We start from the raw sequence: 115,343 nt of genomic DNA on the forward strand, positions 1-115,343 counted from the left end.
TGCGTAACTCTCACTTAAAACACCCAGCCACATAAGCAACCGAGCATCCGCAAGAACAACGCCGTCCACGCTTCCCTTTCTTCAATATCATATTGTCAATGAACACTCAGATCAAAAAACCCGAGTTGAGACAGAAATACCATCGCCCTGTAGAGCGCCGACATCCGATTGTCTGGTAGAACCGACAGTGTGTGGCACCGCTTGTTGGCACCGTCGCTATCGTTGGAGCGGTTTATACGCAGCACCTCGGCATGAGTCAACAAGCATTGTCAAAAAAGATTCACAATTGCGCACATAGATTTAGAACTCGCGGATTTCTAACAATTTTTAGCCTCAGGCTACGGATATAACCATTAAATCGGTCTCATTTGCAGCTTACAATAGGATCATCATCTCACTTTTCCCTAGGAAATAGGAGGGTTAGGCGGCTCATCGGTTTGACCACCCATCTCGTCTCATCACAGATAGCCTTTAAAGAAGAATGGTGACTGCAAGCAGTAACCATCACGACAATGATAACGGTCCCGGGATTCTCCATGCGCCTTAGGTCATATCACTTCGAGGCACTATTTCGCCCTTATTAGAACTCGACCTAGGATGAGATATTCCTGCCCTACTCCTGCCTGAATATAACGACATTTAAGAATGGGTTTATTTTTGCTGCTTTTGTTTGACCTTTTGGGCTCAAACCGGCATTTTCGCGCAGCATGCAATTACAAGCAGTCAGGTTATCGCTCATATGCAACTAAGGCCGTTTCAATCCGCGCATCATATGAACGTGGTCCTCGGGGATGAGGAGCCACTGGTCGTCGACGATGATCGAAACGGCCTGCCTGACAGGCGAAGAGTTTCCCTCAGATGGCTAACGGGCACCATTTTGACCGGCCTGACGTCCATGATGCTTATGGGAGGAGCCTTGATTGCAGCGCTTGACGGACAATACAGTGTTTCTGCTGCGACGGCTCCAACGGATTTCTCGCAGCCACAAGGCATCGAAAGCCTCCTGGCTGGAGGTGCAAAGGGTGACAAAATTTCTCGTCCTGCGGCCGAATTCGCCAACAAGCAAGTCATTCCCGTAAACGTCGTCACCAAAGATGGCGATAGGGAACATATCTCGGTTCGAGACTATACTCTTGTGATCTCAAGTCTGGCGACCCGCAAAAACCAGAAACTGACACCAGAAATTCCGACATTCAATCCCTTGAACATGTTCTCCGACGTTCAGACCATTCCAGAAAGCTCTGTCCCGGACACAGTATTTTCGAACTCGACTTATGGCGCCAAGCTTGAAGGGGAAATCAGCATTTCCCTGACGCAATTCCCCACCGATAGCCCATTGATTGAAGCCGATCAGGCGCTTCCGGAATCGGAGATTGAGGAGAAGGTGCGTCAGACAGCCAGGTTCCTCGCCGTTGACACCGTAGATACAGCCGCAAGAACGCTTGTGGATCCGGCACGGTTCGATTTCAATTTGGCCCGGCAATCCGAATTTACTCGCCTTGCGGTCCGCATCACTCCGGAGAACGTATCCTTCATCTCCAAACAGGATGATCAGGTTCGATACACCGGCATGGACGAAAAGATCGTTCCCATAGCAGATGAAACCGATTTGACCGATGTTCTCTTAGACAATGACGTCAGCCCCCAGGATGCAGAACTCATAGCAGCAGCCTTTGCGGATCAATACGACCTGACAATGCTGCAACCCGGCCACCGGCTTCGGATTGCCTATGCCCCGTCCATCGATGGATCATCTCAGATGCGCGCTGAACGGATTAGTCTCTATTCCGACAAAGTTCATCAAGCCACTGTGGCGCGATCCGATACCGGAGCCTATGTCGTCGCAAAGGCCCCAACGAATTTCCTTGCTGATGCATTTGCCGAAGCAGATCGGGTTTCCTATGGCGGCCAGACGCCTGTTCTTTATGACAGCCTGTATCAAACAGCGCTTGAGCAAAAAATGGCCCGGCCACTTATAGATGAGCTAATCCGGATCTTCTCGTTTGATGTCGATTTCAATGCCCGGGTTCAACCAGGCGATTCACTGGAAGTCTTCTACGGTGACAATGACGAAAACACCGCTCCAGAAGTTCTGTATGCGGGATTGAACACCGGCTCCAGCACCCGCCGCTACTATCGCTTCCGCACACCTGATGACGGGTTGGTCGACTTCTACGATGCAAACGGGCAAAGCGCGAAGAAATTCCTGATGCGGAAACCCGTTTCCGGCGGGCGTTTCCGGTCCGGCTTCGGCATGCGTCGCCATCCAATATACAAATACCGGAAAATGCATACCGGCGTCGATTGGTCTGCGCCGCGCGGAACACCAATCATGGTGGCCGGCAATGGAACAGTCACAAAGGCTGGCTGGAGCTCCGGATATGGCCGCCGTATCGAAGTCCGCCACGCCAACGGCTATGCCACCACCTATAATCACATGTCCGGGTTCGCAAAAGGCATAAAAGAAGGCGTAAAAGTGCGTCAGGGCCAGATCATCGGCTATGTCGGCTCCACTGGCCTATCGACCGGTCCGCACCTTCATTATGAAGTCCTGGTCAACAAACGCTACGTTGACCCGATGCGCATACGCCTGCCACGCGGCCGAGTTCTTGATGGCGACATGTTGACGGCCTTTGAGACCGAACGCATGAGGATTGACACATTACTTGACAGGACACGCCCTCCATCGCGGGTTGCCTCAAAACAATAAGCTCATCAAGACAGAATAATAGAAGACACAAAAAAGCCGGCACATCAGATACCGGCTTTTTACAGTTCAAATCAGGCAAATCAAGCGGCAGCAGCAGCCACTTGCTGACTTGTTGTGAAGATCAGACGGTCCCCACCAGTCGAGACTTCGATAAGCTGCCCTTCAGAAACTTCCCCCGCAAGAAGCTTTTCCGCCAGAGGGTCCTGAACCTCTTTCTGGATCACTCGCTTCAACGGACGCGCACCATAGGCAGGGTCGTATCCCTTCTGTGCAAGCCAATTAACCGCATCATTCTCCAATGACAGGGAGATCTTCCTGTCAATCAGCAGAGCCCTCAAACGTTCCAACTGAATGGCCACGATATCCGCCATCTGCGAACGCTGCAGGCGATGGAACAAGACGATTTCATCAAGCCGGTTCAGGAACTCAGGGCGAAAATGTCCGCGAACAGTTCCCATCACCTGATCACGCACCGCATCCGTGTCTTCGCCCTCCGGTTGATTGACCAGATACTCTGCCCCCAGATTGGAGGTCATGATGATCAAGGTATTGCGGAAATCTACGGTCCGCCCCTGGCCATCGGTCAGTCTACCATCATCGAGAACCTGCAGAAGCACATTGAACACATCAGGATGCGCCTTTTCGATCTCGTCGAACAGGACCACCTGATAGGGCCGCCGCCGGACACTCTCAGTCAAGGCACCACCTTCCTCATATCCGACATAGCCAGGAGGGGCTCCAATCAGCCGGGCAACGGAATGCTTCTCCATATATTCCGACATATCGATCCGAACCATCGAGGTATCATCGTCAAACAGGAAACGGGCCAGCGCTTTGGTCAACTCTGTTTTGCCCACACCTGTTGGGCCGAGAAACATGAACGAACCGATAGGCCGATTCGGGTCCTGAAGACCGGCACGCGCACGCCGAACCGCTGTGGAGACCGAATGGATCGCTTCGGATTGCCCGACAACCTGTTTGGCCAACACATCTTCCATGCGAAGAAGTTTTTCGCGCTCCCCTTCAAGCATGCGGTCTACAGGAATGCCCGACCACTTTGAAACGACCTGAGCCACATGCGCCACTGTCACGGCTTCATCCACCATGGGATCGCCTGCGTCACTGGCTTCGGCCTCGCTCAACTGGCGCTCAAGATCGGGAACAACGCCATAGGCAAGCTCTCCCGCTTTGGCCAAGTCGCCGCGCCGTTGGGCAATTTCCAAATCGATCCGCGCCTGCTCCAGCTGCTCCTTGACCTTTTGCTCGAGATTAAGCTTGTCTTTCTCACCCTGCCACCTGCGCGTCAGAACGTCGGACTCTTCTTCCAGATCAGACAGTTCTTTTTCAAGTGATAGAAGTCGATCCCGCGCAGCAGGGTCATCTTCCTTTTTCAAGGCTTCACGTTCGATCTTCAGTTGGATAATTCGCCTGTCCAGCTCATCAAGTTCTTCCGGCTTGGAGTCCACTTGCATTCGAAGGCGGCTGGCAGCCTCATCAATAAGGTCAATAGCCTTATCCGGCAGAAACCGATCCGTGATGTAGCGGTTCGACATGGTCGCAGCTGATACAATTGCAGAATCCGTGATCCGAACCCCATGATGCAATTCATACTTGTCCTTGATCCCGCGAAGAATAGAGATTGTATCCTCAACGGTTGGCTCGCTGACGAACACGGGCTGAAACCGACGAGCGAGCGCCGCATCTTTTTCAACATGCTTGCGATACTCATCAAGCGTGGTCGCGCCGACGCAATGCAACTCGCCTCGTGCAAGAGACGGCTTCAGAAGATTGGACGCATCCATGGCGCCATCCGCCTTACCAGCTCCGACAAGCGTATGCATCTCGTCAATAAACAGCACGATTCCGCCCGCTGCAGATTCAACTTCGGACAGGACTGCCTTCAAACGTTCCTCGAATTCACCGCGATATTTTGCGCCCGCAATCAAAGACCCCATATCCAGCGCCAGCAAGCGCTTATCTTTGAGGGATTCCGGGACATCGCCATTTACAATGCGCAGCGCCAAGCCTTCAGCAATGGCTGTCTTGCCAACACCAGGTTCGCCAATCAACACCGGATTATTCTTGGTCCGACGCGACAGAACCTGAATTGTCCGACGAATTTCCTCGTCCCTGCCAATCACCGGATCAAGCTTGCCGTCTCTTGCCGCCTGAGTCAGATCGCGCGAATATTTTTTCAGCGCGTCATATTGGTTTTCAGCCGTAGCACTGTCCGCAGTCCGTCCCTGACGAAGGGAATTAATCGCCTCATTCAGGCCATTCGGCGTCACACCCGCTGAGGCAAATAGCTTGCCCAGATCGCTTTCGGCTTCCATGACCAAAGACAGCAAAAGCCTCTCGACGGTGACAAAACTGTCCCCGGCCTTTTCAGCAATTCTCTCGGCCTGTTCGAAAACACGCGCAACCTCTGGAGACAAATACAGCTGTCCATTGCCACCGGAGACCTTTGGCATCTTGCCAAGGGCAGTTTCAACGTCACTCCTGAGAACCCTTGGATCACCTCCAGCCTTTTCAATCAGGCCGTTGGCCATGCCTTCCTGGTCATCAAGTAAAACCTTGGCAATATGCACCGGGGTGAATTTCTGATGCCCTTGGCCCATCGCAAAAGTCTGGGCGGATTGAATAAACCCACGCGCCCGTTCTGTGTACTTTTCTACGTTCATTTTATAACTCCAGACCACCTGATCACCCGAAGCATGATCGGTTTTAAGGATTCCGGACCTTCCTCAGAAGCGCCCGAGCGATCTCGATGAGCATCGCTCCCTTGATATAGTGTTGCATAATCACAACAAAAGAGGGCCATCCAAATTTCTGCAAAACTCAACACAGGAGGCAACGCAAAACGGCGCCCAATGGGCGCCGTTCATTCGATCTCTCAAAGCCCAACGTAGAGCTGAGATCATTCTCCCGCAGGCGTAACCTCTGGTGCATCCTCGACAGGCTTCACCTTACGAGCCCGCGGCGCGCGCTTTGGTTTAGGCTTCGGCTTCACAGCTTCTTCCCCAACTTCAACGACGGCGTCAGCCACTGGGGCCGCGACAGGAACGTCGACTGGAGTCACAGGAACCTCAGCAGCAACAGGCGCTGCCTCAACGGCTTCAGTCACTAGGACAGGTGTCTCAGTATCACCCTCGGCAACCGCAGGCTTCACACCCCGACCACGCGTACCACGAATACGCCGACGCGGCTTAGCGTCCTCATTTTCGGGCGTTTCTTCAACCGGCTGTTCCGAACGACCCTTCACCTGACCAGCTGCGTCAATCACAGGCATATGATCGATGAATGGCTGCGGGCTATCCTCAGCAACGTATTCTTCCTGCTTTTCTGCAGGCTCAACACGAGGTGAACGAACGACCCGTTCAGGACGATTAGGTCTATCGGGCCGATCTGGACGCTCAGTCCGGTTCGGTCGCTCGGCACGTTCATGCCGATCCGCACGATCTGGTCGCTCTGCGCGTTCAGGACGGTCCTGTCGCTCTGGCCGGTCTTGTCGATCTGACCGGTCTTGTCGATCTGACCGCCCTGCACGTTCTGGCCTATCTTGTCGCCCTGCACGTTCATGTCGATCTGGCCGCTGACGCCGTTCATTTTGAACCGGTGCTGCAACTTCTTCGTCGCCATCACCATCGTCATCGTCATCGTTCACATGCTGCGAAGCTGCAGGCTGTTGAGCCTGAGCTGCGGCAACAATGCGAAGATAATGCTCGGCATGCTGGAAATAGTTTTCCGACATGATCCGATCACCTGATACCTGAGCATCACGGGCAAGCTGTTGATACTTTTCCGCAACATGCAGAGCCGTACCGCGAATTTTCACGTCCGGTCCATTCGATTCGTAGGACCGACTGAGCGGGTTTGGGCCTTTACGGCTGCGTCCACGCATACGTTTGTTGTTCTGATTTCCTGGTCTCATCCTGCCGTTTTCTCTTAAAGAACGGCGACCAGCTGAAGCTGGCCCAACATCGGAATTGCCTAAATACCGATACGAAATAGCTACCGAAACCAATCATGAAGATTAGCGGCTGTCCTTTGCAAAAGACATCACGAGTTCCAAGCCACCGCAACGCGGTAAATGAAATCGCCATATTCTGCGACAGTCCGAAAGTCCGGTTGCTCCGTTACACAACGGGATCCAAAATGCGATTTTTTGCGTATGGCTCCACGCTGCCGGTTAGGCATGCCCCGCTAATCGCTGATCACAATACTCCGGTCTCGGCGAGGAGAAACTAACTGTTTCCGCTTGGTTTTCCAAGCGCTTTTTCAAGATAGTCTTAAAACTGGACCAATCATCCTTTCGCAGCGACCAGAACCCGGTCATTTCCGGACAAATCTTGAATGATTTCAACGTCTCGAAAACCACCGCTGCACAGCAATATCTGCACTTCTTCGGCTTGATCAAAGCCAATCTCAAGAGCGATTCGCCCCATTGGCGCAAGAACGGCGGCGGCTTGCGCGACAATAACGCGATAGGCATCCAGCCCATCTTCCCCACCATCAAGCGCAAGAGCCGGATCATTCTCACGTACCTCGCAAGAAAGCTGCTCCATAACCTCGGTACGGATATAAGGCGGGTTGCTAATTATCCAATCGAACCCGACCCCGAGTGCAGTTGCATGATCTGCACAGACACCAAAAAACCGCTCATCCACACCATGGCGCTTTGCGTTGGCACAAGCACAGTCCAAAGCACTCTCTGACAAATCGATAGCCACGCATCGCGCTTGCGCCAGCTCACTCAACAAAGCGATTGCGATTGCTCCGGTGCCGGTTCCAATGTCCGCCAGAACAACAGCGGCCTCAGGTTTCATCCTGCTCAAAACCGCGTCTACCAGCGTCTCCGTATCCGGCCGCGGTTCCAAGGTCGACGCATTGAGTGCAAACGACAGCCCCCAAAATTCGCGCTCACCCAATATCCGCCCGACTGGCATGCCCATAAGGCGCTGTGCCGCATAGTGTTCTATTTGCAAACGTGCAGCGTCTGGAGCCAACTCGTCTTCGCGCAAGAGCATCTGCGATGTCGATAGATCCAGAGCCGCTGAAACCAGAATGCGTGCATCCAGATCAGGCGTTTCCAGCTCTGCAGCCCGAAATTTGGCCCGAACGTTCCGGTAAAGGCCGCCAATCGTCATGTTTTATTCCTCTTCAGCCGCCAAAAGAGACGCCTGATGATCCACGATAAGAGCTTCAATGACTTCGCCCAGGGCTTCGCCTGCAATAATCTGATCGAGTTTGTAGAGGGTCAGGCCGATCCGATGGTCTGTCACACGACCTTGAGGGAAATTGTAAGTCCGAATGCGTTCAGACCGATCTCCAGACCCGACCTGCAAACGCCTCGCCTCAGTCCGTTCATCCGCTGCACGATCCCGCTCAACGTCATAAATGCGAGCCCGAAGCAATTGCATAGCCCGCGCCTTGTTCTTGTGCTGAGACCGCTCGTCCTGCACGGAAACGACGATATTGGTCGGAAGGTGAGTAATGCGAACAGCAGAATCCGTTGTGTTAACGTGCTGACCACCGGCACCAGATGCCCTGAAAGTGTCGATACGCAAGTCGCTCTCTTGAACATCAACATCCACTTCCTCGGCTTGCGGCAACACCGCAACCGTGGCCGCTGAAGTATGAATACGGCCGCCAGATTCCGTTGCGGGCACCCGCTGGACCCGGTGCACTCCAGACTCAAACTTCATCTTGGCAAAGACGTTATCGCCAGACACGGAGGCAATGACTTCCTTGAAGCCGCCGACTTCGCCTTCACTGGCAGACAGGATCTCGACCTTCCATCCGTTCAATTCAGCGAAGCGCTGATACATCCGGAAGAGATGCCCGGCAAACAAAGCAGCTTCATCACCGCCCGTACCAGCACGCACTTCCAAAATGGCGTCATTGGCATCCGCTTCATCTTTAGGCAGCAAGCCAAGCCGGACATCCTGAGCCAATGCCCCCAGACTTTCGATGATCTCATGCCGTTCAGCTTCGGCAAGTTCTTTCATCTCCGGATCAATATCCGGATCTGCCAACAATGTATCGACCTCAGTCATCTCGTCTTGCGCTTTGAGCAAGGCGCGCACCTTGGCAACCAAAGGCTCCAGACCGGCGTACTCTCTTGCAAGCTTCACATAAGCTGAAGGATCCGGATTGGCGGACATTCTGTGTTCCAGCTCAGCGAAACGATCGAGCAATGTATCAAGCTTGCTTCGCGCCAGCATGAGAGCAGGTCTCCTTAAAAATCCCGAAGGAAAGAGTGGTTCGTTGGCCAGCGCATAGACCCACTGAGTGAGCCCGTCGCCTAAATTACCACATCCATTTCAGATGCATATCGTCGAAGGAAATCCCGGATATCGGTTTCCCTGTGCCCAGGCTCAAGCCGTGGCAGAAGCCTGGCAGACAGGCGCCCAGCATCAAGAGTGCGCAGCATTGCCTTTACCGGCCCAAGTGAGGCAGGCGACATGGACAGATAGCGAAACCCGAGACCGATCAGCGCCATGGCCTCAAGCGGGCGACCAGCAAGCTCACCGCAAAGAGTCACTGGCACATGTGCTGAATCAGCCTTGTCGATGATGCTCTTCAATGCCCGCAAAAACCCGACACTCAACGTATCAAACCTGTTGGCGACACGCGTGTTTCCCCGATCAACGGCACAAAAGAACTGAAACAGATCGTTCGACCCAACCGAGACGAAGTCGACTTCCGCCAAAAGCTCGTCCAATTGGAACAACAAGGAGGGCACTTCGATCATCACACCAAGCTGGATCCTATCCGGCACGGAGTGACCATGCAGGCGCAGGTGCTTCAATTCTTTATCGACCAATTCACGGGCGCTCAAAAACTCTGAAACATCCGCCACCATCGGGAACATCAGTTTCAGGCCATAATCGGCGCTCGCCTTCAGCAATGCCCTGATCTGGGTCCGCAAAAGCCCTGGCCGATCCAGCCCCAGTCGCAAGGCCCTCCAGCCCATCGCCGGGTTTTCTTCCTGGATAGATCTAAGATAGGGAAGAACCTTGTCCCCGCCAACATCAAGAGACCGAAAGGTGACAGGCTTTCCGCCTGCTGCCATCAGGACCTGTTCATACTGCGCCTGTTGTTCCCGCATACGGGGGAAAGACGAGGCCACCATGAACTGCAATTCGGTACGAAACAGTCCAACACCGGCAGCACCAGATTCCGCCAAATGCGGTAGATCTACAAGCAGTCCGGCGTTCATTTGCAGCGATATGTCAACGCCATCCTTGGTAACGGATGGTTTGTTCCGCAAACGACGATATTGCGCTTGCCGGCGGGCACGGAATTTGACCTTTTCTGCGTAGGCATTCTCGACGTCCTGCGCCGGACGCAAATGAACTTCGCCAGCCTCACCATCGACGATAATCGCATCCCCGGCATCAGCCAGGCTAACGATATCCTCAACTTGCCCGACCATCGGGATTCCAAGCGCTCGGCCAACGATCGTCACATGACTTGTAGGTCCGCCTTCTTCCAGAACCAGGCCACGAATTCGGTCCCGTCCATAGTCCAGAAGCTCCGCAGCGCCCATATTGCGTGCCACAATGATCGCGTCCTGCGGCAAATCGGCCAAACTTGGCCCATGTCCACGCCCCATAAGTTCGCGGATCAGCCGATGCGCAAGATCATCAAGATCATGCAAGCGCTCACGCAAATAAGGGTCCGTCTGTCGCAACATACGCGCACGCATGTCACTTTGAACTTTTTCAACCGCAGCTTCAGCGGTCAAGCCATTGCGAATGGCCTCTTCGATTTTCCGAGTCCAGCCACGATCATAGGCAAACATCCGATAGGCTTCGAGAACATCGCGATGTTCACCCGTTCCAGCGATATCACCGCTGGCCAGCAAATCATCGATGGAAAGCCGCAACCGATTGATCGCGCCATCAAGGCGGGTCTTCTCTGCGTCGGTATCTTCCGCAATCAGGTTGGTTACGACGACACGAGGTTCATGAAGCACCACATGACCAAGGCCGACACCATCGGCCAGCGCCACACCATCCGCATGGATCGGACGTGACATATCAAGACCGGTGGCTTTTTGCGCAATAGCTTCCAGCTCACCGGCGGCAACCATTTCAGCAATCACCATTGCCGTGGTCTGCAAAGCCTCGACTTCATCTTCAAGATAAGTTCTATGAGACTGGTTCTGAACGACAAGAACACCCAGCGTCCGCCCTGCTCTCAGGATCGGCACCCCGAGGAAGGAATTATAGGCCTCTTCGCCAGTTTCTGGCAGGTAAGCAAAGCCCGGATGAGCCCGCGCATTGGGCAAGTTCAGAGGACGCGCTTCAGCTGCGATAAGACCGACAAGGCCCTGGCCGACGCGCAGAGAAGCCTGATGAACGGCGTCTCTATTGAGGCCCTCTGTCGCATAAAGCTCCAGAACGCCATCGGCTCTCAGGATATAAACAGAGCAGACCTCAGCGACCACATTTGATGCAATCAGGACCACTATCTTGTCGAGTCGTTCCTGCGCCTTGATCGGCTCCGCCATGACTTCACGGAGCCGGCGGAGCAACAGGCGCGGACCGGCCAGGTTGCTGCGCATCGCTTTACCTCGTCATGTCCGGGAGGCCGCGCGCAAATTTACGATTTTTCCACGCAGCGGCGAGTCGGAACGTTCTATCCATCCAATCCATATAACGAATGGAGAGTCCGGACTGCAAGTTCAGTATAGGCGGAATCGATCAAGACGGAGATTTTAATCTCTGAAGTCGTGATTGCGCGAATATTAATTCCCTTTTCGCCCAACCCGCGGAAACAATCTGCAGCGATACCCGCATGGGATCGCATCCCAATCCCGATTACCGAGACTTTGACAACATCCTTGGCACCTTCCAGATTCTGAAATCCAATGTCAGGACGGTTGTCTTCGAGAACCTGGATGGCTCTTTGATAGTCAGTTTCCGGCACAGTAAAGGTGATGTCCGTTGTCTTACCATCAGGCGAGATGTTCTGAACGATCATGTCCACATTGATATTGGCATCCGCAAGGGGGCCAAACACAGACTGCGCGACGCCCGGCTTATCAGCCACATCGCGAATTGAAATCTGGGCTTCATCCTTGGCAAATGCAATGCCTGTGACAACTTGCTGTTCCACGAGTTCATCCTCGTCGCAGATAAGGGTTCCGGGGGGAAGATCGCCAACGCCAACCTGTGGCGCATCCGGATCATCGAAGCTGGAGCGCACAAACGTTCTCACGCCGTGAACCATAGCCATTTCAACTGAGCGTACTTGAAGTACCTTTGCACCCAGCGAAGCCATTTCAAGCATTTCCTCGAAGGACACACGATCAAGTCGGCGGGCCTTGGGAACAATACGTGGATCGGTCGTATAGACCCCGTCCACATCGGTATAGATATCGCAACGATCGGCCTTGATGGCCGCCGCTATAGCCACCGCACTTGTGTCTGAACCACCACGACCAAGGGTCGCAATCCGGTTATCTGGAGAGATCCCCTGAAACCCGGCAAGAACACCGACCTGTCCTTGGGAGAGGCGCTCGACTAAAAAACTGCCGTCAATTTCCTTGATACGGGCAGCCCCGTGGTTCTCATCTGTTTTGAGTGGCACCTGCCAACCTTGCCAAGAGCGTGCATTAACACCCATGTCCTGAAGCACGATGGCAAGCAAACCAGATGTCACTTGCTCACCAGAGGCAACAACAGCGTCATATTCGCGTGCATCGTGCATAGGGGACGCTTCGCGGCAATATTCCACAAGCTTGTTTGTTTGCCCTGACATGGCGGAGACAACTACTGCCACCTCATGTCCGGCTTCCACTTCACGTTTAACGTGGCGGGCCGCATTTCGGATACGGTCCAGGTCGGCAACCGATGTACCGCCAAATTTTAAAACCAGTCGCGCCATTGCTGTCGTATTCTTTTCATCAAGGAACGAGGGCGCTATGAGCACCCAGCGGATCGGGCGCATCAATACAGGTCCATCGCGCTTGCCGCAACACCGCACCTTGACAAAAGAGACCGGACCTTGAAACACACTGGACCAATCAGGGGCTGCACCTATATTCCGTCCCTAAAGAAAAGGAACCGAGATGGCTGAGGCAAACAAGACGACTGAAGGCACGGTTGACGAAGCCGAAGTGGCCCGTTTTTCCGCCATGGCAGCCGAGTGGTGGGATCCAACCGGTAAATTCAAACCCTTGCATAAATTCAGCCCGGTCCGCCTGTCTTACATAAAAGAGGCAGTTTGCAAGCAATTTGATCGCGATCCCAAAGCACCTGATGCCTTCAAGGGTCTGCGATTCCTTGACATTGGCTGCGGCGGTGGACTTCTCAGCGAACCAATGGCGCGTCTTGGCGCGGAGGTTGTCGGAGCCGACCCTTCTAAGGTCAACATCGAAATCGCCAAGACACATATGAAAAGCTCTGGGTTGGAAATCGACTACCGCGCAGAAACATCCGAACAGCTCGCCGAAGCCGGTGAGACATTCGATATTGTCCTGAACATGGAAGTTGTCGAACACGTCGCAGACGTGCCGCTCTTTCTGTCAGAGACAGCCAGCATGGTTCGCCCGGGCGGACTGATGTTCGTCGCGACCATCAACAGGACCCTCAAGGCCTATGCATTGGCCATCGTTGGCGCGGAATATGTCCTGCGCTGGCTTCCCAGGGGCACACATTCTTTCGAAAAACTCGTGCGTCCTGGTGAAATTGAAGGTCCGCTTACAGCCTCAGGCATGCAGATCATCGATAGAACCGGCGTGACCTATAACCCTCTGCTCGACAGCTGGAACAAGTCACGAGACATGGATGTCAACTACATGCTGCTTGCTGAACGCGGACCGATTTCAGGAAAAGCATAATCATGGAACCGATTGTCTTCATTCCCGGTCTTCTGTGCACCGAAATCCTGTTTGCACCGCAGATTGTTGCCTTCAGCGATAGACCTATCCTGGTCGCAGACCATCGTCGGCATGAAACAATCGCCGAAATAGCGGACAGCATTCTGGACACTGCACCAGAAAGCTTTGCCCTCGCAGGCCTCTCCATGGGCGGTTACATCGCCATGGAGATCATGCGAAAAGCCCCAGAACGTATCACCCGGCTCGCCTTGCTCGATACCAATTCCCGCCCTGACACAGCCGATCAGATCAAGCGACGGAAATTTCTAATCAAGTTGACAGTCGAAAAGGGCTTTGGAAAAATCCCGCATCTTCTCTACCCTGGCTTTGTTCATGCAGATCTGGAAAACGATGAAGACATGAAGGCGACAGTTGTCGAGATGGCGACTGAAACCGGCGGTGAAGCCTTTATCCGTCAGATAAAGGCTGTGATTGGGCGGCAAGATTCACGTCCGCAGCTTAATGACATCAAATGCCCCACACTGGTTCTAGTGGGTGACGGTGACACACTGACACCGCCATCGCGTGCTCAGGAAATCCATGAATTGATCCCAGGAAGCAAACTCGCTGTCATCGAAGGCTGCGGACACCTTGCGACGCTGGAAGCGCCCAGCGCCGTTACAGCAGAACTGAAAAAATGGATGGATAACAGCTCCATGCATTCTCCGCGCTAAACGCGAAATTCACGTGATCAAACTGTCAGTTTTTTTCTTCCGGCAAAACTGGCAGCGGCAGCACAGAAATTCCCTCTTCGATCAGGGATTTAGCGTCGTCTTTGGTAGTCTCGCCGTAGATATTCCGTTCTTTCGTCTCACCGTAGTGAATTTTGCGTGCCTCCTCAGCAAAGTCCTTGCCGACATAGTCGGAAGTCTCTGTGATCTTCTTCCGCAAGCCCTTCAGGGCCTCCAGTATTTCCTTATGCTTCGAATCCATAGGAACAAGAGCTGATCTCTCAGCAGCTACAGGCTCAGCTGCGCCGCGCTCGACTGCAGACGGCGCGATAGCTGTCGCTGTTGCTGCAGCCCCAGGCTCTGCAGTAGGTGTCTCGATGGCATTTGACCCGGCACCACCCTCTGGGACAGGTCTGTTTTCCTTGGATCTGGATGTGGAAATTGCCGGAGCCATCAAACCCTTTTGCACGTTAACGGAACCACAGGCAGGGCAAGTCACAAGCCCAGCTGCAATCTGACGATCAAAATCTTCGGAATTACGAAACCAGCCCTCAAAACGATGAGATGCCTCGCACGCAAGCGTAAAACGGATCAAGTCCGCACCTCCGCAGACAAGTCACAGATGCCAAGCAACATTGCACTATCCCTCACCAGGGCGTCCCGCGCCATGAGATCATGATTGCTTCGCAACAAAACACCGGCGACAACAAATTCACTCATTGCGAAACTCCAGAAAAGACACGGATCAGCTTTAGGAAGCCACCAGCGCATCAAGTTTACCTGCGCGCTCGAGATCATGCAGCTCATCACAACCTCCAACGTGAGTACTGCCAACAAAGACTTGCGGGAAGGTTGACCGACCATTGGCCTTTTCAACCATTTCCTGCCTCAAAGCTGGATTGAAAGTCGCATCGAATTCCTCAAAGGCAATGCCCTTTTTCTCAAACAAACGCTTTGCCGCCGTACAAAATCCGCAAAGCTGGCGTGTGTAGATTACGACTTCGGCCATTTCATTTCCTAATTTTCAAGGGAAAGCATTCAGCGATTTGGATTTGTATATATGGGCTTGCATGGTATGAGCACAAGCCATGGGCTTAGCTCACCTGTCTTCATGGCCATCCTCGTTGACCGCCACCGCGAATGTCAGCACATCAACAGAGACAGCCCCCGCCTTGCGCAGTACCTTTGTGCAAGCCGCCACAGTTGATCCCGTTGTCAGCACATCATCAATGAGCAGCACAGGACGTCCGTGAACCTGGTTCTCCCAGCCGTTCCGCAATTTAAATGCCCCGCGAACATTTGTTTGCCTCGCGGAAGAATCCAGCCCGACCTGCTGCCGCGTTCGTCGCGCTCGCTGCAAAAGCATCGGATCCCAGTCAAGCCCAGCTTCCCGCGCCACCACCCGCGCCAAATCTGCAGATTGATTGAAGCGGCGTTGCCAGAGACGAAAGCGATGCAGTGGAACGGGAATTACTAACGTCTCTGGCATAATCAACTCTCTACCGGCCTGAGCCATCCAGCTCCCCATTGGTTCCGCGAGGTCCCGGCGTCTGTTAAACTTCAGAGAAAGCACCAAGGATCGCGCAATCCCCTGATAGGTCGCAACCGCACTCGCCTTGTCAAAAACCGGCGGGTCCATGATTGCCCGTGCACTCAGCCCGCCTTCTCCAAGGTCGTGAGAAAAAGGCGTGCCATATCGGGCACAGACCGGTGCCGCCAAATACGCCATGCCCTGCCAACATCGGCCACACAAATTGCCTGGAGTGGCGACACGTGCCTGACAAGCCAAACATCGAGGCGGCAAAACCAAGTCCAGCATAGCCCGACCAGCAACCTTCCCTGCCAAGCTCAGCATTCCTGCCCTAAACTGCACCTTTTCAAAGCCTGAAATCGACGTACGCGCCATCACTGCCTTCCCCATCATCCTGTGGAGATCCTATCATGTTTTGACGCAGCCGCGGCAAAGGCCCATATGTCAGTTCATATGAAACCGAACGGACGCGCAATGACACAGCCAGACCTTTTTGACCGCAGCTTGCTCAAGCGCCGCCGCCTACGTGCGCTCAAGGAAGCAAAACCAGGCAGCGACTTTCTGCTGGAGACGGTCGCCGAAGATCTCGCCGATCGTCTCGCCATCCAAAGCCGAAACTTTGACACCGCTGTCGAGCTGGGCGGCCACACGGGACGAATTACATCCGTGCTTCGAGAGAGCGGGAAAGTCGAAACTGTGTGGCGCGGCGATTTATTGTGTTCAGAAACCTGCGACGCAAACGGGCCAGACTTTGTCTTTGATGATGCGTTGCCGCCGCTTCGCGAGAAAAGCTTGGGCCTTGTCACCTCGGCGCTTTCCCTGCATTGGGTCAATGACCTTCCCGGCGCTCTGGTTCAGATCCGCCAGGCCTTGAAGCCGGATGGCTTGTTTCTCGGTGTGCTTCTTGGCGGTGATACCTTGCATGAACTCAGGGACGTGCTGATGCGTGCAGAGCTAGAAGTTACAGGCGGCGCCGCACCGCGTGTCTCTCCTTTTGCTGACACTCGTGACCTCGGCAGCCTACTTCAGCGTGCAGGGTTTGCGCTGCCTGTGACCGACATGGACAGATTGACGGTTCGCTATTCCAACATGTTTGGCTTGATGCAAGACCTCAGATCCATGGGAGCCACATCGGTCCTGGAGGAACGCAGTCGAAAACCGCTTCCAAAATCCGTTTTCCTAAGAGCCGCTGAACTCTACGCAGCAGACTATGCCGATCCGGACGGCAAAATTCGAGCAACGTTTGCCATGATATCCCTGTCAGGCTGGGCCCCGCATGAAAGCCAGCAGAAGCCGCTAAAACCGGGTTCTGCTAAGACACGTCTGGCCGATGCACTTGGAGTCAATGAGGTAGGAATCCAGAGAAACGATTAGCAGTCAGATAAATATCGAACTCAAGACCCATTGCAAGATCGTTTTAGACAAAGACAAATTAGCTATCTGCGCTGCCGTCGCCGCTTAAAGCGCCAGAAAGGACACCAAAAACATCATCTCTAATCGTTTCACCGATTGCTAATATAGTGCCCATGATTGCGAGAGTGATCATGCCGATCATAAGACCATACTCGACCGCGGTACTGCCGGATTCATCAGCCGCAAACCGTTGGACGACACCCCGGGCATCAAAAGCAATCGACCTGACTTGAGATAGGAGGTTTTGCATTCGGTGTCCCTTTGACAATCCAGGTTCGTGCTACATTGGCACCAGATCCATCAAGAATGGTATCAGGGGCTCGTCCGCCGCAGGCATCGGATAGTCGCGCAATCTGGCGGGCCTTACCCATTTAAGAGCTTGCCCTTCCCGACCACTCGGTGTTCCGTCCCAACGGCGACAAATGTACAATGGCATCAGAAGATGAAAATCTTCGTAAGCATGGCTGGCGAAGGTCAACGGCGCCAAACACGCTTCGTTAACACAAATCCCAAGTTCTTCGTCCAGTTCCCGGATCAAGGTTTCTTCAGGTCGTTCGCCAACTTCAACCTTGCCGCCAGGAAACTCCCACAATCCCGCCATTGATTTTCCTTCCGGCCTTTGTGCCAGAAGAATTCGTCCATCGACATCAACAAGCGCGCAGGCCGCCACGAGAACAATTTTGCTCATCAATTCTGTTCCAACATCACACAAGAGGATAACGATCGATTTACCGTGTTCAGGAAAGCTCTCATTAAAACCGCAGCCAATCGATGATAACGCGTCCTAGCTAGCTCCGATAATCACCATTAATCGCGATGTATTCCTTGGTCAGGTCACAGGTCCAGATACACGCCTGACCACTGCCAAGACCAAGGTCAACGCGGATCACAATGTCTTCTTCCTTCATCACTGCAGCCGCTAGTTCTTCCCCATATTCGGGGTCCCGTTCACCATCAACAGCCACTCGAATATCGCCGAACCAGATCGCAAGCTTGTCTCTGTCTGCAGGTTCACCAGCTTTGCCAACAGCCATCACGACACGTCCCCAATTGGCGTCCTCGCCGGCAACAGCTGTCTTGACCAAGGGTGAATTACCGATCGAAAGCGCGATTTTCTTTGCCGAAATATCACTCTCAGCACCTTCAACCTGCACTTCGACAAACTTCCGGGCACCTTCACCGTCACGCACAATCTGTTGTGCGAGGTTTTGCATCATGTCGCCCAAAGCTGCACGAACGGTCCCAAGACGCGGGTCATCCAGATCGTCCAATTTCGCAACGCCCCGTTTTTCAGCAGCGCCAGTCGCAAACAGCAGCACAGTATCAGAAGTCGAGGTATCACTATCAACAGTGACCGAGTTGAAGCTTTCGCCAGTTTCGCCCGACAAGAGGGATTGAAGAACCTTTGGGGAAATCGCCGCATCGGTAAAAATAAAAGACAGCATGGTCGCCATATCAGGTGCGATCATCCCCGCACCTTTTGCAATGCCATTAAAGGTGACAGCCTTGCCGTCAAACTCGACAGTCGCAGTTGCGATCTTCGGATATGTGTCCGTCGTCATGATCGCTTCAGCCGCTTCACGCCAGCTTGCTGGTTGAACCGCAGCAGCCAGATCATCAATCACGGCTTCAAATTTACCCGCATCCAGCGGTTCGCCAATCACACCGGTTGATGCCAAAAAGACTTCATTCACATTACAACCGAGAGACTTGGCCGCAATCTTTGCAGATAACTCAACCGCAGTAGAACCTTTTTTGCCAGTGAAGGCGTTGGCATTTCCGGAATTGACCAACAGTCCGCGAGCGGTGCCATTTTTCAAAATTGCCTTACACCAATCAACTGGCGCAGAAGGACATTTGGACTGGGTGAAAACACCCGCGACGGTCGTCCCTGCATCAAGAGATGCCAAAACGACATCCGTACGGCCGCGATATTTAACGCCCGCTTCTGCTGTCGAAAAGCGCACGCCTTCAATCTCGGGCATATCCGGATAGAACTTCGGGGCAAGCGGGGACACGATTGTGGCCATCGGCCATACTCCTGTTGTAGCGGAGCAGGCAAGAAACCGCTCCAGTTCCAGCACTTATGCCTTCGCCGGAGCGGTCGCGTAAAGAGTCTAATTCTGCTTTGCAGCGTTACTGGGCAGCAGGGGCTTCAGCAGACGCCTTGGCCAGGTTCTCATCCAGGATTTCAACCGGATGCTCAGCCTTCAACACTTCCATTGTTTCGGCGTAGCGGTCGCGAACCAGATTCTGACGCAAATTGGCCGATACGTCTTCAAACGTTGGCTTTTCCTGACGACGCTTGTCTTCCAACAAAATCACATGCCAACCAAATTGTGTTTCGACAGGCTCTTTCGTGAAAGTACCCTTTTCGAGCTTCAGAAGAGCTTCCTCAAATGGGGGAACCATTTGGCCCTTGGAGAAATACCCGAGATCCCCACCATTTGGGCCAGATGGACCCGTTGATTTTTCTTTCGCCAATTCAGCGAAATCCGCTCCGCCTTCGAGATCCTTAATAATGGCTTCGGCCTCCGCCTTTTCCTTCACCAGAATATGCCGCGCCTTCATTTCTTCCGGCCCTTCAAAATCGGCAAACTCCTTGTCATAGGCAGCTTTGACCTCTTCTTCGGTGATTGCACCATCAATTTTCTGCGCCAAATAAGCATTGCGCAAAGCACGGAGAGTCAGGAAATCAACCTGCTTCTTAAAATCCGGGTCTTTGTCGATGTCGGCATTTTTAGCCGCTTCCGCAAGCAGTTCCATATCGACAAGCACGTCCAGCAAAATTGCACGCCATTGCGCTGGCGGAAAACGTTTTAGTTCTGCGCCCAGGTCCTGAGCCGCAAATGCAAGGTCGGCTTCAGTGATTTCTGAGTTGCCAACCTTGGCCACAACATCACCGGGTTCAGCCGCCAAAACCGCAGAGCTCCCTAGCATTAGAGCCAGAGCTGGAACAGCAAGGAAACGTGCCTGCCGACGCACGGAAAAACGAAACATGAGAAGTCCTTTACACTTATGAAGTGATTTCTGGCAGCCCTGACCGTCAGGACGGGGCAACTTTGCTTAAACCAGCGCCGTTGACAAGCTTTGGACCCCCTCTTATCTGTCGGACGTCCGGTCTTTCGATGCGGACGTCATCTTTGCCTCGAGTTTCCGCTTGCACATCGTCGCTCGCGGAAGAACGTGGACAGCAATTGAGACGATTTCATGGGCAGGCGCCGAGCCGTTCAACTCGGAGCCGCCCGACAGGGGAAGGACCGCCCGATGGCTGGCCTTGGCGCAATAGCACGTAAGATTTTTGGTTCAGCTAACGACCGTAAGGTTAAGGCGTTCAAATCACAGGTAGAGGCGATTACCGCCCTAGAACCGGAAATTCAGGCACTCACGGACGATCAACTTCGTGCGCGGACCGATGAATTTCGCGAAAAACTGAAGAATGGCGCCACGCTCGACGACATTTTGGTTCCTGCTTTCGCAACTGTTCGCGAAGCTGCGAACAGGGCATTGGGCCAGCGACACTATGACGTTCAGCTGATTGGTGGAATGGTTCTGAATTCAGGTCACATCTCGGAAATGCGCACCGGTGAGGGTAAAACCCTTGTCGCGACGGCGCCAGTTTACCTCAATGCATTGTCTGGAAAAGGCGTGCATGTGGTGACCGTCAACGACTATCTCGCTCAGCGAGATAGTGATTGGATGGGCCAAGTTTACAAGTTCCTCGGCCTGACCGTCGGCTGCATAACCCATGGTTTATCCGATGAGGAACGCAGAGAAGCATATGCTTCTGACGTGACATATGGCACCAACAACGAGTTCGGCTTCGATTATCTTCGCGACAATATGAAGCATGAGCGCGAAGCCATGGTTCAGCGTGGCCACAATTATGCCATCGTCGATGAAGTCGATTCCATTCTGGTGGATGAAGCACGGACGCCGCTGATCATTTCCGGACCGTTGGAAGATCGCTCTGATTTTTACAACACCATCGATGCCTTCATTCCGCATCTGTCGGAAGAAGATTATGAACTCGATGAAAAAGCACGGTCGGTATCCTTTACCGAGGCGGGCAATGAAAAACTCGAAGGTATTTTGAGTGAAGCCGGCCTGCTAAAAGGCGAGCACCTCTACGACGTTGAAAACGTTGCCGCAGTTCATCACCTTCAGCAGGCTCTCAAGGCACATAAACTGTTCCAGCGTGACAAAGATTACATTGTCCGCAATGACGAAGTCGTCATCATTGATGAGTTTACCGGACGCATGATGCCAGGCCGTCGTTTTTCGGAAGGCCTACATCAGGCTCTGGAAGCGCGCGAACACGTACGGATCCAGCCAGAAAACCAGACACTCGCCTCGATCACGTTCCAGAACTATTTCCGCATGTACGGCAAGCTCGCCGGCATGACGGGAACCGCCCTGACCGAAGCAGACGAATTCGCTGACATCTATTCGCTTGAAGTCATCGAAATTCCGACCAACATGCCTGTCAGCCGCATCGACGATGACGATGAAGTTTACCGGACTGTTGAAGAAAAATTCCTCGCGATCGTCAAGCTGATTGATGACTGCAAGGAACGTGGGCAGCCAATTCTTGTCGGTACGACCTCAATCGAAAAATCCGAGTACTTGGCAGAAATGCTAAAGACGCACGGTTACAAACAGATCGACGTTACCGACCCGGCAAGCTTTATCAAAGCGCAGCAGCAAGATGATGGCAAGGCGAAAGTCTTTGCTGTTTTGAACGCTCGCTACCATGAGCAAGAAGCTCTGATCATCAGCCAGGCTGGTCTACCCGGCGCCGTCACCATCGCAACCAACATGGCTGGCCGTGGTACTGATATTCAGCTCGGCGGCAACACAGACATGCGGTTCGACATCGACCTTGGCGACATGCCTCAGGGTGAAGAGCGCTCCGCGCGAGAAGCTGTGATCAAGGCTGAAATCAACGAGCAAAAGACAAAAGCATTGGCTGCCGGTGGTCTTTATGTCATCGGAACCGAGCGCCATGAAAGCCGACGCATCGATAACCAGCTGCGCGGCCGTTCTGGCCGTCAGGGTGACCCTGGTCACTCCAAGTTTTTCCTGTCCTTGCAGGATGACCTGATGCGCATCTTTGGCTCCGAGCGCATGGATTCCATGCTTCAAAAACTCGGCCTCGAAGAAGGCGAAGCGATTATCCATCCATGGATCAACAAGGCGCTTGAGAAGGCCCAGCAGAAGGTCGAAGCACGTAACTTTGACGTTCGGAAAAACCTCCTCAAGTTCGATGATGTCATGAACGACCAGCGCAAGGTGGTGTTCGAGCAACGCATTGACTTGATGGATGGAGATACGATCCAGGAAACCGTCTCGGATATGCGGCATGACGTAATCGAGGATATGATCATACGTCATATTCCTGAGCGTGCATACCCGGAGCAGTGGGATACGGATGCCCTCCTTGAGGACGTGCGGACCAATTTGAACCTGGATGTGCCAGTCAAGCTATGGGCTGCTGAAGAAGGCATTGCCGATGAGGAGGTGAAAGACCGCCTGATCCGCGTGGCAGACGAAGCAATGGCCAGCAAGGCCGCCAAATACAGCCCGGACATCATGCGGCAGGTTGAAAAGGCCGTTCTGCTGCAAACCCTGGACAACCTGTGGCGAGAGCATCTGGGAAACCTGGATCACCTGCGCTCTGCTGTTGCCTTCCGTGGCTATGCCCAGCGAGATCCTCTTCAGGAATACAAGACCGAGTCTTTCTCCTTGTTCGAGGCCATGCTGGCTCAGCTACGCCAGATCACAACGGCCCAGCTGATGCGTGTGGAGCTCGTTACCGAGCAAGCCCCACCACAGCCAGAACTGCCGGAAATGCATGGTCATCATATTGATCCGCTTACCGGTGAAGATGAAATGGCCGAACCTCGCGACCCGCAGGACCCTTCGACTTGGGGCAAGGTTGGTCGCAACGAGGCATGCCCCTGTGGTTCTGGAAAGAAGTACAAGCATTGTCATGGCGCTCTGAACTAGGCCTGACATTCTATAAACTCGAAAAGGCCAGCCCCTTCTGGGGGCTGGCCTTTTTACATCAACTGCGGCAGGTTGCATGCCCAGGAGCAGACTGATCTATGCAGATTGAACAAGGCGAACATATCTATCGGAAACGACGCGCTGAGGGCCGCATTGCAACCCCTCTTATCAGCATCGTTGTGCCTGCCTACAATGAGGCAGAGGTCCTTGATCATTTTCTGAAAGACACAAGCGCAGCCGTGGGTCCACTGGGTCTGCCCTACGAGTATATTTTTATTGATGACGGCAGCTCGGATGAGACTGCCAACATCATTGCAGCTCATTTGAAAAACGGCTTGCAGGGACGCCTGATCGGCTTGGCACGAAATTTCGGCAAGGAAGCTGCCCTTACTGCAGGGTTGGCGCATGCTAAAGGCGATGTTCTGGTCGTGATTGATGCCGATCTTCAGGATCCACCACAGTTGATTCCGCAAATGATTGATGGCTGGCGCGCCGGATATGACGTCGTATACGGTCTTCGGGTCGACCGCTCATCCGACACAGTGATGAAGCGCAACTCGGCCGGTCTTTTCTACAAGCTGTTCAACCGTCTTTCGGACATCGACATGCCAGCCAACGCGGGAGACTTCCGGCTCATCGACCGCAAAGTTGTCGAAGCTCTTTTAAAGCTGCCTGAGCGCAATCGGTTCATGAAGGGCCTGTTTGCCTGGGTTGGCTTTTCATCGATGGCAATCCCTTATGAACGTCCACACCGCCGTGCTGGATACGGCAAGTGGAACTATTGGAAACTCTGGAATTTCGCAATCGACGGCCTCACTAGCTTTACCACCATGCCTTTAAGGATCTGGTTTTATGGCGGGGCTCTCGTTGCAGCCCTGTCCTTTGCCTATGCCGCTTTCCTCATCATTCGCGTTATGGCTTTTGGAATTGATGTTCCCGGATATGCATCGCTGATGGTCGGACTGCTGTTTTTCTCCGGCGTTCAACTCCTGTCCATCGGCATGATCGGCGAATATGTCGCCCGCCTATTCAACGAAGCCAAACAGCGCCCCATCTATCTGGTTCAGGATATCATCGAAGGCGCGCCTAATACTCATAAGACAAAGCCTGATGAACAGTGACCCTTCGTCCTTGCACCACCGGGTCAAGACAGAGGTCGGCACGGCCTTCCGGTTTGCCATTGTCGGCGCAACTGCAACTCTGACCCATGCAACTGCGGCACTGGCACTTTTGGAGACAGGCACGCTGTCGGCTTTTCCGGCCAACATTGCCGGGTTCCTTGTCGCGTTTGTAGTTTCCTTTGTTGGTCACCACCGCTGGAGTTTCGCCAGCACTCAGCAAGACGGCAAAGCCCATCAACGCATGCGGCGCTTCTTTGTCCTCGCCCTCATTGGCTTTGCTCTAAATTCCAGCGTTCTTGCAGGATGGCTTGGCCTGACGTCCTGGCCTCAAAGTCTCGGCATCCTCTTCTCTATCGCCGTTGTCCCTGCCCTGACGTTTTTTGGTGCACGCCTCTGGGCGTTTTCCGGTTCACCGCCAGCTTCCGACCCGAACGAGAGTTAATACCTTGACCGCACAGCGCGCAGTCCTTTTTTACGTTCTTGGTCTCGGCCTTCTCTGGGCGCTGATCCCGACCCTAACATTCCCAAATCCGCCGCTTGATGTCGTTGAAGGCTTCGCCTGGGGACAGGAACTTGCCCTCGGTTATACCAAACACCCCCCTATGCAGGCCTGGCTGCTGGAATTGAGCTACCAATTCACCGGAGGATCAGATTTTGGGGGTTACTGGCTAAGCCAAATCGCAATTGGCCTAGGTTATTGGTGCATCTGGGAGTTGGCAAAGCGACTCGGGCTGTCAGACTGGCAGGCCTTCTGGTCAGTGGTTCTGACCAGCGTAACCTTTTATTTCACACTGCCAGCGCCTGAGTTCAATCCCAACATCCTGCAGATCCCGGTTTGGGCCGGAATGGCTCTGTTCTTCCACCGTGCCCTGGAAAAAGGCTGGCTGATAGACTGGGTCTTGCTCGGGGCTATTGCCGCTTTTGGTCTGTATTCGAAATATTTCACAGCACTTTTGATCGGCAGCATCGGCCTTTATGTCCTCGTGATGCCATCTGCTCGGAAGTGCCTCGCAACTGCTGGCCCATGGCTCGCAGCATGTACCTGCATTGCACTTCTGACACCGCATATAATTTGGCTGCTCGACAATGATTTCCTGACATTCGCCTATGCCGCCAGCAGAAGTCGCGGAGCTGAGAACTGGCTGGCGCATCTCACCAATCCAGTTAGCTTTCTTGGCGCACAGATCGTCAATCATGCAGGCCTCTTCATTGTCGTTCTAGCAGGTCTGGGCATAGCAGGTGTAAGGGCTCTTCCCGATAAACTCAGGCAAAAACCGTATCGAGATAAGCAAGTTTTTCTTCTGTGGTTTGCGTTTGTACCACTAGCAGTCGTTCTCCTGACATCTGCCGTGACAGGCAATGAATTCAAACACATGTGGGGCACATCCCTTTTCGTCCTTTCCGGTATTGTCGCAATCCGTTTTTTGAATTTGCCAAACAACTGGCCCTCACCCAGACGCGCCCTCATTGCCGCTCTTGTTGTCCAAAGTATCTTTTTGAGCATCACACTCGGCCAGGCATTGCTTGAGCCACTATGGAAGACCAAACACACTCGCATTCACTACCCGGGGCTGAAGATCGCACAAACGCTTTCAAAAGCCTGGCGGGATAGTGTTGGAACTGAACTTGCCTATGTGGCGGGCGACATGTGGCCAACTGCGAATATAACCCTGCATGCGGCAACTCGGCCCTCCATGTTTTTGCAGCATGACCTGACACTCTCGCCATGGATCCGCATCACAGATGTTCAGCAAAAAGGCGTCATGCTGATCTGGCGCGGCAAAGACGAGAGGCTGCCAGAGAACCTGGCTCGGCTCTATCCGGACGCAAAGAAAGATGGATCACTCACGTTGCCCGCTCATTCCTATGGCACTATTCCGCCGATTAGTTTGAGCTGGGCTATTATTCCCCCGGGGAGCGTTGCTCAAAACGTCGTAAATGAATGATGGCACCCCATATAATCAGCTTGGAATTCAATAACCAGCAGGCGTAAAATTTCACCATGATCGATATGACTGACATCGACCACGTTGAAGATTGGTTGATCGGCGAAGCGCTACAATCGCCTGATATGCCGATAATGTTCGGCGAACTCTGCAATAAATTGAGAGACTGCGGCCTGACGATTGAGCGCGCACTGCTTGGCTGGTCAACCCTGCACCCTTTGATCGAGGCCGAAACGGTCTATTGGGAAAATACAGGCGATGTTCGCCATCGCCAGATTGAGCACTCTGACGAAGACACAGAAGAATGGCTAAGCAGCCCTGTTCGTAGCCTTATTCACAGTCCTAAAACCTTTTTACGCCGCCGCCTGGAAGGCGGAAATGCAGAGCTGGATTTCCCGCTTTGCGCAGACCTGGCATCTGTCGGCTATACTGATTACCTCCTCATCGCCACCGGCTTCCAAATGCCATCCATGCCTGAGATGAAGGGAAACACAGGCATCGTTGTCAGTTGGGCCACCCGTAAACCAGACGGCTTCACAGATGAAGAAGTCAAGGCGATCCACTACATCCAAAAACGTCTCGCCATAGCTGCACGCGCAAATCTCGAGGCAGAGATCTCCCGCACGATTACAGAAACCTATTTGGGGCGCTGGGCAGGATCTCGTGTGCTCAATGGCCAGATCCGCCATGGCGACGGCGAAGTCATCAAGGCTGTCATTTTCTATTGCGACATGCGCAATTCAACCGGCATCGCCGAAGATCTGGGGCCAAACTCATACCTGGAGTTCCTCAACACTTATTTTGAAGCGACCGCAGGCCCGGTTCTCAAGCATGGAGGAGAAATCCTCGATTTCATCGGTGATGCCGTGCTCGGCGTCTTCCCAATCAGCGATCTTGGATTTGATGAAGCGGTCAAACGCGCGCTCCAGGCAGCTGATGACGCACGTGAAAATCTCAATGCAATCAACAATGCAGGCAATAACCAACACGTTCTGAAGGTCGGATTCGCACTGTCAGTCGGCGAAGTGATGTTCGGCAACATTGGAGTTGCCAATCGCCTGACCTTTTCCGTCATCGGCCAGACTGTTCACGCAGCTGCACGCGTCGAGGCCCTGACCAAATCAGTCGGCCGTGAAACACTCATGACCGAGGAAGTCGCAGCTTTTGCCGGGTCGCGCAGTGAACCCATGGGCCTTTTTGAGCTTCACGGATTCGCCGTCAATCGGCCTCTCTTCGCCTTGAAACCAGCCGATGTTGTATAAATAAAGAGCCGGGAAATTTCCCGACCCTTCTATGTTCCACGCAGAAGAAAGCCGACTATAGAACCTTCACCTTGGTGCCGATTTTGACCTTGTCATAGAGGTATTCGACGTCTTCATTCAGCATCCGGATACAGCCAGAAGACATGGCACGACCAATGCTCCAGTCCTGATTGGTGCCGTGAATGCGATAGATGGTATTGCCGAGATAAAGAGCGCGAGCTCCAAGAGGGTTTTTCGGTCCACCAACCATATGAGCTGGTAATTTCCGGCCTTTCTTACGTTCACGTGCAATCATTTCAGGTGGCGGTGTCCAGCCTGGCCATTTCGCCTTGCGTGTGATTTTTTCCGTTCCATTCCAGGTAAAGCCATCTTTGCCAACACCGATCCCGTAGCGCATTGCTTTTCCGCCTGCCTGAACATGGTAAAGCCAGCGCTCATCAGTGTCGATCACGATGGTTCCAGGCTCTTCCGAGCCGCGATAATTGACGAGCTTACGCTTGTACTTTTTACGGGCAATTTTCCCGGCGGCTTCCGGCGTAACCGAATAAGTCATCCATGTTTTTGAATTGGGATCAAAAAAGCGCGATTGCGCTTGAGCCGGCAACACAAACAAGAGGGCAAACACCCCCAACAACGAGAAGGCAAGACGGTGCATATCTGGGTCTCTTAAAACAGGGTGTGACGATGCTACTGCAAGTGGCAGATAGCTCACCACAACATGTGCATCACTATGATTAACAAATCCTGCCCTGTCTCCCGTACGTCAGCGTTTTCACGACAACATAAGCCACCTCAAATCTAGACATCGCTGGTCCAGAGACAATTTCCCGATGACATCAACCAGCATTTCGTGCGACCCATGTTACCAAATCAAAACAGTTCAGGGACCCGCATGACCGACCTCAGCCTTTCCGCCAAAGTGCACCTCCCATTCAACGAACAATCCGCTCAAAATGGCAGCACAGCAGTGCCTGTCGTACTGTTGCATGGCTTCGGTGGCGACAGGCAGACATGGCTCAACATTCAGACAGCCATTTCGCCCACACGCCGTTCCCTTGCCTTTGATCTTCCAGGTCATGGAAAAGCGCTTGATTGGCCGCGAATTGGGCATGCTGGCATTGCTGCGAAGGCCGTTGCAGTATCCTTGGATGCTCTAGAATTGGAGAAAGTCCACCTCGTCGGTCATTCAATGGGCGGGGCTGTTGCCTCCCTGATCGCATTGAAAGACCCTGAACGCATTGCAAGCCTTACACTCTTGGCACCTGGCGGTTTCGGACCAGAGATCAACCACAAGCTCCTGCGCCGTTATGCAGCTGCCACCGATCCCGCTGAAATGGAAATGCTCCTGGAACAGTTTTTCGGTTGGGAATTCAAACTACCGAAACTTCTGGCCCGCAGTGCTGCCGAGGCCCGTGCCCGTCCCGGAGCGGTTGAAACCTTAAAAGCCATCGCAGAAGAAATCATCGACGGATCCGTGCAAAAGACCCTGCCTCGCAAGGAGATGGGCGAACTCCCCATGCCCATCAAGGTGATATGGGGCACACAGGATCGCGTCTTGCCGACACGTCAATCTCACAATTTACACGGTATTGTAGCAACGCATATTTTCGAGCGTGTCGGACACATGCCCCATCTTGAGATTCCGGAAGATGTAGCAAGATTGATTATACAAAATGCTCAAATGGCATGATGACGAATCAATTCTGAACTGAGAAAGCCAAGCCAAGGTGCCGCCTTCTCCAGCGGCAACCTTGAAGGCAAATGCACAAACCATGGTCAATTCGACCATTTGGACAAACTTTTTACAACCACAACCCGGCTAAACATTGTGCTTGCCCAAAAAAGCCGCCCTAATGCAGAGGTAAACAAAAACCAAATGGATCCGGGGCCCAGAGGGGCACGATTTGGGGGCCACATGGGGGGGCGTCGCAAAAACCCGGGCAAAGGAGTCAAAATGGCAGGCGAACAGTCCTCACTCGGGACGGCAGCACAATTGCGCGACCCGAATTACACACCGCCACTGGCACAAGCAATCCCGCTCGGCATCCAGCATGTCCTTGCAATGTTTGTGAGCAACGTAACACCCGCTATTATTGTTGCCGGTGCAGCAGGATTTGGATTCGGCTCCAATTCTCCCGATTTCCCGAACCTGATTTACATGATCCAGATGTCGATGCTGTTCGCCGGTATCGCAACCCTGTTCCAGACAATAGGCTTTGGACCGGTCGGTGCACGGCTTCCCATTGTTCAGGGAACAAGCTTCGCCTTTATCCCGATCATGATCCCGCTGGTTGCTGGCAAAGGCGTCGACGCCATGGCTGTCCTCATGGGCGGCGTTATGATTGGAGGTCTGTTCCACGCCTGCCTGGCACCTTTCATTGGTAAATTGCGCTTTGCATTGCCTCCGTTGGTGACAGGCCTGGTCGTCACCATGATCGGCCTCGCTCTGGTCAAAGTCGGCATTCAGTATGCAGCTGGCGGCGTTCCAGCCATCGGAACACCTGAATACGGCAGCCTGCAGAACTGGTCTATCGCACTCGTGGTCATTGTCGTGACGCTCGGCTTCAAATTCTTTGCCCACGGGATGCTATCGGTATCCGCTGTGCTTATCGGCCTCTTTGTCGGCTACATCGTGGCCTTCGCGACGGGCATGGTCAACTTTTCCAATGTTGGACGCGCAGCACCATTCGCTCTTCCAAACCCATTCCATTTCGGCTTCGAATTCTCGATTGCCGCAGTGGTTGGCTTCTGCCTGATGGGCATCATTTCCGCCATTGAAACCGTGGGCGATGTCTCCGGAATCACCAAGGGCGGAGCTGGCCGCGAAGCCACGGACAAGGAAATCACCGGGGCAACCTTTGCTGATGGTCTTGGAACAGCAATCGCAGGTGTCTTCGGCGGTCTGCCAAACACGTCCTTCAGTCAGAACGTCGGCCTGATCGCAATGACCGGCGTCATGAGCCGGGGCGTGGTGACCATCGGCGCGCTGTTCCTGATACTTGCTGGTTTCGTCCCCAAGGTTGGCGCAATCGTATCCACGGTGCCAATTGAAGTTCTAGGCGGCGGTGTGATTGTCATGTTCGGCATGGTCGTTGCCGCCGGTGTCTCCATGTTGTCTGATGTGAACTGGTCTCGCCGCAACATGGTAATCTTCGCGGTCTCCCTGTCCATTGGACTAGGTCTGCAGCTGGAACCAGGCGCATTGCAGCATGTTCCAGCGACTATCAAGGTTCTACTGTCTTCAGGTCTCTTGCCTGCTGCGTTTATCGCCATTGCGCTGAACCTGATCCTGCCAGAAGAACTTGCAGACGATCAGACGGAAGAGATCTCAGGCGGCCACTCAGGCCACCAGAAGAAGTAAACCCATCCACAGATCAAGCAAGAACGCCCGTGCCCAGCGCGGGCGCTCTTCATTTCAAACACCCTTTCAGTTGACAATCATGCACCGATGACTGAAGTGCATGGCTCAATAACCTGCACCTGACCGGAGCCATCATGACAGTTGACACCGCGCCCAAACCAATCGACGCGATAGTGACCGCAGTCTCTGGGTACGACCCCCAACATATGGCGGTTTGGTTCAACTCTCTGAAGGCAACATCTTTCAACGGCAGAATTTTTGTCATTGCCTATGATGTCAGCCAGCAGCTGGTCGATTACATGGAATCTGAGGGCGCAACAGTCTTCACCTTTCAGCACAACGCCAAGAAAAAACGCTACTCCTATTCCCAGCTGATCGAGGAAACTAAGGACCACACGGACGAAGGCAAACTGCGTGTGGACAGCCGTTGGACATGGACACGCCGCATCCTGAGATTCAAGGACAAGGTGCACGACCGCCGTTTCTTTCACGCTAGCCAGCTCCTAAAGGAGCATTGCGAAAAGACCGGCGAGTGTTTTCGGTTTCTGGCTTTCTCTGACGCACGCGACGTCGCCTTTCAGTCAAATCCGTTTGACTGGCTGGAAAAAAACTTGCCTGAAAATCAGGATTTGATTGTATCGGTCGAAGGCATCACCCACCGCGACCCTTGGAACAGTCGAATGATGATCAAGGTGTTTGGCAAACACGCTCTGAAGCGGGTTCAGGATGCTCCGGTCATCTGTTGCGGCTATTTCGCTGGCAGGTTTGACGCCATGCTCGATTTCATGTTGGCCAATTACTATTTTGACCAGAGCAAGAGAATCGGGGATCAGGTCGCCATGAACCAGCTCTTGAGCTTCAAGGCATGGCGCCAATTGACGACGGTCACCGACTGGTCAACGCCATGGACGCTTCATGCCTGTACACTAATGGAGCCGTCAAAGAGCCCGGGTAATTTCGCAGATCCTGCAACACTGCCAGTATTCGAAAACGGTGAAGTCAGAACCCGATCAGGAGAACTATTTGCCATCGTCCATCATTACGATAGGCATCAGGGACTGCAAAGTCACTTGAACAAGCAATACGGCACCCTAAAGTAATCTAGCGTTAAGCCACATCTTAAGCTGCGCGAACGCCAACTAGGAATGTTGAAATTTCCGCTCGAATTAGCGCCGCTTGTTCGGAAAGAGACGTAGCGGCAGACTCAACCTCGGCTCCGGTTGAGCGAGAATGCTCAGTGGCAGAACCAACATCGACCATTAGCTGGGTGCCTTCATCTGCACGAAGCGAAGCATCATTGACGTTTTGAGCTATCGATTGAACAGCAGAATCTTGCTGCACCACGGCGGAGGCAACGGCCGATGCAAGGCCCTCCATCTCGGAAATGACACAAGTCACGTCCTCAATGGCCGTCATGGCGTCAGCCGAAGATCCTTGAATGGCATCAACCTGTACAGCGATGTCTTCGGTCGCCTTTGACGTTTGTTCGGCCAGTTGCTTCACTTCAGACGCCACAACTGCGAACCCTTTTCCAGCCTCCCCGGCGCGGGCAGCTTCAATGGTTGCATTCAAGGCAAGGAGGTTGGTTTGGGCAGCAATATCACGGATAAGAGCCATAACCTCACCAATCCGATTGGCAGCCTGAGACAATTTTTCCATCGTACTGTGTGTCCCCTGCGCGCTCTTCACAGCCTGCTTGGCAACCTCGGTAGACTTATTTGCCTGACTGGCAATTTCATTAATCGAACTTGCTAGTTCCTCGCTGGCGGACGCAGCGGTGTTCACGTTCTCCGCAGCAATTTGAACGGCAGAAGCTGCTCTGTTGGCCTGACCGGAAACATCATCTGCCGCAGCTTCCACAGCAACAGATGTTTGAAGCAGTTCGCCATTGGAACGATCAAGGCTATTCAAAGCAGCACCAACCTTGTCATCGAAGTTCGTAATCATCTCTTCCAACCGAAGCACCCGTGCATCCCTCAGCTCATTCTCCTGATGCTGCACTTCGCCAAGGCGAACGCGCTCAATAGCATTGTCACGAAATACGCTGACCGTGCGTGTCATCACCGCAATTTCATTTTTCCCACGAGCATCAGGCAATTGTATATCTGACTTTCCGCTTGCCAGAGCCTCCATGGCTTCCTGCAGACGCAGAAGAGGCCCCGATATTGATCGACCAATGAGAATTGCCATAAGAGATAGGCCAATCAACATTGCGACAATCACGGACCAGACAATAATGTCAGACATTTTCCGGATCGATTGCAGATCATCATGAGCTTTTTTTTGAGCCAACCGGGCCGCTTCATTCAAAGACGCAATATGCGGCGGGACAAGATCAAATAAGTTTCCAAGCAACTCGACCGATTTGGACTTGTCGGCTGTGGCCGCAGTGAAGGAATCAAAGGCCGTTCGGTAGGCAGCCATCTGAGAGCCAATATCATCCTTGATCTCATTTGGCAGATACGCCTTCTTCAAAAGCTTCTCAAACTGCGTGAATGTCTCTTCAAAGGTCGCTAGTGAGGCTTCATTCTGATCCAGAATGAACTCCTTTTCCGCCAACTGAACAGCCAATACGGCCCGAACCAACTTCTCAAAATCCGGCCCGCCACCAAAACTCATTTCCTTCTTCAAACGTGCTTGTGCGTCGCCTGCAGTTTGCGCCAAAACACCGCGAAGACCATCATTAGAGCCGTATCCAATCTTGCTCTGAATACCATCAAGCATCTCAAAGGCACCAGACGTTCCATCAAAGGTATCAAGGACATCCGCAATCTCTGCATCCAGTCCCATTGCTTCGCGATTGACAGATATCTCATCCACAATAGTGCGCGCATTCGAAAGCACTATCAAAAACTCGGGCAATGCCTCTTCGCTCGGGGACGCGAGGTAACCATTTTCAATCGAGCGCATGACACCGCCCTGCTCAATCAATCCGGACATCTTTTGGGAAAGATTGGCGCTGGCTTCAAATCTGGCAAAAGCTGCGGCAACCTGCTCCTGACTCCAGAAGAAAATCGCGCCGATGGCCAATAAGCCAACGACGGTAAGTCCGCTCAGGGACAGGATCCGGGCTTTTACCGATAAACTCGAAAAACCGAGGAAAGCAGATTGCGCTTTGGGCATCGTAGGTTTAACCGTCGCTGTTATCGAATAGATCAATTTCTTAAAATGATCGTCCACCACAAGGATTAACGAATAATAGACAATGAGAAATTAATCCAAATATCAGCAATTATTACATTACATCCCTCATCACTCATCAATTAAAGAAAAAACAGGGCGAGATCAAAGTATTGCGCAATTTTTTTACAATCGTGGCGCCAAGCTTATTTGTTCTCCTTTGGTCGACCGGCTTTATCGGTTCCAAATTGGGGGCTCCCTACGCAGAGCCAATGGTGTTTCTGAGCATCAGATTTGTGCTGGTACTGCCCTTACTCGCGCTCATTGCCTATTTAACCAAGTCACAATGGCCCAAGTCTACAGGCCTGATTGCGCACTGCATTGCCACCGGAATTCTGGTGCATGGCATTTACCTGGGAGGCGTATTCTGGGCGATAGATCAGGGAATGCCAGCCGGTGCCAGCTCGATCATTGTCGGACTACAACCGGTACTCACCACACTGGCTGCCGCATTGGTTTTGGGCGAACGTATTCTCATCAAACACTATGCAGGACTTGCCATCGGTGGCTTGGGACTGGCCCTTGTTCTGGAACCTCGATTGGGCCAGACAGGGTCCGGAATTGACCCTGCCACAATCACAGCCGTGCTTTTGGCGGTCGTTTCGATAAGCCTTGGGACCGTCTATCAAAAGAGGTATGTTCAGAAGACAAATTTGCTCGCGGCAACATTCTGGCAGTACATCGGCGCACTGCTGGTAACACTGCCTCTGGCTATGTTCGAAGATCTAACAGTAACCTGGTCTGGTGAGTTCATTTTCGCACTTTTCTGGCTGGCTTTTGTCCTGTCCATCGGAGCCATCATGCTGCTGATGCTGTTGATACGGCAAGGAGCCGTATCGGAAGTTGCTTCCCTGTTCTATTTGGTGCCTGTCGCCACAGCGATTGAAGGTTATTTTCTCTTCGGAGAAATATTGAATGCACAACAGATCATCGGCATGTCTTTGGTCGTTTGTGCCGTGTTGTTGATCCGGCTTCGTGTAAAGAAAGTCATGCCAACCTAACGGTCGCGATGCGTCAGGTTTCTTTGCCGAATGAGAGACGCGTTCAATTCGCCACCGAAGATAAAGACGAGCGAACATATATAAAGAAAAACCAATGCGGTCATGATGCCAGCAAGACCGCCGTATGTGGAAACGTAATTGGCGAAGCTTGCCAGATACTTTCCAAAAGAAACCCCAGCGATCATCCACAGCACGAGTGTTGCAAGGACCCCTGGCAACATCGCGAAGAAGTTTCGTCGGCCCGCAGGCAAAAGCCAATGCACCATCATGAGGCCGACCACCAGCAAAGATCCCGCCACTGCATAGCGTGCAATATCCAATGAAACCAAAACCTCTTCTGCTGCGGGCACCCACCTAATAACAGCAGCGATCACCAATGGGGCCAGCACAACCAGAAACGTATAGCTGATGAGGATCGCAGCTCCGAGAATCACAAGTCCCAGTGACTGAAGCCTTAGCAAAATGAACGAGCGAGTCTCACGCTGGCGATAGGCCCTGTTCAGCGCTGTTCGCATGGCCTCGATCCCGCTTGATGCAAACCAGAGCGCAGCCACGACACCAAAGGTCAGCACATCGCCGCGCGGAACAGTCAGAATCTGATGAACTTCCCGGACAACCGGCGCGGCAACTTGATCCGGCCAGGACGCGAACACCAAATCAGAGACCTGATCGGCGGCCCCCTCAAGCCCCAAAAAACCTGCTAGCGCAGCAATAAATATCAATAAAGGAAATATGGCCAATAGCCCGGAGAGCGCAACGTGACTGGCCATGGCAAAGCCATCATCCCGGTTCAGATGACCTAACGCATCCCGCAAGACCTGATAAAATGATCTGATAATGAGCTTGATTTCCATGTGGCAAATTCATTAACGCGAAGCCTCAAAAGGTCAAGCTGCAGTCAGCACAAAAGCCCTCTATGCGTCGAAAGGTTGAGAAATAACCCCTCGACAAACACCCTACCGCAACGCAACATAGCTGCAAGAATGTCGAGCTTTCGGCAACAAATGAAAAACGAGGTGCAAGAATGTCGACCGCAGCCATGCCGTCAAGCGAGCCAGAAGCCACACTCGCAGCACTGACAGCCAATGCCGTGACGACGCTGGACACACTTCTCGACAGCGCGTCCGCAAAGGTTCGCGCACGGGTTCTGGATGGTGAGCGGATCTCGTCCGCCCGGATGGAAGCTGAACAACGTGCCACCCATGGGTTGGCCTGGATGGCAACCTATGTGGAATCTCTTCGACAGCTTGATGCCTATGCAACGCGGCTGTCCGAACAAGGACGGTATGGCAAGCTTGAAGATCTGATTGTCCGTCTCGGATTCGGCGAGTATCTCGCTCAGATTTTCGGTGGCATTCCAATGAACCAGGGGGAGTTCGTCCGCCTGTCTGACCTCGGCTTTTCCAATGAAGAGGCTTCGAACTTCCGCACCAGCCAGATCGAGACCTTGATCGCTGAGGGCAATACCACAGACTCTCGATTGGCATTGTCAGAACTCATTCGCCACCAAGTCGGCCAGTCCACATTTGGTGACTGCGGCCTGGAGGACACATATGAGCAAATCCGTAACGAAATGCGTCGCTTTGCAGAAGGCAACGTAACCCCACACGCGCATCAATGGCATTTGAACAATGATTACATTCCTATGGAAGTCGTTTTGCAAATGGCAGAGCTCGGCGTTTTTGGCCTGACCATTCCCGAAGAATTCGGCGGTCTGGGGCTTGGCAAAGAATCCATGTGTGTGGTCTCGGAAGAATTGTCCCGCGCCTACATCGGCGTCGGTTCTCTGGGTACCCGCTCTGAAATTGCCGCTGAGCTTATCCTGTGCGGTGGTACGGACGAACAAAAGCAAAAATGGCTGCCACTGATAGCGTCTGGTGAAATCCTGCCGACCGCTGTCTTTACGGAACCCAACACCGGCTCAGACCTTGCCTCGCTAAAAACACGAGCCGTCAAAGATGGCGACACCTGGATGGTTCATGGCAACAAGACATGGATCACCCATCCTGTCCGCGCCGACGTCATGACCTTGCTGGTCCGCACCAATCCAGATGAGACTGGCTACAAGGGCCTGTCGATGTTTCTGGCGGAAAAGCCGCGCGGAACAGACGAAGAGCCGTTTCCAGCAGACGGCATGACCGGCGGCGAGATCGAGGTGCTCGGCTACCGTGGCATGAAAGAATACGAAATTGGCTTCGACGGTTTTGAGGTCAAGGCAGAAAACCTGCTTGGCGGGGAGGAGGGCCAAGGCTTCAAACAGTTGATGCAGACCTTCGAAGGCGCGCGGATCCAGACAGCGGCCCGCGCTTTGGGCGTCGCTCAATGCGCACTGGACCTGGGCCTGCGATATGCGGAAGATCGCATTCAGTTCGGCAAGCCCCTGATTGCCTTCCCCCGCGTATCAGACAAGCTCGCCATAATGGCTGCAGAATTGATGATTGCGCGTCAGCTGACATATTTCTCGGCTTGGGAAAAAGACTCCGGTCGTCGCTGCGATCTACAGGCAGGCATGGCCAAACTGCTTGGGGCCCGCGTTGCCTGGGCAGCTGCAGATAACGCCCTGCAAATTCACGGCGGCAACGGCTTCGCTCTGGAATACCCGATTTCACGGGTTCTGTGCGACGCGAGAATTCTAAATATCTTCGAGGGAGCAGGAGAAATTCAAGCCCAAGTCATTGCCCGTCGGATCCTGGAAACACGCGGGCTTGACTGAGCAACACAGCCCCCCAAAAGCGGACGGGATTGATTTCATAAGCATGCGGTCCCATCTTGAAGTTCATGAAACAACAGTTTGACGACATTGATTTTGACCCGGAAGAGCTTGGCTCCGAAGCTGAGCAGAAGGAATCTGTACGCCAGAAACTCATTCAGGCCAGCAGAAAAGCCGCCCGTCAGATCCCCTTCATGGAAGATGTCATCGCCGGATATTACTGTGCTTTAGATCCCAAAACGCCTGCGAAGGTGAGAGCTGCCGCTTTTGCGGCACTGGCCTATTTCGTCCTGCCGTTCGATGTCATTCCGGATTTCCTTTTAGGAATAGGCTTCGGTGATGATGCCGCGATCCTCATGTCGACCCTTGCCATGATGAAGGCCTATATTCGCCCGGAACATATAGAAGCCGCCAAAAAAGCATTGAACAACGGCGAATTGGGCGCTTAATCAACGACCACTATGCCAGCGGCCAGATGTCCTGCCGGCAATCAGCCAATAAACGCCTCCAGCCAGAAATCCGGCAGCGAGTGCGATCGTAGTGCCTGGCCGCACGGCTGCATCTGAAACATTCATATCAAACGTCCACATGCCAAGAGCAATCAAGCCACCAATTCCAACGTGATACACGACACTGCGCCAGCCAAACATTTCTGCCACCGTTATGGCAATGAACGCTGGCACCATGGCAAAACCACCCAAAACACTGGCAGTCACAAGCCCTGTCCCAACCATGACTGCCAACACCACCGGGTCACCGCCCTGCTGAGCGCCTTGAAAAAGCCCCCAGGCCAGAAAAAGCGCGGCACATATCAGCGCGGCCACGAACCCGACAGCATTCTTGAACAGCTGTAGTGCGAACTTGCCGCCGTTGACCATTGTATTTCGCCTTGGAACTGCCTGCCAGAGCAAGCGTTTGAAAACAACAGGACCTGTATAGTCAGGTTTCCTGGATCCGCATATGACACAATTTGCCTTGGCAACAGAGCCAATCCCAGCGAAAAACAGTCTTTCTGAAGGTAAGATAGCCGTCTCCAGCGTGATTCAGGTTGACTTTTGACCGTTTTCGGCGGATTTTTAGCCCCGTTCTTTCGCTGCGATGATGCAGCGCGTCCTTGGCGCTTGCGTACAGGACCGTTTGTGCATTATGCACAATATGAACAACGACTATATGTTCAACAACACAGGAGATTGCGACCATTCGCCGTCCGTTTCGCGCCCCGCCTCCAAGCAAGGATGGCCCGCGCACCAACCTAGAAATTCGCGTCCGCGAAATCCAGTTGATCGATCATGAAGGCTCCAACCACGGGGTTATCCTTACTGAGGATGCCATGGGGATCGCCATGGAAGCAGGACTGGATCTCGTTGAAATCCAACCGAACGCCCAGCCGCCGGTCTGTAAGATCATGGATTATGGTCGGCATAAATATCAGTCGCAGAAAAAAGCGGCCGAGGCTCGGAAGCGACAGAAAACCGTCGAGATCAAAGAGATCAAGATGCGCCCGAACATCGACACTCATGATTATGAAGTGAAGATGCGGAACATGATGCGCTTTTTCAATGACGGCGATAAAGTCAAGGTCACGCTCCGCTTCCGTGGTCGTGAAATGGCTCACCAAGACCTTGGCATGAAGTTGCTGCACAAGGTTCGGGACGAAACGGCCGAATTTACGAAGGTCGAATCGACGCCTCGCCTTGAAGGCCGCCAGATGGTGATGGTCCTCGCGCCGATTAAATAATCGCGCTGCGAACCACCTAATGGGACTCAAAACAAAACCCCGCCTTTTTGGCGGGGTTTTTTTATTGGGCTAAGACTTCAACGCAAGTCCAACCAGCTTAATTGTCTATAGAAGCCCAGCCGTCAGCTTTTTCCGAAGCAAAAAGGGCATCCAGGATCGCCATGTTTTGTACGGCATCTGCCGGACCATAAGGCAAATCGATCTCGCCCCGTGTGGCCCTGCCGAAAACGTCAATCAACTTTGCATATTGATCACTCGAGCCGATGGTTTCGGACTTTGCAGTCAAATCGGCAAACCCTGTTCCATCGTCTAGTCGGATCAGAACCTCTTCACTCTGCGGCGCATTGTAGGGGATCATGATTTCAAGCCGGGCTTTGGTGCCCACCAGATTGATCCGCTGATACGGAACCAACTGCGTCGAGACCGTGAAGTCCAACCTCCGACCTTGACCAAAATCCAGAAGGGCGCTGGACAAGCGGTCCGTGCCAAAATCAGGGTCGCGGTCGATCAACGACAAAACGCGTGTGGGCTCAGCTTCAAAGAAGTAACGCCCCGCTACCATCGGATAACAACCGATATCAAGCAGCGCACCGCCCCCAATATCCGCCTTATTGCGAATATTACCGGGGTCCGCGTTGAAGTAGCTAAAAAAGGACTGAATTGCGCGCAGCTCTCCAAGAGCGCCAGACCGAACTATCTCCCGAGCCCGGATCCACTGTGGATGCGCCCGGACCATAAAGCCTTCGGCGACAAGCTTGTCTTTCGGCAAATCCAAAAGCTGCCGCGCTTCGTCTGCAGAGAGCGCGATAGGTTTTTCGCACAGCACATGCTTGCCCGCCTCCACGGCCTGCACCGTCAATGGCACATGCATGTGGTTGGGAAGCGGATTATATATCGCATCAATATCAGGATCAGCCAGAAGTTCCTCGTAGGAGCCATAGGCTTTTTCAATCCCAAGCTCGGAGGCTGTCGATTTGGCGCGCCCCAAATCGCGAGAAGCGATTGCAGCAGCAATGCCGGTCTGTGATCGGGAAATACCCGGAATCACTTTCTCAAGGCCGATTTTCGCCGTTGAGAGAATGCCCCACCTGACGGAGCTTCGATCGTTTGCCATATCAGTGTCTCCCGTGACCATCCACCCTGAGGTTCGCTCCTCAGAAGACATCTGTCATCGCAACCCAGACGGAAGAAAGCAAGGTCACGGCACTTCAGCAGCGCAAGGGGATCCGGACCATCGAAGACAGCCCGGATATATCAAGTTCCTCAGAATTTAGTCGGCACATAGAGTTCGTCCGGCAGCACCTTGCGTTCATAATCGGGGTTTGAGCGTCGATCAGGCAACTTGATCGGCTCGTGCGGCACTTCTTCGTAAGGCAGCATGCTGAGCAGATGGCTGATGCAATTCAGTCGCGCCTGCTTCTTGTCATTGCCTTCAACGATAAACCAGGGCGCTTCGGGAATGTTGGTTCGCTCCAAGGTCTCTTCCTTGGCCTTGGTGTAATCCTCCCAACGCACACGCGATTCCAGATCCATAGGGCTCAGTTTCCACTGCTTCAGCGGATCGTGAATACGCATCAGAAAACGAAGCTGCTGCTCTTGGTCAGTGATCGAAAACCAGTATTTGACCAGAACGATGCCGGAGCGCACTAACATGCGTTCGAACTCAGGAACATCCCGGAAGAACTGCTCAACCTGATCAGCGGAGGCAAATTCCATGACCTGCTCCACGCCAGACCTGTTGTACCAGGAGCGGTCGAACAGAACCATTTCACCGGCTGCAGGAAGATGTGGCACGTAACGTTGGAAATACCACTGGCTCTTTTCCCGCTCCGTTGGGGCCGGCAAGGCGACAACGCGGGCAACACGTGGATTGAGCCGCTGGGTGATACGCTTGATAACGCCCCCTTTGCCTGCGGCATCGCGGCCTTCAAAAATCACGACGAGCTTTTGTCCAGTGTGCTGAACCCAATCCTGCAGCTTGACCAGTTCTGACTGCAAACGCAGCAATTCTTGGAAGTAGGTTTTACGGTCAATCTCAGACTTGTGTTTCAGATCGGAAATAAAGGCCAGGTCTTTGGCGATCAGATGATCGTCGAGTTCCATTTCCAACTCTTCATCCAGGCTATCTTGCCACTCTGCCTCGACCCAGGTCCGTGCACTGTCATCACTCATCTGATTGTCCTCTTCACTTCAAGTCGTCAGGCCTGAGCATAACGATGCTTTTCTGCTCTCTTGTGAAACTCTACTTGTTACAGTTTTTTGACACCCGGCTGCCAATCACTCCTTTCGCCTGGTCATTTGCCCTTTTGGGTCCTTTTCCAGTTGAAAATGAATGATCGTTCATTTATTTTCATTTTTGGAGGAACTTCTGTGTCACATCAAATCGCGACCCTTGCAGAGCGAAAGCCTGCAAAAAAGGGAACACAAACGGCCCATCGCGTTCGCAGAGCGGCATTGAAGCTGTTTGCCCGGCAAGGCTATGCCGCAGTGTCCATGCGTCAGATTGCAACAGAGGTCGGCGTCCAACCGGGTGCCCTCTACAACCATTTCTCTACCAAACAAGAAATCCTGAAAGATCTGATGCTGTCGCATATGCGCGACCTGCTGGAAGCATGGCAGGAACACGCCGCAAACACAGACAGGCCATCAGACCCTCTCGAGGCCTTCGTCACCTTCCATATCCGCCATCATTTGCAGCGTACCGAAGAGGTGTTCATCTCCTACATGGAGTTGCGCAATCTTGAGTCTCAGAATTTCTCTGAAGTAGAAGTCGAACGCCGCCGCTATGAGGCCATTCTAACCGCAATTTTAGAAGACGGTGTGAAACGCGGTGTGTACCGGATTAAGGAAACACGGGTCGCGACACGTGCGATCATTGCCATGTTGACCGGCATTCCGACCTGGTACCGCGAAAGCGGCATGCTCTCTGCAGAGCAAATCGAAGCAATTTATCTGGATATGGTGCACGGCAGTGTGTCTGCCATGCCTTTGTCCCCTGCAAGAAAGAACCGATGACATGACCATATTGAAATCGAACCTGTCATCACGCAGTGCGGAGTTTCAGGCCAACACAAAAGCCCATGAAGCCGCCTTGGATGACATTCGCGGCGCTGCAGAGGCAGCAGCTGGCGGCGGCGGTGAGGCTGCACGTGAGCGCCACATATCTCGCGGCAAGATCTTGCCAAGAGAGCGCGTCTCCCGCTTGCTCGATCCGGGTTCACCGTTTCTGGAAGTCGGCATGTTAACGGCGCACGACATGTATGAGGGGGCAGCTCCTGCTGCCGGTATCATCGCAGGCATTGGCCGCGTCGAAGGCCAGGAAGTCATGGTTCTGGCCAATGATGCGACGGTCAAAGGCGGCACCTATTATCCGCTGTCGGTCAAGAAGCATCTGCGCGCGCAGGAAATCGCAGAAGAAAACAACCTGCCGTGCGTCTACCTGGTCGATTCCGGTGGGGCCAATCTGCCGAACCAGGACGAGGTCTTCCCTGACAGGGATCATTTCGGTCGAATTTTCTACAATCAGGCCAATATGTCCGCCAAAGGCATTCCCCAGATAGCCGTTGTCATGGGATCCTGCACGGCTGGCGGGGCCTATGTCCCCGCCATGTCGGATGAGACAATTATCGTCAAAAACCAGGGCACGATTTTCCTGGCTGGCCCACCGCTGGTGAAGGCTGCCACTGGCGAAGAAGTCTCAGCAGAAGATCTCGGCGGCGGCGATGTTCATACCCGCCTGTCCGGTGTTGCCGATCATCTGGCCCGCGACGACGCCCACGCTCTGGCGTTGGCACGGCGCTCAATTTCAAACCTGAACAGAACCAAACAAACCGGGCTTGCCATTCAGGCTTCCGAAGAACCGCTGTATGATCCGGATGAGATCCTTGGCGTCGTCCCGGCGGATCTGAAAACACCCTACGATATCCGGGAAGTCATCGCCCGGACAGTTGATGGCTCCCGTTTCGACGAATTCAAAGCCCGCTATGGCACGACACTGGTGTGCGGCTTTGCCCATATCCACGGCATGCCCGTCGGCATCATCGCCAACAACGGTGTTCTGTTTTCTGAAAGTGCCGTCAAAGGCGCACACTTTGTCGAGCTTTGCTCACAGCGCAAGATCCCACTGGTGTTTCTGCAGAACATCACCGGCTTCATGGTCGGCCAGAAATACGAGGCAGGCGGCATCGCCAAGGATGGCGCTAAGCTTGTGACCGCTGTGGCAACGTCCAAAGTTCCCAAAATCACCATGCTGGTCGGCGGCTCCTTTGGTGCTGGCAACTACGGCATGTGTGGCCGCGCTTTCAGCCCGCGGTTCTTGTGGACCTGGCCAAACTCGCGCATCTCCGTTATGGGCGGGGAACAAGCCGCAGGCGTTTTGGCAACCGTCCGCCGTGATGGCATCGAACGAAAAGGCGGATCTTGGTCCGGCGATGAAGAGCAGGCCTTCAAGCGTCCAATCGTCAATCAGTTCGAAGAGCAGGGCCACCCGCTCTATGCCTCTGCAAGACTTTGGGATGATGGCATAGTTGATCCACGCAAGACACGTGACATCCTCGGCCTGTCGCTCTCCGCCTCCCTAAACGCTCCAATCGAAGACACGCGCTTCGGCCTGTTCCGGATGTGAGGAAAAGATAATGTTCAAGAAAATCCTCATTGCCAATCGCGGCGAAATCGCCTGCAGGGTCATGCAAACCGCCAAACGCCTCGGCATCAAAACCGTCGCGATCTACTCTGATGCGGACGCAAATTCCAAACATGTTGCGTTGGCAGACGAGGCCTATCGCATCGGCCCCGCGCCCGTTGCAGAAAGCTATCTCAAGATCGATGCGATCATCGAGATCTGCAAGCTCAGCGGCGCTGAGGCCGTTCATCCAGGCTATGGCTTCCTGTCCGAGAATCCGAATTTTGTCGATGCTCTGGACGCAGCAGGCATTACCTTCATTGGCCCGAGCGCATCAGCGATCCGCGCCATGGGTCTCAAGGACGCGGCCAAGACATTGATGGAAAAGGCTGGAGTGCCCGTCGTGCCCGGCTATCACCGCGACACGCAGGATCCGGGCTTCCTGCAAATCCAGGCTGGCAAGATCGGCTATCCGGTTCTGATCAAGGCACGCGCAGGTGGCGGCGGAAAAGGCATGCGCCGGGTTGATCGCCCGGAAGAGTTCATCACGGCGCTGCAGGCCGCCCAGCGCGAGGGCGAGGCCAGCTTCGACGATGGCCGGGTTCTCATCGAGAAATACGTCTCAAAGCCACGCCACATCGAAATTCAGGTATTTGGCGACAACCACGGCAACGCGGTTCACCTGTTTGAACGTGATTGCTCGCTTCAGCGCCGCCACCAGAAGGTCATAGAAGAAGCCCCGGCCCCCGATATGCCGGAGGACATGCGCCAAGCCATGGGCGAAGCTGCTGTCACAGCCGCCAAGGCAATTGGCTATTCCGGTGCTGGTACCATCGAATTCATTGTCGATGTTTCTGAAGGCCTGCGCGCAGACCGTTTCTTCTTCATGGAAATGAACACTCGGCTGCAAGTCGAACATCCTGTCACGGAAATGATCACTGGCGAAGACCTTGTGGCGTGGCAGCTGCAAGTCGCATTCGGTAAGCACTTGCCCAAAACACAAGAGCAGCTGACTTTCTCCGGCTGGTCATTTGAGGCGCGGCTCTATGCCGAGGATGCCCCAAAAGGCTTTCTTCCCGCCATCGGCACACTGTGTCATGTGTACTTTCCCGATGACATGGCCCGGATCGACAGCGGTGTGCGTACCGGTGATGAAATTTCGCCATTTTACGACCCGATGATCGCCAAGCTGATTGTGCATGGGCCAACACGCAAGATAGCACTCGCAAAGCTTCTGGCAGCGCTTGAGGCGACGCAAGTCGCAGGCTGCGTGACCAATGCCGCGTTTCTCGCCAGCCTCTGCCGCCACAAGGACTTCGCCAGCGGCGATGTCGACACTGGCTTGATCGAGCGTGATCTGGATAATCTGGTCAGGGAGCCCATCGCGCCCAATGAAGCAATCGCTCTGGCGGCATTGTCAGCCCTTGGCCTCATGGAGAAGCCCACCACCCAAGACCCTTGGAGCCAACTTGCGGGCTGGACCATGGGACCAGCCTCTCAGCAATATGCGCGGCTTGAAATCGCAGGCGATCTTCACGACATCGAAGTTCAATGCCTGGATCAAAAACACTTCAATGTCCGCATAAATGATGCTTCGGTCCAGCTCCACGTCGTGAAAGCGGAAGATGGGCATGTCACCTTTGACAGCGAAGGCCATCGCCAAAGTGCATCAGTGGCAAAGGATGGCGGATCAATAACCGTTTTCCTTGGCGGGCTCGCTCATAAATTCGGCCTGACCGACCACCTCGCCAATGATGACGAGCAATCCGGCAGCAGTGACCGTCTGATTGCGCCCATGCCTGGTCTGGTCAAACTCCTGAATGCCACAGCCGGTCAGGTCGTCGAAAAAGATCAACCGCTCATCATTTTGGAAGCCATGAAGATGGAGCACACGCTCAAGGCTCCCCGAGACGGCAAGATTGGCGAGGTCTTTGCAGCTGAAGGCGAACAGGTTCAAGACGGCACGACCCTCCTCATCATGGCGGAGGAAGAGGATGCTGCCTGAGGCAAAAACCTATGAAGCGATTCAACAGCGCTTCAAATGGCAGATCCCTGAGGTGTTCAACATCGGCGTTGCCATTTGCGACAACTGGGCCGCCAAAGACCCGGACCGGGAAGCCTTGATCTTCGCAGAGGAAGGCGGCGACACAAAAACTTTCAGCTACGCCGACTTGAAGAAGCTCTCAAATCAGCTGGCAAATCTGTTGCAAGCTGAGAGTGTAGAAGCTGGCGACCGGGTCGGCGTTCTCTTGCCACAAATGCCGGAAACCGCCTATGCTCATATCGCAGCGCTGAAACTCGGTGCGATCACCATTCCCCTTTTCACGCTCTTTGGTGACGAAGCACTCGCCTTTAGGCTAGGCAACTCCGGCGCGAAAGTCGTCGTGACCGATGCAAGCGGCGCTGAGAAGATTGCCCGCATTCGCCAAGAATTACCTGATCTTAAACTGGTTTTATGCACGGACGGCGAACAGTTCGGCGCCAAGGATTTGTCAACTGCGATCAGCAGCCAATCGGGTGATTTCACCCCGGTCGAAACCAAGGCAGACGATCCAGCTATCATTATATACACCTCCGGCACCACTGGTCAGCCGAAGGGAGCATTGCACGCGCATCGGGTCTTGCTCGGCCATCTGCCCGGCGTTGAAATGAGCCACGACTTTCTGGGCCAGCCGGGGGACCGTATCTGGACACCTGCCGACTGGGCCTGGATTGGTGGATTACTGGATGTTTTGATGCCCGCACTTCACCTCGGCGTCCCCGTCGTTGCCTGCAGATTCAAGAAATTTACGCCAGAAGCCGCCTTTGCCCTGCTGGAAGCGCAAAAAATCCGCAATGCCTTCCTGCCACCAACCGCTCTGAAGTTGATGCGTCAGGTGGACAGCCCGGAAGATCGCTGGACACTCGACATGCGCTCAATAGCCTCTGGCGGCGAGACCCTCGGGACAGAGTTGATATCCTGGGGCCGCAAGACATTTGGTCTGACGATCAATGAGTTCTATGGCCAGACCGAGTGCAACATGATCGTCTCCAGTTGCTCAGCCATCATGGAAGCACGGCCGGGTATCATGGGAAAGCCCGCTATTGGCCACACCGTCAATGTGGTCGATTTCGACGGCAATATTCTGCCAGATCACACCCTCGGCAATATCGCCGTGAAACGGCCAGACCCTGTCATGTTCCTCGGATATTGGAACAATCCATCGGCCACAAAAGAAAAGTTTGCCGGCGACTGGCTTTTGACCGGTGACACCGGAGAACGCGATGCAGAAGGCTGGATTCGCTTTGTCGGCAGAGACGATGATGTCATCACCTCGTCAGGCTACCGTATTGGCCCCGGCGAAATCGAAGATTGCCTGCTGAAACACCCGGCAGTCACGCTGGCTGGCGTTGTCGGCAAACCCGACCCGCAACGAACAGAAATCGTCAAAGCCTACATCGTGCTGGCAGCAGGCGTTCAGGCGACAGACGAGCTCTCGACTGAAATAGCCGCCTTCGTCAAGACACAGCTAGCTGCCCATGAATATCCGCGCGAAATCGCCTTCGTTGACAGCCTGCCCATGACAACAACAGGCAAAGTGATCCGCCGTGAGTTGCGCGCCATGGCAAATGACAATCCGGTCACCGGACAATGAGAGAAATACGATGAGCGACTTTGTCACCATCTTTGAAATGGGTCCGCGAGACGGACTGCAGAACGAGACTATCTTTGTCGAAACCACCGACAAGATCCGGCTGGTCGACATGTTATCAGACTGCGGCTTCCGGAAAATCGAGGCGGCCAGCTTTGTCAGCCCCAAATGGGTGCCACAAATGGCAGATGCGACCGAGGTCATGGAAGGCATTTATCGCCATCCGGCGGTGATCTACACTGCCCTGACGCCGAACGTAAAAGGCTATACGGCAGCCAAGAGAGCATCGACTGATGAAGTCGCTGTTTTCGGATCGGCATCGGAAGGCTTTTGCCAGAAAAACATCAACTGCTCCATCGACGATAGCATTGAACGGTTCAAGCCCCTCTTTGACAAGGCTCATAACGACGGCATTCCGGTACGCGGCTACATCTCCTGCATCACAGACTGCCCTTATGATGGTCCAACGTCGCCCGAAACAGTCGCCCGTGTCGCCAAAATGCTGTTCGATCTGGGATGCTATGAGATTTCCCTCGGCGACACGATTGGCGCAGCGACACCCGAAACTCTCACTTTGATGCTGGATGCGGTTCTTGCCGAGCTTCCTGCCAAATACCTTGCAGGTCACTATCACGACACCAAGGGCCGAGCCTTGGAAAACATAGAGATCAGCCTCGACAAAGGCCTCCGCGTCTTTGACGCCTCCATCGGAGGTTTGGGCGGTTGTCCTTACGCACCAGGCGCCAAGGGCAATGTTGCGACAGAAGCTGTTGCCAGCCTAATGGCGCGAAAAGGCTATGAGACCGGCCTCGACATGGACAAGTTGTTGGCCGTTGCCGAATTCGCACGGTCCTTGCGGAGTGCACAGACATGAGTTTCGAGACAATTTCCATCACGACCGATGAACGAGGCGTCTCGACCCTGACGCTTGATCGCGCAGACAAACATAACGCGCTCTCAGCGGTGATGATCGATGAGTTGACCGCAGCAGCAGCACAGCTTGCCAACGATCCAGCCGTACGGGTTGTCATTCTCACGGGATCCGGCGCCAGCTTCTGCGCAGGCGGGGACCTTGGCTGGATGCGAGAACAGTTTCATGCTGACCGGGCGACACGCATGGCAGAGGCCCGTAAACTCGCCAGAATGCTGAAGGCCTTGAACGAATTGCCCAAACCTCTCATTGCCCGTGTGCAGGGCCAGGCCTTTGGCGGCGGCATCGGAATGATGAGTGTCTGTGACACAGTCGTCGCAGTCGATAGCGCCAAATTCGGATTGACCGAAGTTCGCCTCGGGCTCATTCCCGCAACTATCAGTCCCTATGTGCTCGCCAGAATGGGGGAAGGAAATGCGCGGCGCGTTTTCATGTCCGCACGGCTTTTCGGAGCAGAAGAAGCCAAAGACCTTGGTCTGGTTGCACGGGTCACCGACATGAATGACCTTGATCAAGCGATTGAAGCCGAGATCAAACCCTACTTGTCCGCTGCACCTGCTGCCGTTGCAGCCAGCAAGGCCCTCGCCCGGTCTCTTGGTCCGGTGATTTCAGAAGATGTGATTGAAGATACCGTCAACAGACTGGCAGATACATGGGAAACGCCAGAAGCACAGGAAGGCATCTCCGCGTTTTTTAACAAGCGCAAGCCGAGCTGGGTGATCAAGAATTAAGACTTAAACCTGCTGCTCGCGATATTTGCGTACAGTCTCTGCAATTCGGGCTACATCAAGCGGCACGGTATCACTTCCTGTTCCAGTCTCTTTCCCGACCCCAGAACCTGTGCCACACCCGGTGACCGTTTCATCATCCTCAGGCTTGCGATACATCCGCTCTCGAACACGGCGGATTTTCTTGCGTTCTCGTTCGCTAATGCCTTCCGGCAACTCAACACCAGCACGATCCATCCCGATCAACACACGTTGAAGATCTGGAATACCTTCTGAGGGAACCAAAAACTCCGTGCCACTGTTGGCAATAAACACGAAAGTCTTGCTGTCCTCAGAACTACCAAGCATGGAAACCCGTTTACGACCATTCCCATCGAAAAGACCGGACAGCCAACCAAGTCCCCGGGCAAGATGCACTTGCCGAATACGCATGGCATTCAAGTCCGTATAGCGAACCCTGGCAGTCAAACCAAGTTGTGTGACTTCAAAGCCGTTGCCAAAAAACCGGACCCAGGATGTTTCACTTCGAACCGCAACCATGAAGAATACAATAGACAAGCTCGCCGGAAGCATCAGGATAAAAAACAGCCAAAATCCGGCCACGCCAGTGCTCATTCCGGCTCCCAACAGGGATGCAGAGAACAGCGGCACACCAACGCCAAATCCGATAGCATCTGTGACAAGGACACTCGGTTGTATAACAGGCCGAACCGCCCCATTGGGCATCTTGCTTTGCGGCAAGGCACAATACATTCCTATACCCGCAGCAATGCAAAGCGCACCACTCAACAATGTCATGAAAGTGGTCGCGCCAACGATCCCCAAGACAGCCAGAAACAGCGGTACGATGCGTCGTAACAATTCCAGTTTAGCCGAACGCCCCAAAACCTTCTCCACAGCCTGATTGCCAAGCGCTGAAAGTATGCGATCCGATCATAGGATGATGACTGAGGGCAAAGGTCAAGTCCAGCCTGGGGACGACGCTCCCCGCTTACATATATGAGACACCAAAGACCACATCTATTTGGCGATCAACACAACCATTTCTTAAAAAAGTAGAGAGAAAGCAAAGCCATCCGAATTTTGCCCGCTATCGCTTAACCAGATCTAGAAGCGGTTCGATGATTTCAGATCAGGAAGCTTTTTTATCTCTCTCCAGAAAGCTGAACAAATCACGGACTTTACCAAATTTTGGATCTTCCAATCCGAGCAACTTGTGCATTAAAGAATCGATATCAGACGAGTTGAAAGGTTTCTTCAAAAATCCATTGATACCAATGAAAGCCGCAGATCTTTCGAGATAGGTCGTGTCATTTGTTGACATCATGTAGATAGCCACTTTGCTGGACAACTCCCGGATCATACCGGCAAGTTCCAGCCCATCAATGTCCGGCATGTGAAAATCCGTAATCACGATCCTGAAGTCGCCTCTCCGAAGCTTCCGACGCGCTTCCTCAGCACTTCCAGCTTCGTCTACATCAAACTGGAAGCGACTTCCGTCCAAGGTCTTACGTGTCAGTTTTCGCATGGTTGCCGAATCATCCACGATCATAACTGGATAGACTTCGGTCATCGTCATGTATGCTGATACGATGTCGGCCACATCTTGTTTCGAGAACGGCTTTTGAAGGAAGTGATACGCACCGAAATCCTTCAATACTTTTTCATGGCCTCCGTCCATTTGACTCGATATCGCGATGGACAGGCATCCTTTTGACTGCGTCTCAGACATCGCAGCGACAACTTGGGAACCTGTTAGCCCTGGCATATTGATGTCGATAAATGCAAGATCGAACGGTTTCTTCCTCAAGGCATCAATAGCCTTTTGGCCGTCTTCCGAATTTTCAATTTCGAAATAGCGTTTTTCCTGATGAATGCGAATCCCCTGGTTCACCAATGCACGCACAGGACTGCTGTCGTCAGCAACCAGTGCCCGGATCATTTTGTGAGCCATCGGGGGATCTCCCTAAACCAAGTATATAAAAGCCGTTTAGATTAGGAAAATCACGAACCACTAAATATTTAGTAAAATCACCTAGCCATCTAAGTGATCAATTCTGAAAGTGATGCGCTTGACATCAAGTAAAATCTTGGCACAGCTGCCAATAAAACAAAGCCTTGCACCTCCAAGGAGGCGGAATTCGAACTGACAATCTAAATAGGAATATGGTGCCGCATAGGTGACTCGAACACCTGACCCCGTCATTACGAATGACGTGCTCTACCAACTGAGCTAATGCGGCATATCAGAGAACATAGTATGTACTCAAAACTGACGATCTCGACCATCAGGATGGGGCGCTAAATACCGGAGCCGAGAGCCAGATGCAAGAGCCTCTCGCAACTTGTTTAAAGGCAGATTCAAGTTGCTTTTCACAAAGACCACACGCCCTCACAACTCAATTGAAGAACCGAGGCCGTGTTGCCTTGCTGGTGTCTTTCTCTTCATCAAGCCCCGGATCATCTGGCAAGCGTGAGAACGGCACCTCGATAGGTTTCTTCAAAGCGCCCTCGGGCAAGGCCTCCTTTGAAGTGTCCGACGGTTCATTTTCCTTGCCAGCCTCTGATTTTTCCTCCGATGCAGACGCTTTTTCTTCAGTCTGCTTCACCCCGGAAACGGTAGTTCCTTGAGGTGTCGAATTGGCTGAAGTATCGTCCAGATCATGTGGGCGTATCGTATGCTGAACATCATCCGTCGTGCCTTCATAGCCGCTCGGCTGCGCAGGCTCAGAGCCGATTGCCGTGGAAGAAGATACGTGTTTGGAAACCGCAGCCTTGGACGGATCAATTTCAGTTTTCGAATCGACAGCAGCATCTTCGGACGTTTCATCAACGGTGGCAGACGCAGCCGGATCGCTTGTTGCAGTCTGAAAGGATGCCGAAGACACCGGCAGAGCAGGCGCATCAAACATGGCATCTTCAATCACAGGGCCTGGTTCTTCATCTCCAAAGCCTGACGGTGTTTTCCATTCGAATGCATCAAGTTTACCGCTTACGGGAGAGACTGCCTGCCATTCACGCGACACGACGCTGCCCGTCACCCAGGCCTTGTCGAGCGGAGCATGAACTGCACGGGACAGCCAATCACGCATGCGCCCCCGGTCCCCATGTTCAGCTTCTTCCAATTCGGCCATCAACAGGAAGGCTCCACGCACCGGTTCAGAACGAAGCACCTTCTTCAATTGCTCCCGCGCTTCGTCAAATTCGCGAGCTTCAATGGCCGAACGTGCCACTGCCATGGCTCCAATGGTCGTGTTGGACCGCAGGTTTGCAAGAGATTTTACCCTCTTCAGGCGATCAACAGCAGAATCTCCGCTACGCACGTGAGCGTAGGCATCAGCAAGATCCGGGTGCGGCATCACACGCCAAGTAGCCTCGATCACTTTAGAAGCCTTGCGGATCTCTCCTCTGCGGGTCGCCAAACGGGCAGTCACAACAGCAGCAGGAACAAGGTCAAGTGCCAACCCATGGGCTTCTTTGGCCAAAGAGAATGCCCGATCCGGCTCGCCATCTTCCAGGCTCTGCGCCAGAGCTGTCAGCACCACAGCCCTCTGGCGGCGATAAGCCTTCTTGTCCAGCATTTTGGCAGTGTAATTGCGCTCCAGCGTATTCAGCGCGTCTTCCCAATGGTTGGCCACGGCCTGATACCCAAGAACCGCCTTGCCAGCCCATTCCAGTCCAGGAGCTTCCTTGGCCGCTTCCTCAGCATAATGCCGTGCAGCAACAGGTTCCTGATGGCGCTCGGCTTCAATAAACAAGCCGTGCAATCCAAGCGCACGTGTCTGCTTTTTCTCAAGCATCTCTTCAAAGCGCTCGCGCGCTTCTTCGTCTTTTCCTGCAAGTTGTGCCGTTTGAGCAAGTAAGAGCTTGGCCGCAGGTTCACCTTTCAGGAGTTTATCAGCATCCAGACCATGCCTGCGCGCCATTTTTGCATTGCCGGTTCCAAGGGCTATCAACCCATCAGACAAGGCCTGATAGCCCTTATCCTTGCGCCGACGCTTAAAGAAACGGGCTGCAATTTTCGGGGATCGCAAAATGCTCAAGATGAGCCAGACCGCCAGCAAAAACAGAATGAGAACCAGGCCAGCCACCAAGCCAACAATGACCGGAGGCTTCTCCCAGACGTAGCCTTGCCAGCTTATGGACACGACCCCAGGCAGGTCTGCCATCCAGGCAAAGCCTAATGCAACAGCGAAGAGGATGGCAAAAAAGAACAGTACACGGATCATTCCGTTCGCTCCTTGGCTCAACCGGCTTAGCCCGGTCAATCACGGTCAGCCCACACACTTGCGGGCGGAAAATATCGAATCAGCTGTCTTTGCGCGACAAGGCTGCCAAAACTTCAGATGACGCAGCATCGGTCAGCTGATCAATCGCAACACGGGCCTTTGCCCGTCCGGCCCAATCAGCACCAACGCTCTTCGCTTCTGATGGCAGAAGCTCATAAGCCGTCAGGGCAGCACTCAGATCACCTTTTCCAACAGCAATCTCCATGCGTCTCAAAATCGCTTCGGGACCAGTTCCAGCCTCGTCACCAGGGCCGCGCACAGCGACAATCGATTTGGCACCTGCAAGCAGGCTGTCCAGCATGTCACCGGATCGTGCTGGCTCTGAGAACTTGGCAAACATCGCGCGCGCGACCTTTGGAAATTCTGCAATCAATACAGACACAGGTGCAACGCCGGTTTTGGCATGCGCTTCCAGAGCCGCAAGGTTTGTGTCCTTAGGCAGGCCTGCTTTCAGAGCCACCAATTCGGTTTCATATGGCCGCCCGGAGTCTACAGCTGATTTCAGCGCAGACACGGAAAGAGCACGGGCCGCCACTTCGCGGGCAGTGGCATCCCCCATGGTTGCCTCAACCGCAGCAAGGCGCTTGGACAATGAGTTCAATTCAGATTGAATTTTACCCAAGTCAGTCGTTTGCTTTTCACCATTGGTGCGAATGTCTGCAGAAAGTGTCGCCAGTGTCTCGCTTGCCCGAGCTTGGCTGTCAGCAAGGGTCTTCAGCGATACATCAGAGGACGAAACCGCCGTCTGGGCCGCCTTGGCCGTCGCCTCCACATTTGCAATACGCTTGGTCATGTCTGACATGCTGGAAGTCAGTGCTCCAAGATCACCACTTGGCTCACCACTAGCAGCCTTCATCTGTGCTGAAAGAGTCTCATAAGAAGATTTCAGCGTTGCAATCTCAGCCTGAACCGCGATGACAGACGTATCGGGTGCTGCACTCGCGAGCGCCTCAACCCGCTTTTGAAGGCTGTCCAACCGCTTGGAAGCGGCGGCACCTGCGCTCGCTTCACTCGCCAGATCACCCACGGTCTTCTCAAGGCCGGAAATTCGATTCAGTGCGGTCTTCACCTCGACGCCAACCCCTGCGGATTGTTCAGGCTGCAACTTCAACACACCGGCAACATGAAGGCCATAGGCGCCCGCAAGGACAACAAGGCCGCCAAAAACAGCGGAAGCCACTACACCGGCAACACCCACTCCGCCCTTGTCTGCAGCTGCTGGGGGCGATGAAAAAGTTTTAGATGCCCCCGGCGCAGCACTCTTTTCTGAGGAGCGCTTTGCTGCACTTGCCACCGACGGCTTTGGGTCCGAGCCCGCACTTGCACCTTTCCCGGAGGAAGCAGAAGTCGAAGGCCGCGCAGCCGAAGCTGTTGCAGCAGACCCAGATGGCGCCTGAGGTGGCCGGGATGTCGCAGCGCTTGGCGAAGACTTAGATGCCGCGCTCTCAGGCTTGGTATCAACCGGACCGGAAGCTGAAGATTTCGATTCGCTTTTCTGAGGCTTCAGATCAATTGTAACCGGGCGCTTTGAAGCAGCTCCTGCAGCAGATGTTGGCGTTGGCTTGGTCGCACCGGATGTCGCGCCCCCAGTTCCGGTCGTTCCAGCACCAGGTTTTTCCGCTGAAGGCTTGCTGCCAGGGGTGTCATTATCCGATGCCATATGCTGTCTCCTAACCGTCTGAATAGCGTTAGCCGCTCAGCCCATCACACTTACTATACACACCCGCTCGGGAAGCGGTAGCAAAACGGCAGAACGATTGCCGCACTGCAAGACTAACGACTCGCCCGCTTCGGTTAACACCGTCTTAAAGCGAGCTCGAACAGCGCCATTTCAGTTGGGTGCGATGCAATCTCAACGCAAGCCTCATCCGGCATCGGGCCCGCAGAACCCTCTGAAATGGCAACAACCCGCATACCGTGGAGAAGGTCAATGCGGCTAACCGCTTCCAACCTTGCAACCAAAGTTTCGGCAGTGCGTCGTGAATAAATCAACACCGCATCAACGCAATGAACCTCTAGAATTTGCAGCAGATCCATGTCGATATCAACGACCGGCTCCATCTGGTAAAGCTCGTTTAGAACACATGAAATTTGGGCCGTTTTGAGAAGTTCTTCAAGATCGCCGGCTCGGTCTTGCGCGGCCAAATAAAGCACCTGGCCGCCCGAATGACCTGAGACAATCTGGCGCGCCAGGTCAGCGACGTTCCCTTGGGCGGAAATGACGTCTTGAAAACCGGCGCCTTGCAAAACTTCGGCGCTTCTGTCGCCCACAGCATAGACAGGCAGGCTCGCCAGCAGATCTATCTGCTGATGACCGACCAGAATGTCTGCAACGCGCGCACTGGTAACCGCAAGAGCTGAGACACCCTCCAGATCAAACAATGGCGATGGTTTCTCCACCATACGCAACATCGGGGCTTGAAAGACCTCGTGCCCAAGCTCGCGCAACTTTTCAGCGCTGCGCGTGCATTCAGGTTCCGGTCGAGTGAGAAGAAACCGCACAATCTTCACTCAGTCAAAAAATTCGGCCCGGCCAGGGCCTTCAAAGCTTCACCAGCGTCACGGCCCAGAGCTTCCGCGTCGACGGCAAGACCTTCACGTTCAATGTCATGCACAATAGATCCGTCCGGTTTCAGGATTGTACCTTTGAGATGGAGCCGGTCTCCATCTAAGATAGCCAGCCCTCCAATCGGAGTACGGCAAGATCCGTCAAGAACAGCAAGGAACGAACGTTCGGCAACAATCCGCCGCTCTGTCCCCGGGTGGTGGATAGCGGCCAACATGCCGAGTGTGACCTCATCATCAATCCGGCTTTCAATGCAGTTTGCTCCCTGACCAACCGCTGGCAAAAACTGATCAGGCTCCAGGACACAGGTCACGACATCTTCCATGCCAAGCCGTTTCAATCCGGAATAAGCCAGCAAGGTCGCATCGACTTCACCTTCTCTCACGCGGCGCAAGCGTGTTCCAACATTACCGCGATACATCACAACGTCGATATCCGGCCTCAAATGTTTGATCATCGCCTGACGACGAAGAGAGCTGGACCCGATCACTGCGCCATGTGGCAAATCCTCCAGACGCTTCGCCTTGGGCGAGATAAAGGCATCACGCGGATCTTCACTTTCAATGATAGCGGTCAACGCAAGACCATCGGGCAAAACCGTAGGCATATCCTTGACGCAATGAACGGCCAGGTCGATCCGCCCATCCAACATTGCCTCTTCGATTTCCTTGGTGAAAAGCCCTTTGCCTCCCACTTCAGACAAGGGACGATCACGAATAATATCGCCAGAGGTCTTGATGACCTGAATTTCAAACGCCTCTTCGGGCATCCCATGGGCCGCCATCAGACGGGCGCGCACATCACGAGCTTGAACCAAAGCGAGCTCGCTGCCGCGTGTTCCAATGCGCAAAGGTTTCGTATGCAAGGATCTGCTTCCCAATGTTAGGCCCGTGTTTGGGCAATAAACGTGGCGACTTTTTCAACGCCAGATGATAGGCCGTTGTCTAACATTGGCCAATGCAGCACCAGCAATGATTTCTGATAATACCAAATGCGACACGCAGTCGCTGACAGTCCTGGGCATCGAAACCAGTTGCGACGAGACCGCAGCGTCGGTCGTTCGCGGTCCGGCGAACCGGAAAATCTTGTCAAATGTGATCCGATCTCAAATCGACGAGCATGTTGAATTTGGCGGAGTTGTGCCAGAAATCGCCGCACGCGCGCACATCGACGTTCTCGACCGGATCGTCAAAGACGCCATGAAAGATGCGAGCTGCGACTGGAATGACATAGACGCGGTAGCCGCAACGGCTGGTCCAGGCCTCATCGGCGGCGTGATCGTGGGCTTGATGACCGCAAAAGCTATCGCCATGGCCGCGGGCAAGCCGCTGATCGCCGTGAACCATCTGGAAGGCCATGCACTAACAGCCCGCCTGACGGATGATCTGGCGTTTCCTTTTCTGCTACTGTTGGTTTCCGGTGGGCACAGCCAATTCCTGCTGGTCAAAAATGTCGGCGATTATCAGCGCCTCGGCACCACCATAGATGATGCCATTGGCGAAGCTTTTGACAAGACTGCAAAGCTCCTCGGCCTACCATATCCTGGCGGTCCCGCTGTGGAACGCATGGCAAAGCAGGGCGACGTTACCCGCTTCAAGCTGCCGCGCCCCCTTCTGAACCGCCCTGGCCTTGACATGTCCTTTGCCGGTTTAAAGACAGCTCTACGCACTCAGGCAAAGAACCTCGAACCCATTGACGAGCAGACCGTCGCTGACTTATGCGCGGCCTTCCAGCGCGCCGTTGCAGATGTTCTTGCAAGTCGCACCAAAACGGCACTGGCTCTATTTGCAGAAAGTTATCCAGGTATCGCACCAACGATTGTGGTTGCCGGTGGTGTCGCAGCCAATCAGGAAATTCGCAGTGCACTGACCACTGCAGCAGATGAGGCAGGCGCGCGCTTCATTGCTCCTCCAATGCAATTGTGCACCGACAATGCCGCGATGATTGCATGGGCGGGAATCGAGCGCCTGCGCCTTGGACCGGTCGATGATATGAAAATAGCCCCCCGGCCCCGTTGGCCGCTGGATCAGACAGCTGGTAGTGTCCTGGGATCTGGCAAAAAGGGCGCTAAGGTTTAGGAACCTTCCATCCTGTACCAATGCGCGAAGTTGCGGTCTCCCACAAGCTTACGGTTTCACAGGCCTCGCGAACTTGCTAGGTAAGAGTGCTCCTGCCAACATCGGATTCGTACATGATCACCTACCACAAGGCCTATGTCTATCTCACCTGTGGCAGCAAATTGTTGGTATTCAATGAACCCGATTCGCCAGAACTCGGCCTTCAGGTTCCTGGTGGAACAATTGACCCCGGTGAAAGCTATTTGATTGGCGCGCAGCGGGAATTCATCGAAGAAACAGGCCTGACACTCGACACAGCCTTTGAGAATTTCACGGATCAAGACCTACCGTTCGAAGCCCTTGTGGCAGACCGAAAAGTGATCCCTCCAACGGATAGGCCCCTCAAGGGCCGGCACTTGCGGAAAATGTTCCACGCCTCAATAGCGCAGGCTCCGAAGGAAGAGTGGGAGCATTTTGAAATGACGCCAAGCAACGGTGGACCACCAATTCGCTTCCGGTTGTTCTGGATTGATCTATTTGGTCCCACAGCAAAAGATCCAGCGAGTTTCTTCGCCTGCTTCGGTGAACCACTGGATGCCTTGCGCGCTCGTATCGCTGGAGCCAAAACATGAGCCAAAAAATAAATAACATACAGAAAGTCGCAGTGCTTGGCGGCGGCGGATGGGGCACAGCGCTGGCTCTGACCGCTGCCCGGGCCGGTCGAGACGTGATCTTGTGGGCCCGCGACCCTGGGACCATATCGGACATTCGTTCACGGCAACAAAACCAACGTTATCTGCCCGGCATCACCTTTGATGAGGAATTGCTAGCCACAAACAACCTGGCCGAAACGGCGAACGCCGATGCCATCTTGCTCGTCACCCCAGCGCAATCAACCCGGGAAATGCTCAAGGCACTGGCCACAGTTGGCACATTCAAAGTCCCTGTGATTCTCTGTGCAAAGGGTATCGAGCGGAGCACCGGGAAGCTTTTGTCAGACGTGCTCATCGAAGAACTACCGCAAGCCATCCCTGCCGTACTCTCCGGACCAAGTTTCGCCGATGACGTTGCCAAAGGCCTGCCCACCGCCGTTACCGTCGCTTGCGAGAATAAGACTCTTGCCGAAGCGCTGACAACAGCCCTGGCAGCGCCAGCATTCCGGCCATACGCCTCTACAGATGTCATCGGTGCCCAGGTTGGTGGCGCGCTGAAAAACGTTCTGGCGATTGCCTGTGGTGCTGTAGTTGGCAGAAAACTTGGAGCCAGCGCACAAGCTGCATTAACCGCCAGAGGCTTTGCCGAGTTGACCCGATTGGGCGCAGCCATGGGCGCGCAACAGGAAACCCTTACAGGTCTGTCTGGCCTCGGGGATCTTGTACTTACCTGCTCTTCAGCACAATCGCGCAATTTCCGCTTCGGGGTGGAACTGGGCGAGGGTCAGAATGCCGCAGATCTGATCGCCGCAGGCGGAAAACTCGCAGAAGGCGCTCATTCGGCTAAAATTGCGGTGGAGCTTGGCAAGCAGCATGGAATCGAATTGCCAATTTGCGAAGCAGTAGCCGAAGTTGTTCAGGGCAGCTCGTCCATCGACAAAGCTCTGTCATCCCTAATGTCCCGCCCTCTGAAACACGAAGACGGTAAGCAGTAAACTGCCGTCACAGGTGCCACAACAATAAATTTATTGAGTTTTCCCAGTCCCAACCTTACTTTCCGCCTGAAATAGGAGCCATTCAATGCTTTACGCAATCATAACCAGTGACAAGCCTGGCGCACTTCAAATTCGCCTCGACAACCGCCCTGCCCACGTCGCATTTCTGAAAGGCTTGGGAGACACTCTTAAGGCAGCTGGCCCTTTCCTTGATGACGACGGGAATATGGCAGGATCTTTGGTGATTATCGAAGCTGCAAACCGCGACGAAGCTTTCGCAATTTCACAACAAGACCCTTACGTAGCCGCTGAGTTGTTCGAAACCGCCGAGATTCGCCCATGGAATTGGGTCATCAAGAACCCTGAGGCAAACTAAGTGCAGTACTGGCTGATCAAATCAGAACCCGACAAATGGTCTTGGGAACAACAAAAGGCCAAGGGTGAAGAGGGCGAACCTTGGGACGGGATCCGCAATTATCAGGCGCGCAACAACATGCGCGCCATGGGAATTGGCGACAAGGCTTTCTTCTACCACTCCAACATTGGCAAGGAAGTTGTCGGTGTTGTGGAGGTCTGCAGCGGCATTCATCCTGATCCCAAGACCGACGATCCGCGCTGGGAGTGCGTTGATTTCAAGGCTGTCTGCAGCATTCCCAAGCCCGTCACCTTGGCTGCTGTCAAGGCAGAGCCGAGCCTCGCGGACATGTCTCTCGTCACCTCCATGCGTTTGTCGGTTCAGCCTGTGAAGGAAGAAGAATGGGCAATTGTATGCCGCATGGGTGGATTGAAGGAACCGGCATGACTGCGCCGGTTCCAAATTGACGCTCATCACGGACCCAAAGGCTTTTATTCGGAAGGAAACCCGGATTAAACCGGTGCCTCACGCTGAAGAAATACGACTTCATCTGGCCGACGAAGCAATGGACCTTTGGCAAAAGACCGAAGATGAACTGGGAGCCTTGGGCCTACCGCCACCGTTCTGGGCTTTTGCTTGGGCCGGCGGCCAAGCCTTGGCGCGATACATACTAGACACCCCGGATATCGTTCGTGGCAAATCAGTTCTGGATTTTGCCAGCGGCTCTGGGCTCGTTGGCATCGCTGCCATGATGGCTGGCGCCAAATCCTGCCATGCTGTCGACATCGATCCTTTCGCGCTTGAAGCTGGACGATTGAATGCCCCCCTGAACAACGTCTCTGTCACATTTGAGCAGGCTGACATCACCGATAGACCGCTTCCGGATGTCAATGTCGTCTTTTGCGGCGACGTCTTCTACGACAAGACCATGGCGGACAAGGTTCTGAGCTTCATTGATAAGTTTTTGACGAACGGAACGCCGGTTTTCGTGGGCGACCCAGGCCGTTCTTATCTGCCGAACGAGCGCTTGCAACACATCGAAACCTACTTCGTGCCGGTTGTTGGAGCTCTTGAAGACGCCGAAATCAAGAAAACCAGCGTCTACAGCCTCATGCTCACGCCTGAACAGAAAATGCTCTAGATCCTGCACACACTCGAATTATTTCCGCTTTTTTCAACCTGTCGTGACTTTCCCTTTTAAACTATTGGAGTAGGTTGTGTGCAATGGGCTGATAGCCCGCTCCATCCCTATAAGTTCCTGTTCCCAAGGAGTTTTAAATGCCTATCGTCAATCGTCTCGCCGAGTTTCATGATGAGATCACAGCCTGGCGCAGAGATATCCACGAGAACCCGGAAATACTCTATGAGACTGTCCGCACGGCCGGAAAGGTTACAGAACTTCTGGAGAGTTTTGGCCTGGATGAAGTCATCACAGGCATTGGCCGAACCGGCGTTGTCGGCGTCATCAAGGGTAAAAACGGTGGCGCTGGCAAGACCATAGGCCTGCGTGCCGACATGGACGCGCTGCCGATTCATGAAATCACTGGCAAAGAATACGCCTCCAAGACAGAAGGCAAAATGCACGCCTGTGGTCACGATGGGCATACAGCAATGCTTCTCGGAGCAGCCAAGTATCTAGCCGAAACGCGGAATTTCGATGGCACGGTCGTTGTTATCTTCCAGCCTGCGGAAGAAGGCGGCGCGGGTGCCAAGGCCATGATCGACGATGGCTTGATGACTCGCTGGCACATCGATGAAGTCTACGGCATGCACAATCAGCCGGGCATGCCTGTAGGCGAATTTGGAATTGCCAAAGGCGCGATAATGGCAGCAACCGACGAATTTGCCGTCAAAATTAAAGGCCGTGGTGGCCATGCGGCAAAGCCCCATGAAACAATCGACCCAATCCTCGTCGGCTCTCAAATTGTGACGGCCCTGCAATCGATCGCGAGTCGAAACGCAGACCCGCTCAAGTCTGTCGTTGTCTCCGTGACAGTCTTCGAAGCTGGAAATGCATTTAACGTGATCCCGCAGGACGCAATCCTTCGCGGAACCGTTCGCACACTGGATGCAGAAGTCCGTTCGTTGGCCCAGGAGCGTTTCACCGCACTCACCACCTCTGTCGCAGAAGCCTTCGGTGCCACCGCGGAAATCGATTACATTCTCGGGTACCCTGTTGTCGTAAACCACGATGAGCAGACGGATTTCGCAGCTTCCATTGCCGAAGGCGTAGCCGAAAAAGGCAAGGTTGATACAGGCGTGCTGCCAATGATGGGCGGAGAAGATTTCGCTTACATGCTGGAAGAGCGCCCTGGCGCCTTCATTTTCGCCGGTAATGGCGACAGCGCGGGCCTCCATCACCCGCTATACGACTTCAATGACGATCTAATTCCGATTGGCTGCTCATATTGGGTCAAGCTTATCGAAACAGCATTGCCTGCTGCGGCCTGATGCGGCTATTCAGGAGCAAGGTGCAGGATACTCCTCACCTTGCTCCTGAAGGTAGGCCTTTCTCGACATGGTCCGTTTTGCAAGTAGCCGAATCTCCCTGATGACAGCCTATCTTCTGCTGGGAGCTGTCGTCGGCGTTTTCATCATTCATCCGCTCAATCTGATGGTGGTTTGGTGGGAACTGTCCCGCTTTTCCGAAACTGCACCCACCTTTGTGGAATTCATGCGCGCCCGTCTTTGGTTGCTCATAATCCCGCGGCATTTCGACATTGTCATTGCCTATTCAATGGTTGGCGCAATCGTTGGCCTCGCTTTCGGGCTCTTCACTCGAAACTACATGACCACCGCCAAGGCCTACCGATCCCTGCGCGAAGAACAAATCGCCTTCATTCCTGATTTTATCAGACAAGGGGAAACTGATCGGGTCGAGTTCAAATCTTCCATCCGCTGGGACATGAATGAAAACCGGATCAACCGCAGCCTTGAAAAAGTCATCGCCAAAACAATTGCGGGCTTCTTCAATGCAGAGGGTGGTTATCTGATCATCGGCATTAATGACGCTGGCGAACCACTGGGCCTTGATAAAGATCTCTCAACGCTCCGGCATCCTGATCTTGATAGTTTTGAGCGCACACTCAATGACATTGTCACAAAATCGCTAGGCGGCGACCTGTGCCCGTATATTCACACGGTATTCGCGAAAATCGAGGACAAGGACGTCGCGATGGTGATCATTAGGCCCGCTCCGCGAGCGGTTCACCTGGAAGAAGGCAAGTCGTCAATCTTCTATGTCCGAAGTGGCAACTCTACCCGTCAACTGGATGTCCGTGAAGCGCTTGATTATGCCCGCAGCCGCTGGACATGATGCTGCTCATAACGACCATTTCAACGATGCAGTACCGCCCTCTTTATTGAATACGAATGTATACAAAAATAATTTTATCAGATAGGCTGCGGGATAAAAGCTAACACGCTCAAACAGGTCCGACCTTAGGCCATGTCCTTTCTATCCGATCTTTTTCTGAGTGCGTTTCAATTGCCAGACGCCCTTTCGAGTGCAAGCGCCTTTCTTTTAATCACAATCAGCTTTGCAACATCGGCCCTGACTGCTGCATTAGGTCTGGGCGGAGGCATCGCTCTCCTCGCCATCATGGCATCCGTTATGCCAATCGGCGCCTTGATACCAGTGCATGGCGTGGTTCAGCTGGGCTCGAACACCGGTAGAGCTCTTGTACAAATCCGGCATCTCGACCGCACAATTCTGCTCTGGTTCACACTCGGGAGCATCCTGGGCGCCTGGATCGGTGGTAACATCGTCGTCGCCCTCCCCGATGCCCCGCTTAAAATGGGTCTCGCCTTTTTCATTCTCTGGTCGGTTTGGGCTCGAAAGCCAAAATTTGACAAATTGCCACGCTGGCTCTTGGCAAGCGGTGGCCTCGTTGCAACCTTTTTGACCATGTTCTTTGGCGCGACCGGTCCAGTGGTCGGTGCCCTGATTTCGTCAATTGTGCCTGATCGCCTAACTTTCGTGGCCACTCATGCAGCCTGCATGACCTTTCAACATTGCCTTAAGGTCATCGTCTTCGGGCTTCTTGGATTTGCATTTGCGCCATGGTTCGGCCTTCTTGCAGCAATGATTTTTACCGGCTTCCTCGGCACGCTGGCAGGAACACACGTGCTGGGACGGATGCCGGAGGCAATCTTCAAAAGGGGTTTCAAGCTCATCATGTCCCTGCTTGCTCTCAACCTTATCTGGCAGGCAGCCCGCGTATTTATGGCTTGATTGATCTTTTGCCTCACCATGATTGAACTCTTTGCAAGCGCCTCCGCCTTGTCAGAGAGCAGGAGAGGCGCTAACCCAAGATCCACACGCATTCTTCATCAAAAAGAACACACGGGACGGACACCCATGGCGACACATAATTTGCTTCTCTTGCCGGGCGACGGCATCGGTCCGGAAATCATGACCGAAGTGAAAAAGGTCATTTCCTGGTTCAATGCCCGTGGCGGCGATACATTTGAGACCGACGAAGGCCTCGCCGGCGGCTCTGCCTATGATGCTCATGGTCAGGCCATCTCAGATGGTGACATGGCCAAAGCCATGGCTTCTGACGCTGTTATTTTTGGTGCCGTTGGCGGCCCCAAGTGGGACAGCGTTCCTTATGATGTACGCCCGGAAGCTGGCCTTCTACGTCTGCGCAAGGACATGGAACTCTTCGCCAATCTCCGTCCTGCGATTTGTTACCCGGCACTCGCCGATGCCTCTTCACTCAAGAAAGAAATCATCGAAGGTCTCGACATTCTGATCCTTCGTGAGTTGACCGGCGGCGTCTACTTCGGTGAGCCCAAGGAAATCACGGACCTCGGCAACGGTCAGAAGCGCGGCGTTGATACGCAGGTCTATGACACCTACGAAATAGAACGCATCGCGAAAGCAGCATTTGAGCTGGCCCGCACACGTGATGGCAAAGTCACGTCAATGGAAAAGCGCAACGTCATGAAATCCGGCGTGCTCTGGAACGAAGTCGTGACCGCCACGCACAAGAATGGCTACGAAGACATTGAGCTTGAACATATGCTGGCAGATGCTGGTGGCATGCAGCTGGTGCGTTGGCCGAAGCAGTTCGACGTCATCGTGACCGACAATCTGTTCGGCGACATGCTGTCTGATGTGGCTGCCATGCTGACAGGTTCGCTGGGCATGTTGCCATCTGCCTCCCTCGGCGCGCAGGATGCCAAGACCGGCAAACGTAAAGCCTTGTACGAGCCAGTTCACGGTTCGGCACCGGACATCGCCGGCACTGGCGCTGCAAACCCGATTGCAATGATCGCATCGTTCGGAATGGCCCTGCGCTATTCGTTCGAACTTGCCGCCGAAGCAGACATGCTAGACAAGGCGATTGCGAATGCTCTGGACAAGGGATTGCGCACCAAAGACATCGCATTGGATGGCGACAAGACGATCACTACGGTCGAAATGGGCAACGCCATCATTGCCGAACTGGACGCACTGAGCGCCTGAACTTGAAAACATGAAGACGGTCGCCAGAGGTCTTGCACACTGGCGACCGTTTTCGTTTATAAGCTCTCCGCAGCAACCCAATTTAAAAGACGCGAAACAGGACAGCAGGACACTGGATCATGAGCGATAAAATCGAACCCTTTCTCGGGACATGGATCCTTGATGCCAGTGAGAACGACTTCGAACAAGGCGAAGCTCCCAAGAGCGCCACGCTGAAAATTGAAGACAATTTCGGAATGGCAATCTTTTCCATGAACACTGTTTCGGCCGATGGTGAAGTGACAAACGACAATTTCGAAGCCATGCCGGACGGACCGGAAGTCAAGCTCGGGAAGAGCGGCCTGGTCGATGCCATGCGCCTTGTCTTCGAAACAGATCAAAAGCTTGTATCCGAAGCCCGCCGCGGAGGATTGACCATCATGAAGGCAACCCGCGAACTCTCCGACGACGGCTGCACTTTGACCGTGACCCAAACGGTCCACCTTGTGGATGTCGACAGCTTCACAAATGTCTCGGTCTATCGCAGAGCGCAATGAACGAATTTGCTTGATATCACAGGAAAAACCGTGCCGCTTAGTGGCACGGTTCGACATATACAAGGCGGCAAATGACTGATTTCGGCGCTTCTGAAATAGAATCCAGCGCAAGAGCCTTGAGCCTCATTCTGCTTGTACCTTAGTCTTTCTCCCGTCAGACGTTTATCATAGCCGCTGACATCGTTTGGGAGGACGATATGCTCAAGAAACTACTATGCAGCACAGTTGCGACCCTCGCTATTACCTTCACCGGTGCAGCACTGGCCGAAACTGATTACTCAGGCGTGCTCGAGAAAATTAAACTGCCGCCAGGATTCAAAATCGCTGTCTTTGCCGAAATGCCCAAGGCGCGCTCCATTGAAGTGGTCAAACCAAATGGCGTTATCTTTGTTGGCTCGCGTCATGGGCATGTTTACTCCATGGTCGACAGCAACCGCGACGGAGTGGCCGACGAGGTCAGCGAACGGGTCAGCGGGCTGAATGTACCAAACGGCATTGCGGCTCAGGATTCTCAACTTTACGTCGCCCTGCAGGACAAGATCACCAAATGGCCTGTGCCTGCCGAATTTGATACATCCCTTCCTCTCCAGCCCTTGCTGCCAGTCAAGGAAGGCCTGAAAGACGAGTTCCTGCACGGCTGGCGCTATATTGGTTTCGGACCTGACCGGAAGCTCTATGTTGCACTCGGCGCGCCCTGCAATATCTGTGAGCTTGAGGATAACACTGGCAAGATCGCCCGGATGGATCCAGACGGTTCCAATTGGGAAATTGTCGCCAATGGCGTCCGAAATTCAGTTGGCTTTGACTGGCATCCAGTCACAGGAGAGCTTTGGTTCACCGACAATGGTGCCGACGGCATGGGAGATGACACACCACCAGACGAATTGAACCGGGTGACGAAAATCGGCCAACATTTCGGCTTCCCCTATCGAGGTGGCAAGGATACCAAACTCGCGGGCTATGAAGAAACTGATCCGCCGATGGAGGTCACACCGGCAGAGATCGAATTTCAGGCCCATTCGGCTAATCTCGGCATCGACTTCTACGAAGGCGAAATGTTCCCTGCCGAGTACAAAAACGATGCTTTTGTCGCCCAGCACGGCTCCTGGAACAGGACCACGCCCGTTGGCTACCGCATCATGCGCATTCGCTTCGATGAGGCTGGAAACGCTGTTGGCAAGGAAGTCTTTGCCGATGGCTGGCTGTCGAGCGGCTCTGCGGTCGGGCGTCCGGTCGACATCGAGGAAATGGCGGACGGGTCACTGCTGGTCTCTGACGACTTCGCCAATGTAGTCTACCGGATATCCTATGATCAGTAGACTACTTTGTGTAGGCGGGCTTTTGCTCGCCTGCTCGTTCCCATCACATGCTCAGGATGCAAAAGCTGGTCGCGACAAGGCGCGTATGTGCACGGTCTGCCATGGGGATCTTGGCATCGCAGTCGCGCCAAATGCGCCAAATCTTGCCGGTGAAAATGCAGCCTATATCGCCAATCAGCTGAAGGCTTTCAAGTCCGGCAAGCGCCAGCACGAACAAATGACGATCATCGCCAGCGGTCTGTCCAACGAGGATATCGCTGATTTGGCCAGCTGGTTTTCAAAGATCAAGATTGAGGCAACCGCGCCGGACCTCTGATCCAAACTTGACTAAAACAAAATGCAATGACTGCAACGCCCGGAAGCATTTCACCTCCGAGCGCTTTTCTAATTTTCAACCTTTGCGACGTGGCTCATGTTTCGTATCACCTCGCCCAGATTTTGGAACTCTCTCCAGAGTAGTCGTCGCGGGACGCATCTTCGTTTCTTTTACAGGAACGAATTTACCAGTAATAGAGTCTCGACCTACATCAAAAGTTTTTCTGTTACTCATTTAAAAATCCTATTTTAGTTTCGCTTTTGCCTTGGGAGGCAATATTACCTTACGTCGATTCGTTCGCAAGAACAATATGTAAACAAATAGTGTACAATACAGCATTTAAGTGAACTATGTTTCGTTTGAACAAACGAAAACGCCCGGACGCATTCAAGCATCCGGGCGTTCCCATAATCTGTCTTGGGAGGACCGTTCCTCGTTTAGTGCAGGCGAGACGCAGGGCCGAGGTTGATCAACAGGGTTTCACCCGGTGCATCGTCCACACCATCATTGTCTGTGACCAGAAACAGGCGCCCGTCAGATGTCACGGTCAGGCCTTCCGGCTTGTCCATGATCCAACCCTTGCCAGCGGCCAGTGCAGGAAGAATGTCCATCGCCATGTGCTTTTCCAGAACCGGAAGAGCTTCACCGTATTTCGCCGGTGTCACGCCCTCAAGAGACACAACAGTGATCTGCTTGATCGCCGCGTCTTCTCCGCCCTTGTTGTCACGCTCCAGAATTGCGAACTTTTCGCCACCCAGGGAAACGATCTCAGACAGACCAACCCAGCCACCAGCCGGGCTTGCAGGAGTTTCGAGCGGATAGTGAACAAAGCCCCAGGACTTATCGGCAGGATTGTAGATGCCGATTTTCGTCATGCCCTTTGGATCGTCTTTCCATTCGCGCTGAACTGCAACAGCAACCATTGGCTGACCGTCTTTTTCGAACTCAGCAACACCCTCGAGAGAAAAACGCTTGGCCTGTGCGACTAGAGCTACAGGAAGTGTGATTTCTTCCTCAACCTTACCCTCAGCAGAGACCTTCAGAAGGAAATGCTGCATTTCCTTTTTCGCGTTGCCTTCAGACGCAAGCCAGAAGCCGCCGTCCTTGGCAACCGAAATACCTTCAAGGTCGTATTTCTTCGCAGTGCCACCTGTCAGATCCACATGCGATACAATCTTCGCAGGCTTCTCGGACACATCGAGCGTGAAGATACGCGCTGCGTCGTAGAAACTGTCGCTGACGGCATAGAGCTTGTTGGCATCGGCAGGATCAGCAGCAAGACCGGAAAGAGCACCCCAACCGATTGGCGCGCGTGTTTCTGGGTCCGTGACAGAGACAACCATCGGATAAGAAGGAGCCTCAGCACCGAACTGGTAAAGCCCAACGTGTGCACGTACACCGTCTTCGTCTACTTCGTTGGCAACCGCAAGAAGGTCACGCTGTGGGATCGCCAGAAGGCCTTCAGGTCCAACATGCGTTGGCAGGAACTGGACGAACTCAGGTTCCGCTCCAGTGTCTTTGTAAACAGCAACAAAGTTTCCGCGCTCGGAGCTGACGAAAATCAGGGTTTCGCCACCAAACTCGCCAACTGTAACACCCTCAGGCTCGGTGCCCTTCTTGTGGGCGCGCTTTGCCGGGTAGTGACCATTGGCCATTCCAAGGTGTTCCATGGCGTTGCCACTGTCGAAGAGAACATCGCCCTTGGTGTTCCAGATCGTGAAACCGCGCGAACCACCTTTATAGTCGCCTTCATTTGCCGTGACAAAACGCTCGTCATCAATCCACGCCACCGCATCCGGTTCACGTGGCACATCCTTGAGCGAGCCGGAGGCGTCGCTCATACGTGCTTTTTTAACCGGGATGGCATCGATATCGGCCGTACCAGCTGAGAAATGGGCAGTGATTTTTCCGGAAGCCAGATCAACTATGGCAAGGTGATTGTTTTCCTGAAGGGTTACAACAGCCTGGTTCTTCGAGTTGATCGAAACAAACTCAGGCTCAGGGTCGGTGCCCCCAACTTCAGCGATACCCGTCATGTCGACGATGCGAACATTATCGCAATTGATCGGCTTGCCGTCAGCATCCAGATCGAAGATTGCCAGATGACCGGCAGGCATCTGCGGCAGAGCGCCGTCATTCAGGTCTTCATCGCGCTCGTTCTCGATCGCAATGGCAACGAACTTGCCATCAGGAGACACCGCAATGCTGTCCGGCTGACCCTTTGCGTCGCATTTTGCGGCAAGTCCCAGGCCTTCCAACTCAATCACGGCCATGTAGCCGGATGCATTCACGAAATCTGCGCTGGTGTTGACTCCGGCATAGGCAGCCTTGGAGCCAAAAGCAACGGATGTCGGCTCGCCGCCAAGGGCAACACGCCCCTTAGGCTTAATGTTGATTGGGTTCGTGGCATCCACAAACACAATCGCTTCACCTGGACTGTCAGTGAAGCCAAGCGTTCGGCCATCCTTGGAAGCTGAAATGATTTCAGCAACAGTCTCGGTCGCTGGATCAACGCCTTCGTCCAATGTTTTGTAAACTGGGTAGCTGTTGATACGCTCGAAAAACGATCCAGCTTCAGCGGCAAAAGCGCTGCCAAGGCTAAATGTGACAGCAAGGCTAATGCTAGCCAGGAAATGCTTGCGCAAGGTGGTCATAAAAATCCCCGAAGGTTAAGAAAACAGGTCGAATTCTGGCGCGAAACTAGGCCTGAGCGATGGACTTTCCATGACAGTCGCTTGAAGTTTTCATGACAGCCGCAAGCGGCGTTTACAAATCGAGCGCCCAGCAAATTCATCTTCCGTTCGATTTGCAATTAATCTGCCGTGAGCGCCCCGTAATTCCTTTGACACACAGCACAATTCGCCTTTCACTGATGACAACTGCACCGAAGAAATCCAGCAAGGTCGCGACTATGGGAAACATTCAAACTGCCACTTGCCGCCTCTCTATTCGATGACACAGGCTGCCGATTTCCCAATCGAAGAATATGAAGCCCGGCTGGAGCGCCTCCACAAGGCTATGAAGTCCGCGAAGATGGACGCCATATTGCTGACAACGGAAGCGGAAGTGCGATATTTCACCGGCTTTCGAACCCTGTTCTGGCTCAGCCCAACACGGCCCTGGTTCCTCGTGATCCCGGCAAACGCTGCTCCCATCGCCATTATCCCAGAAATAGGTACCCACGTCATGGCATCGACCTGGGTAAGCGATATTCGAACCTTCTCTTCGCCGCATGAAAACGATGACGGAGTGTCATTGCTCGTTGACGTGCTCAAAGACAAACCACGGATCGGGTTGCTGATGGGGCGGGAAACCACGCTCCGAATGCCTCTGAATGATTTCATGGTTTTGAAAGATAGTCTTCCAGCCAGCGAGTGGACCGATGCGACCGCTGCGGTCCAGTCTCTGCGGATGATCAAATCTGAGCGAGAAATCGCCCTCCTGTCTCAGATCTGCAGCATCGCCTCAGGAAGTTTCGAAAGAGCTGCGAGTTTCCTTCATAGAGGGCAAACTTTGAAAGAGGTGTTCCGGGCCTTCAAGATCGACCTTCTGGCCAGCGGTGCTGATGATGTACCCTATCTAGTGGGCGGAGCAGGCCCGGGCGGATACAATGATGTCATCTCGCCGCCAAGCGACAGACCACTAACGGACGGCAACGTCCTGATGCTTGATACTGGCGCAACGCTCAACGGCTATTTTTGCGACTTCGACCGAAACTACACAGTGGGGCCTGCCAGCGACGCCACACACAAAGCCTACGCAACCCTCCATAGAGCCATTGATGCGGCACTGGATATGGCCCGCCCCGGCGTGACTTGCGCAGACCTCTTCATGGTGATGGCGAATGCCATAGGTGGTTCAAAAAGCGATGTCGGACGATTTGGCCACGGCCTTGGCATGCAGCTGACGGAAGCGCCATCATTGATCGATTTCGACCGAACAATTCTTAAGGAAGGCATGGTGCTGACCCTTGAGCCCAGTATGGCGATTTCTGACGGAAAAATTATGGTCCACGAGGAAAACATCGTCATACGCGACGGCTCACCTGAGCTTCTGACACGTCGGGCGCCAACAGAAATTCCGATCCTAGTTTAAGGCAAATGGCATCGAACACAGGCCACAGCCAGCGCTTTGGCTTACCACCTGTTGACATCCAAGCTTTTCCGGGCAAAAAAGCACCACTCTTGACCACTGGAGCATAAGCATGGCTCGGCGCACTGCCGACATTTTGAAAAAGCAAACGACGGTTTCGACCGGCGGTGCTTTTGCCTGCGCAACCCCTGCCCCGACAACCACCGTCAAACCGACTACGACCACCACCGCCTAACGGTGCCGCTCGTCCCGCTCCCCGGGGATGGGGGGCGCTGACAGACCGGCTGGTTGAAAGACCGCAAAGCCGGGTGAGCGGGGAGACGGATGAGGAATTTCAAAATGGGTTACAAAATTGCAATCGCAGGCGCCACCGGCAATGTTGGCCGCGAAATGCTCGACATTCTGGATGAGCGCGGCTTCCCGGCTGACGAAGTCGTGGCACTGGCCTCTCGCCGCTCCCAGGGCACCGAAGTCTCGTTCGGCGATAAAACGCTGAAGGTTCAGGCAATGGAGAATTACGACTTCTCCGACACAGATATTTGTCTGATGTCCGCAGGCGGCACCGTTTCGAAGGAATGGTCTCCGAGGATTGCAGCCAAGGGCTGTGTTGTCATCGACAACTCATCCGCCTGGCGCTACGACTCGGACGTACCGCTGATCGTTCCTGAAGTGAATGCCGATGCGATCAAGGGCTTCAGCAAAAAGAACATCATCGCCAACCCGAACTGTTCAACCGCTCAGCTCGTTGTTGCGCTGAAGCCTTTGCATGATCACGCAAAGATCAAGCGCATCGTCGTATCGACCTATCAGTCAGTCTCCGGCGGTGGCAAAGAAGCCATGGAAGAGCTGTTCAACCAGACGCGCGCAGTGTTCGTGAACGATCCGATTGAGCCAGCCAAGTTCACAAAGCGGATCGCTTTCAACGTCATTCCGCATATCGATGATTTCATGGAAGACGGCTACACCAAGGAAGAATGGAAGGTGCTTGCCGAAACCAAGAAGATGCTCGACCCGGCAATCAAGGTGACCTGCACCGCCGTGCGTGTGCCAGTCTTCATCGGCCATTCCGAAAGCGTGAACATCGAATTTGAAAACGAAATCTCTGCCGAGGAAGCGCGGAACATCCTGCGTGAAGCGCCCGGCTGCCTCGTGATCGACAAGCACGAAGACGGCGGCTACATCACGCCTTACGAAAGCGCAGGCGAAGACGCGACCTATATTTCTCGTATCCGCGAAGATGCAACAGTCGAGAACGGCCTGAACATCTGGATCGTCTCGGACAACCTGCGCAAAGGTGCTGCTCTGAATACAGTTCAGATTGCAGAGGCCCTGATCAACCGTGGTCTGATCAAGCCGAAAAGTGAAGCTGCCTGAAGATCATTTTAACACAAGCGCGCCATGAGTTCGGCGCGCTTGTTCGCTTCTCTTTACATCATCATTTCAAGGAAGGATGCCGTATAGATGGCTTCCAATTCCCGCCTTTCCTTTCAAGACTTTGCAGCACAAACACCATCTGCTGGATTTAGCGACTGGTTGGCCGCAAACGCTGGCCCATCCTGGGCGGCTGCCACCGACCACCCTTTCACAAAGGCAATTGGCGACGATACGATGCCAACGGCAGCCTATGTGAGATACCTGATTGAAGACTATACCTTCGTCATCGATCTTTGCTCCACGCTTGGCTACCTGGTGGCCAAAGCGCCGTCCATGCAGTCAAAGGCAAAACTAAGCGCCTTTCTCGCACTGGTGACCTCTGAAGAAAACGACTATTTCGAACGCTCTTTTGCAGCTCTTGGTGTCCCCAAAGAGACTTATCAGACAGCCGCGCAAGGACCGGTTACACGCCAGTTTTCAGATCTGTTGCTGCAATCAGCTGGCAAGGGCACATACGCAGACGGCCTCGCCTGCCTGCTATGCGCCGAGTGGGTCTATCTCGTCTGGGGCCTGCGAGAAGCGCAAAAGCCACGACCAACCCATTTTTACCTCGCTGAATGGATCGACCTCCATGCGGTCCCAGGCTTTCAGGATTTCGTTGGCTGGCTACGTACCGAAATGGACAACACCGGCCCGGACCTGGATCCGGCAGCTCAAGACAGGCTCGCTGATTTATTTGAAAATATGTGCCGCCTAGAAGTCGCCTTTTTTGATGCTGCCTGGGCCGCACAAGACGGCAAATAGATCATTCAAATCCCGGCATGAACGGAAGGTCCGTCACACCAATATCAATTCCGGCTTGCGACAACAAAGTGCTGATCTGGCCGCGGTGATGGGTCTGATGATTGAAAAGATGGGTCACGCAGATCCAACGTGGACGGGTCCGCTCAACCTGATCACTGGAGCTGATCCAGACCAGATCACCCGCAAGCCACTCCTGGGTTAGCGAGTTCGCAAAGGCCACAATATCCTCGGCAATAGCCAGATGATGTCCGCGTAATTCCTCGAAGTCAGCGTAAAGATCAACGCCCATGCCCGCGACGGCGTAGTCAACTTCCGTAAATCGGCCCATCCAAGCCCTATCGCCAAACAAAATATGGTTCAACGTCGAGTGAACTGACTTGAAGAACGCACCGCGATCCTCCTTGCGCGCTGAATCATCCATTTTTGCAGCTGCAGCATAGAGCTTGACCGTCATCCATTGGTTATAGGACGCCAGTGTTTGGTAGAGTGCAGGATCAATCTGAGCCATCACGTTTTCTTTATCATCGAGAATTGGGACACCACGCGCAGCCATAGCCGAGTTGCCGCGCTTTTCAGGAGACCCATCATCCTGCGCTTCGCTACGCATTGTCAACGGAAGCATGGCAGCAAGCCAACCATCAGAAATTAGAAACTGAGACTCAATATTTACAGTAACTTGGCGGCTTCAAAATCGTATATCTGAAACAAAGACCAAAAAAAATTATGGCAGGAAAACTGAATACATCGCACTGCACAATATAAGTTGAATTTTCATCACCCATACCTTCACGCACATGACTGTTTAAAGCAAAACACCGACTAAGGTGGCACTCCCCACCCAGAGACCAAGTGATAATGTCCTATGGCGTTTACATTCGTGAGGAGGAAACATCATGAAAACTTGGACCAAGCCAGCCATGACCGCCGTAGAAGCCGGTTTTGAAGTGACCCGCTACATGCCTGCTGAAATCGGCACATGTAGCCGCAAGAAGTAATCTGAATTGAACACATGCACTCAAGGAGGTGCCCGGTGAAAATCAGGGTCCTCGGATCAGCGGCCGGCGGTGGATTTCCCCAGTGGAATTGCAACGCCCCACTCAGTCGCTCAGTGCGCGAAAAAAAGCCCGGCTTTCTCGTCCGCACACAGTCTTCAATGGCTGCCAGTGCGGATGGGCAAAGCTGGGTTGTTTTCAATGCATCCCCCGACATTCGTGAACAAATTGCAGCCACGCCAGACCTTCAGCCACACGCTGATGGTCCTCTGCGACATACACCCATCAAAGCCGTGGTACTGACCAACGCTGACGTTGACCACATTGCCGGTCTTCTGACGCTTCGAGAGCGTGAATCATTCATTCTTTACGCCACCAGCAGGGTACTCCAGACCCTGTCTGAAAACAGTATCTTTAATGTGCTGAACCCTGAAGTCGTTGAGCGGCGCGAACTCCCTTTGCAAGGTATTACAGAGTTAGAAGGCCCAGACGGACCGATTGGCTTATCTCTGGAGACATTCTCAGTCTCAGGAAAAGTGGCCTTGTTTCTGGAAAATGAAGCCGATGATAACTTCGGCACCGCCGATGGCGACACAATCGGAATCTCACTCAGGCAAACAAGCGCCCAAACCGCGAGCGAGCCAACAAAACCTGAAAAAGACAAAACGCTTTATTACGTGCCCGGCTGTGCTGGCGTTGATGACGCCTTGAGACACCGCATTTCTGGCGGTGCTTGCCTGATGTTCGACGGAACCGTCTTTCACGATACGGAAATGGCAGACACAGGCGTTGGCGCCAAAACCGGCAGCCGCATGGGCCATATGGCGATAAGCGGCAAAAACGGCACTCTGGCTGCACTCCAGGATGTTGCCCTTGGTCGGCGCATTTTCGTCCATATCAACAATACCAACCCCATTCTCGACCCAACGTCAGATGAAGCCAAAACAGTTGAGAATGCCGGTTGGGAAATCGGTTATGACGGCATGGAGTTATCGCTATGAATTCTGCCGCCTCAATGTCTGAAGGAGACACGACCAAGCAACGCGATACTCAAAGTGGCGTCAGACCGACTGCCGCTGATGAAATCCGCAAGGCTGGACGTCTGCTGCCCCCTGCAGGTCTCGAACAAGCCCTTCGTACTGCCGGTTTTGACCGCTATCACATCCATCATCCGTTCCATAAAATGATGAATGCCGGTGATCTGACCAAGGCACAAATGCAGGCCTGGGCGCTAAACCGATATTGCTATCAGGCAACCATCCCGAAGAAAGACGCAATCATTCTTTCGCGGTCCGAGGATCCGGAGTTTCGCCGAGAATGGCGCAAACGCATCATCGACCACGACGGTGAGGTGAATGGCGAAAAAGACGGCGGCATCAAGCGCTGGTTAAAGCTTGCCGAGGGATTGGGTCTAGACACGGACATGGTCCAATCTCGAAAATACGCATTGCCCGCGACCCATTTCGCGGTCGATGCCTATATCGATCTTGTCTCCAATTCCTCGCTTTTGGTGGCGGTCGCGTCTTCCCTGACAGAGCTGTTTTCGCCGGTGGCCATCGGCGAGCGGGTTCCCGCCATGCTGAACCGCTACGATTACATCACCGAAGACACGCTGGTCTATTTCAAGCCGCGTATGCATCAGGCCCCCCGCGATTCCGAACACGCGCTCGACCTGGTAACCCGCTGGGCCGACACGCCGGACAAACAGGCCGATGCGGTCGATGCCCTGCTGTCAAAATGCAACATCCTTTGGGCCATGCTGGATGCCTTGCATTTCGCCTATGTCGAGCCAGGTTTGATTGCACCAGGATCCTTCCGCCCGCCGGATGCCAAATAACATGATGAACCATGGACGAAGCCGCCTTCAGGTCACCAAGGACAGTTGCCCTTTTTTGCCGCCCCATGTGCATCTGCGATTTGACGACCTCCGCAGCAAATGGGTTGTCTTGGCGCCGGAAAAAGTGCTTTGGCCGGATGATATCAGCGTCGATATTCTCAACCTTTGCAATGGCCAGGCCACTGTCACTGAGATCGTTGACGGGTTGGCAAAAGACTATGACGCCCCCCAGGACCAGATCAGACCTGACGTTCTGGGTTTTCTGCAAGAGTGGTGCGACAAGCTGCTCATCCACTGTGAGGTGCGCCAATGACAACACCTCTTATTGGCCCACCCCTTGGCATTCTGGCAGAGCTGACCCACCGCTGCCCATTGCAATGCGGCTATTGCTCCAACCCTGTTGAGCTGCTCAAAGCCAACTGGGAACTCGGCACCAAAGCCTGGATCGACACGTTCGAACAGGCAGCGGACCTCGGCATTCTTCAGGTACATCTGTCGGGCGGCGAGCCAACCCTGCGCAAGGATCTGGACGAAATCATCGCCTGTCTCAGCCAGCGTGGCGTTTACACAAATTTGATCACGGCGGCGGTCACCCTGACCTTAGACAAGATTGCGGGCTATGCGGGGGCAGGCCTCGATCACGTGCAAGTCAGTTTTCAAGGCGCCCGGCCTGAAACAACTGAGCTTGTCGGCAACTACAAGAACGCCCATAAAAAAAAGCGACAGGCCGCAACCTGGGTGCGCGAACTTGGGTTGCCACTCACTATCAATGCGCCAATTCACAAGTTGAACATTCAGGAAGTCCCCGAATATGTTGATCTGGCATTGGAGCTTGGCGCAGAACGGCTCGAGATTGCCAATGTGCAATATTACGGTTGGGCCTATCTGAATCGCGCAGCTCTGTTACCTGACTATGATTCAGTCATGCGACAGGTCGATTATGTCGAAAAAATACGCGAAGAACTGACCGGCATACTCAACATCGATTTCGTCACGCCCGACTATTATGCGGACTATCCAAAACCCTGCATGGGCGGATGGGCCAGCGATGCATTCATGGTGACCCCAGAGGGACTGGCCTTGCCTTGCCATGCGGCCCAGTCAATCACGACCCTGTCCTTCGACAAGGTCACGGACAAACCACTCAAGGACATTTGGGAAACCTCAGAGGCCTTCAATCGCTATCGCGGCTTCGACTGGATGCCCGAACCCTGTCGGTCCTGCGAGCGCAAGGAAATAGACTTCGGTGGGTGCCGCTGCCAGGCATTTGCTATGACGGGCGACGCCGCAGCCACGGACCCGACCTGCATCAAGTCCCCGCATCACGCAACCCTACGTGATCTCCCACCAGCAGAGCCCATTCGCAAACGTGTAATGAGTAAAATGCCCGTATCGGCATAAAATCAGCCCTGCGGCTACTTGGACGCAACAGCTGCGTTTGCGACCTCAAAAGTCTGGGTACTTGGATCCATCACACGAAGCTCACCAGATCCAATGTCAAACCAGGCCCCGTGAATGGCCAGTTCTCCTGCCTCAACGAATTTGCTGACAAAGGGGAATGTCATCAGATTTTTCAAGGACTGGCGCACACCGGCATATTCCATGGCGAGCTGCGGATCATCCAATTTGTCGACCGGCATACAGGCCATGGAGATCGCAGCAGGCTCAAGGAGCTTGATCCATCGGCCGATGAAGTCGCCTTTGAGCGCAGGCGCATTTGCATTTTCCCGGAACGCTTGCACGCCGCCGCATTTGGCATGGCCCATCACGACGATGTGGTTCACATTGAGCGCTGTAACAGCATATTCAATCGCGGCGCTTGTGCCGTGCTGACCATTTGTTTCTTCGAAAGGCGGCACAAGATTAGCCACGTTGCGAAGAACAAAGAGCTCACCCGGCCCCGCATGGAAAATGCCTTCGGGCGTCACCCTGCTATCACAGCAGGAAATGACCATGGCTTTCGGTTCCTGGCCATAAATAGCCAGATGCTCATGCGTTTCCTTGTAGCGCACGAAGCCTTTTTCAACGTATTGGCCATAGCCGGTCAACAGACTTTCAGGGAACGTCAAAATTTGGCCTCCGTGATCAACAATTAAGAATGTTCAAGTGCTTATAGAAGAAACCAAACACCAATGCCAACAGGGGTTTAGAACCGTTCTATTCTCAGAATTTGACAATCAGTCACGCTAACCACACCAATATGTCGTTTCACGACTTTGAAAGCAGCATCAAGAAGATCCTCAAGCAGCTCCTCCCGGATGATACAGATGACGGCAACCATGCCGCCAGCACGAGACACCTGGCCTTCGCGGCTCCAACGGCCGGACCGCCCACTGCCACCCAGAACCGGCAACACCGTATAGCCAGTCACACCCGCCGCGTTCAAGGCGTCTGTAAGCCGTTGTTCCATAGGACTTTCGATGATGATCTCAACCCGCTTTGCATCGCTCGTTTCAATCATTTTATCCTCCCCACGCTGTGGCCATTGTCAGATATAGCGGAATACCGATTGTCAAATTGAAAGGAAAGGTAATCCCGAGTGACAAGGTCAGATAGATCGACGGGTTCGCTTCCGGTAAGGCAACCCGCATGGCAGCTGGAACCGCGATATAGGAAGCCGAGGCAGACAAGGTCATCAGCAACATAGCACCGCCGGGAGAAAGTCCCAGCAGCACCGCGACAACAAACCCGAACACCGATCCGACCAACGGCATGACCACACCAAAAAGCACAAGACCGGGTCGCAGTATATTACCGCTTGTTCGCAGACCTCGGCCGGCAACCAGCCCCATATCAAGCAAGAACAGGCAAAGCACACCTTTAAACGGCGAAACAATGAAACTCTCGATGTCAGCAAGGCCTTTGGGTCCCGTGATCAAGCCAATCACGAAGGAACCAATGAGAAGCACAATAGAACCGTTCAGGAAAATTTCCCGCCAGAAGCCACCCTCGGTACCTTGATCAGAAGTTTGACCACGAGTTGCAAGCCACAAGGCGGACAGGATCGCCGGGGCCTCCATGCCCGCAGCAACAGCCACCATATACCCTTCGGTCGCGATACCCTGACTTTGCAGAACAGACGTTGCCGCCACAAAGGTGACGATCGATATTGAGCCATAATGACCTGCCACCGCTGCCGCATCGACCCGGCTGAGGCCGGTCATGACCTTAAGAAGGCCAAAGGCAACAACTGGTAGAATAAACGAAAGCAGAAGCCCGGCGACCAAAGTCAGTACAAGACCACCATCCACCCCATGATCGCTGACGCTCACACCGCCCTTATAGCCAATGGCAAAGAGCAGGTAGATCGACATGGCTTTTGCAGCAGCCTCGGGAATGGACAGGTCCGAGCGCAACAGGGAAGCGACAAGGCCTAGAACGAAGAACAGGATAAGTGGCGACAGCAAATTAGCCGCAGCAAGGCCGAGAATTGTATCGAGCACGCCATACTTCCCAAAAAACTGACCGGATGGATAACTTCCGCATACAGGAAATTACTTATATGAGCTGACATACGAAAAACCCGAGAGCGCGGCAAGCCCACAAAACAGACCCTCGCTTTCGAGCGGTTGCCGTGCGTCGATCCATCAAGGATCGGTCGCTATCGCAGTTTGGTTCACGCGTATCCGATCAGGTCGAGACATTCAGGCGATGGGTTTCATCCTGACCACCGTGATCTTCATAGGCATGGCGCACTGTTTCAGCGGCTTGATAGTCTCGAGACTTGTATGGAATAGGCCCTGCCGGTTTAGATCTTTCAGGCTCGAGCACGTGCTGCGCCGCAGCCCGATAGGCCGCAACACCGTCCAGCAAATGATCTTCACGGTGATCGGCATCAACAAGAACGGCAGGTGCCTCACTGGGAGACCCTGTTTCAGTTTCATGACGCTGCGCGCGCGACTCATTCCTACTGTGCTCTTCCCGCTCCTGCTTCCGGCGTTCCGGATCCGGCGGGTATTCTGTCGCATGCGCCACGACGTTGGCCGCTGGGGGCCTTTCGATCGTCGTTGGCATAACGGCCTCCTGGCCTGCTTTCTGCGTAGCGGCCATTCTGGCCGCAACATCAAGAAGCGTGGCAAGAAAAAGTTAATAAAGCTTTACATTAAGTAAACATGTACCGCGGCTTCAAAAAAGCATCAAACAAAAAAAGAGCGGGCTTACGCCCGCTCTCTAAATTCATACCCTCAAAAAGGCTTATCCGGCAACCGCGCCTTTGTTGGCTGCACGGCTAACGCGCTTGCGGTCGTTTGGATCCAGAAGGAACTTCCTGAGACGAATGGATTCCGGTGTCACTTCAACCAGCTCATCATCTGCAATGTAGGACAGAGCAGCTTCCAGGCTCAGGCGGATAGGGGTTGTCAGCTTGACAGCATCATCCTTGCCCGAAGACCGCATGTTGGTGAGCTGCTTGCCCTTCAGAACGTTGACTTCAAGATCGTTGCCGCGTGTGTGCTCACCAACAATCATGCCCTGATACACCTTTGTGCCCGGTTCGATCATCATCGGACCACGGTCTTCAAGGTTGTAAAGCGCGAATGCAACAGCCTCACCATCGCCATTGGACAACAGAACACCAGTGTGACGTCCCTGGATTTGACCCTTGTGCGGTGCATAGCCATGGAACAAACGGTTGAAAATCGCAGACCCGCGTGTATCAGACATCAGCTCAGCCTGATACCCGATCAGACCACGTGTCGGTGCCAAGAACACCAGACGGCTGCGACCACCGCCGGAAGCACGCATTTCCAAAAGGTCAGCTTTGCGTTCCTGCAGCTTTTGAACAACCGCACCAGAGAATTCATCATCAACATCGATGATGACTTCTTCGATCGGCTCAAGCAACTTGCCGTCATCGTCTTTCTGGAACACGACGCGCGGACGACCAACACCAAGCTCAAAGCCTTCACGGCGCATGTTTTCGATCAAGATTGCGAGAAGCAATTCCCCGCGACCCGAAACGATGAATGCATCCGGCTCTGCAGTTTCTTCAATCTTCAGCGCGACGTTGCCTTCAGCTTCCTTCATCAAGCGCTCACGGATAACCCGTGATTGAACCTTGGAGCCTTCGTTACCAGCTAGCGGGCTGTTGTTAACGCGGAAAGTCATGGACAGCGTAGGCGGATCAATCGGCTGTGCCTGAATTGGAATAGTCACATCAGTCGCGCAGATGGTGTCAGCAACTGTTGCCTTGGTCAGACCTGCAATGGAGATGATATCGCCAGCATCGCCCTGTTCAATTGCAGTCCGCTCAAGACCACGGAAAGCCTGAATTTTGGAGATACGCCCCGTTTCAACCGTTTTGCCATCCCGCGACAGCGCCTTGACAGCCATGTTCGGTGTGGCTGTGCCAGCAGCAATACGGCCAGTCAAAATACGACCCAAGAACGGATCGGACTGGATCGTGGTTGCCAGCATCTTGAAGGAACCCTCCTCGGACGTCGGCTCTTCGACCTTTTCAATCACCATGTCCAACAATGGATCCATGTTATCCTGAGGTCCCTCTGGCTCAAGAGCCATCCATTCCTGCTTGGCAGATCCATACAGGACGGAGAAGTCGAGTTGTTCTTCGTTCGCATCCAGAGACGCGAAGAGATCAAAGACCTCATCAAGCACTTCGTCAGCACGCTGCTCTGGCTTGTCGATCTTGTTGATCGCGACGATTGGCTTAAGACCAAGCTTCAGAGCCTTGCCAAGAACGAACTTGGTCTGTGGCATTGGGCCTTCAGCGGCATCAACAAGCAAGATGACACCATCGACCATATGCAGAATACGCTCGACCTCACCGCCGAAATCGGCGTGACCGGGTGTATCAACGATGTTGATGCGTGTGTCTTTCCAGACCAGCGATGTCACCTTTGCCAGGATCGTAATCCCACGCTCACGCTCGATATCGTTGGAATCCATCATACGCTCTTCGGTCCGCTGGTTTTCGCGGAAAGCGCCGGACTGCTTCAGCAGAACGTCGATGAGGGTCGTTTTTCCATGATCGACGTGTGCGATGATGGCTATATTGCGCAGGTTCATTTCATGCTCCAAAAGACATGTGCGAGCCGAAATGGCTCGCAGCAGGTGTCTTGGCTTTCGCTGTGTGGAATTCAGCCTGATGGCCGAAATTTGGCCCTGTATAGTCTGAACATGGCTTATGTGCAATGCGAAGAGACACCTTGCATTTGACATGGTTAGCTTCGCACCCATATAGTAAGGAAACCTTACCATAAGAGACCCAGATGAAGCCTCCTATTTCAGGGGACGGTGTGACGCTCATGATCGTCGACATCGCCCGCCTGCTCCGCAAGCGTTTTGAGTTGGCTCTTAGCCAAGTAGACACTGGGTTGACCGTCGCTGAATCGCGAACGCTAGCATATGTTTGGCGGAATCCGGGGCTTCGCCAGACAATGCTGGCAGAACGCATGAATGTGGAGCCGATGACCCTGGTCGGGTATCTCGATTCACTGGAAACAGCAGGGCTGATCGCACGCACCATCGACCCGGCTGACCGACGTGCAAAGCAGATCACATTGACCGATGCTGCCGATGACATCCTGCAAAAAATTGATGTGGTGACGCTGAAAGTGCGCGCGGAAACTCTGGCTGGCATGACAGAAATGCAATGCGAAGATCTGGAACACCTGTTGGGATCAATGAAAGAGAACCTGCTCAATCGTGATCATGGGCGTTCCGAGAAATGATCACGCCAGCCAAAGCTCTCATGAGCCCGCGCCGCACAACGTTGATTGGAGCCGCCCTGGTGGCAATCGGCCCAATCACCATGGCGCTTTACACACCTGCGATGCCGACGCTGGCCACCGAATTCGGCACCACCGAATCTATGATCAAGCTGACGCTGACGGTCTATTTCATAGGTTTTGCCTTCACGCAATTGCTGTGCGGGCCGTTGACCGATGCATTTGGCAGAAAGCCGATCACCCTCATATTCCTGAGCCTCTACATGGTCTCGACTGTCATGGCGACACTTGCACCCGATGTCTCATCGATGATGATCGCACGCGGGCTTCAGGGCGTTGGAGCAGCAGTAGGGGTTGCTGTATCGCGGGCGATTGTCAGAGACCAATACACCGGTCAACAGTCCGCACGGATCATGAATACCATAGGAACCATGCTAGCTCTCGGTCCGGCGATTTCCCCGACACTCGGTGGGGTCATCCTTGATCTGTTCAGCTGGCATGAGATCTTCTTCTGCATGATCGTCTATGGTGCCGCGCTGATAGTCGCCGTTGTCATTTTTCAGCCCGAAACCAACGATCATCGGTCGATCGGAAACATTTATCCCTCCCGTCTTGCAACAAATTACATGACGCTGCTGAAGGACGTCCGATTTCTGCGCCCAAGCCTGCTGTTGGCCTTCACTCTTGGCAACATCTACGCCATGGCGACGGTTCAGCCATTCGTGCTGATCCATGAAGTCGGGCTAACCGCATCTCAATTCGGCGTTGGCATGATGGCGCAATCCCTCAGTTTCATTACAGGCACACTCATAACAGGACGTCTTCTCAAAACCCTTGATGCTATGAAAGTCCTGCCTTTCGGATTGGCAGGCATGGTCATCGCATCGCTGGTCATGGCGACATCCCTGCGTGTTTTCGAGCCAAGTTACCTTTCCGTTATGATCCCGGTCGGCATGTTCGCCTTTTCCGTTGCATTCATCCTGCCAGCGACATTTACCTCGGCCATGAGCGATTTCCCGCAAATCGCAGGCGCTGCATCAGCCATGATGGGCTTCCTCCAATTCGGCGGCGGCATTTTAGGCAGCCTCATCATTGCTGCCATCGGAGATCCTCTGCTTGGCATGGCAATCGTTATTCCCGCCATGCCAGTGTTCGGCGTCGCGCTGTATTTGCTCTTTGGCCTAAAGACACCAAAGGTGATCAAGCCAGCTGAGTAAGTCCTTTCGGACGGCGCAGCTTGAGCCCCGCCGTCTCGTATCAAATGCCGCCTAAAATCTGCTGATCAAGCACCGCGTACTGGGTCAAGCGTCACCTTGTGCAGTTCGACATCATCGCGATCCATTAGCCGAACAGTCAGCTGTTCGCTGACGCCATCAATATCGACAAGGCCAAAGAACTGCAGGCCCATGGTCGGTGGTAGGTTTGCACCTTGGTCCTGTGTCGGCGCCTTGACGTATTTCACTTCAGGGCCAAAAGTCATGTCCAGATCATTTGGGCCGAAGGTTCCGGCGTGAATTGGTCCCGAAACGAATTCCCAAAATGGCTTGAACTCCTGGAACTGGGCCTTGTCCGGATTGTAGTAATGCGCCGCCGTATAGTGAACATCGGCAGTCAGCCAGACAACATTGTCGATATCGGCCGCCTTGATGAAGCGCAAAAGATCAGCAAACTCAAGCTCGCGGCCCTTTGGTGCACCATTGTCGCCATTTGCGACGCCTTCCGCACCAGCTTGTTCTTTCCAATTATCCCAAACGATAAGGCCAATCGGCATATCGCAGGCAATTACCTTCCAGGTAGCTCTGGAATTTCCAAGTTCACGCTTCAACCAAGCCAGCTGCTGAGCTCCCAGAACCCGGGAAGTCGATGTCATCTCTGCCTCCATGCTCTCGCCATTCGGACCTCGGTAAGACCGCAAATCCAGGAAGAAAACATCAAGCAAGGGACCATAGGCGATCTTGCGATATACGCGCCCAGGCTCAGCGGGCGTATAACGGATCGGCGTCAGTTCATGAAAGGCTTGAGCCGCGCGTGCTGCCAAGACCTGAATATTTTTCTCGGTGTAACGATCATCAGCCGTCAAATCCTTGGACGATGACCAGTTGTTTACAACCTCATGATCATCCCACTGAAAGAATGTTGGAACCTCTGCATTAAAGGCAAGCAGGTTCTCGTCCATTAAATTGTATTTCCACTGACCGCGATATTCGTCCAGCGTCTCGGCAACCTTGGACTTTTCCTCAGTCACGACGTTCTTCCAGATCGTGCCGTCTTTCAGTTCAACCTCAGCCTGAATGGCGCCATCAGCGTAGATGGTGTCGCCGGAATGGATGAAGAAATCAGGCGAATGCTTTTGCATCGTTGCATAGGTTTTCATGCCGCCGCGCGCCGTATCGATCCCCCACCCCTGACCAGCCGTATCGCCAGACCAGGCAAATTTCACATTTCGGCGTGACCCTGGAGCCGTGCGAAACCGGCCTTTCACCGGCTCGGAAATCGCATTGGCATCATTCAAATCGGCAAACGCCACCCGGTAAAAAATTTCTTGATCGGACGGCAAGTTTTCCAAGAGACGCTTTGCAGCAAAGTCACTGTCCGGAAAAGCGTTAATCGGCGCGAGACGTGTTGGGTTTTCAAATGACCCGGTCGTATCATATTCCACAAGCATTTTAGCTGGGCGGTCTGTCCGCGCCCAAATCATCCCTGAATTGGCATCAACATCCCCTGACTGCAAGCCATGGGTGACAACCGGACGGGAAGACGCTCGGGAAATGCCAGGAAGGGCAAGACCGGAGGAAAAGGCAAGGCCCGTGGCAACGGACGAATTTAAGAAGCGACGACGAGACAACTGCGAAGACATACAAGGCTCCAGGGCTGAGGGAGAACACAATGCTACTCCCGTGGCTGCAGGGCCTACTTGCCTCAACTTTTTTGACAGACAAGTCGCAGTCTCATGACCACTTCCCGAATTTTTCATGACGCTTGTCAAAGCAACCGCCTTGACCCCAGCTCAGCAAAACGGCACACAGCCGATCACATGCAAAGGATCGCCTTGAACAATGCCGCGCTCATCCAGCTACACACTGCCAGACCTTGCCCGAACAGGCCGTCCTCACGTGATGGGCATTTTGAATATCACACCGGACAGCTTCTCCGATGGAGGCAGGCATAATACAGAGAAAGCCGCTCTGGATCATGCAGCGCAGATGATCGCAGAAGGGGCCGATATTCTCGACATTGGCGGAGAGAGTACACGCCCAGGTTCGGTGCCGCTCTCGCTGGAAGATGAGTGGACGCGCATTGCAACTGTTCTGACACCAATTGCCGAACTCGGCGTACCGATCTCCATCGACACCTACAAAGCTGGAATCGCCCATCGTGCTTGTGCCGAAGGCGCCGTGATCATCAATGATGTCTGGGGTCTGCAGAAAGATCCGCAAATGCCAGACACTGCAGCCGAGACCGGCGCTCATGTGATCATGATGCACAACCGGGAAACAGCAGATCAGAATATCGACATTCTGGCTGACATAGACCGCTGGTTCGAGCGTTCCATGGAACTGGCCGACCAGGCAGGCATCCCAAGAGACAAACAGATCCTAGATCCCGGGTTTGGCTTTGGCAAAACCATCGACCAGAATTTTCTCGTTCTGAATCGCCTCGACACCCTGAAGAAACACGGCCTGCCAATTCTGGCCGGAGCCTCCCGCAAGCGCATGATTGGTGCGGTTTTGAATGTAGAGACCGACGACCGGCTCTTTGGTTCCATGGCAGTCCATCTGCTGGCCATGCAGAAAGGCGCCGCCATCGTGCGTGCGCATGACGTTCGGCCCCATGTCGATGCAGCCTGCATTCTCGCTGCTACGACTTTGGAACACGCTGCACCGAAGGAAACCTCCAAATGATCTCCACCACCCGCGCAGCTCTAGGCCTTGGCTCCAATATGGGCGATCCCAAAGTCAACCTTGATGCCGCCATAGCCAAATTAAACATGAGCGACGGGATCAAAGTCCTTGCAAGCTCGTCAGGCTACAAAACCCCGCCTTGGGGGCCGGTGCCGCAAGACGACTATCGCAACATCTGCATCACAGTGGAAACGTCTCTCTCACCGCGTGATCTACTTGAACGCTGCCTCACAATCGAGCGGGAGCTTGGCCGGGTCCGCGACATTCGCTGGGGGCCACGTCTAATCGACATTGACGTGCTGATCTACGGCACTGAGACCGTCGACGAAGAAAATCTCACCATCCCGCACCCACGCATGGGCGAACGCGCCTTCGTGCTGGTGCCTCTTGCGGAGATCTGGCCTGATGCGCCATTAGGTGATGGCCGGACAGCAGAAGACACGCTTCTGACTTGCGAAGGGCAAAACGAGATCGTGAAACTCACTGACTGACGCTCGGTTTTCGCCGATCAGTTCAATAAATAGAGACTTGCATTCAACGTACTGGCAAACGCCACCCACAGCGCATAAGGCACAAAACAAAGCGCCGCTGTTCGGTCCGGTCCCCAAGTCATACGGATGAACACCAGGATCGTCACCAGCATCGCAAGCACGATTGCCAGTCCAAGCCCTAGATTATGCAGCCCGAAGACAACCGGGCTCCAGATGAAATTCAGCCCCATCTGAAGCGCCCAGACCGAAAAGACAGCGCTATGACCGGTGCGTGACCAGGTCCGCCATCCAGCAATTGCAATCAGGACATAAAGCGTCGTCCATGCAGGTCCAAACAGCCAGCCTGGCGGCGTAAATACAGGCTTTACAAGGCCGAGATACCAATCACCGGGCAGATTGTTCGCCCCAATCAAAAGACCTCCACCAACCACGGCAAAGACAAAAATCGCAAGACCAAACCAACGTTGCATGACTTAACTCTTTCGATTTGTTGATCACTGACGCAGCACAGGATTAGACGAACATCTGACTGGCTAGAAGCACACAAAAGCAAACTAGAAAGCAAAAAGGGCACCTGATGGCGCCCTTTAAATAGCTTTTATAAGGCTGAAATCAACCCAGACGATTGCGCTTGGCCAGTGTCCGAAGACGCAGAGCGTTCAGCTTGATGAAGCCCGCTGCATCTTTCTGATCATACGCGCCGTGATCGTCTTCGAACGTCACCAGCTCTTCAGCATAAAGCGAATAAGGTGATGCACGGCCAACAACCATTACATTGCCCTTGTAGAGCTTCAACTTAACGGTCCCGGTAACATGCTCCTGGCTCTTGTCGATCAAGGCCTGCAGCATTTCGCGCTCTGGCGAGAACCAGAAGCCGTTATAGATCAGCTCGGCGTAGCGCGGCATGATCTCATCCTTGAGATGCCCGGCACCACGATCCAGTGTGATGGATTCAATGGCACGGTGCGCCGTCAAAAGGATGGTTCCACCCGGCGTTTCATAAATGCCGCGGCTCTTCATGCCAACAAAACGGTTCTCGACCAGATCAAGACGCCCGATGCCATTGTCACGACCAAGGTCATTGAGCTTGGCAAACAACGTCGCCGGGGACAGCTTTTCGCCATTCAGCGAGACCATGTCACCCTTTTCAAAGCCAATTTCGATCTCGGTCACGACATCCGGAGCTGCTGTCGGATCTACTGTGCGCTGGAAAACATACTCTGGTGCTTCCTCGTTCGGATCTTCAAGGACTTTGCCTTCAGAAGACGAGTGCAGCATGTTCGCATCAACAGAAAACGGGGACTCGCCGCGCTTGTCTTTGGAAACCGGGATCTGATGCTGTTCGGCAAATTCAATCAGGTCTGTGCGGGACTTGAACGTCCAGTCACGCCAAGGTGCAATCACCTTGATGTCCGGGTTCAACGCGTAGGCAGCCAGTTCAAAGCGGACCTGATCATTGCCCTTGCCGGTTGCGCCATGAGCAATCGCATCAGCGCCGGTTTCTTCAGCAATTTCGATCAAGCGCTTTGAAATCAGCGGACGGGCGATCGATGTACCGAGCAAATAAACGCCTTCATAAACGGCGTTGGCCCGAAACATCGGGAACACGAAGTCCGTCATGAACTCTTCGCGCAGGTCATCAATATAGATTTCCTTGATGCCGAGCAGCTCAGCCTTCTGGCGCGCTGGCTCCAGCTCTTCGCCCTGTCCAAGGTCAGCGGTAAATGTCACCACTTCGCAGCCATATTCGGTCTGCAGCCATTTCAGGATAATGGAGGTGTCGAGGCCGCCAGAATAGGCAAGCACGACCTTTTTGATATCACCATGCGCCATGGAATGAAAATCCGTTCGAAGTTGTGTGTGGGAGCCGCTCTGCAGCCAAACGATATGCGGCGCAATTTAGCCGGTAAATAGCATAGTGCAAGACCCTGCCGTCACCTATCGCCCGCAGACATCCAAACCCATGCCAATCACAATGCTAACCCCGCACGGACCATAGCGAAAAAGGATATTCTGGCGCCATTTTGACAGCAGGAGTGAGACGACAGTGGAGCTCGGAATTATTTATCGGAAGCATCCCCCGGGACACCATAGCTGTTCAGGAACATGACAACCGTATCTTCGATGATCACCGCCATCTCCTCATGGGTAGACAATACCTCACCAAACAACTTGGGATAAAATCCCCTCGACTTGATAAGTCCCAAAAACTGCTCGGCTGCGACCCAAGTGTCTGGGATTCGCAAACGTCCGGCTTCAACAGCCGTATCGAAGAAGTTTTTCACGACCCGCACCATGTCCAGCCGTCGGTTCATATTGGCAGCAATATCAGGGTCACGGATAAGCTCGCCCATCATCATCCTGGCCAAACCCATCCCTTTCGGATCGGTTAGAAGCGCACCCTGCGCCAAGCCAAGCCTGACCAATTCATCGCGTATCGGCACATCAGGATTAAACGTTATGTCCAAGGACGATTGAACTTGATCTGCAAGGCAGTCGCTGATTGAACGGAATAGAACTTCTTTGCTTTCAAAATGATTGTAGACGGTCCTCTTGGAGACCTGAGCACGATCTGAAATGCGGTCCATACTTGCACCGGCAAAGCCTCGCTCCTGGAATTCGTCCATCGCGGCTTCAATAATCTGCTTGTTCTTCTGATCCGTCAGCGCCATCGTTAAATTCTTTCCCTCCCTGCACTTGATGCTTACGCATCAAACACTACGTAAACTTCTAAGTTTACTAAAACCCACCTAATAGGTGCATTCTAATTAATAACAACTATAATCTCATCCAATTACCCACTAGCCAGTTTATACTAGCCAAGGGAGATCTTCCAAGAATGTCTGTCACAATTACTTTAAACGGGTCAATGCTAAACATTGCTGCGGACCCTGAAACACCTCTTTTGTGGGTCCTTCGAGACGAACTCAAGATGACTGGCACTAAATTTGGTTGCGGCATCGCTCAATGCGGCGCCTGTACAGTCCATATGGACGGCGAACCAATCCGCTCCTGTCAAACTCTTCTGGAAGACGCAGAGGGAACAAACATCACGACCATCGAAGGCAACAACGGCAAGGCGGCCGAGGCGGTTCAAACTGCATGGGCCGAGTTGAATGTGCCTCAATGCGGCTATTGCCAATCCGGCCAAATCCTTGCGGCAACGGCACTCCTGAATGAAACGCCCAAGCCAACGAACGAAGATATCGATGAAGCCATGGACGGCAATGTCTGCCGATGCGCAACCTACGCCCGCATCCGCAAGGCGATCCACGTCGCTGCCGAAAAGATGGAGGCCTGATCCATGTTTCATCTCCTCGACGCTCCCCTTGAGGCAGCACGGCCGTCACGCCGTAACTTCCTGAAACTATCCGCAGGAGCACTCGGCGGCCTAATGCTCGCGCTTAGGATGCCAGGCACGGCCCAGGCAGCGAATCAGACCGGCGACCTTGCCCAGCCTTTCGTGCACATTCGCCCCGACAACAAAGTCATCGTGCTGATCAAGCATCTCGACAAGGGTCAAGGCACGGCCACCGGCCTTGCGACACTTGTTGCAGATGAACTGGATGCAGATGCAGCTCAGGTAGAGACCAACTTCGCCCCCGCAAACGTGGAACTCTACAAGAACCTTGCGTTCGGAGTGCAAGGGACTGGCGGGTCCACCGCCATGGCCAATTCCTTCATCCAATATCGCACAGCAGGAGCCGCCGCAAAAGCAATGCTGGTGGCCGCAGCCGCGCAGAAATGGGACGTTCTAGCTGGTGAGATCACCGTTTCCAAGGGGATCGTCAATCACACGAGCGGGCAATCTGCCAGCTTTGGCGAGCTCGCGGAATTGGCTGGAAGGCAAGACGTTCCCGCAAAACCGTCTCTGAAAACGCCTGCAGACTGGGTATATATCGGCAAATCGTTTCCCAGAGTGGACATGGCGGCCAAAACGACAGGCGCAGTCAGCCTCTACGGGATGGACCATCAGGCAGACAACATGCTGGTTGCGGTTCTGGCAAGGCCGCCGAAATTCGGTACAGTGCCAGCGAAAGTCGATGATGCGGAAGCGCGCAAGATCGAGGGCGTGGTCGATGTGGTCATGGTTCCGAGCGGCGTTGCCGTTCTGGCGACGACCACCTGGCCCGCCATCAAGGCCCGCGATCTTTTGAACATCACCTGGGACAACTCGAAAGCTGAACAGCGCGGCACGTCTGCAATGGCTGAAGAGCTGGCAGACATGACAGCGCAGACTGGCTTCACAGTGCCATCTGGCCACGGGGATGTGGAAGCTGCCCTCTCCAGCGCCGCCAAAGTCATTGAAATCGATTACGCATTCCCCTTCCTGGCCCATGCCCCCATGGAACCATTGGACATTACGGTGCTTTACGACGGTGAAAGCGCAACATTCTGGACGGGCTCACAGTTCCAGACCATCGACCAGATGGTCGCCGGCGGCGTACTTGGGCTCACACCCGATAAAGTCTCGATCAATACACTCTGGGCAGGAGGCTCCTTCGGCCGCAGGGCTCAGCCGGACAGTCACTACTTTGCCGAAGCGTCCCTGATCGCAAAAGCAAGACTGGATGCTGGCAATGCCCCACAGCCAATCAAGGTTGTCTGGACCCGCGAAGACGACATCAAGGGTGGTTACTACCGGCCCATGGTCGCTCACAAGGCCCGCGTTGGTTTCGACGAAGACGGCAATGTTCTGGGTTGGCTTCATCGAGTTGCCGCAAAGTCCATCATGACTGGCACTGCTTTCGAGCAGTATTCGGTCAAGGACGGCGTTGATTCAACAACAGTGGAAGGCATCGGAGAAATGCCATACGACCTCCCGGCATTCCAGGCAGAAGCGCACAACGCGGAAACCGCAGTGCCGGTGCTATGGTGGCGGTCTGTTGGCCATACGCACACGGGTTATGTAGCAGAAACCATGATAGACAGGTTGGCCAAGGAAGCAGGAGAAGACCCGCTGGCATACCGCCTGAAGCGCGTCAGAAATCCGCGCCTTGCAGGCGTTTTGAAGCTTGCTGCAGAAAAAGCCGATTGGGGCAAGCCACTTGCAGAAGGACGCTATCGCGGCATTGCCGCCGTGGAATCCTTTAAGTCCTATGTGGCAGAAGTCGCTGAAATCTCCTTCCGGGAAGACGGCACGGTCAAGATTGAGAAAGTCATCTGCGCCGTTGATTGCGGCATTCCAATCAACCCGGACAACATCCGAGCTCAGATGGAAGGCGGCATCGGCTATGGCCTGGGCGCGATCCTGCGCAACGAGATCACCATGACAGATGGCGTTGTTGATCAGGAAAACTTCGACACTTATCTGCCCCTTCGCATGACAGATATGCCGGAAATAGACGTGCACATCGTCGCATCGGAAGAAGCCCCGACAGGGGTCGGAGAACCTGGGACCCCTCCAATCGGTCCAGCCGTGGCAAACGCAATCGCCGCCGCCAAGGGCGAATGGATCACAGATCTGCCGATGTCGAAACACGACCTGGCTTAACTGCTCCCAAAATACAAAAGGCCGCCCAAGGGCGGCCTTATAAATTCAACAACAGCTAGTATCAGGCCCCTACAGCAATCGCGTCACGATCTTTCTTCCGCATCCGCTCGGAAGCCGATTTCAGCTGACCGCATGCGGCGAAGATATCACGGCCACGCGGCGTCCGGATCGGCGAGGCATAACCGGCGCGATTGACGATGTCGGAGAATTCCTCAATTCGCTCCCAATCAGAACATTCATATTCCGAACCCGGCCAGGGGTTAAACGGGATCAGATTGATTTTTGCAGGAATGCCTTTCAGCAAGCGCACAAGTTCCAGAGCATCTTTGTTGCTGTCATTGATCCCCTTCAGCATCACGTATTCGAACGTGATCCGCTTGGCATTCGACAAGCCCGGATAGTTGCGGCAGGCTTCCAGCAAATCCTTGAGCGGCCATTTTTTGTTGATTGGCACGAGGACATTACGCAGTTCGTCATTCACCGCATGAAGAGAAATCGCCAAACTGCAGCCGATTTCATCCCCTGTGCGGAAAATTTCAGGCACAACACCTGATGTCGACAGGGTAATCCGGCGCTTGGACAGGGACAGGCCGTCTCCGTCGGAGGCAATCAAAAGCGCTTTCTTGATGTTCTCAAAATTATACAGCGGCTCGCCCATGCCCATCATGACAACATTGGTCACAAGGCGACCTTCAGATGGCACGACAGTCCCCTGCGGCGTCGTGGCGTCCGGAAAATCGCCGAGACGATCACGCGCCAGCAGTATCTGAGATAGAATCTCTTCAGACGTCAGGTTTCTCACCAGCTTCTGGGTTCCAGTATGGCAGAAGGTACACGTCAATGTGCAGCCGACCTGCGAGGAGACGCAGAGCGTTCCACGGCCCTCTTCAGGGATATAAACCGTTTCCACCTCGACTGGACGCCCCGCGCCGCGCGGTGGAAACCTGAACAGCCACTTACGCGTGCCATCAACGGAAATCTGCTCATCGACGATTTCAGGACGTGCAAGCGAAAAAGTCTCGGCAAGCTTGGCCCTGAGATCCTTGGCAATGTTCGTCATATATGAAAAATCTGAAACGCCGCGCACATAAAGCCAATGCCAAAGTTGCGAGGCCCGCATCCGCCGCTGTCTCTCCGGCACACCAACCTCAGCCATGGCCGCTGCCAACTCTTCACGATTCAAGCCGATCAAAATCGGCATGTCTTCGCCCATAACAGGAGCAACCGCTTTGGCGGTCATGATTGTAGGCGCATTCGCATTATCGCGCGCGATGTCGAGCGTCATTGCCATTTTCTGGTCCGTTGTGTTTCTGCCCGTGAGCATAAATGCCGCTTCGAACTTCCGCGTCTCTCAATCCAGAAACGGCCTTGCGGGTGGCCCTGCAGGACACACACCTCTCGGCTATTTGGCCAAGTCTGGACCAGCCCGACAGTGTCGTGCTCAAGTCAAGGCGTGTCAAAACCACATAACCTGCGAAAAATCAAGTTTTTGGGGCGCATTGCCGATATGCACAAATGCAAAAAGGCCGGCGACAAGCCGACCTTTCAACATTCATTCTCTTATCCGGTTAGCGGCAAGCCGCTCCAGCTGTGTTGATAGCTGCCGTAACACCTGCCAAGGAGAACTTATAGGATGTCTGCGTACCACGGCCAGACTGCCCGCTCACGGACATTTCACGTCCGGCCTTCATCGCCGCAATCAACTGCGCTTCAGTGGCCGCATTTTCGACCCAGGCGCCATCATTCTTGGTGAACAGATTGAAAGTCTTGCCATCGATATTGACCGTCACAGTCGACCCTTCTTTCAGCGGATAACCAACAAGAAGGCTTGGCTCTGCCGTAACACCTTCGCTTGGTCGGCTCGACACGAAGAAGAAAACATCCCCATGATTTCTGTCGCCAGGCAACATTTGTGTTGGCTTTGTCAGCGCGTAGCAGACCTTCCCACTTCCGCTTGCGTGTGTATAGGCCGCCCAGTCCTTATGCTGCTTCAGCAACGTCGGGGTCTGTGCGAAAACCGCTGCACTCGAAAGAACAAGGCCGATAAAGGCCGCAATCAGCGTTTTTGCTTGCATCATCTCCACACCGTCTATGCTTGTGAACGTCTGTCACATTTTACTCAAATGCCTAATGGCATATAAACCTTGCCTTAATGATAATTTGAAGGCGGTTACGAAAGGGTTGAAGTTCCGAGATCATTTGCAAAATGACGCATTTTTTTATTTCGGCCTTCATCATGTGCACGCTGGGGGGATAAATCCGGCGACAGTATGGCGTCTTCACTTCCGAAATCCCCGGAACCTGCTAAGAAGATCAACAGAACAAGGAGTTCCTGTTTGGTTGGACAGCTGCAGCACTATTCAGATCTGATCGTCCAGGTCGCAAAGGACAAGGATAAATCCGCCTTTGCGGAGCTCTTTGATCACTTTGCGCCTCGCCTGAAAGGGTATCTGATGCAGCAAGGAGCAGATCAAGGCTCCGCTGAGGAAATCGCCCAAGAGGTGATGGTGACCCTATGGCGCAAGGCAGAGCTCTTCGATCCAAAGAAATCGTCCGCGAGCACATGGCTTTATCGAATTGCTCGAAACAGGCGCATCGACAGGCTCCGCAGACAAAGAACCGCTGAATTGAACCCGGACGAACCATTGCTACAACCGGCAAGCGTTCCCGATGTAACAGTTGAGATGGATGCCAGGCTGCGCGAACAACGTGTCCGATCTGCCCTTTCATCGCTGCCGGACGACCAGGTGAGCGTGATTAAGCTCGCGTTTTTCTCCGGCCTGTCCCACAGCCAGATCTCAGAGGAAACCGGCGTGCCGCTTGGAACGGTTAAATCCCGTATCCGTCTCGCCTTCGCCCGTCTGCGCCAAATCATCGAAGCCGACAGTTCGGTGGATGTGGACTAAACGATAGCGGAACAAATCTTTTTTATATTTCGCTTACTCGCCATGACCCGGCACGACGCGCCCCATTCGGGATATCGGCCCACCACTGACATGCTTTGGCCGTTCTTGAGTCGGACCACCTGCGGTCAGAGCACGATCAGCATATCGGCCAAGGGCCCGGTGCCGATCATAAAGAACAATAGCCCCTGCCATCGCAACATTGATGCAAAAATTGGTCGGGATCTTCACCACGTGATCGCATCGCTCCAGCATCGCTGGTGACAAGGATCCTCGCTCTGGACCCAACACGTAAGCCGCCTGCAGTGGATGGCCGAAACTTGGCAAATCAATCGCATCATCGGTCAGCTCAATTCCGACAACCTGACAGCCGCGCGGCAAATCCATGGTTTCAACGCTATCCCAGGAGAACAGCGGCAAGTGGCCGGGGCTTTTGGATGTATCGGATGCCGGCGCTTTACGCAGGTTTTGAGCAGCATCAACAGTAAAAAAGAAATTGGCACCAAAAGCATGTGCAGAGCGCATCAGATTTCCAAGGTTCATCCGTTTGGACAGCCCCTCCGCCCCGACTGCAAAATATCCGCGCATTGTTCTTGTCCTTCTTCAGCGGGCTCAACGAATGGCTCTTCTATCCGCCAAAGCGCCAAGACTTCAAGAGATCGGAACGCTCCAGTTTGTTAACCATGGCCATTCCCCCTCACAACCGGTCATGTTACCAACAAGCAAGTTTAACGAATACATTGATCTGAGAGACACACCCGTGAAAGCTTGCCTCTGTAAAAAACTAGGACAACCTTCTGATCTCGTTATCGAAAGCCTCCAGGGCCCAGTTCCGGGCGAAGGAGAAATTCTTGTTCGCGTCAAAGCCTGTGCTTTGAATTTTTTCGACACGCTGATCATTCAGGGCAAATATCAGAGCAAACCGGAACTTCCCTTTTCTCCAGGTGCAGAGTTTGCCGGCACGGTCGAATCCATAGGAGAAGGCATTGAGGCGGTTGCTGTCGGCGACCGGGTCATGGGCTATATCCGCTGGGGTGCAGCCCGCGAACTGGTGATCGCGACAGAAGATGAATTGATCAAACTGCCTGACAGTGTCTCCTTTGAGCAGGCTGCTGGATTGACCGTCACCTATGGCACCACCTTGCACGCTTTTCGCGATAGAGCTGCTCTGTCAGAAGGAGAGACTGTTGCGATCTTGGGTGCATCAGGTGGCGCAGGGCAAGCTGCAGTGGAAATCGCACTTCTGATGGGTGCAAAGGTCATTGCATGCGCCTCTTCTGAGGAAAAACTGGCCTTTGCGCGCAATCTCGGCGCACAGCGAACAGTCGATTATTCAAAAGAAGATCTGAAAAAAACTCTGAAAACCATGACCAATGGTGAAGGCGTCGATGTCGTCTATGACCCGGTCGGCGGCGACATGGCCGAGCAGGCCCTCAGGGCAACAACCTGGAAAGGCCGCTATCTGGTCATAGGCTTTGCAGCTGGCCAAATACCCAAAATTCCGCTCAACGTCGTGATGCTCAAGGGCTGTGATGTTCTCGGCATTTTCTGGAGTGAGGCGATTATCAGGGATCCGGACGGCCATCGGGAAAACATGACCCAGCTGCTGAGCTGGGTCGTTGAAGGCAAGTTGAAACCGAACATCCATGCGGTCTATCCGCTGGAAAAAATTGCAGAAGCCCTGTCGGAAATCTCAGAGCGCAAGGTGCAAGGAAAAGTCATTCTGACGCTATAAACAGATGCGTCAGAACGGAGAGCAAAATTGAGTCGCTTTTGGCTCAGACAGAAAACTCTGCAATGACCGGCGCGTGATCGGACGGCTTTTCCCAGCCACGGGCTTCACGTACGATACGTGTCCCACGTACATTTGTCCCGAGAGCTTCTGACACCCAGACATGATCAAGCCGTCGACCCTTGTCGGCTGCAGACCAGTCTTTGGCCCTGTAACTCCACCAAGTGTAGAGCTTTTCTTCCATCGGCGTGAACTGTCGCATGGCATCTATCCACCCGCCGGTCTTCCGAACGTTCTCGAACAAATCGACTTCAAGCGGCGTATGACTGACGACCTTCAAGAGCTTCTTGTGTGACCAGACATCATGTTCATACGGAGCGACATTAAGGTCACCGACAAGCACCGCCGGTTTGGCCGTCTCAGCGCCCTGCAGCCAGGCTTTCATTTCTGCAAAGAAATCGAGTTTATGTCCAAACTTCGGATTGATGTCACGGTCTGGTTCATCCCCGCCAGCAGGCACATAGAAATTATGAACCCGGACAGCACCCCCATTGAACGGCACATCAACGGCAATGTGACGGCTATCGCCCATTTCGCAGAATTCGCGCTTTTCCAAATTAGTAAGCGGCAGGCGAGAGATCGTCGCGACCCCGTGATAGCCTTTCTGCCCATTGATTTCGATGTGCTCATACCCGGCCTTGCGGAGCGGCGCGAAAGGGAAGTTCGCATCCGGACATTTGGTTTCCTGCAAGCACAGAACGTCAGGCTGCTCTTCTTCCAGGAACTTCTCGATAATCGGCATCCGCAACCGAACAGAGTTGATATTCCACGTGGCGATGGTCAGGCGGTCAGTCATCGAGAATTTGTCCTCAAAATGAATTCGCATCCCTCTTAAGGCAACAGGTCCGCAAGGTCCACAAATGCCTTTCAAGGCAGAGCTGCAACGCACGAATTCCGAAGCATTACCCGCAAACTGTGTCGTCAACTTAAAGCGCTGCATGGCAATTCTGCGATTTTCAGCTCCCCTTAAGTTCGAATTCAACGGCCAACACAGCGAAATTTACCCACATCTCATCCACATGCGGTCACACTTCCGTAATCTCCATGTTTCGTTAGGAAACATGCTCCATTTTGGTCCAATAAATTCGCGTCTTTTTAACCAAGCGAGATCCGCCGTGTTTCACATGCTCCGTCAGCTTTGCTCAATCGCCGGAGTTGCGCTCCTAACATCCTGCTCTCTGGCGGACTTTCCCGACCCCACTCCAGAAGACTATGCTATTCACGGCATCGATATCTCCAAGTACCAGGGCGATGTGGATTGGGTAAAAGCCAAAAAGGGTGGGGTTGAATTTGCCTGGATCAAGGCAACGGAAGGCGGCGATCACGCGGACCATCGGTTTCTCGACAATTGGTATGGTGCCAAGGCTGCAGGCGTTCCGCGCGGTGCTTATCACTTCTATTACTTCTGCAGACCGGTTGAAGAACAAGTTGATTGGGTGCTGAGAACCGTTCCGCTTGATCCCACCGCCTTGCCGCTGGTTCTAGACATGGAATGGAATGCCCACTCCAAGACATGCCAAAAGCGCCCACCACGGGCACAAATCGTCAGGGACATGAAACATTTCCTGGATGAAATCGAAAAATACTACGGCAAACGGCCGGTGATTTACTCCTCTGTCGACTTCCACCGGGACCGCATGGTCGGCGTCTTCAAAGATGAGCAATTCTGGTTGCGGTCGGTCGCCAATCATCCAAACAATATCTACGACGAGCGGAACGACTGGTATTTCTGGCAGTACACGGCGGAAGGCAGAGTTCCGGGTATTGATGGCAACGTTGATCGAAACGTCTTTTTCGGCAGCAGGTCCCAGTTCCGCGACTGGCTGAAGGGCGATCTGGACCGCTGACGTCCTAAGATTTTAATTCAGGAAAAGGCCCGCCGATCATTGTGCGTTCAGGGGGCCTTTTGTTTTCTCGGGCACGCACAAGTAACGCAGTCTGCTACTGTTGTTTCGGTGCGGCCATCACCAGCGACCAGAACACCTTGTGTTTTGCGCGAGGAGAATAAGCTGTCGCAATGCCGAGGCGCGTTGCCTTGCTGTCCAGCATCACCGCATTGTGCTTGGGCGAATCCCGCCAGCCGGAAAAAGCATTTGCCAGCGTCCGGTATCCGCCACTGACATTTTCAACCGCATAGGTTCCAGGTTCACCAATCGCAGCCATCCGCGCTGACAAAAGCTGATTTTTTGCAAGCGATGCCTTAACGGACCCAGCCTTGGCCATCGCCCGAGCCTGAGACAGCACTATAGCCCCAAGAGCCGGATCGACGGTGACAGGCCCGAGGCCATTGTTTGCCCGATATTGCGAAATCATCTGCGCCGCAACCTGTTGATCAACTTGGGCATCGACGACGGCCATGCTTTGATAAAAGACAGGAACAACGTCAGGAGTTTTTGGAAGACAACCTGCGGCCAGCAAGCAGGCAAACACGATGAAAACGGCCTTGAAACGGGTTATGTCCATAAAGTTCTCAATTATCCATCAGTTCTGTCGTTCGCCAGACCCGGAAGCGGAACGGCGTTATTCCCGCCCTGATTGTTAAAGCTGCCAGATCGGATGTTCAGATCACGTTGTGGGAACGGTATTTCAATTTTTGCCTCAGCCAGTTTCCGGAAGACCGCAAACCGAAGATCTGATCCCACTTCCAGAGCACGTTCTATATTCGGCAGGAAGCAACGCATCTCAAAATTGAGCGAGCTATCCCCGAAGTCCATGAAATAGACCTGCGGGGCCGGATAAGACATCACCCCAGGATGAGAGCTCGCGCAATCGCGTAAAATTTCCCGCACCTGCTCGGGATCGCTGTCATAGGAAACACCAACCGCAACGGTGATTCGACCCGTTGAGTTATTATGCATCCAGTTCGTCACAACATCGGAAATCAAACTTGAGTTCGGAATGATCACCGTCGACCTGTCGAACGTCTCAATTTCGGTTGCGCGAACATTTATCCGGCGAACATAGCCTTGATTCTCGCCTATAATGACCCAGTCACCGACCTTGATCGGGCGCTCAGCCAACACGACCAGCCCCGAGACAAAGTTGTTCACGATTCCTTGTAAGCCCAAACCGACACCAACGGACAAAGCCCCGGCCACGATCGCAATATTCTGCAAGTTCAAACCGGTGAAGGCCAGGGCGGCAAGACCGGCGATGATGTAGCCAACATATCCGAAGCCAGTCGTGACCGATGTCTGGAGGCCGATGTCCATCCTTGTCTTCGGCAGATATTTTTTCTCCAGCCAGCGCTGCGTCGCCTTCGTGGAAAACGCGATCACGGCAAACAACAAAACCGCGCCGACCACCGAGGACAAAGAGATGGCAGCGGAGCCAATCTGCATGCTTGAAAAAATCTTGTCAGCAAGTCCAAGAATATCACCGGTTGAATACCCCCATGGGACCAAAAGACCCATGACGACCAGCGCCAGCAAGCTGAGCTTCACCAGACCGCTCAGCAACACGCCGATCTGTTCCAACGTCGCCGACGGAAGGCCGAACGTGGCATGGAGAACCCGGCCTATCGGACGATCAAGAGAGAAACTGGGAGCGAGCCAGTGCTCAACAAACCGAAGCAGCAAGGACAGAGTGAAGAATGACAGCAAGGTCCAGATGATCTGGGCTGATACGAACCCGCCCAAACTGATGTAGCCGGCAAAAGGCGCGCAAAACGACACAAACGCGCCAACCCACATGAGTGGCTTCAACCACGGCCAGATGCCGCGAATGCTGATGTAATCCTCAGCATCCTCAGACGGGAAGGCCCTGGCGCTACGGAGAATCTGGATCGTGCAAAGAGACACACCGACAGACAGAATTCCAGTCATGGCCGCCCTCAGGAAGGTTACGTCCGAGAGGCTTCCAAAAAGAATGAAAAAGGCCAGAAAGATCGCATAAACACTCGCTGCAACGAACGAAAGCCGATAGGCGGTGCTGGCTTCTGCATCCCCGACTTCATCGATACGCCAATGCGGCAGGGACGGTGCAAACATTGCGCTCGACAAGCCAATGGTGAACGTCGCAAACAGAATCCCGCCGAATATTGCCTTCAAACCGTTATTGATCTGATCAGACGAAACCCCGAGCAGATTGACCGCAGAGTAAAAGAATACACCAACCACCAGCGGAGCCAGAACCGATGACAACACGATCAAGACCGCAGCTTTGGCCTTGAGCCCATTGTCTGGATCCGTGATGTCAGGATCCCGCGCTGCCTTGCCCAGCAACCAGCGCCTCAGGCGCCATATGAGGGGGATCGCCGCAAAGAAATACAAGGCCAGGCCCGGAACACCCAGAACGCCCAGCCGACCTTCGACCGTTGTCGCCCAGCCTCTCGCAAGCGTTTCAAGAGACACCAAAGCCGCTGAAAGGTCTGCAAAGGCGCGCGCCCACAGTTGGGCCGACAAAATACCGTCCGTCCGATGCAACATTTCAGCCCTCAGAGCCAATCGGCGTTGCTCTGAGATTCGGCTGCCCAGTTCCTGCGCTTGAAAGCCAACGACCTGCGCCTGCTTTGAAAGAGCTGTCATGGCCTGCTGGAGATTTTGGAACTTTTCACGCTGCGCCAGCAAACTGGCAGGCTCGTTCTGCTGCACTTCCGCAGGTGTCAGCTCGCTCAGGTTTCTGCCAACCGACTGCAGCGCCGGACGCAGGCTAGAGACGATTGCATCAGCGGACTCTTGAACGTTGAAAACGCGCTGCTCCAGCCCGTAAATGGTTGAAGCCGCCAGGTTTCCACGCGACACGGCCGCTTCAATCGTGTTCAACCGGGAAGACAGCCCGTCAATGCGGATCTGAAGCTGATCATATTCGCCCGAATCAATGAAAGTGTTAGGCGCAATCCCCAAAGTTGAAAAATCAGACTGTAGAGGACTGATATGGCTTTGTTTCGAGCCCCTCTCCGTGTCGGCAGGCGCCTCTATTTGGGTGGCGGTGGGCGATGGGATGATCTCACCGTCTTTACCCAGAACGCCAAAGTTCTCTTGTGCGACGGCAGGCACCACGAGGCACCCGGCCAGCAGAACAAAACAGACCGCTCTCGAAATACGTGCAAGTGCCATTGAGATTTGAATTTCCCCGGTTCGCGGCATGAGGCCCAGCGCCGCCCCCAGCATACAGGCTTTTGTTTAACTCTCCCCTAGCAATGCAGATCCGATAGACACGATCCATGTCCAAAAAAAGACCAACCCGCCGAGGCGGGTTGGTCAGGGTTGATTCTCAATAAAACTCAGGATTCTGAAGGCTTACAATTCAGCGTTCCGACGCTTCCAGCACATCTTCATAGGACCGCAGTCCGGTCGTTGGCGCATTCACCAGCACGGACATATTCCCCGGGGCGTGCTGGTTCTTCCACATCTTGGTGTGAGCCTTGGGAATTTGATCCCACGGAAAAACCTCGGACATATACGGATCGATCCGACGCTCAATCATCAACTTGTTGGCGGAGGACGCCTGCTTCAGATGCGCAAAATGTGAGCCCTGCAAACGCTTCTGATGCATCCACATGTAGCGAACATCGAACGTACAATTGAAGCCCGTGGTTCCAGCACAAATCACAACCATGCCACCCTTCTTGCAAATGAAGGTCGAGACCGGGAAGGTCGCCTCACCCGGATGCTCGAAGACGATGTCAACGTTATTGCCCTTGCCTGTGATGTCCCAGATCGCCTTGCCGAACTTGCGCACTTCCGCAAACCAGTCCGCATATTCAGGCGTATTTACCTTGGGCAATTTCCCCCAGCAGTTGAAGTCCTTGCGGTTGATCACGCCCTTGGCCCCAAGGCCCATGACAAATTCCCGCTTGTCCTCTTCCGAAATCACGCCAATCGCGTTGGCCCCGGCCGTGTTGATCAACTGGATCGCATAGGACCCCAGCCCGCCGGACGCGCCCCAGACCAGAACATTCTGCCCGGGCTTGAGTTCATGCGGGTGATGGCCAAACAGCATCCGATAAGCGGTCGCCAGTGTCAGCGTGTAGCAGGCGCTTTCTTCCCAGGTCAGATGCTTGGGACGTGGCATCAGCTGCTGTGCCTGAACCCGCGTGAACTGCGCAAAAGATCCGTCGTGGGTCTCATAGCCCCAGATGCGCTGGGACGGCGAGAACATCGGATCACCGCCGTTGCACTCTTCATCGTCGCCATCATCCTGATTACAATGAACAACGACCTCGTCGCCGACTTTCCAACGCTTCACCTTATCGCCAACGGCCCAGACAATGCCCGACGCATCAGAGCCGGCGATGTGATAATCAGCCTTGTGAACATCGAACGGACTGATCGGCTCACCAAGACCTGCCCAGATGCCGTTGTAGTTCACGCCAGCAGCCATCACGAGTACCAGAACTTCCTGGCTGTCCAGCTCCCAGGTCGGCACGACCTCAAGCTGCATCGCATCTTCTGGCGGGCCATGGCGCTCACGCCGAATGGTCCACGCATACATGTTCGCAGGAACATGGCCGAGCGGCGGAATTTCACCAAGCTCGTAAAGATCCTTCACCGGCGCTGACTCCAGTGTCCGATTGTCATTGGCCTCTGTCGTTCCCGTTGTCATCAATCCCTCCCACTTACGGCCACCCGCATAGGCATTTTGCTGGCCAATCACTCTCGCAACGCAAAAGAAAAATCCAAGCCGCCCACCATCATTGCGCAACTATCATGCGCAAACAACTCAAAATCTATACGACTATTGCTTAACTTGCCTTTTCGGCCAAGGAGCTTTTTGCATTGCATATAAACAGGCTTTTCAAGACCGTGAGAAAGCGGCATGGTTTCCGTTAAAGGAAGCAGAAAGCTGAAAAGTTGATCTGGATGTACCTGACCCGGTGCATGCCAGTGCAGGGAGGGAGATTCTCACCATGAGCAAGTCGGACACATCCGCGCCCAAGGCCAGCGCGCAAGAGCGCGACCGTCCATGGATTTTCCGCACTTATGCGGGTCACTCAAGCGCTTCTGATTCCAACAAGCTCTATCGCGCGAACCTTGCGAAAGGCCAGACAGGCCTGTCTGTTGCCTTCGATCTTCCGACCCAGACCGGCTATGACCCGGATGATCTCCTGGCCCGCGGAGAAGTTGGCAAGGTCGGCGTTCCTGTCTCCCATCTTGGCGATATGCGCGCCCTATTCCACGAGATTCCGCTGGAACGCATGAACACTTCCATGACCATCAATGCGACCGCCCCCTGGCTGCTGGCGCTGTATGTTGCCGCCGCTGATGAGCAGGGCGCAAACCGCATGGCCCTGTCCGGCACGACCCAGAATGACATCATTAAGGAATATCTGTCGCGCGGTACCTATGTGTTTCCGCCGGCGCCCTCCCTTCGGCTAACAACAGACGTCATCGCCTGGACCTATGCCAACATGCCGAAGTGGAACCCGATGAACGTCTGCTCCTATCATTTGCAGGAGGCAGGCGCGACGCCAGTTCAAGAGCTGTCCTATGCTCTGGCAACCGCTGTCGCAATTTTGGACAGCCTCAAGGCGAGTGGAAGCATTCCAGAGGCCGACTTTCCCAAAGCGGTCGGGCGGATTTCCTTCTTCGTCAATGCAGGCATGCGCTTCATCACCGAGATGTGCAAGATGCGCGCATTCACCGAATTATGGGATGAAATCTGCCGCGAACGGTATGGCGTTGAGGACGAAAAATACCGCCGCTTCCGCTATGGCGTTCAGGTCAATTCGCTAGGCCTGACGGAACAGCAGCCAGAAAACAATGTCTACCGGATCCTGATCGAAATGCTGGCCGTGGTGCTGTCAAAAAACGCCCGCGCCCGCGCCGTTCAGCTTCCCGCCTGGAACGAAGCCCTCGGTCTGCCCCGCCCATTTGATCAGCAATGGTCCCTGCGCATGCAGCAGATAGTCGCCTATGAGACGGACCTTCTGGAGTATGCGGACATCTTCGACGGATCTGCGGAAATCACCCGCAAGGTCGAGGCGCTGAAAGACGAAGCACGCGCGGAACTGGCCCACATTGACGATATGGGCGGAGCGGTCGCAGCGGTGGATTCCAGCTACATGAAGCGCAAGCTTGTCGAGGCCAATTCCGCCCGTCTCTCCGGCATTGAAACCGGCGACCAGACTGTTGTGGGTGTCAACTCCTGGACCGAAAGTGAGGCCTCGCCGCTGGAGGGCGGAGACGATGGCGGTATCCTGACGGTTTCAGAACATGTCGAGACAGAGGCAATCGAGAAGATGAAAGCCTGGCGGGAGGCGCGGGACCAGACACAGGTGGACACAGCCCTTCACGACCTCAAGCAGGCCGCCATCGAAGGCCGCAACATCATGGAGCCTTCCATTGCCGCCGCAAAGGCAGGCGTCACCACCGGCGAATGGGGCAGCATCCTGCGCGATGTCTTCGGCGAATACCGAGCCCCCACAGGCGTGGGCCAATCCGCCCGCGAAGACGCTGGCGATCTGTCTGCCGTCCGAGAAACCGTCGATGCTGTCTCCACCAAACTTGGGCGGCGGTTGAAATTCCTGGTCGGAAAACCCGGCCTGGACGGTCATTCCAACGGCGCGGAGCAGATTGCCGTGCGGGCGCGGGATTGCGGCATGGAAGTCGTCTATGAAGGCATTCGCCTGACCCCGGCCCAGATCGCCAACGCCGCCATCGAGGAAGACGTCCACGTCATTGGCTTATCGATCCTGTCCGGATCTCATCTGGCGCTGGTACGCGATGTTCTGGACCGCCTGCGCAGTGCCGGTGCACACGACATACCCCTTGTTGTGGGAGGTATTATTCCGGAAGAAGACGCCGCCAGCCTGGAAGCCCTGGGCGTCGCTGCCGTCTACACCCCCAAAGACTTTCAGCTCACCGAGATCATGGCCGATGTCGTTAGGATCGTCGCAGCCGGAACCGAAAAGGCGGCTTAGCGGGCTGTCCACCAACCTCAGCTCATGCACCATTATACTGCAGTCAATGCCATGAGTCGGCCCTCGCCGCGAAGACCAACTTTGCCATGAGCTGTCCTTCCATTTCGGCACGTAGCCCGACCACTCAGTTTGACAACTGGTATGATGAGGTAATAACACTTAAGCAGATCACGCCTCTCACCCGCATCAGGGACCTCGCAGCATGAAAAATCCTGAAGACAGTCTACCAGCCGGGGTGTTGGTGGCCTGGTATGGTGACGACTTCACCGGAGCTGCTGCGGTCATGGAGGTGCTTGCCTTCGCGGGTCTGCAAACAATGCTGTTCCTGCAGCCGCCGAGCGATGAGCAACTTGCGCGCTATCCGAACCTCAAGGGTGTCGGCGTCGCCTCGACTGCGCGAGCGCAATCGCCTGATTGGATGAGCAAGGAACTGCCGGAGGTCTTCTCCAAGTTGAAGGCTCTCAAGCCGCAAATCATACATTATAAAATTTGCTCAACCTTGGATTCCTCCCCGGAAGTTGGGTCCATCGGGCGTGCAATCGAGATCGGCGCAGACCATTTTGCCTCAGCTTTAGTGCCCGTTCTGGTCGCCGCCCCCCAGATGGGCCGATACCAGGTGTTTGGCCATCTTTTCGCTGCCATGGGAGACGAAATCTATAGGCTGGACCGCCACCCTGTCATGGCGCGCCATCCGGTGACCCCTATGGCTGAATCAGACGTTGCCCTGCACATTGCGAAGCAGTCAAACCGGCTGGACATCGGCCTGTTGACGGCAGAAAACCTGACCTCAGAGGCCCAAACTTTGCCAGCGGCAAAGCCAACCGAAACCGGTCGGATCGCGGCTGTGACGCTGGACTGTCTGGATGCTGCATCTGAAGCAAACGCGGGCCGGAGGATTTGGCAACAACGACAGGAAAACCGGTTTGTCGTTGGCTCCCAAGGCATTGAATATGCACTGGTCCGGCACTGGCAGGACAGTGGGCTGCTTACCGCTTCCACACCACCTCAAAGCATTGGCAGAGCTGACAAGATGGTCGTTGTCTCGGGGTCTGTATCGCCAACCACCGCTGGTCAGATCGCCTGGTCGCGCAACAACGGATTTGCCTGCATGGCATTTGATGCGGCAAGCGTCTGCGGTGGTGCCTCGGCAATCGAAGATGAGATCACCCGCGTGGTCGACGCGGCCTTGAGCGCATTGGCGCAAGGTCAAGCCACGCTGATCCACACCGCTGAAGGCCCGGATGATCCGGCAGTAGATCGCTTCACCCGCGAGGTGGCAAATTCAAACCTAAGTATGTCTGCCGCCAACCAGATGGTCGGCGAGGCGCTCGGGCAGATTCTTCATCGTGTTCTTGACCGCAGCGGTGCACGGCGCGCTGTTGTGTCGGGCGGCGACACGTCCGGTCACGCGACACGCCAGCTCGGCATCTTCGCGCTGTCGGCACTGGCCCCAACCATTCCCGGCGCGGCAATTTTCAAGGCACATGCCGACGGTCCAATGGATGGGCTGGAACTGGCACTCAAGGGCGGCCAGATGGGCAGCCATGATTATTTCGGCTGGGTCCGAGACGGAGGGGGAAGTCGATGAACCGGGTTCAGGCGACATATGACATCGAAACACCGGTCGGCGTAAGCCGGGCCGCAGCCGTTCTTGCTGGCGAACAATCCACCGGCACATTCGTGCGCCTTGCGGCAGAAACCGACGCCCTGCGCGAACGGTCCGCAGCACGGATCGAAAACATCACAATCACCGGCACATCTTCCAAGCCGTCCCTGCCGAGCAGAAAGACAGGCGATAACTTTGAGCGCGGCACGGTGACCATCAGCTGGTCGCTGGACAATTTCGGCGTGTCATTGCCCAATCTCCTGTCCACATTGGCAGGCAACCTGTTTGAACTCGCCGAACTCTCGGCAATACGGCTGGTCGACATCGATCTGCCCGCAGACTTCGCAAAGGCCCACCCCGGACCACAGTTCGGCGCGGATGGCACACGCAAGCTCATGGGTGGACACAAAGGGCCACTCATCGGCACCATCATCAAGCCCAGTGTCGGTCTGGGTCCAAGTGAAACGGCCAATCTGGTGCAGTCCCTTGTCGATGCGGGGATTGATTTCATAAAAGACGATGAACTGCAGGCCAACGGCCCGCATTGCCCCTTCGCAGAGCGCCTTGAAAAGGTGTCGCATGTCCTCAACCGGCATGCGGACAAAACCGGCAAGCGCGTGATGTACGCCTTCAACATCACCGATGAAATAGAACAGATGTGGCGCAATCTGGATCTGCTGGAAGCACACGGCGGAACCTGCGCCATGGTCTGCATGGCGTCGGTCGGACTACCGGGCCTCCGCGCAGTCAGAGATCGCAGCAAGATGGTCATTCATGGACACCGCGCTGGATGGGGTCTGTATTCACGTTCTCCGGACATCGGGATCAGTTTTACCGCCTGGCAAAAACTCTGGCGTCTGGCGGGAGCCGACCACCTTCACGTCAATGGATTGGCCAATAAGTTCACTGAAAGCGACGCGGTCGTGGCCCAATCAGCCAAATCCGTTCAACTGCCAATCTGTGGGACGGACAGCGACAATCTCGCACCGGCGCATCTCGCAATGCCGGTCTTTTCCTCCGGCCAGACGGTCTGGCAGATGGATCCGGCGCGCGGCCTGCTCGGCAATGACGACTTCATCTTCTGCGCAGGCGGCGGCATCATGAGCCATCCCAAAGGCCCCGGCGCTGGCGTCATCGCCCTGCAACAGGCGGCGGACGCAGCAAAGAACGGCATCGCCATTGAAACCTATGCCGCCAATGCACCTGAGCTTAAAATGGCCCTGGAGACGTTCAAGAAACCCGAAATTACCCTTTGAGATCCCAAACCTTCAGGTTTTCAAGGGCAACAGCTGCCTTCTCCCATCGTCGCTCTTGCACTTGTGCGGTGCTCCCGGCTTAATCGTTCAAAGAGCAGGCAGCGGGAGCAGGTCGTGAGCAAAACAAATCCGGGTAATTTCTTCGAGGATTTTCATGTTGGGCAGGTGATCCGTCACGCGACCCCGCGCACGGTGACATCCAGCGATGCGACCCTTTATACCGCGCTCTATGGCTCCCGCTTTGCAGTCCAGTCTTCAGATGATTTCGCTCATTCCCTTGGCTATGACCGCGCGCCGCTGGATGACCTGCTGGTGTTCCACATTGTCTTTGGCAAAACGGTTCCGGACATTTCCCTGAATGCGGTTGCGAACCTCGGCTATGCCGGTGGCAGGTTCCTGGCTCCAGTCTATCCGGGCGACACACTATCCGCCGTTTCCGAAATCATCGGCAAGAAAGAAAATTCCAACGGCACAACCGGTGTCGTTTATGTCCGCTCGACCGGCTACACCGCCGATGGCACCGAAGTTCTGGATTATGTCCGCTGGGTCATGGTCAACAAGCGGGATGCGGCCAGCCCCGCGCCAGACCCCGTGGTGCCGGAGCTTCCGGCCGCTCTTGATCCGCTGGTTTTGGGCAATGCAGCGCCCCTGCTTGATTTAGAAAACTGGGACAATGATCTTGCAGGCTCCCCTTTCCGGTTTGACCACTATGCCAAGGGCGAAAAAATAGATCATGTCGACGGAATGACCGTCGAAGAAGCCGAGCATCAGATCGCGACCCGCCTGTATCAAAACACAGCCAAAGTGCATTTTAATCAACACACTGAAGGCAAAGGGCGTTTCGGCAAACGCCTGATCTATGGCGGTCATGTGATTTCAATAGCCCGAGCGCTGTCTTTCAACGGTCTGGGCAATCTGTTTCACATCACAGGAATCAATGGCGGCAAACATGTCGCGCCGCTGTTTGCAGGCGATACGGTCTATGCTTGGTCAGAAGTGCTCGCCACCGCAGATCTGGAAGGCCGCACCGATGTCGGCGCACTGCGCCTCCGTCTTGTCGCCACCAAGAACCGCCCTTGTGCAGACTTCCCAATGAAATCCGCTGACGGAAAATATGAAGACGGTGTCCTGCTGGACTTCGACTATTGGGCCTTGATGCCGAAATAAGGTTCAGCACACAGCCTTCTTACCGTTTGGCCAGCGGATGCGCGCTTTCGACCAGTTCCTGCAAGCGCTCATCCAGGACATGGGTGTAAATCTGGGTCGTGGAAATATCCGCATGGCCCAGAAGCTGCTGAACGACCCGAAGATCTGCGCCGTTCTGCAAAAGATGTGAGGCAAAGGCATGGCGCAGCACATGAGGCGAGATCCCCTCCCGGTCTATGCCAGCTGCCCCCGCAAGGTCTTTCAGATCCCGCGCAAAGGCTTGCCTTGTAAAATGACCGCTGGCCCCGTGTGACGGGAACAGCCACGGACTGTTTTCATAGGCACCTTCAGCAGATCGCAGGCCAACATACTCACGCATGGCCGCCTGCGCTGCCTTGGACAGCGGAACCAGCCGCTCCTTGCCGCCTTTGCCCTTGATTTCAATCAGCCGCGCATCGCGCATAGCAGCGCTCACTGGCATTGCCACAAGCTCGGACACCCGCAAACCCGTCGCATAAAGCACTTCCAACAACGTATAGAGCCGTTGCGCCCGAAGCCGGGCCGGAGCCGTTTTATGGGACCGTTTGGTGTCCGCCTCGGCGATCGTAATCAACCGGTCCACATCCTCAACGGATAAAACCTTGGGCAGGCTCTGGCGTTTTTTAGGTGCGGACAGAACCCGGGTCGGGTCATCCTGGCGTTGACCTTCAGCATAAAGAAACTTGAAATATTGCTTGAGCGCTGACAACCGTCGCGCCTGTGAAGTTGCAGCAAAACCGCGCCCTGCCAGATCGCTCATATAGCCGGAGACATCATCTGCCGTTGCCGCCGAGGTCTGACCGGTGCCGAGAAATTGGGAAAAATCATCCAGATCCCGGCGATAACTCTCGAGCGTATTTTCAGCCGCGCCCCGTTCAGCCGCCAGCATTTCCAAAAAGGTCTCGCAAGAATAATCGAAGGCCAAATGACCTAACGGCCAAAGCCGTCCTTCTTGATGCGAACGGTGATTTCCCGCTCATTTGGTTCAACCCAATTCGCCAGCGCATAGACAGCACCATAGCCGAGCCCGCCTAGGATGATCAAAACAAGGATCAATCGGGTCAGGGTAGGCACGATTTAACGTCTCCATCAGCGAATCACGAGTGGCCAGTTTTCCCTGCCTGAAACAGGGACGCAACCCAGCTGATTGAGGTGTGTGCATCCAAACATGACGAAACATGACGTTTCTTTTTACAGGGCAGCTTTCTTTTTGAGGGAATGTGCTAAAAAGCCGCCATGAACCAACATAACGACCCTAAACATGAACCGACAACCGGCATGGATCAGCCCGCGATCATGAGTCCGGAAACACGGCTTGTCGAAGCTCTTGGCGATAGATCCATTGTCCTTGTCGGCATTATGGGCTGTGGCAAATCAACCGTCGGCCGCAGGCTTGCCCAAAAGCTTGGACTGACCTTTGCAGACGCAGATGCAGAAATCGAGCGCGCAGCCAATATGACCATCGCGGAAATCTTCGCGACCCATGGCGAACCTTATTTTCGCAGCGGAGAAGAGCGAGTGATCGCTCGTTTGCTCAAAAAAGGGCCCCAGGTTCTTGCGACCGGCGGCGGCGCTTTCATGAGCGAGGCGACTCGAAATGAAATTTCAGCACACGCCGTTTCGATCTGGCTCAAAGTCGATTTCGACACAGTCATGTCTCGCGTGCGAAAGAGAGCCAATCGCCCTCTCCTGCAAAACCCGGACCCCGAAGGCACCATGCGGGACCTGATGAAGACCCGACACCCTGTCTACGCCAAAGCAGACGCCACAGTTTATTCACGTGACGTTCCCCATGACGTGGTCATGAACCAGATCATCCAGGCCCTGACAGCCAAGGTCTTGTCCATGGCCCCTGAAACGGCGCGAACAAACGACATCTGAAGGCAGCACATGAACGACACCCATTCCTCTTCGGAAATTGAATCAGCACCGCTGCAGACGGTACATGTGAACCTTGGTTCCCGCAGTTATGATATCGCCATCGGCCGTGGCATTCTTCAGCAGACGGGCGAGCGCATTGCGGCGCTCAACCCCGGTGCACGGCTGGCGGTGATCACGGATGAGACAGTCGCAAAGTTGCACCTGGACGCCCTCAGCAGCAGCTTGAGCGCATCCGGGTTAGGGCACGTCTGCTTGAAAATCCCAGCCGGAGAAACCTCCAAGCGGTTCGAGATATTTGAACGTCTATGCGATGAAGTTCTGGAAGCGCGCCTGGAGCGCGGTGACATTGTTCTGGCTCTGGGCGGCGGCGTTGTTGGCGATCTCGCAGGTTTTGTGGCTGCGTGTGTGCGCCGTGGCATGAGCTTCATTCAGGTCCCGACGACCCTTCTGGCTCAAGTCGACAGTTCCGTTGGCGGCAAGACCGGCATTAACTCGCGACATGGCAAAAACCTGCTCGGGGCTTTCTACCAACCAGACCTGGTTCTGGCCGACACTGCCATCCTCGACACGCTGCAATTGCGCGACTTCCGAGCAGGCTACGCAGAAGTCGCCAAATACGGACTGCTTGGCGATGAACCTTTTTTCACTTGGCTTGAGGCCAACTGGAAAGCCGTATTCGCTGGCGGACCTGAGCGCGATGAAGCCGTAGCACGGTCCTGCCAGGCAAAAGCAGATGTCGTTGCAGAAGATGAGCATGAAGCAGGACGCCGCGCCCTGCTCAACCTTGGACACACATTTGGTCACGCTCTGGAATCCGTTGTGTCCTACGAGACAGAACGGCTGGTCCATGGCGAAGGCGTTTCCATCGGCATGATGCTGGCCCATGAGTTCTCACATAAATTGGGCCTGCTGTCAGAGCCGGATATGCACCGGGTCAAAAGCCATCTGAGCGAAGTCGGCCTGCCAACCCGGATTTCAGACATTCCAGGACAAATGCCGCCAGCTGAAACGCTGATGGACATCATTGCCCAGGACAAGAAAGTCAGCCGGGGCAATCTGACTTTCATCCTGACCAGAGGAATCGGTCAGGCATTTGTTGAAAAAGGCGTTGATCCCGCCCTCGTCCAAGACTTCCTGACGGAGAAACTAGCACAATGAGCACCGCAAACCTTTGGCTGGCGATTGGTGCAATCCTGGTCTTGCTGTTCCTGTCCGGGTTTTTCTCCGGGTCAGAAACCGCCTTAACGGCCGCATCGCGTGCCCGCATGCACCAGATGGCCAAGGGAGGCAACAAACGCGCCATGCTGGTTGCAAGGCTGATCGCAGCGCGTGAGCGCCTGATAGGCGCGCTTTTGCTGGGCAACAATCTGGTCAATATCCTGGCGTCTGCGCTGGCGACAACGGTCTTCATTAATCTTTTCGGACAGTCAGGAGTCGCACTGGCAACTCTTGTGATGACAGGCTTGGTCTTGATCTTTGCAGAGGTCCTTCCGAAAACCTGGGCAATTTCCAACCCGGAACGTTTCGCTCTGGCCGTATCACCCATCGTGCGCGTTCTGGTCGCGGTCTTCGCCCCAGTGGTGATTGGTGTTGAAATGATTGTACGGCTGATGCTGCGCATGGTTGGCATCAACGTCAATGACGACACCTCGATCCTGTCGGCCCATGAAGAATTGCGCGGCGCTGTAGATCTTCAGCATAAGGAAGGCGGTCTGGTGAAGGCCGAACGCGATCGGCTTGGCGGCTTGCTTGACCTTGCCCAGCTGGAAGTCTCCGACGTGATGATCCACCGTACCAACATGGTGGCCCTGAACGCGGATGACAGTCTGCCAACCCTTGTCGATGCCGCACTCGCTTCCCCCTACACACGTCTGCCGCTTTGGCGCGGCGAAACAGACAATTTCGTGGGAGTTTTGCACGCAAAGGATCTGCTTCGCGCTCTTCATGCAGCTGGCGGCGACAGCGAGAAGATTGATATAGATCAGATCATCACACCAACCTGGTTTGTGCCTGACACCACCACCTTGCAAGATCAGCTCAATGCATTCCTGCGGCATAAATCACATTTTGCGCTTGTCGTGGACGAGTATGGCGAAGTGATGGGTCTCGTCACACTGGAAGACATTCTGGAGGAAATTGTTGGCGAAATCGCCGATGAGCATGACGTGGA

106 protein-coding genes and 1 tRNA gene (1 of these 107 running past the window's edge) are annotated in these 115,343 nt (G+C 54.1%); 60 read left to right on the top strand and 47 right to left on the bottom strand.

Features of this window, described 5'->3' with window-relative positions; all coding sequences use genetic code 11:
* Nucleotides 1–772 precede the first annotated feature (772 nt).
* Nucleotides 773–2,710 carry a peptidoglycan DD-metalloendopeptidase family protein gene (locus V6575_RS16700; RefSeq protein WP_340275965.1) on the top strand — a complete coding sequence of 646 codons (1,938 nt, stop codon included), beginning with the start codon at nt 773–775 and terminating at the stop codon, nt 2,708–2,710.
* Nucleotides 2,711–2,790: 80 nt separating this feature from the next.
* On the opposite strand, the gene clpB is transcribed toward V6575_RS16700, so the two are convergent.
* The 6 genes from clpB to V6575_RS16730 form a co-directional block, all read right to left on the bottom strand.
* Nucleotides 2,791–5,391 carry an ATP-dependent chaperone ClpB gene (gene clpB / locus V6575_RS16705; protein ID WP_340275966.1) on the bottom strand — a complete coding sequence of 867 codons (2,601 nt, stop codon included), beginning with the start codon at nt 5,389–5,391 and terminating at the stop codon, nt 2,791–2,793.
* 236 nt (nt 5,392–5,627) lie between these two features.
* Nucleotides 5,628–6,611 (bottom strand): DUF4167 domain-containing protein, encoded by a 984-nt coding sequence (locus V6575_RS16710; protein ID WP_340275967.1) that lies wholly within the window; start codon nt 6,609–6,611, stop codon nt 5,628–5,630.
* A 403-nt stretch (nt 6,612–7,014) separates the two neighbouring features.
* Nucleotides 7,015–7,857 (bottom strand): peptide chain release factor N(5)-glutamine methyltransferase, encoded by an 843-nt coding sequence (gene prmC / locus V6575_RS16715; protein ID WP_340275969.1) that lies wholly within the window; start codon nt 7,855–7,857, stop codon nt 7,015–7,017.
* 3 nt (nt 7,858–7,860) lie between these two features.
* Nucleotides 7,861–8,934: a peptide chain release factor 1 gene (gene prfA / locus V6575_RS16720; protein WP_340275970.1), complete on the bottom strand. Its 1,074-nt coding sequence runs from the start codon at nt 8,932–8,934 to the stop codon at nt 7,861–7,863.
* An 80-nt stretch (nt 8,935–9,014) separates the two neighbouring features.
* Entirely contained in the window at nt 9,015–11,282 is a 2,268-nt protein-coding gene (gene ptsP, locus V6575_RS16725) for a phosphoenolpyruvate--protein phosphotransferase (RefSeq protein ID WP_340275972.1), read from the bottom strand.
* A 74-nt stretch (nt 11,283–11,356) separates the two neighbouring features.
* The gene (locus tag V6575_RS16730; RefSeq protein WP_340276154.1) at nt 11,357–12,607 is read right to left on the bottom strand and encodes an aspartate kinase; all 1,251 of its coding nucleotides are present in this window, start codon (nt 12,605–12,607) and stop codon (nt 11,357–11,359) included.
* Between the two features lie 184 nt (nt 12,608–12,791).
* Here V6575_RS16730 and ubiG point away from each other — a divergent pair, with 184 nt between their 5' ends.
* Nucleotides 12,792–13,562, top strand: a complete 771-nt coding sequence (gene ubiG, locus V6575_RS16735) for a bifunctional 2-polyprenyl-6-hydroxyphenol methylase/3-demethylubiquinol 3-O-methyltransferase UbiG (RefSeq protein WP_340275975.1) — start codon at nt 12,792–12,794, stop codon at nt 13,560–13,562.
* 2 nt (nt 13,563–13,564) lie between these two features.
* A complete protein-coding gene (locus tag V6575_RS16740) occupies nt 13,565–14,275 on the top strand; it encodes an alpha/beta fold hydrolase (protein WP_340275976.1) in 711 nt (236 codons plus the stop codon).
* Nucleotides 14,276–14,300: 25 nt separating this feature from the next.
* Here the strand turns inward: V6575_RS16740 and V6575_RS16745 are convergent, their stop codons facing one another.
* The 4 genes from V6575_RS16745 to V6575_RS16760 form a co-directional block, all read right to left on the bottom strand.
* Nucleotides 14,301–14,867 (bottom strand): DUF1178 family protein, encoded by a 567-nt coding sequence (locus V6575_RS16745; protein WP_340275977.1) that lies wholly within the window; start codon nt 14,865–14,867, stop codon nt 14,301–14,303.
* Nucleotides 14,864–14,992, bottom strand: a complete 129-nt coding sequence (locus V6575_RS16750; protein WP_340275979.1) for a hypothetical protein — start codon at nt 14,990–14,992, stop codon at nt 14,864–14,866. Before V6575_RS16750 ends, V6575_RS16745 begins: the two co-directional genes overlap by 4 nt.
* A gap of 31 nt (nt 14,993–15,023) precedes the next feature.
* Nucleotides 15,024–15,281: a glutaredoxin 3 gene (gene grxC / locus V6575_RS16755; protein WP_340275980.1), complete on the bottom strand. Its 258-nt coding sequence runs from the start codon at nt 15,279–15,281 to the stop codon at nt 15,024–15,026.
* Nucleotides 15,282–15,371: 90 nt separating this feature from the next.
* Nucleotides 15,372–16,178: a ComF family protein gene (locus tag V6575_RS16760; protein WP_340275981.1), complete on the bottom strand. Its 807-nt coding sequence runs from the start codon at nt 16,176–16,178 to the stop codon at nt 15,372–15,374.
* A gap of 99 nt (nt 16,179–16,277) precedes the next feature.
* Between V6575_RS16760 and V6575_RS16765 the strand changes: the two genes are divergently transcribed.
* On the top strand, nt 16,278–17,177 hold the full coding sequence (locus V6575_RS16765) for a methyltransferase domain-containing protein (RefSeq protein WP_340275982.1): 900 nt from the start codon (nt 16,278–16,280) through the stop codon (nt 17,175–17,177).
* A 58-nt stretch (nt 17,178–17,235) separates the two neighbouring features.
* Here V6575_RS16765 and V6575_RS16770 read toward each other — a convergent pair whose 3' ends face one another.
* The 4 genes from V6575_RS16770 to V6575_RS16785 all read right to left on the bottom strand — a co-directional run bounded on the left by V6575_RS16770 (nt 17,236) and on the right by V6575_RS16785 (nt 20,216).
* Nucleotides 17,236–17,466, bottom strand: a complete 231-nt coding sequence (locus tag V6575_RS16770; protein ID WP_340275983.1) for a Flp family type IVb pilin — start codon at nt 17,464–17,466, stop codon at nt 17,236–17,238.
* A 30-nt stretch (nt 17,467–17,496) separates the two neighbouring features.
* Nucleotides 17,497–17,904: a (deoxy)nucleoside triphosphate pyrophosphohydrolase gene (locus V6575_RS16775; protein ID WP_340275985.1), complete on the bottom strand. Its 408-nt coding sequence runs from the start codon at nt 17,902–17,904 to the stop codon at nt 17,497–17,499.
* 100 nt (nt 17,905–18,004) lie between these two features.
* The gene (gene argJ, locus V6575_RS16780; protein WP_340275986.1) at nt 18,005–19,246 is read right to left on the bottom strand and encodes a bifunctional glutamate N-acetyltransferase/amino-acid acetyltransferase ArgJ; all 1,242 of its coding nucleotides are present in this window, start codon (nt 19,244–19,246) and stop codon (nt 18,005–18,007) included.
* Between the two features lie 106 nt (nt 19,247–19,352).
* Nucleotides 19,353–20,216 carry a peptidylprolyl isomerase gene (locus tag V6575_RS16785; RefSeq protein WP_340275988.1) on the bottom strand — a complete coding sequence of 288 codons (864 nt, stop codon included), beginning with the start codon at nt 20,214–20,216 and terminating at the stop codon, nt 19,353–19,355.
* 267 nt (nt 20,217–20,483) lie between these two features.
* Here V6575_RS16785 and secA point away from each other — a divergent pair, with 267 nt between their 5' ends.
* From secA to V6575_RS16810, 5 genes are all read left to right on the top strand, one after another.
* Nucleotides 20,484–23,225, top strand: a complete 2,742-nt coding sequence (gene secA / locus V6575_RS16790) for a preprotein translocase subunit SecA (protein ID WP_340276155.1) — start codon at nt 20,484–20,486, stop codon at nt 23,223–23,225.
* A gap of 98 nt (nt 23,226–23,323) precedes the next feature.
* Nucleotides 23,324–24,346, top strand: coding sequence for a glycosyltransferase family 2 protein (locus V6575_RS16795; RefSeq protein WP_340275989.1), 1,023 nt, complete (start codon nt 23,324–23,326; stop codon nt 24,344–24,346).
* Entirely contained in the window at nt 24,336–24,788 is a 453-nt protein-coding gene (locus tag V6575_RS16800) for a GtrA family protein (protein ID WP_340275990.1), read from the top strand. The genes V6575_RS16795 and V6575_RS16800 overlap by 11 nt, the downstream gene beginning before the upstream one ends.
* A 4-nt stretch (nt 24,789–24,792) precedes the next feature.
* Nucleotides 24,793–26,292: a glycosyltransferase family 39 protein gene (locus V6575_RS16805; RefSeq protein WP_340275991.1), complete on the top strand. Its 1,500-nt coding sequence runs from the start codon at nt 24,793–24,795 to the stop codon at nt 26,290–26,292.
* A gap of 56 nt (nt 26,293–26,348) precedes the next feature.
* Nucleotides 26,349–27,554: an adenylate/guanylate cyclase domain-containing protein gene (locus V6575_RS16810; protein ID WP_340275992.1), complete on the top strand. Its 1,206-nt coding sequence runs from the start codon at nt 26,349–26,351 to the stop codon at nt 27,552–27,554.
* A 55-nt stretch (nt 27,555–27,609) separates the two neighbouring features.
* On the opposite strand, the gene V6575_RS16815 is transcribed toward V6575_RS16810, so the two are convergent.
* The gene (locus V6575_RS16815; RefSeq protein ID WP_340275995.1) at nt 27,610–28,209 is read right to left on the bottom strand and encodes a L,D-transpeptidase; all 600 of its coding nucleotides are present in this window, start codon (nt 28,207–28,209) and stop codon (nt 27,610–27,612) included.
* 237 nt (nt 28,210–28,446) lie between these two features.
* Between V6575_RS16815 and V6575_RS16820 the strand changes: the two genes are divergently transcribed.
* The 3 genes from V6575_RS16820 (at nt 28,447) to V6575_RS16830 (ending at nt 32,015) form a co-directional block, all read left to right on the top strand.
* Nucleotides 28,447–29,244: an alpha/beta fold hydrolase gene (locus V6575_RS16820; protein WP_340275996.1), complete on the top strand. Its 798-nt coding sequence runs from the start codon at nt 28,447–28,449 to the stop codon at nt 29,242–29,244.
* A 264-nt stretch (nt 29,245–29,508) separates the two neighbouring features.
* Nucleotides 29,509–30,915, top strand: a complete 1,407-nt coding sequence (locus V6575_RS16825) for a uracil-xanthine permease family protein (RefSeq protein ID WP_340275997.1) — start codon at nt 29,509–29,511, stop codon at nt 30,913–30,915.
* Nucleotides 30,916–31,049: 134 nt separating this feature from the next.
* Nucleotides 31,050–32,015 carry a hypothetical protein gene (locus V6575_RS16830; RefSeq protein WP_340275998.1) on the top strand — a complete coding sequence of 322 codons (966 nt, stop codon included), beginning with the start codon at nt 31,050–31,052 and terminating at the stop codon, nt 32,013–32,015.
* Nucleotides 32,016–32,034: 19 nt separating this feature from the next.
* Here the strand turns inward: V6575_RS16830 and V6575_RS16835 are convergent, their stop codons facing one another.
* Complete coding sequence (locus V6575_RS16835) at nt 32,035–34,038, bottom strand: methyl-accepting chemotaxis protein (protein ID WP_340275999.1); 2,004 nt, start codon at nt 34,036–34,038, stop codon at nt 32,035–32,037.
* 191 nt (nt 34,039–34,229) lie between these two features.
* On the opposite strand from V6575_RS16835, the gene V6575_RS16840 reads away from it, so the two are divergent.
* The gene (locus tag V6575_RS16840; RefSeq protein WP_340276156.1) at nt 34,230–35,096 is read left to right on the top strand and encodes a DMT family transporter; all 867 of its coding nucleotides are present in this window, start codon (nt 34,230–34,232) and stop codon (nt 35,094–35,096) included.
* Here V6575_RS16840 and V6575_RS16845 read toward each other — a convergent pair.
* Nucleotides 35,093–35,950 (bottom strand): YihY/virulence factor BrkB family protein, encoded by an 858-nt coding sequence (locus V6575_RS16845; RefSeq protein WP_340276000.1) that lies wholly within the window; start codon nt 35,948–35,950, stop codon nt 35,093–35,095. The genes V6575_RS16840 and V6575_RS16845 overlap by 4 nt on opposite strands.
* 170 nt (nt 35,951–36,120) lie before the next feature.
* On the opposite strand from V6575_RS16845, the gene V6575_RS16850 reads away from it, so the two are divergent.
* Nucleotides 36,121–37,809, top strand: a complete 1,689-nt coding sequence (locus V6575_RS16850) for an acyl-CoA dehydrogenase family protein (RefSeq protein ID WP_340276001.1) — start codon at nt 36,121–36,123, stop codon at nt 37,807–37,809.
* A 65-nt stretch (nt 37,810–37,874) separates the two neighbouring features.
* A complete protein-coding gene (locus V6575_RS16855; RefSeq protein WP_340276002.1) occupies nt 37,875–38,255 on the top strand; it encodes a YkvA family protein in 381 nt (126 codons plus the stop codon).
* On the opposite strand, the gene V6575_RS16860 is transcribed toward V6575_RS16855, so the two are convergent.
* Nucleotides 38,256–38,684, bottom strand: a complete 429-nt coding sequence (locus V6575_RS16860; RefSeq protein WP_340276003.1) for a translation initiation factor IF-3 — start codon at nt 38,682–38,684, stop codon at nt 38,256–38,258.
* 320 nt (nt 38,685–39,004) lie between these two features.
* Here V6575_RS16860 and infC point away from each other — a divergent pair, with 320 nt between their 5' ends.
* Nucleotides 39,005–39,544 (top strand): translation initiation factor IF-3, encoded by a 540-nt coding sequence (gene infC / locus V6575_RS16865; RefSeq protein ID WP_340276157.1) that lies wholly within the window; start codon nt 39,005–39,007, stop codon nt 39,542–39,544.
* 97 nt (nt 39,545–39,641) lie between these two features.
* Here the strand turns inward: infC and V6575_RS16870 are convergent, their stop codons facing one another.
* Entirely contained in the window at nt 39,642–40,658 is a 1,017-nt protein-coding gene (locus V6575_RS16870; RefSeq protein ID WP_340276004.1) for a Gfo/Idh/MocA family protein, read from the bottom strand.
* 149 nt (nt 40,659–40,807) lie between these two features.
* Nucleotides 40,808–41,716: a polyphosphate kinase 2 gene (gene ppk2, locus V6575_RS16875; RefSeq protein ID WP_340276005.1), complete on the bottom strand. Its 909-nt coding sequence runs from the start codon at nt 41,714–41,716 to the stop codon at nt 40,808–40,810.
* A 198-nt stretch (nt 41,717–41,914) separates the two neighbouring features.
* On the opposite strand from ppk2, the gene V6575_RS16880 reads away from it, so the two are divergent.
* From V6575_RS16880 to V6575_RS16905, 6 genes are read left to right on the top strand one after another with little or no spacing between them, the layout of a single operon-like run.
* Nucleotides 41,915–42,559, top strand: a complete 645-nt coding sequence (locus V6575_RS16880; RefSeq protein ID WP_340276006.1) for a TetR/AcrR family transcriptional regulator — start codon at nt 41,915–41,917, stop codon at nt 42,557–42,559.
* 1 nt (nt 42,560) lies between these two features.
* Complete coding sequence (locus V6575_RS16885) at nt 42,561–44,168, top strand: carboxyl transferase domain-containing protein (protein WP_340276007.1); 1,608 nt, start codon at nt 42,561–42,563, stop codon at nt 44,166–44,168.
* 10 nt (nt 44,169–44,178) lie between these two features.
* Entirely contained in the window at nt 44,179–46,170 is a 1,992-nt protein-coding gene (locus tag V6575_RS16890; RefSeq protein ID WP_340276009.1) for an acetyl/propionyl/methylcrotonyl-CoA carboxylase subunit alpha, read from the top strand.
* Nucleotides 46,160–47,800: an acyl-CoA synthetase gene (locus V6575_RS16895; protein ID WP_340276010.1), complete on the top strand. Its 1,641-nt coding sequence runs from the start codon at nt 46,160–46,162 to the stop codon at nt 47,798–47,800. Before V6575_RS16890 ends, V6575_RS16895 begins: the two co-directional genes overlap by 11 nt.
* 10 nt (nt 47,801–47,810) lie before the next feature.
* Nucleotides 47,811–48,671 carry a hydroxymethylglutaryl-CoA lyase gene (locus V6575_RS16900; protein ID WP_340276011.1) on the top strand — a complete coding sequence of 287 codons (861 nt, stop codon included), beginning with the start codon at nt 47,811–47,813 and terminating at the stop codon, nt 48,669–48,671.
* A complete protein-coding gene (locus tag V6575_RS16905; RefSeq protein WP_340276012.1) occupies nt 48,668–49,459 on the top strand; it encodes a crotonase/enoyl-CoA hydratase family protein in 792 nt (263 codons plus the stop codon). The genes V6575_RS16900 and V6575_RS16905 overlap by 4 nt, the downstream gene beginning before the upstream one ends.
* A gap of 3 nt (nt 49,460–49,462) precedes the next feature.
* Here V6575_RS16905 and V6575_RS16910 read toward each other — a convergent pair whose 3' ends face one another.
* From V6575_RS16910 to hemC, 7 genes are all read right to left on the bottom strand, one after another.
* The gene (locus V6575_RS16910; RefSeq protein WP_340276013.1) at nt 49,463–50,341 is read right to left on the bottom strand and encodes a hypothetical protein; all 879 of its coding nucleotides are present in this window, start codon (nt 50,339–50,341) and stop codon (nt 49,463–49,465) included.
* A 247-nt stretch (nt 50,342–50,588) separates the two neighbouring features.
* Nucleotides 50,589–51,410: a response regulator gene (locus V6575_RS16915; RefSeq protein ID WP_340276014.1), complete on the bottom strand. Its 822-nt coding sequence runs from the start codon at nt 51,408–51,410 to the stop codon at nt 50,589–50,591.
* Between the two features lie 213 nt (nt 51,411–51,623).
* A tRNA-Thr gene (locus V6575_RS16920) sits at nt 51,624–51,699 on the bottom strand.
* 156 nt (nt 51,700–51,855) lie between these two features.
* Nucleotides 51,856–53,685 (bottom strand): heme biosynthesis protein HemY, encoded by a 1,830-nt coding sequence (locus tag V6575_RS16925; protein WP_340276016.1) that lies wholly within the window; start codon nt 53,683–53,685, stop codon nt 51,856–51,858.
* A gap of 79 nt (nt 53,686–53,764) precedes the next feature.
* Entirely contained in the window at nt 53,765–55,405 is a 1,641-nt protein-coding gene (locus tag V6575_RS16930; protein WP_340276017.1) for a COG4223 family protein, read from the bottom strand.
* A 134-nt stretch (nt 55,406–55,539) separates the two neighbouring features.
* Nucleotides 55,540–56,247: a uroporphyrinogen-III synthase gene (locus tag V6575_RS16935; protein ID WP_340276018.1), complete on the bottom strand. Its 708-nt coding sequence runs from the start codon at nt 56,245–56,247 to the stop codon at nt 55,540–55,542.
* 5 nt (nt 56,248–56,252) lie between these two features.
* Nucleotides 56,253–57,176: a hydroxymethylbilane synthase gene (hemC, locus tag V6575_RS16940; protein ID WP_340276019.1), complete on the bottom strand. Its 924-nt coding sequence runs from the start codon at nt 57,174–57,176 to the stop codon at nt 56,253–56,255.
* A gap of 106 nt (nt 57,177–57,282) precedes the next feature.
* Here hemC and tsaD point away from each other — a divergent pair, with 106 nt between their 5' ends.
* From tsaD to V6575_RS17005, 13 genes are all read left to right on the top strand, one after another.
* Entirely contained in the window at nt 57,283–58,389 is a 1,107-nt protein-coding gene (gene tsaD, locus V6575_RS16945; RefSeq protein WP_340276020.1) for a tRNA (adenosine(37)-N6)-threonylcarbamoyltransferase complex transferase subunit TsaD, read from the top strand.
* Between the two features lie 113 nt (nt 58,390–58,502).
* On the top strand, nt 58,503–59,000 hold the full coding sequence (locus V6575_RS16950) for an NUDIX hydrolase (RefSeq protein WP_340276021.1): 498 nt from the start codon (nt 58,503–58,505) through the stop codon (nt 58,998–59,000).
* On the top strand, nt 58,997–60,016 hold the full coding sequence (locus V6575_RS16955; protein ID WP_340276022.1) for an NAD(P)H-dependent glycerol-3-phosphate dehydrogenase: 1,020 nt from the start codon (nt 58,997–58,999) through the stop codon (nt 60,014–60,016). The genes V6575_RS16950 and V6575_RS16955 overlap by 4 nt, the downstream gene beginning before the upstream one ends.
* 85 nt (nt 60,017–60,101) lie before the next feature.
* Nucleotides 60,102–60,392 (top strand): YciI family protein, encoded by a 291-nt coding sequence (locus V6575_RS16960; protein WP_340276023.1) that lies wholly within the window; start codon nt 60,102–60,104, stop codon nt 60,390–60,392.
* On the top strand, nt 60,393–60,818 hold the full coding sequence (locus V6575_RS16965; protein WP_340276024.1) for an EVE domain-containing protein: 426 nt from the start codon (nt 60,393–60,395) through the stop codon (nt 60,816–60,818).
* A gap of 16 nt (nt 60,819–60,834) precedes the next feature.
* Complete coding sequence (locus V6575_RS16970) at nt 60,835–61,512, top strand: class I SAM-dependent methyltransferase (RefSeq protein ID WP_340276025.1); 678 nt, start codon at nt 60,835–60,837, stop codon at nt 61,510–61,512.
* A 137-nt stretch (nt 61,513–61,649) separates the two neighbouring features.
* Nucleotides 61,650–62,822: a M20 aminoacylase family protein gene (locus V6575_RS16975; RefSeq protein ID WP_340276027.1), complete on the top strand. Its 1,173-nt coding sequence runs from the start codon at nt 61,650–61,652 to the stop codon at nt 62,820–62,822.
* A gap of 67 nt (nt 62,823–62,889) precedes the next feature.
* Nucleotides 62,890–63,687, top strand: a complete 798-nt coding sequence (locus tag V6575_RS16980; RefSeq protein ID WP_340276028.1) for an AlbA family DNA-binding domain-containing protein — start codon at nt 62,890–62,892, stop codon at nt 63,685–63,687.
* Between the two features lie 132 nt (nt 63,688–63,819).
* Nucleotides 63,820–64,605 carry a sulfite exporter TauE/SafE family protein gene (locus V6575_RS16985; protein WP_340276030.1) on the top strand — a complete coding sequence of 262 codons (786 nt, stop codon included), beginning with the start codon at nt 63,820–63,822 and terminating at the stop codon, nt 64,603–64,605.
* Between the two features lie 126 nt (nt 64,606–64,731).
* Complete coding sequence (gene leuB / locus V6575_RS16990) at nt 64,732–65,844, top strand: 3-isopropylmalate dehydrogenase (protein ID WP_340276032.1); 1,113 nt, start codon at nt 64,732–64,734, stop codon at nt 65,842–65,844.
* Nucleotides 65,845–65,963: 119 nt separating this feature from the next.
* A complete protein-coding gene (locus V6575_RS16995) occupies nt 65,964–66,380 on the top strand; it encodes a hypothetical protein (RefSeq protein ID WP_340276033.1) in 417 nt (138 codons plus the stop codon).
* Between the two features lie 197 nt (nt 66,381–66,577).
* Nucleotides 66,578–67,699 carry a PQQ-dependent sugar dehydrogenase gene (locus V6575_RS17000; RefSeq protein WP_340276034.1) on the top strand — a complete coding sequence of 374 codons (1,122 nt, stop codon included), beginning with the start codon at nt 66,578–66,580 and terminating at the stop codon, nt 67,697–67,699.
* Nucleotides 67,689–68,015 (top strand): c-type cytochrome, encoded by a 327-nt coding sequence (locus V6575_RS17005; protein ID WP_340276036.1) that lies wholly within the window; start codon nt 67,689–67,691, stop codon nt 68,013–68,015. The genes V6575_RS17000 and V6575_RS17005 overlap by 11 nt, the downstream gene beginning before the upstream one ends.
* Before the next feature lie 437 nt (nt 68,016–68,452).
* Here V6575_RS17005 and V6575_RS17010 read toward each other — a convergent pair whose 3' ends face one another.
* Complete coding sequence (locus tag V6575_RS17010) at nt 68,453–70,669, bottom strand: esterase-like activity of phytase family protein (protein WP_340276037.1); 2,217 nt, start codon at nt 70,667–70,669, stop codon at nt 68,453–68,455.
* A 280-nt stretch (nt 70,670–70,949) separates the two neighbouring features.
* Here V6575_RS17010 and V6575_RS17015 point away from each other — a divergent pair, with 280 nt between their 5' ends.
* The 4 genes from V6575_RS17015 (at nt 70,950) to V6575_RS17030 (ending at nt 74,285) form a co-directional block, all read left to right on the top strand.
* Nucleotides 70,950–72,110, top strand: coding sequence for a M24 family metallopeptidase (locus tag V6575_RS17015; RefSeq protein ID WP_340276038.1), 1,161 nt, complete (start codon nt 70,950–70,952; stop codon nt 72,108–72,110).
* 109 nt (nt 72,111–72,219) lie between these two features.
* Nucleotides 72,220–72,342, top strand: coding sequence for a hypothetical protein (locus V6575_RS17020; protein ID WP_340276039.1), 123 nt, complete (start codon nt 72,220–72,222; stop codon nt 72,340–72,342).
* A 104-nt stretch (nt 72,343–72,446) separates the two neighbouring features.
* Entirely contained in the window at nt 72,447–73,481 is a 1,035-nt protein-coding gene (locus V6575_RS17025) for an aspartate-semialdehyde dehydrogenase (protein WP_340276040.1), read from the top strand.
* 87 nt (nt 73,482–73,568) lie between these two features.
* Nucleotides 73,569–74,285: a TenA family protein gene (locus V6575_RS17030; RefSeq protein WP_340276042.1), complete on the top strand. Its 717-nt coding sequence runs from the start codon at nt 73,569–73,571 to the stop codon at nt 74,283–74,285.
* Nucleotide 74,286: 1 nt separating this feature from the next.
* Here V6575_RS17030 and V6575_RS17035 read toward each other — a convergent pair whose 3' ends face one another.
* On the bottom strand, nt 74,287–74,907 hold the full coding sequence (locus V6575_RS17035; protein ID WP_340276045.1) for a DinB family protein: 621 nt from the start codon (nt 74,905–74,907) through the stop codon (nt 74,287–74,289).
* Nucleotides 74,908–75,178: 271 nt separating this feature from the next.
* On the opposite strand from V6575_RS17035, the gene pqqA reads away from it, so the two are divergent.
* Genes pqqA through pqqE form a run of 5 tightly spaced genes read left to right on the top strand, consistent with a single transcriptional unit; the run spans nt 75,179 to nt 78,515 of the window.
* Nucleotides 75,179–75,280 carry a pyrroloquinoline quinone precursor peptide PqqA gene (gene pqqA, locus V6575_RS17040; protein ID WP_340276046.1) on the top strand — a complete coding sequence of 34 codons (102 nt, stop codon included), beginning with the start codon at nt 75,179–75,181 and terminating at the stop codon, nt 75,278–75,280.
* Nucleotides 75,281–75,315: 35 nt separating this feature from the next.
* Nucleotides 75,316–76,278, top strand: coding sequence for a pyrroloquinoline quinone biosynthesis protein PqqB (gene pqqB, locus V6575_RS17045; protein WP_340276047.1), 963 nt, complete (start codon nt 75,316–75,318; stop codon nt 76,276–76,278).
* Nucleotides 76,275–77,114 (top strand): pyrroloquinoline-quinone synthase PqqC, encoded by an 840-nt coding sequence (gene pqqC, locus V6575_RS17050; protein ID WP_340276048.1) that lies wholly within the window; start codon nt 76,275–76,277, stop codon nt 77,112–77,114. Before pqqB ends, pqqC begins: the two co-directional genes overlap by 4 nt.
* Before the next feature lies 1 nt (nt 77,115).
* A complete protein-coding gene (pqqD, locus tag V6575_RS17055; protein ID WP_340276049.1) occupies nt 77,116–77,427 on the top strand; it encodes a pyrroloquinoline quinone biosynthesis peptide chaperone PqqD in 312 nt (103 codons plus the stop codon).
* On the top strand, nt 77,424–78,515 hold the full coding sequence (gene pqqE / locus V6575_RS17060) for a pyrroloquinoline quinone biosynthesis protein PqqE (protein ID WP_340276050.1): 1,092 nt from the start codon (nt 77,424–77,426) through the stop codon (nt 78,513–78,515). The genes pqqD and pqqE overlap by 4 nt, the downstream gene beginning before the upstream one ends.
* Before the next feature lie 14 nt (nt 78,516–78,529).
* Here the strand turns inward: pqqE and V6575_RS17065 are convergent, their stop codons facing one another.
* The 5 genes from V6575_RS17065 to typA form a co-directional block, all read right to left on the bottom strand.
* Entirely contained in the window at nt 78,530–79,183 is a 654-nt protein-coding gene (locus V6575_RS17065) for a carbonic anhydrase (RefSeq protein ID WP_340276051.1), read from the bottom strand.
* A 77-nt stretch (nt 79,184–79,260) separates the two neighbouring features.
* The gene (locus tag V6575_RS17070; protein WP_340276052.1) at nt 79,261–79,575 is read right to left on the bottom strand and encodes a DUF3240 family protein; all 315 of its coding nucleotides are present in this window, start codon (nt 79,573–79,575) and stop codon (nt 79,261–79,263) included.
* Nucleotide 79,576: 1 nt separating this feature from the next.
* Nucleotides 79,577–80,557, bottom strand: a complete 981-nt coding sequence (locus tag V6575_RS17075; RefSeq protein WP_340276053.1) for a sodium-dependent bicarbonate transport family permease — start codon at nt 80,555–80,557, stop codon at nt 79,577–79,579.
* A gap of 187 nt (nt 80,558–80,744) precedes the next feature.
* Nucleotides 80,745–81,128, bottom strand: a complete 384-nt coding sequence (locus tag V6575_RS17080) for a hypothetical protein (protein ID WP_340276055.1) — start codon at nt 81,126–81,128, stop codon at nt 80,745–80,747.
* Between the two features lie 180 nt (nt 81,129–81,308).
* Nucleotides 81,309–83,138 (bottom strand): translational GTPase TypA, encoded by a 1,830-nt coding sequence (typA, locus tag V6575_RS17085; protein WP_340276056.1) that lies wholly within the window; start codon nt 83,136–83,138, stop codon nt 81,309–81,311.
* Between the two features lie 203 nt (nt 83,139–83,341).
* Here typA and V6575_RS17090 point away from each other — a divergent pair, with 203 nt between their 5' ends.
* Both V6575_RS17090 and V6575_RS17095 read left to right on the top strand, forming a co-directional pair.
* Complete coding sequence (locus tag V6575_RS17090; protein ID WP_340276058.1) at nt 83,342–83,803, top strand: MarR family winged helix-turn-helix transcriptional regulator; 462 nt, start codon at nt 83,342–83,344, stop codon at nt 83,801–83,803.
* The gene (locus V6575_RS17095) at nt 83,800–85,017 is read left to right on the top strand and encodes a multidrug effflux MFS transporter (protein ID WP_340276060.1); all 1,218 of its coding nucleotides are present in this window, start codon (nt 83,800–83,802) and stop codon (nt 85,015–85,017) included. The genes V6575_RS17090 and V6575_RS17095 overlap by 4 nt, the downstream gene beginning before the upstream one ends.
* Before the next feature lie 65 nt (nt 85,018–85,082).
* Here the strand turns inward: V6575_RS17095 and V6575_RS17100 are convergent, their stop codons facing one another.
* On the bottom strand, nt 85,083–86,657 hold the full coding sequence (locus V6575_RS17100) for an alkaline phosphatase D family protein (RefSeq protein WP_340276062.1): 1,575 nt from the start codon (nt 86,655–86,657) through the stop codon (nt 85,083–85,085).
* 199 nt (nt 86,658–86,856) lie between these two features.
* Between V6575_RS17100 and folP the strand changes: the two genes are divergently transcribed.
* Nucleotides 86,857–87,702: a dihydropteroate synthase gene (gene folP / locus V6575_RS17105; RefSeq protein ID WP_340276064.1), complete on the top strand. Its 846-nt coding sequence runs from the start codon at nt 86,857–86,859 to the stop codon at nt 87,700–87,702.
* Nucleotides 87,699–88,193: a 2-amino-4-hydroxy-6-hydroxymethyldihydropteridine diphosphokinase gene (gene folK, locus V6575_RS17110; RefSeq protein ID WP_340276066.1), complete on the top strand. Its 495-nt coding sequence runs from the start codon at nt 87,699–87,701 to the stop codon at nt 88,191–88,193. The genes folP and folK overlap by 4 nt, the downstream gene beginning before the upstream one ends.
* 17 nt (nt 88,194–88,210) lie before the next feature.
* On the opposite strand, the gene V6575_RS17115 is transcribed toward folK, so the two are convergent.
* The 3 genes from V6575_RS17115 to V6575_RS17125 all read right to left on the bottom strand — a co-directional run bounded on the left by V6575_RS17115 (nt 88,211) and on the right by V6575_RS17125 (nt 90,865).
* On the bottom strand, nt 88,211–88,663 hold the full coding sequence (locus V6575_RS17115; RefSeq protein ID WP_340276068.1) for a TspO/MBR family protein: 453 nt from the start codon (nt 88,661–88,663) through the stop codon (nt 88,211–88,213).
* Nucleotides 88,664–88,805: 142 nt separating this feature from the next.
* A complete protein-coding gene (locus V6575_RS17120) occupies nt 88,806–90,026 on the bottom strand; it encodes an argininosuccinate synthase (RefSeq protein ID WP_340276070.1) in 1,221 nt (406 codons plus the stop codon).
* A 227-nt stretch (nt 90,027–90,253) separates the two neighbouring features.
* Nucleotides 90,254–90,865: a TetR/AcrR family transcriptional regulator gene (locus tag V6575_RS17125; RefSeq protein WP_340276072.1), complete on the bottom strand. Its 612-nt coding sequence runs from the start codon at nt 90,863–90,865 to the stop codon at nt 90,254–90,256.
* Nucleotides 90,866–91,032: 167 nt separating this feature from the next.
* On the opposite strand from V6575_RS17125, the gene V6575_RS17130 reads away from it, so the two are divergent.
* Nucleotides 91,033–91,494, top strand: coding sequence for a (2Fe-2S)-binding protein (locus tag V6575_RS17130; protein ID WP_340276075.1), 462 nt, complete (start codon nt 91,033–91,035; stop codon nt 91,492–91,494).
* 3 nt (nt 91,495–91,497) lie between these two features.
* A complete protein-coding gene (locus V6575_RS17135) occupies nt 91,498–93,687 on the top strand; it encodes a xanthine dehydrogenase family protein molybdopterin-binding subunit (protein WP_340276076.1) in 2,190 nt (729 codons plus the stop codon).
* Between the two features lie 61 nt (nt 93,688–93,748).
* Here the strand turns inward: V6575_RS17135 and rlmN are convergent, their stop codons facing one another.
* Together rlmN and V6575_RS17145 are read right to left on the bottom strand one after the other, a co-directional pair.
* Nucleotides 93,749–94,927: a dual-specificity RNA methyltransferase RlmN gene (rlmN, locus tag V6575_RS17140; RefSeq protein ID WP_340276158.1), complete on the bottom strand. Its 1,179-nt coding sequence runs from the start codon at nt 94,925–94,927 to the stop codon at nt 93,749–93,751.
* Nucleotides 94,928–95,255: 328 nt separating this feature from the next.
* Entirely contained in the window at nt 95,256–95,765 is a 510-nt protein-coding gene (locus V6575_RS17145; RefSeq protein ID WP_340276078.1) for an invasion associated locus B family protein, read from the bottom strand.
* A gap of 258 nt (nt 95,766–96,023) precedes the next feature.
* Here V6575_RS17145 and V6575_RS17150 point away from each other — a divergent pair, with 258 nt between their 5' ends.
* Complete coding sequence (locus V6575_RS17150; protein WP_340276080.1) at nt 96,024–96,593, top strand: sigma-70 family RNA polymerase sigma factor; 570 nt, start codon at nt 96,024–96,026, stop codon at nt 96,591–96,593.
* Nucleotides 96,594–96,626: 33 nt separating this feature from the next.
* Here the strand turns inward: V6575_RS17150 and V6575_RS17155 are convergent, their stop codons facing one another.
* Nucleotides 96,627–97,178 (bottom strand): RNA methyltransferase, encoded by a 552-nt coding sequence (locus V6575_RS17155; protein ID WP_340276081.1) that lies wholly within the window; start codon nt 97,176–97,178, stop codon nt 96,627–96,629.
* 172 nt (nt 97,179–97,350) lie between these two features.
* Here V6575_RS17155 and V6575_RS17160 point away from each other — a divergent pair, with 172 nt between their 5' ends.
* Nucleotides 97,351–98,325: an NADPH:quinone oxidoreductase family protein gene (locus V6575_RS17160; RefSeq protein ID WP_340276082.1), complete on the top strand. Its 975-nt coding sequence runs from the start codon at nt 97,351–97,353 to the stop codon at nt 98,323–98,325.
* A 43-nt stretch (nt 98,326–98,368) separates the two neighbouring features.
* Here V6575_RS17160 and xth read toward each other — a convergent pair whose 3' ends face one another.
* Nucleotides 98,369–99,178 carry an exodeoxyribonuclease III gene (xth, locus tag V6575_RS17165; protein WP_340276084.1) on the bottom strand — a complete coding sequence of 270 codons (810 nt, stop codon included), beginning with the start codon at nt 99,176–99,178 and terminating at the stop codon, nt 98,369–98,371.
* Between the two features lie 328 nt (nt 99,179–99,506).
* Here xth and V6575_RS17170 point away from each other — a divergent pair, with 328 nt between their 5' ends.
* Nucleotides 99,507–100,229, top strand: a complete 723-nt coding sequence (locus V6575_RS17170; RefSeq protein ID WP_340276159.1) for a glycoside hydrolase family 25 protein — start codon at nt 99,507–99,509, stop codon at nt 100,227–100,229.
* A 94-nt stretch (nt 100,230–100,323) separates the two neighbouring features.
* Here V6575_RS17170 and V6575_RS17175 read toward each other — a convergent pair whose 3' ends face one another.
* The 3 genes from V6575_RS17175 to ccrA all read right to left on the bottom strand — a co-directional run bounded on the left by V6575_RS17175 (nt 100,324) and on the right by ccrA (nt 104,928).
* Complete coding sequence (locus tag V6575_RS17175; protein WP_340276085.1) at nt 100,324–100,845, bottom strand: CAP domain-containing protein; 522 nt, start codon at nt 100,843–100,845, stop codon at nt 100,324–100,326.
* A gap of 11 nt (nt 100,846–100,856) precedes the next feature.
* On the bottom strand, nt 100,857–103,439 hold the full coding sequence (locus V6575_RS17180) for a DUF3772 domain-containing protein (protein WP_340276086.1): 2,583 nt from the start codon (nt 103,437–103,439) through the stop codon (nt 100,857–100,859).
* A 190-nt stretch (nt 103,440–103,629) separates the two neighbouring features.
* Entirely contained in the window at nt 103,630–104,928 is a 1,299-nt protein-coding gene (ccrA, locus tag V6575_RS17185) for a crotonyl-CoA carboxylase/reductase (protein ID WP_340276087.1), read from the bottom strand.
* Nucleotides 104,929–105,232: 304 nt separating this feature from the next.
* Between ccrA and V6575_RS17190 the strand changes: the two genes are divergently transcribed.
* From V6575_RS17190 to V6575_RS17205, 4 genes are all read left to right on the top strand, one after another.
* Nucleotides 105,233–107,245: a methylmalonyl-CoA mutase family protein gene (locus tag V6575_RS17190; protein ID WP_340276088.1), complete on the top strand. Its 2,013-nt coding sequence runs from the start codon at nt 105,233–105,235 to the stop codon at nt 107,243–107,245.
* A gap of 202 nt (nt 107,246–107,447) precedes the next feature.
* Nucleotides 107,448–108,833, top strand: coding sequence for a four-carbon acid sugar kinase family protein (locus tag V6575_RS17195; protein ID WP_340276089.1), 1,386 nt, complete (start codon nt 107,448–107,450; stop codon nt 108,831–108,833).
* Entirely contained in the window at nt 108,830–110,107 is a 1,278-nt protein-coding gene (locus tag V6575_RS17200; protein ID WP_340276090.1) for a ribulose-bisphosphate carboxylase large subunit family protein, read from the top strand. The genes V6575_RS17195 and V6575_RS17200 overlap by 4 nt, the downstream gene beginning before the upstream one ends.
* 114 nt (nt 110,108–110,221) lie before the next feature.
* Nucleotides 110,222–111,274: a MaoC family dehydratase gene (locus V6575_RS17205; protein ID WP_340276093.1), complete on the top strand. Its 1,053-nt coding sequence runs from the start codon at nt 110,222–110,224 to the stop codon at nt 111,272–111,274.
* Nucleotides 111,275–111,293: 19 nt separating this feature from the next.
* Here V6575_RS17205 and xerD read toward each other — a convergent pair whose 3' ends face one another.
* Entirely contained in the window at nt 111,294–112,217 is a 924-nt protein-coding gene (gene xerD / locus V6575_RS17210; protein ID WP_340276095.1) for a site-specific tyrosine recombinase XerD, read from the bottom strand.
* A gap of 5 nt (nt 112,218–112,222) precedes the next feature.
* Nucleotides 112,223–112,366 carry a hypothetical protein gene (locus V6575_RS17215; RefSeq protein ID WP_340276096.1) on the bottom strand — a complete coding sequence of 48 codons (144 nt, stop codon included), beginning with the start codon at nt 112,364–112,366 and terminating at the stop codon, nt 112,223–112,225.
* A 204-nt stretch (nt 112,367–112,570) separates the two neighbouring features.
* Here V6575_RS17215 and V6575_RS17220 point away from each other — a divergent pair, with 204 nt between their 5' ends.
* The 3 genes in view from V6575_RS17220 to V6575_RS17230 are tightly spaced (at most 9 nt apart) and all read left to right on the top strand, a layout consistent with a single transcriptional unit that may run on beyond the window.
* Nucleotides 112,571–113,173: a shikimate kinase gene (locus V6575_RS17220; RefSeq protein WP_340276160.1), complete on the top strand. Its 603-nt coding sequence runs from the start codon at nt 112,571–112,573 to the stop codon at nt 113,171–113,173.
* Between the two features lie 9 nt (nt 113,174–113,182).
* Nucleotides 113,183–114,331 (top strand): 3-dehydroquinate synthase, encoded by a 1,149-nt coding sequence (gene aroB, locus V6575_RS17225; RefSeq protein ID WP_340276098.1) that lies wholly within the window; start codon nt 113,183–113,185, stop codon nt 114,329–114,331.
* Nucleotides 114,328–115,343, top strand: the 5' portion of a protein-coding gene (locus V6575_RS17230; protein WP_340276101.1) for an HlyC/CorC family transporter. Its footprint extends 343 nt past the window's final position; only the first 1,016 of its 1,359 coding nucleotides appear in the window; the start codon lies at nt 114,328–114,330; its stop codon lies off the right edge, out of view. The genes aroB and V6575_RS17230 overlap by 4 nt, the downstream gene beginning before the upstream one ends.

It is taken from the genome of Roseibium algae (assembly GCF_037783265.1).
GTDB classification, from domain to species: domain Bacteria; phylum Pseudomonadota; class Alphaproteobacteria; order Rhizobiales; family Stappiaceae; genus Roseibium; species Roseibium algae.

Coding starts and splice junctions, on each gene's coding strand:
- ubiG (WP_340275975.1), top strand. CDS start 12,792: ATGGCTGAGGCAAACAAGACGACTGAAGGCACGGTTGACGAAGCCGAA.
- V6575_RS16835 (WP_340275999.1), bottom strand. CDS start 34,038: ATGCCCAAAGCGCAATCTGCTTTCCTCGGTTTTTCGAGTTTATCGGTA.
- rlmN (WP_340276158.1), bottom strand. CDS start 94,927: ATGACCGCCAAAGCGGTTGCTCCTGTTATGGGCGAAGACATGCCGATT.
- V6575_RS17180 (WP_340276086.1), bottom strand. CDS start 103,439: ATGGCACTTGCACGTATTTCGAGAGCGGTCTGTTTTGTTCTGCTGGCC.
- V6575_RS16710 (WP_340275967.1), bottom strand. CDS start 6,611: ATGCGTGGACGCAGCCGTAAAGGCCCAAACCCGCTCAGTCGGTCCTAC.
- V6575_RS16980 (WP_340276028.1), top strand. CDS start 62,890: ATGGTCCGTTTTGCAAGTAGCCGAATCTCCCTGATGACAGCCTATCTT.
- clpB (WP_340275966.1), bottom strand. CDS start 5,391: ATGAACGTAGAAAAGTACACAGAACGGGCGCGTGGGTTTATTCAATCC.
- V6575_RS17005 (WP_340276036.1), top strand. CDS start 67,689: ATGATCAGTAGACTACTTTGTGTAGGCGGGCTTTTGCTCGCCTGCTCG.
- secA (WP_340276155.1), top strand. CDS start 20,484: ATGGCTGGCCTTGGCGCAATAGCACGTAAGATTTTTGGTTCAGCTAAC.
- V6575_RS16795 (WP_340275989.1), top strand. CDS start 23,324: ATGCAGATTGAACAAGGCGAACATATCTATCGGAAACGACGCGCTGAG.
- V6575_RS17070 (WP_340276052.1), bottom strand. CDS start 79,575: ATGATTGAAACGAGCGATGCAAAGCGGGTTGAGATCATCATCGAAAGT.
- V6575_RS16860 (WP_340276003.1), bottom strand. CDS start 38,684: ATGGTCAACGGCGGCAAGTTCGCACTACAGCTGTTCAAGAATGCTGTC.
- V6575_RS16760 (WP_340275981.1), bottom strand. CDS start 16,178: ATGGCGCGTACGTCGATTTCAGGCTTTGAAAAGGTGCAGTTTAGGGCA.
- V6575_RS16820 (WP_340275996.1), top strand. CDS start 28,447: ATGACCGACCTCAGCCTTTCCGCCAAAGTGCACCTCCCATTCAACGAA.
- V6575_RS16775 (WP_340275985.1), bottom strand. CDS start 17,904: ATGAGCAAAATTGTTCTCGTGGCGGCCTGCGCGCTTGTTGATGTCGAT.
- V6575_RS16905 (WP_340276012.1), top strand. CDS start 48,668: ATGAGTTTCGAGACAATTTCCATCACGACCGATGAACGAGGCGTCTCG.
- V6575_RS17090 (WP_340276058.1), top strand. CDS start 83,342: ATGAAGCCTCCTATTTCAGGGGACGGTGTGACGCTCATGATCGTCGAC.
- V6575_RS16850 (WP_340276001.1), top strand. CDS start 36,121: ATGTCGACCGCAGCCATGCCGTCAAGCGAGCCAGAAGCCACACTCGCA.
- prmC (WP_340275969.1), bottom strand. CDS start 7,857: ATGACGATTGGCGGCCTTTACCGGAACGTTCGGGCCAAATTTCGGGCT.
- V6575_RS16830 (WP_340275998.1), top strand. CDS start 31,050: ATGACAGTTGACACCGCGCCCAAACCAATCGACGCGATAGTGACCGCA.
- V6575_RS17010 (WP_340276037.1), bottom strand. CDS start 70,669: ATGACCACCTTGCGCAAGCATTTCCTGGCTAGCATTAGCCTTGCTGTC.
- V6575_RS16800 (WP_340275990.1), top strand. CDS start 24,336: ATGAACAGTGACCCTTCGTCCTTGCACCACCGGGTCAAGACAGAGGTC.
- folP (WP_340276064.1), top strand. CDS start 86,857: ATGCCGCGCTCATCCAGCTACACACTGCCAGACCTTGCCCGAACAGGC.
- V6575_RS17115 (WP_340276068.1), bottom strand. CDS start 88,663: ATGCAACGTTGGTTTGGTCTTGCGATTTTTGTCTTTGCCGTGGTTGGT.
- V6575_RS17135 (WP_340276076.1), top strand. CDS start 91,498: ATGTTTCATCTCCTCGACGCTCCCCTTGAGGCAGCACGGCCGTCACGC.
- V6575_RS17175 (WP_340276085.1), bottom strand. CDS start 100,845: ATGGACATAACCCGTTTCAAGGCCGTTTTCATCGTGTTTGCCTGCTTG.
- V6575_RS17100 (WP_340276062.1), bottom strand. CDS start 86,657: ATGTCTTCGCAGTTGTCTCGTCGTCGCTTCTTAAATTCGTCCGTTGCC.
- V6575_RS16810 (WP_340275992.1), top strand. CDS start 26,349: ATGATCGATATGACTGACATCGACCACGTTGAAGATTGGTTGATCGGC.
- tsaD (WP_340276020.1), top strand. CDS start 57,283: ATGATTTCTGATAATACCAAATGCGACACGCAGTCGCTGACAGTCCTG.
- V6575_RS17200 (WP_340276090.1), top strand. CDS start 108,830: ATGAACCGGGTTCAGGCGACATATGACATCGAAACACCGGTCGGCGTA.
- V6575_RS16700 (WP_340275965.1), top strand. CDS start 773: ATGAACGTGGTCCTCGGGGATGAGGAGCCACTGGTCGTCGACGATGAT.
- prfA (WP_340275970.1), bottom strand. CDS start 8,934: ATGCTGGCGCGAAGCAAGCTTGATACATTGCTCGATCGTTTCGCTGAG.
- V6575_RS17000 (WP_340276034.1), top strand. CDS start 66,578: ATGCTCAAGAAACTACTATGCAGCACAGTTGCGACCCTCGCTATTACC.
- V6575_RS17080 (WP_340276055.1), bottom strand. CDS start 81,128: ATGCCAACGACGATCGAAAGGCCCCCAGCGGCCAACGTCGTGGCGCAT.
- V6575_RS16975 (WP_340276027.1), top strand. CDS start 61,650: ATGCCTATCGTCAATCGTCTCGCCGAGTTTCATGATGAGATCACAGCC.
- V6575_RS16750 (WP_340275979.1), bottom strand. CDS start 14,992: ATGAGTGAATTTGTTGTCGCCGGTGTTTTGTTGCGAAGCAATCATGAT.
- V6575_RS17035 (WP_340276045.1), bottom strand. CDS start 74,907: ATGCTTCCGTTGACAATGCGTAGCGAAGCGCAGGATGATGGGTCTCCT.
- pqqE (WP_340276050.1), top strand. CDS start 77,424: ATGACAACACCTCTTATTGGCCCACCCCTTGGCATTCTGGCAGAGCTG.
- pqqC (WP_340276048.1), top strand. CDS start 76,275: ATGAATTCTGCCGCCTCAATGTCTGAAGGAGACACGACCAAGCAACGC.
- pqqD (WP_340276049.1), top strand. CDS start 77,116: ATGATGAACCATGGACGAAGCCGCCTTCAGGTCACCAAGGACAGTTGC.
- V6575_RS16915 (WP_340276014.1), bottom strand. CDS start 51,410: ATGGCTCACAAAATGATCCGGGCACTGGTTGCTGACGACAGCAGTCCT.
- aroB (WP_340276098.1), top strand. CDS start 113,183: ATGAACGACACCCATTCCTCTTCGGAAATTGAATCAGCACCGCTGCAG.
- V6575_RS17120 (WP_340276070.1), bottom strand. CDS start 90,026: ATGGCGCATGGTGATATCAAAAAGGTCGTGCTTGCCTATTCTGGCGGC.
- V6575_RS16855 (WP_340276002.1), top strand. CDS start 37,875: ATGAAACAACAGTTTGACGACATTGATTTTGACCCGGAAGAGCTTGGC.
- pqqA (WP_340276046.1), top strand. CDS start 75,179: ATGAAAACTTGGACCAAGCCAGCCATGACCGCCGTAGAAGCCGGTTTT.
- V6575_RS16815 (WP_340275995.1), bottom strand. CDS start 28,209: ATGCACCGTCTTGCCTTCTCGTTGTTGGGGGTGTTTGCCCTCTTGTTT.
- V6575_RS16825 (WP_340275997.1), top strand. CDS start 29,509: ATGGCAGGCGAACAGTCCTCACTCGGGACGGCAGCACAATTGCGCGAC.
- V6575_RS16950 (WP_340276021.1), top strand. CDS start 58,503: ATGATCACCTACCACAAGGCCTATGTCTATCTCACCTGTGGCAGCAAA.
- xth (WP_340276084.1), bottom strand. CDS start 99,178: ATGACTGACCGCCTGACCATCGCCACGTGGAATATCAACTCTGTTCGG.
- V6575_RS17170 (WP_340276159.1), top strand. CDS start 99,507: ATGCTCCGTCAGCTTTGCTCAATCGCCGGAGTTGCGCTCCTAACATCC.
- V6575_RS16895 (WP_340276010.1), top strand. CDS start 46,160: ATGCTGCCTGAGGCAAAAACCTATGAAGCGATTCAACAGCGCTTCAAA.
- V6575_RS17095 (WP_340276060.1), top strand. CDS start 83,800: ATGATCACGCCAGCCAAAGCTCTCATGAGCCCGCGCCGCACAACGTTG.
- V6575_RS17145 (WP_340276078.1), bottom strand. CDS start 95,765: ATGATGCAAGCAAAAACGCTGATTGCGGCCTTTATCGGCCTTGTTCTT.
- argJ (WP_340275986.1), bottom strand. CDS start 19,246: ATGGCCACAATCGTGTCCCCGCTTGCCCCGAAGTTCTATCCGGATATG.
- typA (WP_340276056.1), bottom strand. CDS start 83,138: ATGAACCTGCGCAATATAGCCATCATCGCACACGTCGATCATGGAAAA.
- V6575_RS16785 (WP_340275988.1), bottom strand. CDS start 20,216: ATGTTTCGTTTTTCCGTGCGTCGGCAGGCACGTTTCCTTGCTGTTCCA.
- V6575_RS17030 (WP_340276042.1), top strand. CDS start 73,569: ATGGCTTCCAATTCCCGCCTTTCCTTTCAAGACTTTGCAGCACAAACA.
- V6575_RS16925 (WP_340276016.1), bottom strand. CDS start 53,685: ATGATCCGTGTACTGTTCTTTTTTGCCATCCTCTTCGCTGTTGCATTA.
- folK (WP_340276066.1), top strand. CDS start 87,699: ATGATCTCCACCACCCGCGCAGCTCTAGGCCTTGGCTCCAATATGGGC.
- V6575_RS16740 (WP_340275976.1), top strand. CDS start 13,565: ATGGAACCGATTGTCTTCATTCCCGGTCTTCTGTGCACCGAAATCCTG.
- V6575_RS16885 (WP_340276007.1), top strand. CDS start 42,561: ATGACCATATTGAAATCGAACCTGTCATCACGCAGTGCGGAGTTTCAG.
- V6575_RS16960 (WP_340276023.1), top strand. CDS start 60,102: ATGCTTTACGCAATCATAACCAGTGACAAGCCTGGCGCACTTCAAATT.
- V6575_RS16930 (WP_340276017.1), bottom strand. CDS start 55,405: ATGGCATCGGATAATGACACCCCTGGCAGCAAGCCTTCAGCGGAAAAA.
- V6575_RS16985 (WP_340276030.1), top strand. CDS start 63,820: ATGTCCTTTCTATCCGATCTTTTTCTGAGTGCGTTTCAATTGCCAGAC.
- V6575_RS16900 (WP_340276011.1), top strand. CDS start 47,811: ATGAGCGACTTTGTCACCATCTTTGAAATGGGTCCGCGAGACGGACTG.
- V6575_RS17195 (WP_340276089.1), top strand. CDS start 107,448: ATGAAAAATCCTGAAGACAGTCTACCAGCCGGGGTGTTGGTGGCCTGG.
- ccrA (WP_340276087.1), bottom strand. CDS start 104,928: ATGACAACGGGAACGACAGAGGCCAATGACAATCGGACACTGGAGTCA.
- V6575_RS17020 (WP_340276039.1), top strand. CDS start 72,220: ATGGCTCGGCGCACTGCCGACATTTTGAAAAAGCAAACGACGGTTTCG.
- V6575_RS17130 (WP_340276075.1), top strand. CDS start 91,033: ATGTCTGTCACAATTACTTTAAACGGGTCAATGCTAAACATTGCTGCG.
- V6575_RS16730 (WP_340276154.1), bottom strand. CDS start 12,607: ATGGCGCGACTGGTTTTAAAATTTGGCGGTACATCGGTTGCCGACCTG.
- V6575_RS16870 (WP_340276004.1), bottom strand. CDS start 40,658: ATGGCAAACGATCGAAGCTCCGTCAGGTGGGGCATTCTCTCAACGGCG.
- V6575_RS17155 (WP_340276081.1), bottom strand. CDS start 97,178: ATGCGCGGATATTTTGCAGTCGGGGCGGAGGGGCTGTCCAAACGGATG.
- V6575_RS17125 (WP_340276072.1), bottom strand. CDS start 90,865: ATGGCGCTGACGGATCAGAAGAACAAGCAGATTATTGAAGCCGCGATG.
- V6575_RS16890 (WP_340276009.1), top strand. CDS start 44,179: ATGTTCAAGAAAATCCTCATTGCCAATCGCGGCGAAATCGCCTGCAGG.
- ptsP (WP_340275972.1), bottom strand. CDS start 11,282: ATGCGCAGCAACCTGGCCGGTCCGCGCCTGTTGCTCCGCCGGCTCCGT.
- leuB (WP_340276032.1), top strand. CDS start 64,732: ATGGCGACACATAATTTGCTTCTCTTGCCGGGCGACGGCATCGGTCCG.
- V6575_RS16845 (WP_340276000.1), bottom strand. CDS start 35,950: ATGGAAATCAAGCTCATTATCAGATCATTTTATCAGGTCTTGCGGGAT.
- V6575_RS16770 (WP_340275983.1), bottom strand. CDS start 17,466: ATGCAAAACCTCCTATCTCAAGTCAGGTCGATTGCTTTTGATGCCCGG.
- V6575_RS16765 (WP_340275982.1), top strand. CDS start 16,278: ATGACACAGCCAGACCTTTTTGACCGCAGCTTGCTCAAGCGCCGCCGC.
- V6575_RS17220 (WP_340276160.1), top strand. CDS start 112,571: ATGGATCAGCCCGCGATCATGAGTCCGGAAACACGGCTTGTCGAAGCT.
- V6575_RS16995 (WP_340276033.1), top strand. CDS start 65,964: ATGAGCGATAAAATCGAACCCTTTCTCGGGACATGGATCCTTGATGCC.
- V6575_RS17190 (WP_340276088.1), top strand. CDS start 105,233: ATGAGCAAGTCGGACACATCCGCGCCCAAGGCCAGCGCGCAAGAGCGC.
- V6575_RS16955 (WP_340276022.1), top strand. CDS start 58,997: ATGAGCCAAAAAATAAATAACATACAGAAAGTCGCAGTGCTTGGCGGC.
- grxC (WP_340275980.1), bottom strand. CDS start 15,281: ATGGCCGAAGTCGTAATCTACACACGCCAGCTTTGCGGATTTTGTACG.
- ppk2 (WP_340276005.1), bottom strand. CDS start 41,716: ATGAGTGATGACAGTGCACGGACCTGGGTCGAGGCAGAGTGGCAAGAT.
- V6575_RS17025 (WP_340276040.1), top strand. CDS start 72,447: ATGGGTTACAAAATTGCAATCGCAGGCGCCACCGGCAATGTTGGCCGC.